The sequence below is a fragment of the Capnocytophaga sputigena genome (assembly GCF_002302495.1).
Taxonomy (GTDB): domain Bacteria; phylum Bacteroidota; class Bacteroidia; order Flavobacteriales; family Flavobacteriaceae; genus Capnocytophaga; species Capnocytophaga sputigena.
Genome location: NZ_CP022379.1, coordinates 519043 through 634385, shown reverse-complemented (window position 1 = coordinate 634385; position 115343 = coordinate 519043). Strand labels below are relative to the sequence as shown.

Annotated in this window: 90 protein-coding genes, 4 tRNA genes and 1 other RNA gene (2 of these 95 only partly in view); 69 read left to right on the top strand and 26 right to left on the bottom strand. The window is 37.6% G+C overall.

The genetic code is table 11. The features are described from left to right. The 4 genes from CGC57_RS02990 to CGC57_RS02975 form a co-directional block, all read left to right on the top strand. On the top strand, window positions 1-2544 hold the final stretch of the coding sequence (locus tag CGC57_RS02990; RefSeq protein WP_095897901.1) for a T9SS type B sorting domain-containing protein. It extends 9303 nt beyond the left edge of the window; only the last 2544 of its 11847 coding nucleotides appear in the window; its start codon lies beyond the left edge, outside the window; it ends in the stop codon at window positions 2542-2544. Between the two features lie 143 nt (window positions 2545-2687). Continuing rightward, the gene (locus CGC57_RS02985) at window positions 2688-4013 is read left to right on the top strand and encodes an anaerobic C4-dicarboxylate transporter family protein (RefSeq protein ID WP_040362014.1); all 1326 of its coding nucleotides are present in this window, start codon (window positions 2688-2690) and stop codon (window positions 4011-4013) included. A gap of 55 nt (window positions 4014-4068) precedes the next feature. After that, on the top strand, window positions 4069-5127 hold the full coding sequence (gene ansB / locus CGC57_RS02980) for an L-asparaginase 2 (RefSeq protein ID WP_095897900.1): 1059 nt from the start codon (window positions 4069-4071) through the stop codon (window positions 5125-5127). A gap of 71 nt (window positions 5128-5198) precedes the next feature. Further along, the gene (locus tag CGC57_RS02975) at window positions 5199-6359 is read left to right on the top strand and encodes a porin (RefSeq protein ID WP_095897899.1); all 1161 of its coding nucleotides are present in this window, start codon (window positions 5199-5201) and stop codon (window positions 6357-6359) included. Window positions 6360-6445: 86 nt separating this feature from the next. On the opposite strand, the gene CGC57_RS02970 is transcribed toward CGC57_RS02975, so the two are convergent. Together CGC57_RS02970 and CGC57_RS02965 are read right to left on the bottom strand one after the other, a co-directional pair. Continuing rightward, window positions 6446-6961, bottom strand: coding sequence for a KdsC family phosphatase (locus tag CGC57_RS02970; RefSeq protein WP_002682217.1), 516 nt, complete (start codon window positions 6959-6961; stop codon window positions 6446-6448). Next, window positions 6942-7712 carry a Rossmann-like and DUF2520 domain-containing protein gene (locus CGC57_RS02965; protein ID WP_095897898.1) on the bottom strand — a complete coding sequence of 257 codons (771 nt, stop codon included), beginning with the start codon at window positions 7710-7712 and terminating at the stop codon, window positions 6942-6944. Before CGC57_RS02965 ends, CGC57_RS02970 begins: the two co-directional genes overlap by 20 nt. 179 nt (window positions 7713-7891) lie before the next feature. On the opposite strand from CGC57_RS02965, the gene CGC57_RS02960 reads away from it, so the two are divergent. The 17 genes from CGC57_RS02960 to CGC57_RS02880 all read left to right on the top strand — a co-directional run bounded on the left by CGC57_RS02960 (window position 7892) and on the right by CGC57_RS02880 (window position 25126). Beyond that, window positions 7892-8476 (top strand): LUD domain-containing protein, encoded by a 585-nt coding sequence (locus tag CGC57_RS02960; RefSeq protein ID WP_040362017.1) that lies wholly within the window; start codon window positions 7892-7894, stop codon window positions 8474-8476. Window positions 8477-8479: 3 nt separating this feature from the next. Beyond that, entirely contained in the window at window positions 8480-9322 is an 843-nt protein-coding gene (locus tag CGC57_RS02955; protein WP_095897897.1) for a phosphatidate cytidylyltransferase, read from the top strand. Next, window positions 9322-10104 (top strand): diaminopimelate epimerase, encoded by a 783-nt coding sequence (gene dapF, locus CGC57_RS02950; protein ID WP_095897896.1) that lies wholly within the window; start codon window positions 9322-9324, stop codon window positions 10102-10104. Before CGC57_RS02955 ends, dapF begins: the two co-directional genes overlap by 1 nt. Beyond that, complete coding sequence (locus CGC57_RS02945; RefSeq protein ID WP_095897895.1) at window positions 10101-10598, top strand: GNAT family N-acetyltransferase; 498 nt, start codon at window positions 10101-10103, stop codon at window positions 10596-10598. Before dapF ends, CGC57_RS02945 begins: the two co-directional genes overlap by 4 nt. 8 nt (window positions 10599-10606) lie before the next feature. Beyond that, window positions 10607-11425 (top strand): ZIP family metal transporter, encoded by an 819-nt coding sequence (locus CGC57_RS02940; RefSeq protein WP_095897894.1) that lies wholly within the window; start codon window positions 10607-10609, stop codon window positions 11423-11425. Window positions 11426-11527: 102 nt separating this feature from the next. Continuing rightward, the gene (gene glyA, locus CGC57_RS02935; RefSeq protein ID WP_095897893.1) at window positions 11528-12802 is read left to right on the top strand and encodes a serine hydroxymethyltransferase; all 1275 of its coding nucleotides are present in this window, start codon (window positions 11528-11530) and stop codon (window positions 12800-12802) included. 269 nt (window positions 12803-13071) lie between these two features. Then, window positions 13072-13986 carry a PorP/SprF family type IX secretion system membrane protein gene (locus CGC57_RS02930; RefSeq protein ID WP_095897892.1) on the top strand — a complete coding sequence of 305 codons (915 nt, stop codon included), beginning with the start codon at window positions 13072-13074 and terminating at the stop codon, window positions 13984-13986. Between the two features lie 59 nt (window positions 13987-14045). Beyond that, window positions 14046-15998 (top strand): OmpA family protein, encoded by a 1953-nt coding sequence (locus tag CGC57_RS02925; RefSeq protein ID WP_095897891.1) that lies wholly within the window; start codon window positions 14046-14048, stop codon window positions 15996-15998. 133 nt (window positions 15999-16131) lie between these two features. Next, window positions 16132-16941 (top strand): twin-arginine translocase subunit TatC, encoded by an 810-nt coding sequence (tatC, locus tag CGC57_RS02920; protein WP_002681683.1) that lies wholly within the window; start codon window positions 16132-16134, stop codon window positions 16939-16941. A 9-nt stretch (window positions 16942-16950) separates the two neighbouring features. After that, on the top strand, window positions 16951-17604 hold the full coding sequence (locus tag CGC57_RS02915; protein WP_095897890.1) for a hypothetical protein: 654 nt from the start codon (window positions 16951-16953) through the stop codon (window positions 17602-17604). A 4-nt stretch (window positions 17605-17608) separates the two neighbouring features. Next, window positions 17609-18394, top strand: a complete 786-nt coding sequence (gene lptB / locus CGC57_RS02910) for an LPS export ABC transporter ATP-binding protein (protein WP_002681665.1) — start codon at window positions 17609-17611, stop codon at window positions 18392-18394. A 122-nt stretch (window positions 18395-18516) separates the two neighbouring features. Next, window positions 18517-19239: a DUF4262 domain-containing protein gene (locus CGC57_RS02905; RefSeq protein ID WP_095897889.1), complete on the top strand. Its 723-nt coding sequence runs from the start codon at window positions 18517-18519 to the stop codon at window positions 19237-19239. A gap of 290 nt (window positions 19240-19529) precedes the next feature. Continuing rightward, window positions 19530-20753, top strand: coding sequence for a peptidase T (gene pepT, locus CGC57_RS02900; protein ID WP_095897888.1), 1224 nt, complete (start codon window positions 19530-19532; stop codon window positions 20751-20753). Window positions 20754-20825: 72 nt separating this feature from the next. Continuing rightward, window positions 20826-22019, top strand: coding sequence for a pyridoxal phosphate-dependent aminotransferase (locus CGC57_RS02895; RefSeq protein WP_095897887.1), 1194 nt, complete (start codon window positions 20826-20828; stop codon window positions 22017-22019). Between the two features lie 136 nt (window positions 22020-22155). Next, window positions 22156-23136 carry a 6-phosphofructokinase gene (gene pfkA / locus CGC57_RS02890; protein ID WP_095897886.1) on the top strand — a complete coding sequence of 327 codons (981 nt, stop codon included), beginning with the start codon at window positions 22156-22158 and terminating at the stop codon, window positions 23134-23136. Window positions 23137-23188: 52 nt separating this feature from the next. Further along, window positions 23189-24187, top strand: a complete 999-nt coding sequence (gap, locus tag CGC57_RS02885) for a type I glyceraldehyde-3-phosphate dehydrogenase (RefSeq protein WP_095897885.1) — start codon at window positions 23189-23191, stop codon at window positions 24185-24187. Window positions 24188-24271: 84 nt separating this feature from the next. Further along, on the top strand, window positions 24272-25126 hold the full coding sequence (locus CGC57_RS02880) for a hypothetical protein (RefSeq protein ID WP_002681680.1): 855 nt from the start codon (window positions 24272-24274) through the stop codon (window positions 25124-25126). Window positions 25127-25186: 60 nt separating this feature from the next. On the opposite strand, the gene CGC57_RS02875 is transcribed toward CGC57_RS02880, so the two are convergent. Next, on the bottom strand, window positions 25187-25801 hold the full coding sequence (locus CGC57_RS02875) for a deoxynucleoside kinase (RefSeq protein WP_002681649.1): 615 nt from the start codon (window positions 25799-25801) through the stop codon (window positions 25187-25189). A gap of 8 nt (window positions 25802-25809) precedes the next feature. Continuing rightward, a complete protein-coding gene (locus CGC57_RS02870; RefSeq protein WP_002681661.1) occupies window positions 25810-26295 on the bottom strand; it encodes an Lrp/AsnC family transcriptional regulator in 486 nt (161 codons plus the stop codon). Between the two features lie 338 nt (window positions 26296-26633). On the opposite strand from CGC57_RS02870, the gene CGC57_RS02865 reads away from it, so the two are divergent. The 11 genes from CGC57_RS02865 (at window position 26634) to CGC57_RS12860 (ending at window position 48293) form a co-directional block, all read left to right on the top strand. Continuing rightward, a complete protein-coding gene (locus CGC57_RS02865; protein WP_095897884.1) occupies window positions 26634-27716 on the top strand; it encodes an AMP-binding protein in 1083 nt (360 codons plus the stop codon). Window positions 27717-27718: 2 nt separating this feature from the next. Beyond that, a complete protein-coding gene (locus CGC57_RS02860) occupies window positions 27719-29542 on the top strand; it encodes an ABC transporter ATP-binding protein (RefSeq protein WP_095897883.1) in 1824 nt (607 codons plus the stop codon). A 264-nt stretch (window positions 29543-29806) separates the two neighbouring features. Further along, window positions 29807-30931 (top strand): DNA polymerase III subunit beta, encoded by a 1125-nt coding sequence (dnaN, locus tag CGC57_RS02855; RefSeq protein WP_040361842.1) that lies wholly within the window; start codon window positions 29807-29809, stop codon window positions 30929-30931. Between the two features lie 113 nt (window positions 30932-31044). Further along, the gene (locus CGC57_RS02850) at window positions 31045-33135 is read left to right on the top strand and encodes an LTA synthase family protein (protein WP_095897882.1); all 2091 of its coding nucleotides are present in this window, start codon (window positions 31045-31047) and stop codon (window positions 33133-33135) included. Beyond that, window positions 33119-34336 carry an HD domain-containing protein gene (locus CGC57_RS02845; protein WP_095897881.1) on the top strand — a complete coding sequence of 406 codons (1218 nt, stop codon included), beginning with the start codon at window positions 33119-33121 and terminating at the stop codon, window positions 34334-34336. The genes CGC57_RS02850 and CGC57_RS02845 overlap by 17 nt, the downstream gene beginning before the upstream one ends. Window positions 34337-34496: 160 nt before the next feature. Then, window positions 34497-35516: a UDP-3-O-(3-hydroxymyristoyl)glucosamine N-acyltransferase gene (lpxD, locus tag CGC57_RS02840; protein ID WP_095897880.1), complete on the top strand. Its 1020-nt coding sequence runs from the start codon at window positions 34497-34499 to the stop codon at window positions 35514-35516. A 7-nt stretch (window positions 35517-35523) separates the two neighbouring features. Further along, the gene (locus CGC57_RS02835; RefSeq protein ID WP_002681673.1) at window positions 35524-36912 is read left to right on the top strand and encodes a bifunctional UDP-3-O-[3-hydroxymyristoyl] N-acetylglucosamine deacetylase/3-hydroxyacyl-ACP dehydratase; all 1389 of its coding nucleotides are present in this window, start codon (window positions 35524-35526) and stop codon (window positions 36910-36912) included. Window positions 36913-36918: 6 nt separating this feature from the next. Next, on the top strand, window positions 36919-37713 hold the full coding sequence (gene lpxA / locus CGC57_RS02830; protein WP_095897879.1) for an acyl-ACP--UDP-N-acetylglucosamine O-acyltransferase: 795 nt from the start codon (window positions 36919-36921) through the stop codon (window positions 37711-37713). Window positions 37714-37752: 39 nt separating this feature from the next. Beyond that, on the top strand, window positions 37753-38319 hold the full coding sequence (efp, locus tag CGC57_RS02825) for an elongation factor P (protein ID WP_002681677.1): 567 nt from the start codon (window positions 37753-37755) through the stop codon (window positions 38317-38319). Window positions 38320-38321: 2 nt separating this feature from the next. Beyond that, complete coding sequence (locus tag CGC57_RS02820) at window positions 38322-39239, top strand: UDP-3-O-(3-hydroxymyristoyl)glucosamine N-acyltransferase (RefSeq protein ID WP_095897878.1); 918 nt, start codon at window positions 38322-38324, stop codon at window positions 39237-39239. A 309-nt stretch (window positions 39240-39548) separates the two neighbouring features. Further along, window positions 39549-48293, top strand: a complete 8745-nt coding sequence (locus tag CGC57_RS12860; protein WP_095897877.1) for a T9SS type B sorting domain-containing protein — start codon at window positions 39549-39551, stop codon at window positions 48291-48293. A 67-nt stretch (window positions 48294-48360) separates the two neighbouring features. Here the strand turns inward: CGC57_RS12860 and rnpB are convergent. The 3 genes from rnpB to CGC57_RS02800 form a co-directional block, all read right to left on the bottom strand. Further along, window positions 48361-48665, bottom strand: an RNA gene (gene rnpB, locus CGC57_RS02810) — RNase P RNA component class A. A gap of 42 nt (window positions 48666-48707) precedes the next feature. Next, window positions 48708-49469 carry an endonuclease/exonuclease/phosphatase family protein gene (locus CGC57_RS02805; RefSeq protein ID WP_095897876.1) on the bottom strand — a complete coding sequence of 254 codons (762 nt, stop codon included), beginning with the start codon at window positions 49467-49469 and terminating at the stop codon, window positions 48708-48710. 95 nt (window positions 49470-49564) lie between these two features. Next, window positions 49565-50407, bottom strand: a complete 843-nt coding sequence (locus CGC57_RS02800; protein WP_095897875.1) for a transketolase — start codon at window positions 50405-50407, stop codon at window positions 49565-49567. Window positions 50408-50466: 59 nt separating this feature from the next. Between CGC57_RS02800 and CGC57_RS02795 the strand changes: the two genes are divergently transcribed. Then, window positions 50467-50868 carry a DUF4834 family protein gene (locus CGC57_RS02795; protein ID WP_095897874.1) on the top strand — a complete coding sequence of 134 codons (402 nt, stop codon included), beginning with the start codon at window positions 50467-50469 and terminating at the stop codon, window positions 50866-50868. Between the two features lie 6 nt (window positions 50869-50874). Continuing rightward, window positions 50875-53280 (top strand): YfhO family protein, encoded by a 2406-nt coding sequence (locus CGC57_RS02790; protein ID WP_095897873.1) that lies wholly within the window; start codon window positions 50875-50877, stop codon window positions 53278-53280. A 3-nt stretch (window positions 53281-53283) separates the two neighbouring features. Here the strand turns inward: CGC57_RS02790 and CGC57_RS02785 are convergent, their stop codons facing one another. Beyond that, window positions 53284-54189, bottom strand: a complete 906-nt coding sequence (locus CGC57_RS02785; protein ID WP_095897872.1) for a restriction endonuclease — start codon at window positions 54187-54189, stop codon at window positions 53284-53286. A 295-nt stretch (window positions 54190-54484) separates the two neighbouring features. On the opposite strand from CGC57_RS02785, the gene CGC57_RS02780 reads away from it, so the two are divergent. The 8 genes from CGC57_RS02780 (at window position 54485) to CGC57_RS02745 (ending at window position 66145) form a co-directional block, all read left to right on the top strand. Further along, window positions 54485-55432 carry an aminodeoxychorismate synthase component I gene (locus tag CGC57_RS02780; protein ID WP_095897871.1) on the top strand — a complete coding sequence of 316 codons (948 nt, stop codon included), beginning with the start codon at window positions 54485-54487 and terminating at the stop codon, window positions 55430-55432. Continuing rightward, window positions 55432-56031 (top strand): aminotransferase class IV, encoded by a 600-nt coding sequence (locus CGC57_RS02775; protein ID WP_095897870.1) that lies wholly within the window; start codon window positions 55432-55434, stop codon window positions 56029-56031. Before CGC57_RS02780 ends, CGC57_RS02775 begins: the two co-directional genes overlap by 1 nt. Before the next feature lie 587 nt (window positions 56032-56618). Continuing rightward, window positions 56619-57788, top strand: coding sequence for a n-acyl-d-glucosamine 2-epimerase (locus CGC57_RS02770; RefSeq protein WP_095897869.1), 1170 nt, complete (start codon window positions 56619-56621; stop codon window positions 57786-57788). Between the two features lie 6 nt (window positions 57789-57794). Next, window positions 57795-59066 carry a cyclically-permuted mutarotase family protein gene (locus CGC57_RS02765; protein ID WP_095897868.1) on the top strand — a complete coding sequence of 424 codons (1272 nt, stop codon included), beginning with the start codon at window positions 57795-57797 and terminating at the stop codon, window positions 59064-59066. A 47-nt stretch (window positions 59067-59113) separates the two neighbouring features. Further along, on the top strand, window positions 59114-60346 hold the full coding sequence (locus CGC57_RS02760) for an MFS transporter (protein WP_095897867.1): 1233 nt from the start codon (window positions 59114-59116) through the stop codon (window positions 60344-60346). 50 nt (window positions 60347-60396) lie between these two features. Next, the gene (locus CGC57_RS02755; protein ID WP_095897866.1) at window positions 60397-61317 is read left to right on the top strand and encodes a dihydrodipicolinate synthase family protein; all 921 of its coding nucleotides are present in this window, start codon (window positions 60397-60399) and stop codon (window positions 61315-61317) included. 58 nt (window positions 61318-61375) lie between these two features. After that, window positions 61376-64642: a SusC/RagA family TonB-linked outer membrane protein gene (locus CGC57_RS02750; RefSeq protein WP_095897865.1), complete on the top strand. Its 3267-nt coding sequence runs from the start codon at window positions 61376-61378 to the stop codon at window positions 64640-64642. Between the two features lie 24 nt (window positions 64643-64666). After that, window positions 64667-66145 (top strand): RagB/SusD family nutrient uptake outer membrane protein, encoded by a 1479-nt coding sequence (locus tag CGC57_RS02745; RefSeq protein WP_095897864.1) that lies wholly within the window; start codon window positions 64667-64669, stop codon window positions 66143-66145. A 71-nt stretch (window positions 66146-66216) separates the two neighbouring features. On the opposite strand, the gene CGC57_RS02740 is transcribed toward CGC57_RS02745, so the two are convergent. The 5 genes from CGC57_RS02740 to mutL form a co-directional block, all read right to left on the bottom strand. Then, complete coding sequence (locus tag CGC57_RS02740) at window positions 66217-67923, bottom strand: phospho-sugar mutase (protein WP_095897863.1); 1707 nt, start codon at window positions 67921-67923, stop codon at window positions 66217-66219. A 90-nt stretch (window positions 67924-68013) separates the two neighbouring features. Further along, entirely contained in the window at window positions 68014-68793 is a 780-nt protein-coding gene (locus tag CGC57_RS02735; protein ID WP_172595612.1) for a carboxypeptidase-like regulatory domain-containing protein, read from the bottom strand. Window positions 68794-68804: 11 nt separating this feature from the next. Then, window positions 68805-69509: a carboxypeptidase-like regulatory domain-containing protein gene (locus CGC57_RS02730; protein WP_095897862.1), complete on the bottom strand. Its 705-nt coding sequence runs from the start codon at window positions 69507-69509 to the stop codon at window positions 68805-68807. 20 nt (window positions 69510-69529) lie between these two features. Then, window positions 69530-70291 carry a rhomboid family intramembrane serine protease gene (locus CGC57_RS02725; protein ID WP_095897861.1) on the bottom strand — a complete coding sequence of 254 codons (762 nt, stop codon included), beginning with the start codon at window positions 70289-70291 and terminating at the stop codon, window positions 69530-69532. A 15-nt stretch (window positions 70292-70306) separates the two neighbouring features. Further along, entirely contained in the window at window positions 70307-72145 is a 1839-nt protein-coding gene (gene mutL, locus CGC57_RS02720; RefSeq protein ID WP_095897860.1) for a DNA mismatch repair endonuclease MutL, read from the bottom strand. Window positions 72146-72290: 145 nt separating this feature from the next. Here mutL and CGC57_RS02715 point away from each other — a divergent pair, with 145 nt between their 5' ends. The 4 genes from CGC57_RS02715 to CGC57_RS02700 are packed head-to-tail and all read left to right on the top strand — an operon-like array spanning window position 72291 to window position 75781. Further along, complete coding sequence (locus tag CGC57_RS02715; protein WP_095897859.1) at window positions 72291-73769, top strand: GFO_1087 family putative carboxy terminal peptidase; 1479 nt, start codon at window positions 72291-72293, stop codon at window positions 73767-73769. After that, window positions 73766-74806, top strand: a complete 1041-nt coding sequence (locus CGC57_RS02710) for a ferredoxin--NADP reductase (RefSeq protein ID WP_095897858.1) — start codon at window positions 73766-73768, stop codon at window positions 74804-74806. Before CGC57_RS02715 ends, CGC57_RS02710 begins: the two co-directional genes overlap by 4 nt. 11 nt (window positions 74807-74817) lie before the next feature. Continuing rightward, window positions 74818-75276, top strand: coding sequence for an SsrA-binding protein SmpB (gene smpB, locus CGC57_RS02705; protein WP_002682121.1), 459 nt, complete (start codon window positions 74818-74820; stop codon window positions 75274-75276). A 22-nt stretch (window positions 75277-75298) separates the two neighbouring features. After that, window positions 75299-75781, top strand: coding sequence for an ABC transporter ATPase (locus tag CGC57_RS02700; RefSeq protein ID WP_095897857.1), 483 nt, complete (start codon window positions 75299-75301; stop codon window positions 75779-75781). A 93-nt stretch (window positions 75782-75874) separates the two neighbouring features. Here CGC57_RS02700 and lysA read toward each other — a convergent pair whose 3' ends face one another. Then, entirely contained in the window at window positions 75875-77071 is a 1197-nt protein-coding gene (lysA, locus tag CGC57_RS02695; protein ID WP_095897856.1) for a diaminopimelate decarboxylase, read from the bottom strand. A 192-nt stretch (window positions 77072-77263) separates the two neighbouring features. Between lysA and CGC57_RS02690 the strand changes: the two genes are divergently transcribed. The 3 genes from CGC57_RS02690 to CGC57_RS02680 all read left to right on the top strand — a co-directional run bounded on the left by CGC57_RS02690 (window position 77264) and on the right by CGC57_RS02680 (window position 80693). Then, complete coding sequence (locus CGC57_RS02690) at window positions 77264-77539, top strand: hypothetical protein (protein ID WP_095897855.1); 276 nt, start codon at window positions 77264-77266, stop codon at window positions 77537-77539. 14 nt (window positions 77540-77553) lie between these two features. Then, the gene (locus CGC57_RS02685) at window positions 77554-78774 is read left to right on the top strand and encodes an aminotransferase class V-fold PLP-dependent enzyme (protein ID WP_095899447.1); all 1221 of its coding nucleotides are present in this window, start codon (window positions 77554-77556) and stop codon (window positions 78772-78774) included. A gap of 71 nt (window positions 78775-78845) precedes the next feature. Continuing rightward, window positions 78846-80693: a DNA topoisomerase IV subunit B gene (locus tag CGC57_RS02680; protein WP_095897854.1), complete on the top strand. Its 1848-nt coding sequence runs from the start codon at window positions 78846-78848 to the stop codon at window positions 80691-80693. Window positions 80694-80822: 129 nt separating this feature from the next. Here CGC57_RS02680 and CGC57_RS02675 read toward each other — a convergent pair. The 4 genes from CGC57_RS02675 to CGC57_RS02660 all read right to left on the bottom strand — a co-directional run bounded on the left by CGC57_RS02675 (window position 80823) and on the right by CGC57_RS02660 (window position 81205). Continuing rightward, window positions 80823-80906: transfer RNA gene (locus CGC57_RS02675), tRNA-Leu, on the bottom strand. An 11-nt stretch (window positions 80907-80917) separates the two neighbouring features. After that, window positions 80918-80990 (bottom strand) — tRNA-Lys (locus CGC57_RS02670). A 37-nt stretch (window positions 80991-81027) separates the two neighbouring features. After that, window positions 81028-81100, bottom strand: a tRNA-Lys gene (locus tag CGC57_RS02665). A 32-nt stretch (window positions 81101-81132) separates the two neighbouring features. Beyond that, window positions 81133-81205 (bottom strand) — tRNA-Lys (locus CGC57_RS02660). A 135-nt stretch (window positions 81206-81340) separates the two neighbouring features. Between CGC57_RS02660 and CGC57_RS02655 the strand changes: the two genes are divergently transcribed. After that, window positions 81341-81865 carry a shikimate kinase gene (locus tag CGC57_RS02655; RefSeq protein ID WP_095897853.1) on the top strand — a complete coding sequence of 175 codons (525 nt, stop codon included), beginning with the start codon at window positions 81341-81343 and terminating at the stop codon, window positions 81863-81865. Here the strand turns inward: CGC57_RS02655 and CGC57_RS02650 are convergent. From CGC57_RS02650 to CGC57_RS02635, 4 genes are all read right to left on the bottom strand, one after another. Then, on the bottom strand, window positions 81837-82595 hold the full coding sequence (locus tag CGC57_RS02650) for an SH3 domain-containing protein (RefSeq protein ID WP_095897852.1): 759 nt from the start codon (window positions 82593-82595) through the stop codon (window positions 81837-81839). The genes CGC57_RS02655 and CGC57_RS02650 overlap by 29 nt on opposite strands. 12 nt (window positions 82596-82607) lie before the next feature. Further along, window positions 82608-84365 carry a BatD family protein gene (locus CGC57_RS02645; protein WP_095897851.1) on the bottom strand — a complete coding sequence of 586 codons (1758 nt, stop codon included), beginning with the start codon at window positions 84363-84365 and terminating at the stop codon, window positions 82608-82610. Between the two features lie 45 nt (window positions 84366-84410). After that, window positions 84411-85334: a tetratricopeptide repeat protein gene (locus tag CGC57_RS02640; RefSeq protein WP_095897850.1), complete on the bottom strand. Its 924-nt coding sequence runs from the start codon at window positions 85332-85334 to the stop codon at window positions 84411-84413. A gap of 93 nt (window positions 85335-85427) precedes the next feature. Further along, window positions 85428-86465, bottom strand: a complete 1038-nt coding sequence (locus CGC57_RS02635; RefSeq protein WP_095897849.1) for a vWA domain-containing protein — start codon at window positions 86463-86465, stop codon at window positions 85428-85430. 377 nt (window positions 86466-86842) lie between these two features. Between CGC57_RS02635 and carB the strand changes: the two genes are divergently transcribed. From carB to CGC57_RS02555, 17 genes are all read left to right on the top strand, one after another. Beyond that, window positions 86843-89695: a carbamoyl-phosphate synthase large subunit gene (carB, locus tag CGC57_RS02630; RefSeq protein ID WP_095897848.1), complete on the top strand. Its 2853-nt coding sequence runs from the start codon at window positions 86843-86845 to the stop codon at window positions 89693-89695. Between the two features lie 543 nt (window positions 89696-90238). Further along, window positions 90239-90430 (top strand): hypothetical protein, encoded by a 192-nt coding sequence (locus CGC57_RS12955; RefSeq protein WP_232034019.1) that lies wholly within the window; start codon window positions 90239-90241, stop codon window positions 90428-90430. Between the two features lie 32 nt (window positions 90431-90462). Next, complete coding sequence (locus CGC57_RS02625; protein WP_232034018.1) at window positions 90463-91641, top strand: reverse transcriptase domain-containing protein; 1179 nt, start codon at window positions 90463-90465, stop codon at window positions 91639-91641. A gap of 703 nt (window positions 91642-92344) precedes the next feature. Next, a complete protein-coding gene (gene porW, locus CGC57_RS02620; protein ID WP_095897847.1) occupies window positions 92345-94843 on the top strand; it encodes a type IX secretion system periplasmic lipoprotein PorW/SprE in 2499 nt (832 codons plus the stop codon). A gap of 337 nt (window positions 94844-95180) precedes the next feature. Continuing rightward, window positions 95181-96107, top strand: a complete 927-nt coding sequence (locus CGC57_RS02615; RefSeq protein ID WP_002682034.1) for a tyrosine-type recombinase/integrase — start codon at window positions 95181-95183, stop codon at window positions 96105-96107. 30 nt (window positions 96108-96137) lie between these two features. Beyond that, a complete protein-coding gene (hpf, locus tag CGC57_RS02610) occupies window positions 96138-96428 on the top strand; it encodes a ribosome hibernation-promoting factor, HPF/YfiA family (protein ID WP_002682031.1) in 291 nt (96 codons plus the stop codon). Between the two features lie 110 nt (window positions 96429-96538). After that, window positions 96539-97738 carry an OmpA family protein gene (locus CGC57_RS02605; RefSeq protein ID WP_095897846.1) on the top strand — a complete coding sequence of 400 codons (1200 nt, stop codon included), beginning with the start codon at window positions 96539-96541 and terminating at the stop codon, window positions 97736-97738. Window positions 97739-97889: 151 nt separating this feature from the next. Beyond that, window positions 97890-100337: a hybrid sensor histidine kinase/response regulator gene (locus tag CGC57_RS02600; RefSeq protein WP_095897845.1), complete on the top strand. Its 2448-nt coding sequence runs from the start codon at window positions 97890-97892 to the stop codon at window positions 100335-100337. 3 nt (window positions 100338-100340) lie between these two features. After that, a complete protein-coding gene (locus CGC57_RS02595) occupies window positions 100341-101210 on the top strand; it encodes a nucleoside phosphorylase (protein WP_095897844.1) in 870 nt (289 codons plus the stop codon). 63 nt (window positions 101211-101273) lie between these two features. After that, complete coding sequence (locus CGC57_RS02590; protein ID WP_095897843.1) at window positions 101274-102143, top strand: hypothetical protein; 870 nt, start codon at window positions 101274-101276, stop codon at window positions 102141-102143. Window positions 102144-102145: 2 nt separating this feature from the next. Beyond that, complete coding sequence (locus CGC57_RS02585) at window positions 102146-102511, top strand: DUF8840 domain-containing protein (RefSeq protein WP_095897842.1); 366 nt, start codon at window positions 102146-102148, stop codon at window positions 102509-102511. Between the two features lie 65 nt (window positions 102512-102576). Continuing rightward, window positions 102577-103581, top strand: coding sequence for a cysteate synthase (gene capA, locus CGC57_RS02580; RefSeq protein ID WP_095897841.1), 1005 nt, complete (start codon window positions 102577-102579; stop codon window positions 103579-103581). 42 nt (window positions 103582-103623) lie between these two features. After that, entirely contained in the window at window positions 103624-104886 is a 1263-nt protein-coding gene (capB, locus tag CGC57_RS02575; RefSeq protein WP_095897840.1) for a cysteate-C-fatty acyltransferase, read from the top strand. A 120-nt stretch (window positions 104887-105006) separates the two neighbouring features. Then, window positions 105007-105705: a polyprenol monophosphomannose synthase gene (locus tag CGC57_RS02570; protein ID WP_095897839.1), complete on the top strand. Its 699-nt coding sequence runs from the start codon at window positions 105007-105009 to the stop codon at window positions 105703-105705. Window positions 105706-105721: 16 nt separating this feature from the next. After that, window positions 105722-106087 (top strand): diacylglycerol kinase family protein, encoded by a 366-nt coding sequence (locus CGC57_RS02565; protein WP_095897838.1) that lies wholly within the window; start codon window positions 105722-105724, stop codon window positions 106085-106087. A gap of 8 nt (window positions 106088-106095) precedes the next feature. Next, window positions 106096-106974, top strand: coding sequence for a DMT family transporter (locus tag CGC57_RS02560; RefSeq protein WP_095897837.1), 879 nt, complete (start codon window positions 106096-106098; stop codon window positions 106972-106974). A 68-nt stretch (window positions 106975-107042) separates the two neighbouring features. Next, window positions 107043-109178, top strand: coding sequence for a TonB-dependent receptor (locus tag CGC57_RS02555; RefSeq protein ID WP_095897836.1), 2136 nt, complete (start codon window positions 107043-107045; stop codon window positions 109176-109178). A gap of 45 nt (window positions 109179-109223) precedes the next feature. On the opposite strand, the gene CGC57_RS02550 is transcribed toward CGC57_RS02555, so the two are convergent. The 4 genes from CGC57_RS02550 to CGC57_RS02535 form a co-directional block, all read right to left on the bottom strand. After that, window positions 109224-110396 carry a MalY/PatB family protein gene (locus CGC57_RS02550; RefSeq protein WP_095897835.1) on the bottom strand — a complete coding sequence of 391 codons (1173 nt, stop codon included), beginning with the start codon at window positions 110394-110396 and terminating at the stop codon, window positions 109224-109226. 86 nt (window positions 110397-110482) lie between these two features. Next, window positions 110483-111793, bottom strand: coding sequence for a UDP-N-acetylglucosamine 1-carboxyvinyltransferase (gene murA, locus CGC57_RS02545; protein ID WP_095897834.1), 1311 nt, complete (start codon window positions 111791-111793; stop codon window positions 110483-110485). Further along, a complete protein-coding gene (locus tag CGC57_RS02540; protein ID WP_095897833.1) occupies window positions 111780-112472 on the bottom strand; it encodes a DUF4290 domain-containing protein in 693 nt (230 codons plus the stop codon). Before CGC57_RS02540 ends, murA begins: the two co-directional genes overlap by 14 nt. After that, the gene (locus tag CGC57_RS02535) at window positions 112469-112759 is read right to left on the bottom strand and encodes a DUF493 family protein (RefSeq protein WP_095897832.1); all 291 of its coding nucleotides are present in this window, start codon (window positions 112757-112759) and stop codon (window positions 112469-112471) included. Before CGC57_RS02535 ends, CGC57_RS02540 begins: the two co-directional genes overlap by 4 nt. 289 nt (window positions 112760-113048) lie before the next feature. Between CGC57_RS02535 and CGC57_RS02530 the strand changes: the two genes are divergently transcribed. Together CGC57_RS02530 and CGC57_RS02525 are read left to right on the top strand one after the other, a co-directional pair. After that, window positions 113049-113300, top strand: a complete 252-nt coding sequence (locus CGC57_RS02530; RefSeq protein ID WP_002680810.1) for a type B 50S ribosomal protein L31 — start codon at window positions 113049-113051, stop codon at window positions 113298-113300. Between the two features lie 44 nt (window positions 113301-113344). Next, on the top strand, window positions 113345-115343 hold the 5' portion of the coding sequence (locus CGC57_RS02525) for an AAA family ATPase (RefSeq protein ID WP_095897831.1). Its footprint extends 1553 nt past the window's final position; only the first 1999 of its 3552 coding nucleotides appear in the window; it begins with the start codon at window positions 113345-113347; the stop codon falls past the right edge of the window.

The window sequence follows — 115343 nt, the reverse complement described above, 5'->3', positions numbered from 1 at the left end:
CCATTAGAATTGCAAGTAGGAGTGATTAGTGCTACAGAGTATGTTTGTGAGGGTACAAATGGATTATCAACACCTAAAGTAAGTGTAGATACGACTAAGATACGTGGAGGTATTCCACCATATACCATTGAGTTCTTTGATAATGGAGGCAATAGTTTAGGAAATGGAACAGAGTATACACTTCCGAACTTAAATGGAGGAACTTTCTACGCTACAGTGAAAGATGCTTCAGGCACCTGTGCTACAAGCACTACAAGCGTAACAGTAGCACCAGCCTTTGAGTTACAAACTCTAAGTATTACCACAACAACATCAGCTACTTGTGTGGTAGATGAGGTAATAAATATCAGTGTAACAGCTACACCTACATATATAGCAGGCACACCATTGCGTTACGTGATAAAAGGAACAGATAATGCCTTTGCAACTATTACCACAACAACGGCAACCAGCTTGAGTTTGACCCTCACAGGTTCACAAAACTTGGCAGGTTCAAACTATACGATAGAGGTCTTCAACGAGAAGACAGGCTGTAGTATTACGGGAGTTTATACCGTAAAAGATGCTAATACCTTTGAGATGACTTCTCATAACCCAGTGAGAGCTGTTTGTCATAACGATAATGGTAGCATTGCGATAACCTTAGTAGATAAAGATCTCTCTAATGGCGATCAATCAACAGCAGGCTTTACATATACTGTTACAGCAGTAAGTGGCGGAGCGACAACTACGGGTACAGTATTGGGTAATACCACAACACTTACCCTAGTAGGCGGCTCTTACGATATTGAAGCAATATCAAATGCTACAGGTTGTAAGGTAGCTAAACATCGATTTGTGATACCATCGAACCCAGCCGAGATAAAAGTGATTTATGTATCACAAAAAGTATCGGTAGACTGTAATAATGAAAATGGGGTTGTAGCCCTTACAGTCATCGGAGGTCAACAAGTCTATACAGTAACCCTTACAGATCCAGTAACAGGAAATGTATATACAAAATCAGATATTCCAGAAGGATCACCAGGAGTAGAAATCACACAAGTGAAAGCGGGTAATTATAATATTACCGTAATAGACGCTTTAGGTTGTACAACAGCTACCGGAACCCTTAGTGTAACAGTAGCCCCATATAATGCTATCAATACAGCGAGCATTACTGTAGCGACAACTTCAATCACTTGTATAGATGCTAAAGATGGTACACTCAAAGTGTCAGGAGTAGCAGGAGGTGCTCCACCTTATCACTATATGTTAATAAGAATATCAGCAACAGGTAGTGATTTACCAGAGATAGCCACCACCGATAGTGAGGTAACTTTCAAAGGTATAGAACCAGGAACTTATCGAGTGGATATCTATGATGCACAAAACTGTTCAGTTACAGTGTCAGGAAGCTATACCTTTGTAAATCCATCGCCTATCACTGCCGATATAAACACACTCAATTCTACGTTTGTAACTTGTAAAGGAAGTGATAGTGGTAAGGTAGAGATTACAAATATCACGGGAGGCACCCCTACTTATACGCTTACAATAATTAGAGCCGACAACGGACAAAAGGTAACTCCTGAAGTAGAAACCACAGGAACAAGTCATACCTTCAATGATTTAGGTCCAAGTCCTAAGGATAGTTACTATCAGGTAGTAATAAAAGATAGCCACGACTGTACAATGACTAAGACCTTGACCTTCACAGTAGAAGAGTTGCCAGATGTTAGTATCAACGAATTTAAATACTATGGTACTTGTCAAGCGAACTCAAATAGTTATGTAGATTATTTAGAGGTACATTTCAACAATCCATCACCTGACTATAGTAAGATTACTTATAGTTTGAATGGAGGAGCATCAGCTACATTCACACGTACGGTAGGTAATATAGCTTATATTGATAATTTCAACAGAGCTTCAGTTACCCAAACGGTAGAAGTAACCTATACGGTAGTATCCTCTATTCCAGGAATGACAGGCAGTTGTAGTGCTTCCGAAACAATCACAATTGATCCTTACACACCGCTTACTGTTACACGAGTAACGACCAATACAACACTTAATACATTAGAGGTATTGGCACAAGGCGGTAGAACGAATAACTTTAGAGGTTATACATACTACTTCAATGAGGTAAGTAAAGGAGATAATCCGGTGTATAAAGTCAACCATAATGATCCTGAAAAAGAAATTGGAGGTCGTCGTTACAAGGTAGTGAATGTACGAGTAGAGGATGCCGAAGGTTGTACTGTTACAGCGACTTACGAGGTAGAGTATTTTGATATAGAAATTCCAAACTACTTTACGCCCAATGGAGATGGAGAGAATGAGGTATGGAAGCCTAAGTATTTAGACAATAATGTAAATGCCCGCATCTACATATTCGATCGTTATGGACGTCGATTAGTGGTGTTAGAATCAGGTCAAGGTTGGGATGGTACTTATGAAAAACGTCCAATGCCATCAGGAGACTACTGGTATATCATCGAAATCAACGATCAATTATACGATAAACGTGAGTTCTATGGTAACTTTACTTTGTTCAGATAACCTCAATCTCCGATAGTTATCATAAAGGATATACTTATCTGTTAAGAAAAATACGATATTTGTTTAAAAATATCGTATTTTTCTTTTTTTGTTTTCTAAAACTTTCGTACCTTTGAGCCATAATTATGATTTCTTAATTGAATATGATTTATATTGAATTGTTAGTAGTGCTTCTTGCTATTTTTATAGGAGCTAGAGTAGGAGGTATAGGGCTTGGTATCTTTGGTATGATAGGTTTGGGTATTTTGGTTTTTGGCTTTGGGCTCAAACCAGGTAATCCACCTATTGATGTAATGCTCATCATTGTAGCTGTAATTACAGCTGCTGCTACTTTGCAAGCCTCAGGAGGCTTGGATTATTTAGTGAAAGTAGCCGAGAAAATCCTGCGTAAAAACCCTTCAATGATTACTTTCTTAGCACCTGTAGTGTGCTACTTCTTCACTTTGTTTTCAGGTACAGGACACATTGCCTATTCTCTATTGCCTATTATTTCTGAAATAGCTACCGATAGCAAAGTGCGACCTGAGCGTCCACTTTCTATCTCAGTAATTGCTTCGCAACAAGCCATTACTGCCAGCCCTATTTCGGCAGCAACAGCTGCTTTGCTTTCTGCTGAACTATTAGGAAGTAAAGGTATTACACTTGGTAATATATTAATGGTGTGTATCCCTGCAACCCTTATTGGGGTAATTGTGGGAGCGATAGCTGTGAGATTTATGGGCGTACCTCTCGAAAAAGACCCTGAATATTTACGTCGTTTAAAAGAAGGTTTGCTAGAAAAAGAAAATCACTCTGCTGGGCAAGAAAATGAGAAAGATCAACAAAGAGCAAAAACCTCAGTGATTATTTTCCTTATGGGAGTACTTTCTATTGTGCTTTTTGGTTCTATTGATACATTGCGTCCCGCTTTTGAGGTAAATGGCGAAATGCAAAGAATAGGGATGACCCAACTTATTGAAATTATAATGATGTCTATAGCTGGCTTGATGATTATCTTTGCTCGAGTAGACATCAATAAAGCAGTAAAAGGTTCAGTATTTATTGCAGGTATGCAAGCAGTGATAGCTATTTTTGGGATAGCTTGGATGGGAGATACTTTCTTTAATGGTAATATTGAGTTCTTTAAAATGCACATCGAACAAATCGTTACCCAATATCCTTTCCTCTTTGCAGTAGCACTTTTTGTAATGTCTGTTCTTTTGTTTAGTCAAGCAGCAACAGTGCGTACGCTCTATCCTTTGGGGATTGCTTTAGGTATTCACCCAATGGCACTCATCGCGATGTTCCCTGCGGTAAACGGATATTTCTTTATTCCTAACTATCCAACGGTAGTTGCTGCTATCAATTTCGATAGAACGGGCACTACACGCATAGGTAAATACGTACTAAACCACTCTTTCCAAATACCTGGTTTCGTAGCGACTATTGTTGCTATCGCAGTAGGGTATTTTATCATAATGTTTATGTAGCACTCTCTAACTAATTCCTAACATCTAATCCCTGAAAAATAAAAACCTAATATATATGATAACATTGATGAAAAAATTAGCCCTTTCATTGTTGTTGATGATGTCTGTGGCTGTCTTTGCGCAACAAAAGCCAAAGATTCGTATTTTAGCTACTGGTGGTACTATCGCTGGGGTAAGTAAATCAAATACTGAAACCAACTATAAGGCTGGTGAACTCGGTATTTATCAACTCTTGGAAGCAGTGCCCGAAGTGAAAAATGTAGCCAATATAAGTGGTGAACAAATCGTGAAGATAGGTTCTCAAGATATGAATGATGAGGTATGGCTTACCCTTGCCAAACGCATCAATCAATTGCTCAACAAAGAAGGATACGACGGAGTGGTAATCACTCACGGTACTGATACAATGGAGGAAACTGCCTATTTCCTCAATCTTACTGTTCATAGTAAAAAACCAGTAGTAATGGTAGGAGCTATGCGCCCCGCTACTGGTATGAGTGCCGATGGACCTCTAAACCTCTATAACGCAGTAGTAACAGCTGCCGATAAAAACGCTATGGGGCGTGGGGTAATGGTGTGTATGAACGACATCGTACTCGATGCTAAAGATGTGATTAAAACCAATACTACTGCTGTCGAAACTTTCCAAGGTGCTAACTATGGCAAATTGGCATACATTCACAATGGCAAAGTATTCTTTAACCGCACTCCTGAAAACAAACACACTTATCAATCCGTTTTCAATGTAGATAACCTTAAAGAATTACCTAAAGTAGGTATCGTATACAGCTATTCTAATGTGTCTGAATTACCAATGAAAGCCTTTATGGATGCTAAATTTGATGGTATTGTACACGCTGGAGTAGGTAATGGTAATCTCTATCACACTATCTTCGATTTGGCAGTAAAAGCAAGAGAGCAAGGCATTCAGTTTGTGCGCTCTTCACGTGTACCTACAGGAGCAACAACCCTCGATGCCGAAGTAGATGATGCTAAATATCAATTTGTAGCTTCACAAACACTCAACCCACAAAAAGCTCGTGTTCTATTGATGTTAGCTCTCACTAAAACCAAAGATTGGAAACAAATCCAAAAATATTTCAATGAATACTAAAACAAGTAAGAGATAATAAGTAACAAGTAAAAAATGTCTCTTATCTCTTATCTCTTACCTTTTACCTTATTATGAAAAGAATATTATTAGCAATCAGCTTTCTTATAGGAGGTGTTGCTTCAGCACAACAAGATTTGCAAGAACAAATCAATCAATTGAGGGCAGAAATCAACCAGCTAAAAGCTAATCCTGCGCCTCTGCCTGAAAATGAAGGAGAACAGCCTATTCATAAGAAATTTAATATGTACTTCAACTTCCAAGGAAGTTTTGATGTAGAAAAAGCAAAAGACAAAGATATGACGGCTAAGTTCTATGCACGCCAATTGCGATTGGAGGTTCGAGGTGATATTACCGACCGTATTTTCTATCGTTTCCGCCATCGTTTGAATAAATCAAATGTAGCGACTTCTTTGGATAATCTCGCCAAAGCTACCGATATGCTTTACGCAGGCTTCCGTTTAGACGATAAATGGACACTTACTGCAGGTAAGATGTGTCAAGCGTGGGGTGGTTTTGAGTTCGATTTAAACCCAATGAACATCTATGAATATTCTGATTTTATTGACAATATGGATAACTTTATGTTAGGAGCAATGATTACTTATGCTCCTAACGAAAATCACGAGTTTAACTTCCAAATTACTGATGTACGCAATGATAAATTTGCGGATATTTATGGAACAGCTACGAATACTATCAGTGCAAGTAAAGCTCCTCTTACCTACATCTTTAATTGGAATGGTAATCTATTTGATAATCTTATCCAAACTCGTTGGGGAGGAGGTTTGCAAAGTGAAGCCGATGGCTATAACGACTGGCTATTGATGTTGGGTACCAAACTCAATTTGTCTAAGTTCCAAGTCTTCTTTGATTATATGATGGCTAACGAAGCATTAGATAGGTTGAATTATACCCCTTTAAGTGCTAATGGAAAAACAGCAACCCCAGTAAAAGATGCCAAGTACAATAGCTTTGTACTAAAAGCTGAGTATCAACCTGTACCTCATTGGAATATCTTTGCTCAAGGTATGTATGAAACTGCTAAAAGTGATTTACCCAATAATGAACTTAAAAGTATAGGCTACTATGCAGGAGTTGAATATTTGCCTTTTGAAAAACAAGACTTGCGTTTCTTCTTGGCTTATATAGGAAGAAGTCGTGAAGTGAATAGTGTTACTAATAATACCAATCGCGTGAGCCTCGGGTTGATGTATCGCATCAAAGCGTTCTAATAATTAGCTAATAAACAAATAAATCAATACAAAAAGCTGCTCAAAAAAATAACTTTTCTTGAGCAGCTTTCGTTAATCGTTAATTATTAATTGAACTCAAACCAATCACCACGTACTTTTAGTACTTGTTCAATCACATCGCGTACAGCCCCTTGTCCGCCATCGCGGTGAGATATGTAGTGAGCAACTGCTTTTACCTCTGGTACAGCATCTTGAGGACAAGTAGCTAAACCTGAGTGTTTCATAGGAGGAATATCAGGGATATCATCTCCCATATAGAGAATTTGCTCTGTTTTAAGTCCTTTGCTCTTTTGGTACTCTAAAAAAGTTTCGAGTTTCTCGTGACGGAGCATATAAATATCGGTTACACCAAGGTTTTCAAAGCGTTTTTGTACCCCTACATTGCCCCCACCTGTAATAATGCAGATAGTATATCCTTTAGCAACAGCTGTTTTGAGGGCAAAGCCGTCTTTCATATTCATACTGCGCAAAAGGTCGCCATCATTGTTTACAAATACTTGGGTATTGGTAAAAACCCCATCTACATCAAAGATAAATGTAGTAATGTCTTTTAATTTTTCTTTATAATTCTTTTCTTCCATAAGTGTTTATTATTGAATTTGTAATAATCTCATATATTTCTTTATAGTTATTGTTATCTAACATTGCCAAGTGGTTTGCAATAGTTAGAGAATCGTTGCGTCGTGCAGGTCCTGTTTGAGCATCGTAAGCCGAGGTATTTTGCAATTTTGTAAAAGTTTCAGTGAGTAATGGTTGTAGAATTTCAAAAGGAACTTCATTTTCCTTACATATCTGTTCACTTATATATACTAAATGATTACTAAAATTGTTCATAAATACTGCCGCGAGGTGTAGTACCCTGCGTTGGTAACTATTCAATGCGTATGTTTTTGTGGAAAGCAAAGATGCCAAACGTTGTAGTAGGTAGAAATCATTAGTATTTTCAGCTTCCAAGCAAAAAGGTACTTTCTCGAAATCTACAATTGTTTGTTTGTTCATCGTTTGTAAGGGGTAGAACACACCTCGCCTATTTTTAGAGTCAATAGCTTCAATAGAAGTGTTACCCGATGTGTGTACCACCAATTGATTTTCAAAAGGCAATTTTTTGGATATTCCGGCTATAGCCTCATCTTTCACAGCGATAATACACACATCAGCAGGGCGTAAAGTGCTGAGGTGATGTGTTTTTTCTATTTCAAAAGCATCAAACTCAGGGCTTAACTCACTGCGGTTGTAGAGTTGCTGCAATTGCACCTCAGGATGATTGTGAAACGCCTGTGTGAGTTGGTAAGCCATATTGCCAGCACCTATGATATTGATGTGTATTGCCATACAAGTTATTTTTCAAAGGGCAAAGGTAGGGATAATTTTCTAATTTTCAAATCTTAGCCCTGAGCACTCATCTCTTTGTTTGAATAACATCTTTTTTTCTTAAAAAATGCGGAGATTCATTTATTTTGTATATATTTGCAAAAAAATATGTAGATAACACATTATTTTATAGTGTAGAAATGAATTTTTTCGCTAAGATATTTAAACGTAATAACATAGAACCACCCCAGCAACTTACGGAAGATGAGCAATTTGCAATGAATTTTACCAAAAATGGTGGTAAGTTTATCTATTGTACTTCAGATCTTGAGGTGCAAGAGGTCTTTCGCAATATATTAAAGGAGTTAGGCGTTTATGTGAAAATGAGTAGCAATGCATCGCCTATAATCAATGAAATGTTTGAGGAACACAGCCCAATGTTTACATCCGATATAGAAACTTCTAATGTGTATTTAATAGACTGTGAGTATCTTATAACTTCTCTCGGAGGAATAATGCTCTCCTCTCACCAGCTAAAACACCGAAAAATGGATGAGTTGCCAGAGGTATTTATCATTTTTGCTAAAACAAGTCAGATGGTAAAGGATATTCCAGAGGGAATGAAAGGTATTAAGAAAAAATATATAGGTCATATCCCTACTGGGCTAATCACTTTGCAGAGTTTTACCGATAATCCTGATACCCAAACGATTTCCAATTATGGTACAAGCTCTAAGAAAACCTATCTTATTCTGTTAGAAGATTTACCTATTGATAAACAATAATTTATGAACGAACTATTCAAAAGAACGATTACGGGGTTTATTTATGTTTTCCTATTGCTATCAGCAATTATGCTTAACCCCGATGCTTTCGACTTCTTATTTTTGTCCTTTGGTATTATTTGCTTATTTGAGTTTAAAATGCTCATCAGGCTTAAGGAATTACATATATTTCTACTTTTTTTGTTGGTTTGGTGGTTGTTTATCCATCTAAGAACCTATCCTTTTTCGGTTTACATACTGCTTTTAGCTACTTTGCTTACTAATATATATCTCATAATGATGCTTTTCAATCAGAAAACGCCTATTCGTAAGCAAAGTAACAATACCAAGCTACTCATTAGTTTGCTCTACATAGGTGGAGGTTGTATATTTGTGCCTCTTATCTATAAAAATGAGAACAGTGAAAATGTTTATTATCTATTTCAAAGTTTCTTCAACAATCAGTCGCAAATCACAATGATTGGACTCTTGTCTATTATATGGGCGAGTGATACCTTTGCTTATCTCACAGGCAAAGCCTTTGGCAAACACAAACTCTTCGAACGTATTTCTCCTAAAAAAACTATAGAAGGTTTTCTCGGTGGGCTAGTAGGAGCAATGATTATAGCTACAACTATCTCATATAGCAGTGCTCGCCCTCTATGGCAATGGCTAGTTTTAGCAGTGATTCTAGTGGTTACAGGCACTTTAGGCGACTTAGTAGAGTCTAGCTTTAAACGCGCTGCAAAAGTAAAAGATAGTGGAACAATATTGCCAGGGCATGGTGGCTTGCTCGACCGTTTAGATAGTCTTATTTTTGCCTCACCTTTTGCGTTTTTAACACTGCTAATTTTTGACCTTTTTTAATGATGATTTTCTATAAATATCAAGGAACAGGAAATGACTTTGTGATGATTGATAATCGCGAAGGAGAGTTTCCTAAAGATAAAGATAACGAAAAACTTATAGCTCACTTGTGCGATAGACGTTTTGGCATTGGTGCTGATGGTCTTATTCTACTTGAAAACGATCCTCAGTATGATTTTCGTATGGTGTACTACAATTCTGATGGACGCCAAAGTACAATGTGTGGCAATGGAGGACGCTGCGTAGTAGCATTTGCCAAACAGCTGAAGGTAATAGAACGAGAAACACTCTTTATAGCTATTGACGGAGAGCACCGCGCAACAATTGAAGGTGATAACTATGTACATTTGCAAATGAAAAATGTAACATCGGTACAAGAACACCCAGATTATGTATTCTTAAATACAGGCTCACCTCACCACGTACAATGGGTAGATGATGTAGAAACTGTGGATGTAAAAACTCAAGGAGCTACCATACGCTATGGAACTCTTTACGCTGATAAAGGTGGTAGCAATGTGAATTTTGTGAGCAAAGGAGAGAATGGCTTTAAAGTGCGTACCTATGAACGTGGAGTGGAAGATGAAACCTATTCTTGTGGTACAGGCGTTACTGCTGTAGCAATAGCGTTGCATCACACTCAACAAACAGATGTACAAAAAATTACACTGCACACTCGTGGAGGGGATTTACAAGTGAGTTTTGATAGAGTAGGCGAGGGGTATGAGAATATCTATTTGAGTGGTAGTGCTCAATTTGTGTTTGAAGGAATAATTAAATGATAAAGTTAAGAGCCTTAGAACCTGAGGATATAGATTTTTTATATCACTTGGAAAATGAAGAGAGTTTGTGGGAGGTGAGTGAAACTCAATTGCCTTTTGCTAAACATTTGTTACAGGACTATATACAGCACGCGCATCAAGATATTTATGAAGCTAAACAATATCGTTATGTGATAGCACTCAATGAAGAGCCTTTGGGTTGTGTAGATTTGTATGATTTTAGTCCAAAACACCACAGAGCAGCAGTAGGGATAGCTCTTCTGCCCGCTTATCAAGGTAAGGGGTATGCTAAAAAAGCCTTACAATTACTCATTGCTAATGTCCAAAACTATTTGGATTTACATCAACTTATTGCATACATTCCTACTGATAATATAGTGAGTATAGCTCTTTTTGAAAAAATAGGCTTTACTTGTAGTGGTGTACAAAAAGATTGGCTTTATAGTCAAGGTAAATATAAAGACGTGTTATTATACCAAAATATATTCAAATAACTCATTAAATGATTCGAGATATTATTACTTATTTAGAGACCATAAACCCTATACTTGCTGCCTTATACGCTACCATTTTTACGTGGGGAGTAACAGCTTTAGGGGCTGGAGTAGTGTTCTTTTTCAAGAAAGAAAACAAAACTGTGTTAGATGGTATGTTAGGTTTTACAGGAGGGGTGATGCTGGCAGCCAGCGTGTGGAGTTTGATAATACCCTCTATTAATATGACAGAAGGTGAAGGTTTTATAAAGGTTCTTCCTGCTACAGTAGGGATATTTATGGGGGCACTTTTTCTTTATGTATTAGATAAGTTATTACCACACTTTCACGCTAACTTCAAACAAACAGAAGGTATTAAAACCGATTGGCAAAAAACTACTTTGCTCATTTTAGCTATCACTTTGCACAACATTCCTGAAGGATTGGCGGTAGGAGTACTTTTTGGAGGGGTAGCAGCAGGGATTCCCGAAGCTTCTATTGCCGGAGCAGTAACTCTTGCCATTGGTATTGGTCTACAAAATTTTCCAGAAGGAATTGCTGTAGCGATGCCACTCAGACGTATGGGGGTGGGCAGATGTAAGAGCTTTTTTTATGGGCAGCTTTCGGCTATTGTAGAACCCATAGCAGGAGTATTGGGGGCTTTTGCAGTACTCTTTTTTACCCCAATACTACCTTATGCCCTTGCTTTTGCGGCAGGAGCTATGATTTATGTGGTCATTGAAGAGGTAATACCCGAAGCTCAACAAAATAAGAGCACCGATGTTTCTACCATAGGCTTTTTAATAGGTTTTGTAGTGATGATGGCAATGGACGTGGTATTGGGCTAATAAGATATTTATTTACGAATATTTGCTTGATACTGAAAAAGTATATATTTTTGCCCCAAATAAAAGTAAAGAAATTTTTATTAAACATTAAATAATTTTAATATGCAAAGAGACATTGATATTTTTGAACTGATTGAAGACGAAAGAGAGCGTCAAGAGTTAGGTATTGAGCTAATCGCTTCTGAAAACTTTGTAAGCGACCAAGTAATGGAAGCTGCGGGTTCAGTACTTACAAACAAATACGCTGAAGGCTACCCTGGCAAGCGCTATTATGGTGGTTGTGAAGTGATTGACGAAATAGAGCAAATCGCTATTGATCGTGCTAAAGCTCTCTTTGGTGCTGAATATGCGAACGTACAGCCTCATAGTGGCTCTCAAGCCAATGCCGCTGTATATGCTACTTGCCTCAAACCTGGAGATAAAATTCTCGGCTTCGATCTTTCTCACGGTGGTCACCTTACTCACGGTTCTCCTGTGAACTTTTCAGGTAGATTGTATGAACCTGTATTCTATGGAGTAGAAAAAGAAACAGGACGACTCAATTACGACAATATATTGGAAATAGCCAAACGTGAGCGACCTAAAATGATAGTAGCAGGCGCTTCTGCATATTCTCGTGATATAGACTTTAAGCGATTTAGAGAAATAGCTGATGAAGTAGGTGCTATTCTCTTTGCTGATATTGCACACCCTGCAGGTCTTATTGCTAAAGGATTATTAAATGACCCAATACCACATTGCCACGTTGTAACTACTACTACTCATAAAACATTGCGTGGCCCTCGTGGTGGACTTATCTTGATGGGTAAAGATTTTGAGAACCCTTTTGGTATCAAAACCCCTAAAGGAGAAGTAAGAATGATGAGTTCTTTACTCGATAGTGCCGTATTCCCTGGTAACCAAGGAGGCCCTTTAGAGCACATTATTGCAGCTAAAGCTATAGCTTTTGGCGAAGCTCTTTCTGATGATTTTCTTCATTACGCTATTCAAGTACAGAAGAACGCACGCAAGTTAGCCTCTATTCTTTTAGATAAGGGGTATGATATCATCTCTAAAGGAACTGATAATCACTTGATGCTTATCGATTTGAGAAATAAAGATGTAAGTGGTAAAGAAGCTGAAGAAGCTCTCGGTAAAGCTGATATTACAGTGAATAAGAATATGGTACCTTTTGATACTCGTTCTCCTTTTGTAACCAGTGGTATTAGAGTTGGTGTCTCAGCTATCACTACCCGCGGGCTCAAAGAAGCTGATATGGAACGCATCGCCGATTTTATCGATCGTGCCATTACTCATCGCACTAACGACGAAATGTTAGAAGAAATTGCTGATGAAGTGAACAGATTTATGGAAGATAGACCTCTGTTTGCATACTAAAATAAAGTCATAACGTAAAAAAAATTCAAAAGAGGTGCCTTAAATAAAGAGTGCCTCTTTTGGTTTTTATATTCGTAATTAATTTGTAAGCAATAGGTTACGATGGTTTTTATTTTAAATGATAGAGAAAAATATCAACTGTATAAAAAAAAATTATACAAAATAGCTTTTATTAAAACAAAAAGATGTACTTTTGCCCAGTTATATGTACTCACAATAAGTACTATTTATCTAAAAATCAATAGCAAATATATAAAGACGATTTTATTATGATTAAAAAAGCGTTGTTTTCAGCACTAACAATGTTATTTTGTACCGAGATTTTTGCACAACAAGAATCTCAATACACTCAGTATATGTATAATACTATGCTGTTTAACCCTGCATACACAGGGTCTCGAGAGGTAGGTAGCCTCTTTGGGATGTTCCGTACCCAATGGGTGGGTATCAGTGGTGCACCTACTAATGGAAGCATCAGTTATCATCAGCCTATGGAGAGTTTGCGCAACGTAGGTTTAGGAGGAAGTATCTTCCGTGAAAGTATAGGACCTCAAACCCAAATTGATTTAACAATCGATGTGTCATATACACTAAACTTCGAAAACTCTAAATTAGCATTCGGTATCAATGGTTCAGCGAGCTTGTTTCAAATAGACTACAACAAGTTGGACGTGAAAGATAAAACCGATCAAAGCCTTTCAGGTAGTGAAAGCGTATTTTCACCTAACATTGGGGCTGGCGTTTATTGGTATACTGATAAGTACTACCTCGGTTTTTCAGTGCCTAATATGCTTGAAACGACTCACTACAACAAAAGTTCAGTGTCAGTGCTTAAAAATGCACAACACTTGTATTTGATAGGAGGTTATGTATTCAATTTATCCGAAAATACAAAATTCAAACCAGCAGTACTTTCTAAAGTATCGTTTGGAGCGCCTTTGCAATTAGACTTTTCAGCAAACTTTATGTTCAATGAGAAGTTTGTTTTAGGAGCTGCTTATCGCTGGTCAGCTGCGGTGAGTTTAATGGCAGGATTCCAAATCAACGATCGTTGGTTTGCGGGTTATGGTTACGATTTTGAAACTACCGAGTTGCGCAAATATAATTCAGGCTCACACGAAATCTTCTTGCGTTACGAATTGGTGAAAACCTACAAAAAAATCGTATCACCTCGATTCTTCTAATGTGAGTTAATCACTTCTTAAAGTTTTAAAACCTATTTTTTAATTATTAATTATAAAAAATGAGATTACTAAGTTTAACTTTCGCATTATTATGTAGTGCACAAGTACTATTAGCACAACCTGAAAAGGAATTAGAAAAAGCAAATGAAATGTACAAAAATTTTGCTTATGTCGATGCTATTAGAATATACGAAAGTATTGCTAAAAAAGGATTTGTAAACCAAGAAATGCTTGAGAGTTTAGGAAATTCCTATTATTACAATGCTGAATACAAAAAAGCACTTCCTTGGTACAAACAACTGTTTGAAAACCCAAAATACAAAATAAAACCTGAGTATTACTATCGTTACGCACAAGTGTTAAAATCAGTAGGTAAATATAATGAAGCCGATAAAATGATGGCTAAGTTTGCTGAATTGACTGATGACAAAGATACTCGTGCAGTACTTTTTGAAGAAAATAAAGATTATCAAGAGGTAATCCAAGCTAATTCAGGAAGGTTTAAACTAAACCCTATTGCTTTAAATACAGAGTATTCTGAGTATGGACCTACTTTTTACGGAGATAAAGTGGTATTTGCTGCAGCTACCAGTGGGAAAGCCTCTAAAGGAGGTGTTTCTCAATGGACAGGCGAAGGTTTCTACGACCTTTATGTAGCCGATCGCAACAAGCAAAAATTATCTAATAAAAAACCTTTGTCAAGTGTTATCAATACAAAGTTCAACGAGTCTACTGCTGTCTTTACAAAAGATGGTAAAACAGTTTATTTTACTCGTAATAACTATGTAAATAAAAAATTAGGAACTGATAAAGAAAATACTATTCTCCTAAAAATACTTCGTGCTACTAAAGATAGTAATGGTGAGTGGGGTAATGTGGTAGAAGTACCTTTCAATAGTGACCAATACAACGTAGCACACCCGGCTTTGAGTCCTGATGAAAAATATCTATATTTTGCATCAGACATGGCAGGTACTTTAGGGGGGTCTGACATCTTCCGAGTAGAAATTTTAGGGGGTAATAAATATGGAAAACCTGAAAATTTAGGAAATGTAATCAATACCCCAGGGCGTGAATCATTCCCTTTCATCTCTAAAAACAACGTGATGTACTATTCATCCGATGGTTTCCCTGGTTTAGGTGGTTTGGATATTTTTGCTGTAAAATTCTATGACAATGGTACTACCTCTAAACCTATCAATATCGGTCGCCCAGGTAATAGTGCTGATGATGACTTCTGTTTCATTATGGATAGCGATTCTAAAATAGGCTTCCTCACATCTAACCGTCCAGGAGGAAAAGGAAAAGATGATATCTATAGCTTCTTTGAAGAAAAACCTCTACCTTTCGATTGCCAAAAAATGCTAAAAGGAGTCTTGAAAGATGCTAAAACTAATGATGTTATCGTAGATGGTCTCATTGTCCTTTCTGATAGAACAATGAAAGAAGTAGCAAAACAAAGAACTAAAGAAGATGGCTCTTTTGCTTTTAATGAAGTAGATTGTAAAGAATTGTATTACTACTTGCGCGGTGAAAAAGAAAAATATGAAACTGCCGAGGTGAAAGTAAGCACTGATAAAGAAGGCGAAACATACTACGAAATGCTTCTCAAACCAAGAGAAGTAGCTATTTCTAAAAATACCGATTTAGCTAAAGTATTTGATATTAAAGAAATCTATTTTGATTTGAATAAATCAGATATACGTCCTGATGCAGCTGTAGAACTTGCTAAGATAGTAGAGGTGATGAAAGAATATCCTAAGATGAAAATTGATATCCGTTCTCATACCGATAGCCGTGCTTCCGATGCTTACAATTTAGCTTTATCAGATAGACGTGCAAAATCAACTCTTGAATGGATAGTAAAACAAGGTATTGAACGCAAACGCTTAACAGCTAAAGGCTATGGCGAAACTCGTTTGGTAAATGGTTGCTCTAATGGCGTCCCTTGTACCGAAGAAGAACACCAAGCTAACCGTCGTAGCGAGTTTATAATAGTGAGTATGGAATAACAATGTTTGAATAAGTAAAAAAACTGTTTGGGAAACCAAGCAGTTTTTTTATGACCAATAATTGCTAATTATGAATTATTTTTTATCTTTGCGCCATTAAATTTGTTATATAAAAGAAATTAATACACTCACAATGGGAGTATCACAAGATGAAATGTCCTTTTTAGACCATTTGGAAGCCTTGCGCTGGCATCTAATACGCTCTACTATAGCCGTTTTAATAGTGGGAGTTGTAGCTTTTATCTGTAAGGATTTTATCTTTCAAATAATCTTTGCTCCTAAAAATGGCGATTTTTTCACTTATAGAATGTTCTGTAAAATAGGACACTTTTTTGGTTTTGAGAGTGATTTTTGTACTGAACAACTTCCCTTTACCATCCAAAGCCGTACAATGGCAGGACAGTTCTCAGCTCATATCTGGACGTCTATCTGGGCAGGAGTGATTATCGCATTTCCTTATGTGCTTTATGAAGTCTGGAAATTCATCAGTCCAGCACTGTATGAAAATGAACGTAAGTTGGCTAGAGGTTTTATCCTCATTGCTTCTTTACTGTTTTTTATAGGTGTATTGTTTGGCTATTACCTTATAACACCACTTTCAGTGAACTTTTTAGGATCTTACTCGGTAAGTCCTGAGGTGAAAAACCAAATAGATATAGATTCGTATATTTCAGTAGTACGATCATCTGTCATTTCGTGTGGCATTGTTTTTGAACTGCCTATTATCATCTATTTTCTTACCAAATTAGGAGTTGTAACCCCTGATTTTATGCGCAAGTATAGGCGTCACGCTTTGATAGTAGTACTCATAATAGCTGCTATCATCACCCCACCCGATGTAGCTAGCCAAATAATCGTCTCAATACCGATTATGCTCCTATACGAAATAAGTATTTTTATTTCAGCTTATGTTTTAAAAAAAGAACAAAACAAGGTAATTTAATATTTTTTAATGGATTGTAATACCTACTTACAGCACTTACCCAACGTGAAAACGTTGAAACAGCTTTGCAAAGGCAGAGCCGTGTTAGACTGGATTATTTGTGGTCACGAGTTTGAAGTATATCACACCTACTACAAAGCTAATGAAGAAGAATACGATGGCTATGAAGCCCAGTGGGGGCACGGCTTTGAAGATGAAGATGGCACTTCGTTGTCGTTCTATTTTATTGATAAAGCCTGTTTGATAGTTCCCTCTTCTAGTGCCGAAGACAGCAAAGGAGGCGATAACCGCGATTTCGAAAAACGCATCCCCAAAGTATTTTTGCCCTACTATCGCAAAAATTTCTCTCAAAGTGATATCCCTTTCGTGATATACTCTTTGGATGGTGAAACGTGGCAATGCGTAGAAAACTTCCTTGTGGAAGAACACATCGATAAATTTGAACACATCACTACTAGCCCTACAAAATACAAAGAATGGGCAGTAAACTATATGGGCGACGAAGGCTTCTTGCAGGAAGTGATGAGCGAACAAACTATTACCGACCTTTATGAAGGGAAAGTGCTTACCGAGGAAATGGTCTATAGTATCGTAACCGAAGTGCACGACTGGGTAGATTTAGAAACTGAACTTAACGAAATGCCTTATCGCTTTTCGTTTTAACAATATGAAATTAGTAGTAAACAACATCATCAAAATATACAAAGGAAGAAAGGTTGTAAAAGGCGTTTCGCTGGAAGTGAACCAAGGTGAAATTGTTGGACTCTTGGGACCTAATGGTGCTGGTAAAACAACCTCCTTTTATATGATAGTGGGACTCATTAAACCCAATGGTGGTACTATCTTCTTAGATAATACCGATATTACCAATTACCCTATGTACAAGCGTGCCCAAAGTGGTATTGGCTATTTGGCACAAGAGGCTTCAGTATTTAGAAAGTTGAGCATTGAGGACAATATCAAAAGTGTGTTGCAACTCACTAAACTTTCTAAAGCAGAACAACAACGCAAAACCGATGAGCTAATAGATGAGTTTAGTTTAGGACATATTCGCAAAAACCGTGGCGACCTGCTCTCAGGGGGAGAACGCCGCCGTACTGAAATTGCCCGTGCTTTGGCTACTAGCCCAAAGTTTATACTACTTGATGAGCCTTTTGCTGGGGTAGACCCTATTGCAGTAGAAGATATCCAACGCATTGTAGCACAGCTCAAAAATAAAAATATAGGTATTCTTATCACCGACCATAATGTGCAGGAAACGCTTGCGATTACCGATCGTACTTACTTGATGTTTGAAGGAGGAATCCTCAAATCAGGTGTGCCTGAAGATTTAGCTGCCGATGAGATGGTAAGAAAAGTATACCTTGGAAGAAACTTCGAGTTGAGACGCAAGAAAATATTAGAAGATGATGATAGAAATATGAATCAAGAATTGGAAAATAATAATCCTTGATTAACAGTGTATTGTCACTTTTGTATAGCATCTCCCCCTTTGAAAGATTCATTATCGGTAATTCCCGAGTGAGCAAATCGGGAGATGTTTATAATCAACAAGTAAATCAATAAACTAACGAATTGGAAAATCAATATATCAATAAATTGGTAAGTGATATTGAAAAATACGGCTTTGGGGTGATAATGGTACCTCAAACTGATTACTTGCCATCTTTTGCTTATACAGTAGGTTTGTGGAAAAACTACAAACGCCCTGAACTTATTACTTTAGGAATGCCCATAGATATACTCCATACCTTACTCAATACTGTAGCGTTTGAAGGCGTAAAAAAAGGAAAATCTATAGAAATAGGTAAGAATTATCGCGGCGTATTAGAAAAACACCCTGTACAATTCTTAACAGTAGACAAGCGTAATATACCTGATTATTTTGGACAAGCAATCAACTATTACCAAACAGCCGACTTCCCTGCATTGCAATTGATATGGCCTGATGACAAAGGTGTATTCCCTTATGAAACAAATTTTAGAGAAGATTTAATCTACTTACAACCGCTCTTAGATAGAAATGCCGATTTCAAATTTAGAGAAGACAAACTCCGTCCCGTATTTACAACATCCGCTTGGTTAGAAAGTCAAGAGCCAATCGTAGATGTAATACACGATAAAGAAGGCTATTGGTTTTTCCTTCCCTTAGGAGAACCCGATTTGAAGATGGTGCCCTTGGAAGAATTAGTAAAAACCGACCCTACTCTCAATGATGTTTTTAACCTCGATTATGGAGAAAGTGCTAATAGGGAGTTTATAGGAGGGCAATGGCAAAGAGATGTTTATGAAGGGTAGAAATAAATGTATAAATTTACCGTTAAAAGACTGAAAAATATCACTATACTTTACCAATGTTTCCTGCCTATGCAGATCGCAATTTTGTCGAAATTGATTACTCTGAAAATCAACTACTCTTAAAGTGAGTTGTGTAGGAAAGCCAGCAATAGCTGGGTATGTGCTGCAAACGCCCACATAAATAAAACTTTTCGGACACCCTCTTAAAATATAACACCCACTTTTTAGGATTTTCCCCTTCGAGTGAAAGGGGCTGCCTAACAAACAAGAAAAACTAAAAACTATATATAATGAAAAATTTAGTAGACCGTTTTATTAAGTACATAAAAATAGACTCTCAGTCTAATCCTGAGAGTGAAACAACCCCTAGTACCGAAAAACAATGGAATATGGCAAACTTATTGGTAGAAGAATTGAAAGCCATTGGTTTGCAAGATGTGACTGTAGATGAAAACGCCTATGTAATGGCTACCTTGCCATCAAATGTAGATTATCCAGTACCTACCATTGGCTTTATCTCTCACTTCGATACCTCTCCTGATTTCTCTGGTGAAAATGTAAATCCACAGTTTATAGAAAACTACGATGGAGGTGATATCGTCCTCAATAAAGAACAAAATATAGTGTTGTCTCCTTCTTATTTTGAAGATTTGTTGCTCTACAAAGGTAATACTATCATCACAACCGATGGCACTACACTCTTAGGAGCTGACGATAAGGCAGGTATTGCCGAAATTGTAACCGCTATGGAATATCTCGTGCAACACCCCGAAATCAAACATGGGAAAATCCGCGTAGGATTTACTCCTGATGAGGAAATAGGGCGTGGAGCACATAAATTCGATGTGAAAAAATTCGCTGCCGACTGGGCTTATACAATGGATGGCGGACAAATTGGCGAACTTGAATATGAGAGCTTTAACGCAGCAGGAGCTAAAATTCACTTCAAAGGAAAAAGCGTACACCCAGGTACTGCTAAAAACAAAATGGTGAACTCAATGCTCGTCGCTACTCAATTTATCAATGCCCTACCAGCCGATGAGATTCCTGCACGTACCGAAGGTCGCGAAGGTTTCTATCACATTACCGATATTTCTGGAGATGTAGAAAATACCGTAGTTCAGCTTATCATCCGCGACCACGACCGCGACATCTTCAACAAACGTAAAGCCGTAGTACAGCAAATTGTAGACGATTTGAACAAACAAATCCCTAATGTGGCAGTAGCCGAAATAAAAGACCAATACTACAATATGGGTGAAAAAATCAAACCCGTGATGCACATTGTAGAAGTAGCCGAACGCGCAATGAAAGAATTAGGAATTACACCTATTACTAAACCTATCCGCGGCGGTACCGATGGTTCTCAACTTAGCTTTATGGGCTTGCCTTGTCCTAATATCTTTGCAGGTGGACATAACTTCCATGGCAAATACGAATTTGTTCCCGTAGAAAACCTCGAAAAAGCTACCGAAGTGATTATTCGCATAGCTGAATTAGTGGCAAAAAAATAATATAATTAGCCGATTTGTCTATGAATTGATAAATTGGCTAATTTGTTAATTAACTAATTGATAAATCAACTTATGCCTACAATATCACATAGAGCACAAATATTGCCTCAATCGCCGATTAGGAAATTGACTCCTTATGCTGAAAAAGCGGCTAAGGAAGGGAAAACTATTTACCACCTTAATATCGGTCAGCCCGATATTAAAACCCCTGAAATAGCTATTCAGGCAGTAAAAGATTTTACCCCTAAGGTATTGGAATATACCAAAAGTGAGGGCATCAACTCCCTCAGAGAAAAAGTGGTAGAGTACTACAAAAAGCACGATATTAAGGTTAATAGTAATGATATCATCATCACCAATGGTGGCTCTGAAGCGCTTACCTATGTAATTGCTACTGTTGCTAATGCCGATGATGAGATTATCATTCCCGAACCTTACTACGCGAATTACATTAGCTTTTCAGAAGCCTTTGATGCTATATGTGTGCCTATCACTTCTTCTTTTGATAATAATTTTGCTTTGCCTCCTATAGAAGAATTTGAGAAAAAGATAACCCCTAAAACTAAAGCCTTTCTTATCTGTAACCCAGGAAATCCTACAGGATATTTATATTCTAAAGAGGAAATTTTGCAATTGGCAGCAATAGCCAAAAAACACGATATTTTCCTTATTTTTGATGAGGTATATCGCGAGTTCGTGTACGATGGAGCTACCCATTATTCTATTATGCAAGTTGAAGGTATTGAACAAAATGCTATAATGATAGACTCTGTATCTAAGCGTTTCAGTATGTGCGGAGCGCGTATCGGGTGGGTCGTGTCTAAGAATAAAGAGGTGATGAAATCTATCTTGAAGTTCGCACAAGCCCGCTTGTCTCCCCCTACCTATTCTCAAATAGGTGCAGAACGTGCTTTTGATGTACCCGAAACCTATTTTGAAGAGGTGTTAAAGGAATATACGCAACGTAGGAACGTGCTCATTGAAGAACTCCAAAAAGTACAAGGCGTTCGTGTATCAATGCCCAAAGGGGCTTTCTATTGCATTGCCGAATTGCCCGTAGAAAATGCGGAAGACTTCTGTATATGGCTTTTAGATCATTTCTCAGTGAATAACGAAACTGTAATGTTAGCCCCAGCCGAAGGTTTTTATGCTACCGAAGGATTAGGGCGCAACCAAGTGCGTATAGCTTATGTACTCGAAAAAGAGAAAATAGTAAAAGCCATTCACATATTAGCGGATGCACTAAAAAAATATAATAACTCCTAATCCCTAAATTCTATTTTCTATTTCCTAACTCCTAAAAAGATAAATAGTTATATTTTTTAGTGTTAAAAAAAAACATAAAATTATTGCCATATCAAAAATATTTTGTACTTTTGAGGCGGAAAATTAAAAACAGACAATGTCAGTAAAGAAAATAGCAGTATTAACATCAGGAGGAGATGCTCCTGGTATGAACGCCGCCATTCGTTCAGTGGTACGTACTTGTGCATACCACAATATAGAAGTGGTAGGTGTATATCGCGGCTATCAGGGAATGATAGAAGGCGATTTCGAACCAATGAATGCTCGTAGCGTTCGCGATATTATCAACAGAGGGGGTACTATCTTGAAATCTGCCCGCTCTAAAGACTTTAGAACTCCTGAAGGGCGCAAAATAGCCTATGAAAAACTAAAAGCAGCAGGAGTAGATTCTTTAGTAGTAATAGGAGGTGACGGTTCTTTCACTGGAGCGCTCTTGTTCAACAAAGAATTTGGCTTCCCTGTAATGGGAATTCCTGGTACTATTGATAATGATATTTATGGTACCGACTTTACTTTAGGCTATGATACTGCCCTCAATACCGTAATCGAAGCTATCGATAAGATTAGAGATACCGCAAGCTCTCACAACCGTTTGTTTTTCATAGAAGTAATGGGTCGTGACGCAGGGCACATCGCTCTTAACTCTGGAGTAGGAGCAGGAGCTGAAGAAATCTTGATTCCTGAAGAGAATATAGGGCTCAAAAAGCTACTCGAATCTTTGGAAAAAAGCCGTAGTACAGGTAAAACTTCTAGCTTAGTAGTAGTAGCCGAAGGTGATAAAATTGGTAAAAATGTATTCGAACTTAAAGAATATGTAGAACAACATCACCCCGATTACGATGTGCGTGTATCTGTATTAGGTCACATGCAACGTGGAGGTGCTCCTTCTTGTTTCGACCGCGTTTTAGCAAGCCGTATGGGCGTTAAAGCCGTAGAATCACTCCTTGAAGGTAAATCTAACTATATGGTGGGTATCCGTAACAATAAAATGGAACTCACTCCGCTTGAAAAAGCTATCAAAGGTAGTTCTAAAATCGATATGGAACTCCTCCGTGTAGCCGAAATAATGGCAACTTAGTAACGTAACAAATTTGAAATTAAATAACGAATAAATTAAATTTAACAGAATTATGTCAGTAAAAATTGGAATTAACGGTTTCGGACGTATTGGTCGTCTCGTATTCCGTGCTGCTTATGAAAGAGCCGACGTAGAAATCGTTGGTATTAACGACCTTTTAGATGTAGATTACATCGCTTACCTTTTGAAATACGACTCAGTTCACGGAACTTTTAAAGGTGACGTGAAAGTAGAAAATGGTCACTTAGTAGTAGATGGTAAAGTAGTACGTATCACTGCTGAAAAAGACCCTAACAACCTTAAATGGAATGAAGTACACGCCGATGTAGTTGCTGAATGTACTGGTATCTTCACCACTTTAGAAAAAGCTCAAGCTCACATCAATGCTGGTGCTAAAAAAGTAGTAATTTCTGCTCCATCAGCTGATGCTCCTATGTTTGTAATGGGTGTAAACCACAAATCAGTAAAACCTACTGATACTATCGTGTCTAACGCTTCTTGTACAACCAACTGCTTGGCTCCTATCGCTAAAGTATTGAACGATAACTTCGGTATCGAAGAAGCCTTAATGACTACAGTTCACGCTACAACCGCTACTCAATTAACAGTAGATGGTCCTTCTAAAAAAGATTGGAGAGGTGGACGTTCTGCTCTTTGCAACATCATTCCTTCAAGCACTGGTGCTGCTAAAGCTGTAGGTAAAGTAATCCCTGAACTCAATGGTAAACTTACCGGTATGGCTTTCCGCGTTCCTACTGCCGACGTTTCAGTGGTTGATTTGACTTTCCGTACTAAAAAATCAACTACGCTTGATGAAATCAACGCTGCTATGAAAAAAGCATCTGAAGGTGAATTGAAAGGTATCCTTGGATATACTGAAGACCTTGTAGTTTCTCAAGACTTCGTAGGTTGCAAAAATACCTCTATTTTCGATGCTAAAGCTGGTATCGGCTTGAGTGCTAACTTCTTCAAAGTAGTTTCTTGGTACGATAACGAAACTGGTTATTCAAACAAATTAGTAGATTTAGCACAACACGTTGCTAAATTGTAATTCTTAAAAAAGGTGAGTTGCCCAACTTAGGGGTAAACTCACCTTTTTTTAATAAAATAATAATAATTTAAAAACCGAAACGATATGATTTTAATTGTAGACAGTGGTGCTACTAAGGCGGATTGGACTGCCTTAAATAGCAAAGGTGAAAAAATATTTTTTACGCAAACTTTAGGGTTGAACCCCGAAGTACTTACAGAAGAAATTCTCGTAGAGCGTATTACCACCAATTATCAATTGTTTGAAAATAGAAATTCAGTATCCGAAATTTATTTCTATGGTGCTGGTTGTGGTACTGAACGCATTCGTTACTTTGTAGAACGTAGCTTAGCAACTATCTTCAAAAATGCTAAAATAGAAGTAAAAGAAGATACTTATGCTGCTGTATTCGCTACTACAGCCCCTACTGATAAAGCTATTGTATGTATCTTAGGTACAGGAGCTAACTGCTCTTATTGGAATGGTAAAGAATTATACCAAGCAGTAGATTCATTAGGCTATATTTTGATGGACGAATCAAGTGGAAACTTCTATGGCAAACGCTTGATTATTGACTATTACTTCAAGAAAATGCCATCAGATCTTGTACAAAAATTTGAAAACCAATATGAATTAGGTTCAGATGTGATTAAAAATCACTTGTACAAAATGCCTAACCCTAATAGTTATTTGGCTACTTTTGCAAAATTTGTGGTTGAAAACAAAAATCACGAATATTGCCGCGATATGGTGAGAAAAGGTATGCAACTATTTGTAGACCACTGGATTTCTCAATATGAAGATCGCTACGAAGTGCCTATCAACTTTGTAGGTAGTATCGCTTTCTTCCTCCAAGATATTTTGGAAGAAGTTTTAGCTGAAAACAATCTTAAATTAGGAACTGTACTTAGAAAACCAATCGATGGTTTAGTTGCTTTCCACGTAAACAAATTCTTTTAATAGCTAATATAATAAAAGAAAAGAGACACTCGCTATTATAGCGGGTGTCTCTTTTTAATTTTAAAATAATCCATAAAGAAGTCCATCTATTTTGTTGATAATATCACCTAAATCTTCAGGATTGTTTACAAAATCAATGTTGTCTACCTCTATGATGAGTAGCTTGCCTTTGTCGTAGCCCTTTATCCATTGTTCGTATCGTTGGTTGAGGCGGTTGAGGTAGTCTATAGAAATAGAATTTTCGTAATCTCTACCGCGCTTTTGAATTTGGTTTACCAAGTTAGGTATCGAACTTCTTAGGTAGATAAGTAAATCAGGAGGAAGAACAAGGCGTTCCATTAGAGCAAATAAGGACTTGTAGTTGTCAAAATCACGAGAAGTCATCAACCCCATTTCGTGTAGGTTAGGAGCAAAAATGTGTGCATCTTCATAGATGGTGCGATCCTGAATAATATCATTGCCCTTTTCTCTAAAATCAAGAATTTGACGAAATCTACTATTGAGAAAGTAGATTTGAAGATTAAAACTCCAGCGCTCCATTTGGTGGTAGAAGTCGTCTAAATACGGGTTGTCTACCACATCTTCAAAGTGGGCTTCCCATTGGTAGTGTTTAGCTAATAGGGAGGTAAGGGTCGTTTTGCCTGCACCTATATTTCCTGCGATAGCTATGTGCATTTTTTAGATTAATTTTTTTCGGTTTCTTCGTTTATACTTTTAATCAAAGAGGTGTTTTTGATTTGTTGGATTACAAAAGAACTTTGGATATTAGAGATAATCTCCATTTTAGAGAGTTTCTGTACTACGAATTTCTGATAATCTTCCATATCGTTGAGTATAACTTTAAGGAGGAAATCGTAGCCTCCAGCCATATACGAGGCTTCAAGCACTTCATCAAGTCCGCTTATGTATTTTTCAAATTCTTCAAATAGTTCACCACTATGTCTTAAAAGTTTTACTTGGCAGTAAGCTATCAGCCTTTTTCCAAGAGCTTTAGGGTCAGCAACAGCAACATATTTTTGAATAACACCAGTGTTTTCCATTCGTTTGATGCGCTCGTGAACAGGGGTAATAGATAGCCCTACTTTTTCAGCTAAACTCTTAACAGATTGTTTGCTGTCTTTTTGTAGTTCATCTAAAATTTTTAAATCTATGCGGTCTAATTGGTACATAATATATAAAATTGATGCGGTAAAATTAAAAAATATTTTTGATATAGGAGTAATAAAAGAGGAAAATATTTTTACTGTTTCGCTCTAAAAGGCTCAAATACAGTTAAGAAGTGTAAAAGAATAGCTAAAATGTTTTTTTTCTGTTTTCTATTTGTGAATCAGTAATATTTTCTAAACAAATAAGATTTTACAGAATACGTAGATTTAGAGATTATAGCTAATGTAAATTTCTGGCAGTGTACAAAGCAAAATTTTTCTAATATTTGTATTTAATTTTGTGCATTTCGTTTAAAAATTGTAGTTTTGCGGTTGCTATCTAAACAATAATATTATTTTATATGGAAGAAATAGACTACAAATTTGTACATAAAGACTTTAAAATCAATGGTTTTTCTATTGATAGAGAACGTTTGATTATTCTGGCAGTAGCCTACGTGAAAGATGGTTTGCCTTACCGTAAATCGGTGGGGAGATTTCTTTTGGATTGGCTTGACGACAGAGATTATATAGAAGCAACAACCTCAGGATCTACAGGCGTTCCTAAACAAATTCACCTCAAAAAGCAAGGTATGGTGAATTCAGCTTTGGCAACAGGTGAATATCTCAAACTTTCGCCTAAGGATCGCGCTTTGTTGTGTTTGCCTACCGATTTTATCGCAGGAAAAATGATGCTTATTCGCGCTATTGTTTTAGGTTTGCATATTGATATTATTAGACCTTCATCTATGCCACTATCACTTACCAGCAAGGATTATGATTTCTGTGCGATGATTCCTTTACAAGCAGCAAAATCTCTTACTGATTTACCACGTGTGAAAAAAGTAATTTTAGGAGGTGCTTCTATAGATGGAGAGTTAGAGGCTAAATTACAGAATATTTCTACTGAAGTCTATTCTTCTTATGGAATGACCGAAACTATTTCGCATATTGCAATGCGCAAGGTAAATCACACCGAGGAACACGAAACTACTTACAAGGCAATGCCTAATGTGATATTCACCCAAGACGAGCGCCATTGCTTAGTGATAAATGCACCTTTGATTGCCGATCACCCTGTAGTTACAAACGATATGGTAAACCTTATTTCTCACAATGAGTTTGAATGGTTAGGTCGTTTTGATAATATTATTAACTCTGGCGGATTTAAGGTCTTCCCTGAAAGTGTAGAACGCAAAATCAAAAAATATATCAAAGGCGATTATTTTATTACCAAAGAACCTGATGATGAATTAGGACAACGCGCTGTGTTATATGTGCAAGGCGATGAAAAAGATTACCCTACTTTAGCTCACGATATCTATATGGATAAGGATATGCTGAAGTATGAAGTGCCTCGCCAAATTTATTTCGTTCCTGAATTTGTATATACTGATAATCAAAAGTTAAGAAGGGACGAAACCGTTAAAAAATACAAAAAATAAGAATGAAACTCAAGAGATTTATCCCTTACCTATTTCCCTATAAACGACAGGCATTTTTGAATGTATTTTTCAATATACTCTATTCGCTTTTCAGTGCTTTGTCATTTGTTGCATTGATTCCAATGTTAGATGTGCTTTTTGGTAAAGCCCAACCTATAACCGAAGCTCCCGTATATTCTGGTAATTTGTTAGACTTAGGGAGTTATGGCAAAGCCTATTTAAACTACAAAGTGGGGAATCTTGCAGGAGAAAATATGATTTGGGCATTGGGGATAGTAATCGCCTTGGTAATTTCACTTTTCTTACTCAAGAATATGTTTAGCTATTTAGCATCCTATTTCATTACGTACTTGCGCAATGGGGTGCTGAGAGACTTGCGAGATAGCTTCTACAAAAAGATTGTACACCAGCCAATAGCATTTTTCTCGGAGCAACGCAAGGGTGATATAATGTCACGTATGGTAGGCGATGTAAATGAGGTGCAAAACTCAATGCTATCAGCAATGGAAGCTTTTATACGTGAACCGCTCACTATTATATTTTCTATTCTAGTGATGTTAGGTATCAGTGTGAAACTCACCCTTTTTACTTTTATATTTATTCCCATCGCTGGCGCAGTGATTTCTAAGATAGGGAAATCGTTGAAAAAGAACTCTATAGCAGTACAACAAGAGCAAGGACGCTTTTTGTCGTTGATAGAAGAAACGGTGGGAGGGTTGCGTGTAATCAAGGCGTTCAATGCCGAGCAGATATTCTCAAAGCGCTTTGGAGAATCAAGTCAAACTTTTAATAGGTTGAGTAACAAGGTAATGAATAGGCAAAATTTAGGATCGCCTATGAGTGAGTTCCTCGGTATTTTGATGATTGCTATTTTGTTATGGTTTGGAGGTTCTTTAGTGTTGGTAGACAAGACTTTGGAGGGGACTCAGTTCATCGCCTTTATGGGCTTGGCTTACAATATTCTCACTCCTGCAAAGGCTATTAGTAAGGCTTCGTATGATATGCGTCGAGGAAATGCTGCCGCTGAGCGTATTTTGGAAATACTCGATTACGAGAATCCTATCAAAGAACGTGAAGACGCTGTGGAAATGAAAGATTTTACTACAGCTATCAGTGTGAAAGATATTACATTTGCTTATGCCGATTTGCCTGTGCTCACCAATTTTTCATTGGAAGTGCCTAAAGGGAAAACAGTAGCTTTGGTAGGTCAGTCGGGTAGTGGTAAGAGTACTATTGCCAATCTAATCACTCGTTTTTACGATGTGAACGAAGGGGCAATTCTTATCGATGGAGTGGATGTGAAAGATATGCAAACGGCTTCGTTGCGCAAGCTCATAGGGGTAGTATCGCAGGACTCTATACTCTTCAATGATACGATAAAGAACAACCTACTGATAGGCAAACCCGATGCTACTGATGAGGAGCTCATAACAGCAGCCAAAATTGCTAATGCCTATGAGTTTATAAACGACTTGCCCGAAGGTTTTGACACTAACATAGGTGATGCAGGTAGCAAGCTCAGTGGAGGTCAAAAACAACGTTTGAGCATTGCCCGTGCCGTACTGAAAAATCCACCTATAATGGTGCTCGACGAAGCTACTTCAGCACTTGATACCGAAAGTGAACGTTTGGTGCAGAGTGCTTTAGAAAATATGATGAAACACCGTACCTCTATAGTGATAGCACACCGCCTATCAACCATACAAAATGCCGACTTGATTGTGGTGATGCAAAAAGGACGTATCGTAGAACAAGGCACCCATACCGAGCTAATACAAAAAAATGGAATGTACAAACGATTAGTAGAAATGCAAACCATTGAATGATCATCAGATCATAGTTAACAAAATGAGTGGTTTAAAATTATATTTGCATTACTTTAATTATATGTTTCTTACATCTAACTCATATTATTTATTCAAAATCTAATAATCAATTTTCCTTGCGTTTCTCTGAAAACTCAAGAAATATTGATAATTAACAAACGAAAAAATATCCTAAAATATTTGGTCGTAATAAATATTATTACTAATTTTGCCATTATTACTCCGTAAAGGGGTATGATTTGTCATTTAAAATACATAAAAAATATGAAGTTTATAGTATCAAGTTCTTACCTATTGAAAAAGTTACAAGTATTTGGTGGTGTTATTAATAGCAACAACACTATGCCTATACTAGATAATTTTTTGTTTGAACTATCTACCAATTCTTTAACAATCTCGGCTTCCGATTTGGAAACCACTGTAAGAGGTACTTTGGAAGTGGAATCAGACTCTCAAGGAAGTATAGCCGTATCAGCTAAATTATTGATAGATATTCTTAAAACCTTTTCAGAACAACCGCTTACCTTTTTGGTAAAAGAGAATAATGTAATAGAAATTAGCTCTACTACAGGTAATTATACTTTAGCTTATTTAGATGGAGAGGAATTTCCTCGCCCTGTAGCTTTGCCAGAAGCAAGCAAGGTAACAATGTTAGGCGATGTGTTGGCTACAGCTGTACAGAAAACTATTTTCGCAGCAGGAAATGATGATTTGCGCCCTACAATGAGCGGTATTTTGTTCCAATTTAGCGAAAACGGACTTACTTTCGTGGGTACTGATGCTCATAAATTAGTGAAATACGAACGCTTAGACATTAAAGCTAATGATGCTGCCGATTTCATTATGCCTAAAAAACCATTGAACATTCTCAAAGGTATTTTAGCAGGAAGTGAAACTGAAGTAACTGTGGAATACAATGAGAGCAATGCAAAATTCTCTTTTGACGATATGGAGTTTATCTGCCGCCTTATAGATGGTAAATATCCTAACTATGATGCGGTAATCCCTAAAGAAAATCCTAATAAACTTATCTTAAATCGTTCACAATTCTATAGTTCTATCAATCGTTTGTCATTGTTTTCTAACAAAACTACTCACCAAGTACGCTTGAAAGTAGCAGGCTCTAGCTTGGTAATTTCAGCTGAGGATATAGATTATAGCAACAAAGGTGAGGAACGATTCACTTGCAACTATCAGGGAGACGATTTAGAAATAGGATTCAACTCTAAGTTCTTGAAAGAAATGATCAACAATTTAGATTCTGATGAAATCTTAATAGAAATGTCCTTACCAAATCGTGCTGGACTTATCACGCCTGTGGATGGTCTTGATGAGGGAGAGAAAGTGTTAATGCTGGCTATGCCTATTATGCTCAATACGAATCAATAAAATAAAAATCTTTTCTATAATTAAAGATGAAACGCCTTATGAAGTCTTTTTAAGGCGTTTCTTTTTTTAAAGGGAAATCTCAACACAACGCTTATAACTAAAAAAAACAATTTATGAAATCCTTCTTAGAAAGAATAAAACCATTTGCCTATATAGCAATATTATATCTTCTCGTATCGTTTGTGATGCGCGCTATTTTTATGTTACACCCCATTACCACTACTACTTTTTCGGTTTGGAGTGTGATAAAAATGATTACTATAGGCTTGATATCCGATGTCTTTACTATATTGTTGGCAAGTAGTATCTTGGCTATCTATCTTATTTTTATTGCCAATGTAAAGTATAAGAAGCCCTATGGAGGAATTATTTTAGGAATTTTTATCCTTATACTACTCTACATACAGTTTTACCCTAATAATATTTTTGCACAATATGGAGGGGTTCTTCCTGAGATAGCATTAGCTTTCTTTGGGTTTAAAACTTTTTGTTTTGCTCTTCTGCTCTTCTTCCCTAAATATAGAATACAGTTGCGCAATATTCTGTATTTCATAACGTTAGCAATCTATGTATTTGCCATAGTGATGAATGCAGTAAGCGAGTATTTCTTTTGGAATGAATTTGGTATCCGCTACAACTTTATAGCGGTAGATTATCTCATCTATACCAATGAGGTGATAGGGAATATAATGGAAAGCTACCCTGTAGTGCCCTTGTTTTCCGCTGTTTTTGTAGTAGTATTGGCACTTACAACTTTCTTGTTTATAAAAACTAAGAGTGTTTTAAAAACGATCCCTACACTGTTAGAAAAAGCAGCATTATTAATAGTCTATTTATTGCTTGCTCTTGTAGGAATGTGGAGTTTGCCACGACTTGATACCATCAGTGCCGAGAATACTTTTGCTCAGGAAATACAAAGTAATGGCGTATATAAGTTTTATTATGCCTTTACCCATAGTGAGTTAGATTTCTTTCAGTTTTATCCTACCTTGCCAGAAAAAGAGGCTGAAAGCATTGTGCTCAAACAACTCAATGCTCCTGCGCTCGAACGCCAGATTGTAGGCGATACTACTGAGGTACACCGCAATGTGCTCCTTATTTCAATAGAAAGTCTTTCGGCAGAATACCTTACAATGTATGGTAATACCGATAACCGTACACCCTTTTTAGATAGTTTAGCTAATAATAGCTTGTTTTTCACTAATTTATATGCTACAGGTAACCGTACAGTGAGAGGTTTAGAAGCCTTAACCCTTTGTATACCACCTACTCCAGGTGAAAGTGTAGTGAAGCGTAAAGACAATAAAGATAAGTTTACCACAGGAAGCGTGTTCAAAAGTAAAGACTATGATGTGAAATATCTTTATGGAGGCGATAGTTATTTTGATAATATGAAGGATTTCTTTGGCGGTAATGGTTACGATATTATAGATAACAAAAACTTTACTCCTGAAGAAGTAACATTTTCTAATATATGGGGTGTTTGCGATGAAGATATGGCAAACAAAGCTATAAAGGTGATGAATGAACAAGCTAAAGCTGGCAAACCATTCTTCAATCATTGGATGACTGTTAGCAATCACCGTCCATTTACTTATCCTGAAGGTAAAATTGATATTCCTCCTACCGAAAAGAGTAGAGCAGGGGGGGTAAAATATACAGATTATGCGCTCAAACGATTTTTTGAGATGGCAAAACAACAAAAATGGTACAAAAATACTATTTTTGTGATTGTAGCCGACCATTGTGCATCAAGTGCAGGTAGTACCGAACTGCCTTTAGATGGCTATCGCATCCCTTGTTTCATAGTCGCCGATTTTATCACTCCTAAAAAAATAGATGTGATGATGTCGCAAATAGATGTGATGCCTACTGTTTTCGGTTTGTTAAACTTCAATTATACCTCTAAGTTTATAGGGCAAGATGTACTAAAAGAAGGCTATCAACCGCGTGCCTATATCGCTACTTATCAAGATTTAGGTTACTTAACCCCCGATAAACTCACGATTATATCACCTTTGAGAAAAACTACTCAATACAGTTTGCACAAAGAAGCTGAACAACCTTCACAAGAGTATCCTTTGTTTTATGAACAAGTAAAAGAAAATAACTTGAACAAAGAACAAGCCGATGCTTGTATTGGTACTTATCAAGCTACTGCCGAGTGGTTAAAAAACAAACAGTACAATGCGGTCAAGAAATAAGCTAAAAATTATCAACGACCCTATTTATGGGTTTATTCATATTCCTAGCACTTTAGTGTTCGATATCATTGAACATCCTTATTTTCAGCGACTCAGGCGCATCAATCAAATGGCGCTGTCCTATTTGGTGTTTCCAGGAGCTAAACACACCCGTTTTGAACACGTACTTGGCTGTGTGTTCTTGATGCAGAAAACAGTCGAAATGTTGCGCTTTAAAGGTATCCAAATTTCCGACAAAGAAGCCGAGGGGCTCTATATTGCCATATTGTTGCACGACATAGGGCACGGACCTTTTTCTCACGCTATGGAACACAGCATTGTCGAAGGTATTTCTCACGAGGAAATCTCGTTGCGCTTTATGCAAGAACTTAACAAGGTGTTTAATGGTAAGTTAGAAACTGCAATTGCTATGTTTCAAGGCACTTATCCTCGTAAGTTTATGCACCAACTCATTTCAAGTCAGTTGGATATGGATAGAGCCGATTACCTCAAACGCGATAGCTTCTACACCGGAGTTGCCGAAGGAAATATCAATTCTGAACGCCTTATCTCAATGCTCAATGTCCGTAACGACGAATTAGTAGTCGAAGAAAAAGGTTTGTACTCAGTAGAGAAATTTTTGGTAGCTCGCCGCTTGATGTATTGGCAAGTATATCTGCACAAAACTAGCGTAGCCGCCGAACAAATATTGATTAGGTTACTCAATCGTGCAAAGGAATTAGTACAACAAGGGCAAAAACTCACTATGTCCACTGCTTTAGCTTTCTTTGTGAAAAACAAAATATCCAAAGATAATTTCTCACAAGAAGTGCTTGAAATGTTTGCACGTTTAGACGATACCGATATCATTTCAGCGATGAAAGAATGGCAGTTCTACCCCGATGCAGTCCTTTCTAAACTCAGCAAAATGTTACTCAATCGCGATTTGCCAAAAATAAAAGTCCGCTTAAACGATTTTGAAGAACAGAAGATAAAGAGGCTGCAGAAATTGTCACTTGCCAAAGGAATAGATGAAAAAGATATGAAATACTTTGTCTTTACAGGTGTGATGACTAATAGAGCCTACAACCCCGAAAAAGAAATTATAAAAATACTCACTAAAAATGGTAGAGTAGTAGAGCTTAGTAAAACCTCTGAAGCTATCAACTTAGAACCTCTTTCACAAGTAACCGAACGATACTATATTTGCTATCCAAAATAGGGTGAAAAGCGAGGAGGTAAAATTGCCTAATAGAGAAAAAAAATAGTAAAATGAGTGTTATATAAAATAATTTTTATACTTTTGTTGCGAAAAATAACCTTTTTGCAAGGTAAAAATATATAAATATAGCCCTATATCGTTTTGATTATAAACTAATTAAATGAAATTTACAGCATTACAAATAGCCAATGTACTCGGTGGTGAAGTAGAAGGAAATCCCCAAATTGAAGTCTATAAACTTTCAAAAATTGAAGAGGGAAGTGAAGGGAGTATATCTTTTTTGGCAAATCCTAAATATAAACATTTTATCTATACTACTCAAGCATCCATAGTGATTGTAAATAAGGACTTTGAGGCTGAAGATAAAATATCAGCAACCTTAGTGAGAGTGGATGATGCTTATGCAGCTTTCACCAAACTCTTAGAGTTCTACAATCAAGTGAAAATGAATAAAGTAGGTATAGAGCAACCTTCATTTATAGCTTCATCTGCTAAAATAGGACAAAATGTATATATAGGAGCTTTTGTATATATTGGCGAAAATGTAGTGATAAGTGATAACGTGAAAATCTACCCTAATACTTATATAGGTGATAACTCATCAGTAGGTGAGGGGACTACTATTTTTGCAGGCTGTAAAATATATTCCGAAACTGTGATTGGCAAAGATTGTATGCTCCACAGTGGAGTAGTGTTAGGTGCCGATGGTTTTGGCTTCCAACCTAATGAAAAAGGAGAATTCAGCAGAGTGCCACAAATAGGCAATGTCGTGATTGAGGACTCTGTCGATATAGGTGCTGGAACAGCTATCGACCGCGCTACCTTAGGATCTACAATTATCCATAAAGGCGTTAAATTAGATAACCAAATACACATCGCTCATAATGTAGAGATAGGTAAAAATACAGTGATTGCTGCCCAAACAGGTATCGCTGGCTCAACTAAAGTAGGTGAAAATTGTATGATAGGAGGACAAGTAGGAATTGTAGGACACTTGGTCATAGGCAATCGCGTAAAAATACAAGCCCAAACAGGAGTAGGACGCAATCTCAAAGATGATGAAGCTATTCAAGGTTCTCCTGCTTTAGGACACGCTGAATATAATAAAGCTTATGTTATTTTTAGAAAGTTACCAAACTTGCTAAAACGCTTAGAAGAATTAGAAAAAAAATTAAAATAAATACACTATGGTAAAGCAAAATACTTTATCCAAAGAAATTACCTTAGAAGGTATTGGGTTACATACAGGTAAACAAGTGAAAATGGTACTCAAGCCTGCGCCAGTGGGCAATGGTTTTACCTTTGTACGTACCGATTTAGAAGGTAGCCCCATAGTAGAAGCAGATGCTACTTATGTAGTAAATACAGAACGTGGTACTGTTTTAGAGAAAAAAGGGGTAAAAATCCAAACCTGTGAACATATTTTAGCTGCTCTTGTGGGGATGGATTTGGATAATGTCATTATTGAGCTCAACTCGTCAGAACCTCCTATTATGGATGGTTCTTCTAAGTACTTTGTAGAAGCTATAGAAAAAGTGGGTATCACTGCTCAAGAAGCTGATCGTGATGAGTATATAGTAAAACAGGTAATTACCTACGTAAATGAAGAAACAGGTAGTGAAATTACCCTCATTCCTGCCGATGAATACCAAGTGACTACAATGGTAGATTTTGGTACTAAAATATTAGGCACCCAAAACGCTTACCTCAATAAAATTTCCGAATTTAAAACCGAAATAGCCGATGCTCGTACCTTTAGTTTCTTGCACGAGCTTGAAGCATTGCTTGATCACGGACTTATAAAGGGAGGAGATTTAAATAATGCTATTGTATATGTAGATAAAGAAATTTCTGATAGTACGATGCAAAAACTCAAAAAGGTTTTCAATAAAGAAAATATTTCAGTGAAACCTAATGGAGTGCTTGATAATCTTACTTTGCATTACCCTAACGAAGCTGCTCGCCATAAACTTTTAGATGTCATAGGCGACTTGGCATTAGTAGGAACTCGCATTCGTGGTAAAGTCATCGCTACTAAGCCGGGGCATTTCACTAATACCCAATTTGCTAAAAAACTTTCTAAGATTATAAAAAATGAACGACGCAACAACGTTCCTTCTATAGATATCAATCAACCGCCGTTGCTCAATACTGTTGATATAATGAAGTTGCTACCTCACCGTTCTCCATTCTTATTGGTAGATAAAATCTTTGAACTTTCTGATAAACATGTGGTAGGTTTAAAGAATGTAACAATGGATGAACCTTTCTTCGTAGGGCACTTCCCAGGAGCTCCTGTAATGCCTGGAGTACTACAGATAGAAGCAATGGCACAAACGGGAGGCGTATTGATACTCAGTACTGTCCCCGACCCCGAAAATTACCTCACTTACTTTATGAAAATAGACAATGTGAAGTTTAAGGTACAAGTAGTGCCAGGGGATACCCTTATATTCAAATTAGAATTGCTAACACCTATTCGCCGTGGTATCTGCCACATGCAAGCCTATGCTTATGTAAATGGCAAGTTAGCTACCGAAGCTGAGCTAATGGCTCAAATTGTTAAAGTAAAATAAAAGTATATGATTCAACCTTTGGCTTATGTCCACCCCGATGCCAAAATTGCTAAGAATGTAGTGATTGAACCTTTTACTACTATCAGTAAAAATGTAGAAATAGGTGAAGGCACTTGGATAGGACCTAACGTAACCATTATGGAGGGTGCGCGTATCGGGAAAAACTGTAAAATTTTCCCTGGGGCTGTAATTTCAGCTATTCCGCAAGACCTCAAATATAAAGGTGAAGAAACCACTACTCACATAGGCGATAATACTACTATTAGGGAGTGTGTAACCATTAATAAAGGCACTGTAGATCGTATGAGAACAGTGGTTGGGAACAATTGCCTTATAATGGCTTATTCTCATATCGCTCACGATTGTATTGTGGGGGATAATTGTATTTTCTCTAACGGGACTACTCTTGCAGGGCACGTAACTGTTGGTAATTGTGCTGTGATGGCTGGTATGACAGCTGTCTATCAGTTCTGTTCTATCGGGAGTTATGCCTTTGTAACTGGCGGTTCTCTTGTAGGCAAAGATGTTCCTCCTTATGTGAAGGCTGCTCGAAACCCTCTCTCTTATGTAGGGGTAAACTCTATAGGCTTACATCGTCGCGGATTTTCTACCGAGAAAATACGTGAGATACAAGATATCTACCGCATACTTTTCCAGAAAAAACTCAGTACATCTCACGCTTTGGACTATATAGAAGCCGAGATGGAAGCTACTGTAGAACGCGATGAAATTTTGCAATTTGTCCGTCGTTCACAACACGGTATTATGAAAGGCTATCACGGTGAGTTGATAAAAGAATAAGGACTTAAAATTAAAAACAAATAACTTAAAACAAAATAAATGGCAACAACCGCAGACATTAAAAAAGGATTGTGCATTCGCTTCAATCACGATATCTACAAAATTATTGAATTTCTACACGTAAAACCAGGTAAAGGCCCTGCTTTTGTACGTACCAAACTAAAAAGTGTTACTACAGGTAAAATACTTGATAACACTTTCTCTGCTGGTCACAAAATTGAAGACGTGCGCGTAGAAACTCGCTCTTTCCAATATCTATATGCCGAAGGTGATGAGTTCGTTTTTATGAATAACGACGACTTCAACCAAGTACACATCCGTAAAGATATGCTCGATTATCCTGAGTTGCTTAAAGAAGGCGAAACAGTGATGGTTATCTTCAATGCCGAAGACGAGACTCCTCTTTCTGTAGAAATGCCTGCCAATGTTATTCTTACTGTTACACACGTAGAACCTGGTGTTAAAGGTAATACAGCTACCAATGCTACCAAGCCTGCTACTGTAGAAACAGGAGCTACTGTGAATGTACCTCTTTTCATCAACGAAGGTGACCGCATTAAAGTAGAAACTGAAAAAGGTACTTACGTCGAAAGAATGAAAGACTAATTATGCGTTTTCCACAACCTTATACTCTTGAACAAATAGCGACTATTATCAATGCGAAATACGCCGGAGCGAGTGATTTTCCAGTACTTGGAATGAATGAAATTCACGTCGTACAAGCTGGTGATATAGTATTTGTAGATCATCCTAAGTATTACGAAAAAGCTTTGCACTCTAAGGCTACTATTGTACTGATTAATAAAGAAGTAGAATGTCCTGAAGGGAAAGCTCTTTTAATCTCAGATGACCCTTTTCGTGATTTCAATAAACTCACCGACTTTTTTAAACCTTTCCAAAAAGCAACAGCACTCATAGCACCTTCAGCTCGTATAGGTGAAAATACAGTAGTACAACCAAGTACTTTTGTGGGGAACAATGTAGTAATAGGTAACAACTGTCGTATCCATTCCAATGTGAGTATTTACGATGATTGTGTGATAGGTGATAATGTAACCATTCACGCCGGTACAGTGCTTGGAGCTGATGCTTTCTACTACAAAAAACGCCCTGAAGGTTTTGATAAACTCAAGTCTGGCGGACGTGTAGTAATTGAAGATAATGTCGATTTAGGAGCTCTTTGTACTATTGATAGAGGGGTAACAGGTGATACCACTATCAAAAAAGGAACAAAGATAGATAATCAAGTGCATATAGGTCATGATACAGTAGTAGGAGAGAAGTGCCTTATAGCTTCTCAAACAGGAATTGCTGGTTGTGTAGTCATAGAAAATGAAGTAACTATTTGGGGACAAGTAGGGATGACTAGCGGTATCACTATTGGTGAGAAAGCAGTGATTTTAGCCCAAAGTGGTATTTCTAAATCCTTAGAGGGTGGACAAACTTACTTTGGTTATCCTGCTGGTGAAGCCCGTGAGAAATATAAAGAGATGAGTGCTCTTAAACAACTTATCAGTTGTAAATAGCTTATATTATACAATTTAATAAAAATAAGAACTACCCTATTTAGGGTAGTTCTTATTTTATAGAGGTATTCTTAGTATTTGTACATTTGTTAAATCGATGTTAATTAGCGAGATACTTTTGTAGGGTCAAAAAGAAATATCTAATTTTGCGCCTTAATTATAAATATAGAGAATTGTGTTTGCCTCAATAGATTTTTTAACTATAATTTCTGTTGATTTTACAATCACAAAAAGCAATAAAAAATGAAAGGCGATAAGATATTTTAATAGTACTTTTGTCGCCCTTTTAGTAATAACTATATTATATAGATGAAAAAGTATTATATGATTAACAATATGCAAAATGTATTTTTTAAGTTATTGTTCTGTACTTTACTATTCAGTTTTTTAGGAAAAGTTACAGCACAAACAACAATGCTTTCACACGTGATAGCAGAAGATCCTGTGAACTTTGCCAATAGGGATTTTGAGGCAGGTACCCTTACGGTAACTATTTCCTCTTTACCTTCTTCATCAGCAAGTGTGAAAATTACTTTGCCTACAGGGATAGAGTATGTAGCTAATTCACTTCAAAAATCAAGTGGTTCAGCTACTATATCACACGTCTCTTCTTCTCCTATCAATGCTCCCGTCTTCAACATTTCGGGGGCTGCACCTATTACTTTTACTATTAAAAGAAAAGTAACTAAAAATGCATTGAAAGGACTATTAGCAGCAGCTACTGTCTTTAAAGATAAAGTAGTAGTAAATTCAGGCTCAGCTAAAGATGAGAAAGATTCTAATACTTATGCTTTACCTATACCTAATATAGTTGTACAGCTTGCTGAGCTTACTCATAATAACGCTTCAGGAACGAGTATAAAAACTTTTAAACTTAGAAATACAGGTACTGGTGCAGTAAAAGATATTTATTTTTCAGTAAAATATCCTACAGGAATTACGGGGCTTGAACTTACTCATAATGGTACCTCTGTTACTTCAGTCGGTACGGTTACTGGCATAGGTAAAAATACTGGAGCTACTTTGTATAAAATAAGTAACCCTAATGGTTTTAAACTAAATGATGAAATTACCATTACTGAAAAATATACTGTTACAGGTTGTCAATCTAACCGCCAGATAGTATACGAAGCCTATTGGGGAGAGAGTCCTGCAATACTCTACCAAGCACGTGATGCGGGTAGAGCAATAAATGTAAATACAGGTACTCCTAATATTGTATTGGATACGGATAATAACCATACCTATTTTAAGTGGGGTGATGGAATTTGTGTCAATAACTTAGGAACATTTACTGTTCAATATATCAATAAAGGAAGTGGAAATGCAACAGCTTATGATTTGCAAATGCTTATCACTCCTTATGTGAGTTGGAAAGGATTTAAAAGTCATAAACCAACTAATTTCCGTATTGTAGCTACTGATGGAACAGAAATTCCTATTAATTCAATGACTCCTAATGGTAATGAAGTCGTTGAAAGGGAGATACCTTTTAAAGATTTAACTGCCTTATCTACTACTTCCGCTTTGGCAGGTAAAGATATAGGCCTTAAAGATATGGATGGTGATGGCTTTAAAGATGATTTACCTATAAATGCTAAACTTAAAGTGCGCTTTGATATGGTACAAAATCAAGCAATGACTTGTTTGCAAAATGATGGAGGTATTTTTAGTGTTTCACCACATTCAAAGTTTAATTATAAAGATGCTTGCGGTACATTCAGAACTTCTGCAGTACATGCTCTTACAAACTATACTTTTAGACGACTAATTACGGGAATAGCTGATACTTCTAAGTTTCCAGCGTCTTTAACTCAAAATGAACCTATTTTCGGCTATCTTTCTGTAGGAAGTCACACCATTATAGCTCAACAAAAAATACAAGGAGAAGATACAAAAAATGGTACTACAAAATGGAAGTATGAAATAAAATTACCTGCAGGAGTAGAATTGAAAAATGTAAAATTCTATGAAGGAATTGGTTTTGGTCAATCTACTAAACCCGCTATTCCATTGGCAAATGTTCCTGCACAAGGTACACTCTCTTATACATCAAATGTGAGAGGTTACATCACATTTGATATGTTACTTACCACACCTTGTACTTCTGGTAATGTACCCTTGAAGTATGCAATTTATTATTTAGATAAAGTTGGAGACACAAATACTTATTGTGAACTTCCTCTAATCTGTGCTGATACTGAAATAGGCACTATTTGTCCTGGAGCTTGTGCTGGTAATGGACCTGTGATGATTAGCACCAAAGCAGAACGTGCTGATAATTCTTATGGTTGGACAGACTATACAATGAATACGCGTCAAACTCGTGACAATGTATCAATTATAGATCGTAGTCGTACACTCTATCTAGATGATATAGAGATTATTTCACAAGGACAACAAAATGGAGTACAGACTAATAATCTATACTATCACGCTCAAGTAAAAACGCATGCTGATCTCATTCCTAAAAGTATTGCTATATCAGTAGGAAGTAGTGCGACAGTTACTTTACAAGCTGCTTCAGCTATACTTGATCAAGGTACTAATGCCGATGGAAAATATTTCCGTTGGAATCTTTCTTCTGCTTTGCCTACAGGAGGAATTGCTGCAGGGGAGAAATTTATAGTAGTAGCTACCTATCAAGTAAATAATAAAAATTCTAGAAATAGTAGAGATTATGTTTTTGATGTTCAAGTAGGTAGTAAATCTTTCTTCTATATGCTTGATAATCAAAATGATACTGATATCAATGCATTTGGTTATCACACAAATGAAAAACACTGTGGTGCTAAACAAACACCAGCTTTCTATATAGCGGAAACTTATAAAATTATAGGTACTAATTCTTATGATATAGAAGCTTGTGATATAACAGCTATAGGAAGTCAACAGGCTTATTTAGCACGTCGTTTTGGTACTGCAGGAACTTATTATACTAACGAATTTCGTCCATCACGTCGTATTAAAACTTTGAAGATTACTATACCTAGCTCTTATAATTTAGTAAAACCAGTAGACTATTCTTATATTAGAGCTGCAGGTAATTGGATAGATGTTGATGTACAAATTCCAATAGACCAATTTACTATTACTGATGATGGTACTTACAAAACATATACCTATATCAACCCTCCTAAAGGAAGTTCAGGTTATCTTAATCCAGGAACTGTATCTGTAGAAAATGCTTATGGTGAGACTATACGAACTTGGCTACAAGCTACTTGTGATTCGAAAACATTTGTAAATACTACTCAAGCTATTGCAGATAATCAGTTAGCAAAAGTAGATATAGATTTTGAAGATTTCTATTATCATTATGCTGATAAAGCAAATATTCCCGTTCAAGGAGAACATTATGAAGAATGGATAAAATATTCAAAAAAACCTGCTATCAACCTCCTTACCGAGACTCCACAGAACGTTACAGCTAATCAGCGTACCCAAACCGTTGATTTTAACATTACTAACACTAGTGTGTCCGATGCTCCTTATGGCTGGGTTTCAATTCCTGATGTAACAGGAGTGAAAATATTAAGTTTGGTAGAACTTGATAACTCAGGTAGTGCTGTAAGAACTTTTACAGCTCAAAATATTTCGGGTGAGAAAATGTACTTCCTAAGTGAAGGAGGTAATAATGGTACCATTGCTAAGAATACTGAAAAAAAATATCGTTTAGAGTATCAAATCACTAATTGTACTAATAATTTGTCTTTTGATGTTTATGCAGGTTGGAATTGTAATGGTGATCCTACCCAAGGATATACAAAAACTTGCCACGATCAAAAGATTACTTACAATGTGAAGATAGCCAAGAGTTTAAAACAGATTAGACCAAGTGCAAACAATCCAGGAGAAAACAACCCTGATAAGATAGGTACTATCTCTATGTGTCAAAAAACAAAATACGAGTATACTATCAATAGTGGTGACGAAGGTGATCTTTTTGATACAAAGTTAGTAGTAATACAACAACCAGGTCTTACTATATCAGATGTAGAAGTAGAATATCCTCTTAATAGTGGTAATAAATATACTCAAAATTCTACTCCTGCTATTAATGTTTCACAAGTAGGTAATAAAGTTACTTATGATATTACAGCTATTTTGCCTAATGGTACATTACCAGGATCTATCTCTCAACCTTCAGAAGTAAACAAGCGTAACTTGCGATTGAGCTTTAATGTACAACCCGATTGTGAATTTACAGCTGGCTCTTCTTTTGATATAGATGTAGAAGGTAATAACTTATGTGGCGACCCTGCCGAAGGTGATAGAACCAAAGTGATTATTGCAGGGATTGCTGGTGTAGATACTAATAAGTATAAGGTGAATAACTCTATCGTGGCTCAAGGTGGCAATGCTAATGCTTGCTCCTCATCTTATGCTGTATTCAAAGGTAAACACGAAATTATCGATTTATCAGCAAGTCATACTTTCCATACAGGAGATAATGGATTGGTAGTGATTCGTATTCCTAAAGGATTTGAATATGTTACTGGCTCATTTAACCATACTCATAATAGCGCTACCTATTTTGCAGCACCTACTCTTGCTACACCACCTACTAAACAAATAGGTAATGACGAAACTGAACTCAGTATCAGAATTCCTTCTGGAATGAAAGGCAATGATTACTTTGAATATACTATTCAAATAAGACAAAAAGCTAATACTCCTATTATAGATTGTGGAGAAACTAAAAAGATACAATACTATACTACTGATAAGGTAAATGGTATTGCTTGTCCATCAGGACCTTCAAATCCTTGCCCTTCTATTGCTGTAGAAACTACTACTCGTCGTGGCGAAGTAGAAATACCATTAGAAAGAGCTGATTTGAATATTAAGAATGTAGTGCTTACTTCAGTTGCCGAAAGCAATAAAGAGAAAGTTACAATTCAATATGCTGTTGAAAATGCCTCAACTGCTACGATGACTTATTCTGGTGACTTAAAAGTAACTTTGTACGGTGATACTAATAACAATGGAATTATAGAAGAAACAACCGATACAAAAATACAAGATTTTACTGTTAGCGGATTGTCATTAGCCCCAGGGGCAACTACTACACGAACAGAAACGCTCTTACTTGATCAAGGTCAGCTATGTCGTTTGTATCTATCTATCCGAAATACATTTAATCCTTGCTTGTGTAATGATAGAGCTGTGAAAGTAAATGCTCCTACTGCTATCAATGGATTAGTAGCTACTGTAACTGCTTGCGAAATAGGTAAAACAGAAATTACTTACAATTCACAAGCTCCAGAATACGAAAGTTATACTTGGGAAGCAGTAACCCCAGGTGCCTTAGCTCACTTATCAGCAACTGATATCAAAAATCCTGTGTTCCAATATACAGGAACAAATACTACAGCAATTCAAACCATTACTTATTTGCTGAAAGTAAAAAGAACCAATGCTTGTGAAGCGACTCAAACTGTAACAGTGGTTGTAACACCGGCTCCTAATGCACCTACAGTTGCACCACAACAGTTCTGTGCTCCTGCTACTGTGTTGGATTTGAAATTGAGAGTCAATTCAATGGCTACTAACTCGGTAAAAGTATATAGTGGAGGAACCGTTTTATCCGATACTACTACTTTACAATCAGGAATATATAAAGTGAGTTTGGTACAGCCTTCAGGTTGCGAAACTGAAAAAGCAGATGTAACTGTAAGCGTTACTGTATGTAATGTAGTAGCAAAAGACGATCCTTACAAAGTATTTGCTCCAATTACAACAGCTACCGTTACAGGTAATATACTAAACAATGATAAAGTAGGAGGCGTAACAGCTACTACAGCTACTGTTGATATCACCATCATCTCAACTGCTGGTACGGGTACTGTGCCTGTAGTAAAATCAAATGGTGATGTAGAAGTACCTGCCAACACTCCTATAGGTCAGTATCAAATTACCTATAAAATATGTGCCAAAGGTAGTTCAGTAGATTGTGCTACTGCTACAGTTACCGTGATAGTAGCGCCTAAACTCGAAGCGAAGGACGACGATTTAGGTACTTTGGGCGGTCTTGCTGGTGGTACTACTACTAAATCAGTATTCGATAATGATTTGAAAGGTACAACACCTATCAATCCTTCTGATGTAAACCTTACTTGGGGAACAACTCCATCAGGCATCACGACGAATAACGATGGTACACTTACTGTAGCACCTAATACACCTGCGGGTACTTATACCGTTAGTTATACAATTTGCGAAAAAGCGAATCCTACAAATTGTAGTACAGCTACAGCTACTGTAAAAGTAATTACACTTGATGCTGTGAATGATGGCACCAAAGTATTGCCTAAAACAGGTGGTAATATTACCGTATTAAATAATGATATTTATGGTGCACCTACTGGAGTAACTTCAGTAACTACAGCCAATGTAAGTCTTACCATTACTTATAATGGTGGTATTTCAGGATTGACAGTAAATAGCGATGGAACACTTAATGTTCCAGCTTCTACTCCTGCAGGTACTTATAATAATGTAGAATACCGAATTTGTACACTCACTACCCCTGTAGTTTGTGATACAGCAACCCTTACTATAGTAAAACAACCTGAAATCATTGCTAATGATGATGTTTTCTCAGGAGTAGTAAGTACAACGAATATCACAGTAGGTAATGTGTTGAACAACCCACCATCAGGTTCTGATACCCTCAATGGTAACCAAGCAACAACTGCTAATGTAGCGATTGCAGTAGTAACTCCTGCGGTAGGAACTGTAGTCCCTTATCTTACCCCTGCAACGGGTAATGTAGTGATACCTACAGGAACTCCAACGGGTACTTACACAATTACTTATCGCATTTGTGAAAAAGACCAAACAGGAACTCCTACAACCAACTGTGATACAGCTACTGTTACAGTAAATGTAACATCACCAATCGTAACGCCAACGCCTACCGTTCACGCAACTCCTGATACCTTTACATACTCAGGAACAGCAACACAAACAGTAGGTAATGTATTGACAAACGATACTGTTAGCGGAACGACTTCGGCTACAACGTCTAATGTAACGATTAGCCAAGTAAGTACGCCAACAGGTGCTGTAGTACCACGTATTGATACAACCAATGGTGATGTAATTGTACCAAACAATACCCCAGCAGGTATTTATACAATCACTTATCAAATCTGTACCGTAGCAACGCCAACGGCTTGTGCAACAGCTACCGTACAAGTAACAGTACCGGCAGCAACGCCAACACCTACCGTTCACGCAACTCCTGATACCTTTACATATTCAGGAACAGCAACACAAACAGTAGGTAATGTATTGACAAACGATACCGTTAGCGGAACGACTTCGGCTACAACTTCTAATGTAACAATTAGCCAAGTAAGTACGCCAACAGGTGCTATAGTACCACGTATTGATACAACCAATGGTAATGTAATTGTACCAAACAATACCCCAGCAGGTATTTATACAATTACATATCAAATCTGTACAGTAGCAACGCCAACGGCTTGTGCAACAGCAACCGTACAAGTAACAGTACCAGCAGCAACGCCAACACCTACCGTTCACGCAACTCCTGATGAGTTTACATATTCAGGAACAGCAACACAAACAGTAGGAAATGTATTGACAAACGATACCGTTAGCGGAACGACTTCAGCTACAACATCTAATGTAACAATTAGTCAAGTAAGTACCCCTACGGGCTCTGTAGTACCACGTATTGATACAACTAATGGTAATGTAATCGTACCTAACAATACCCCAGCAGGTATTTATACAATTACATATCAAATCTGTACCGTAGCAACGCCAACGGCTTGTGCAACAGCTACCGTACAAGTAACCGTACCGGCAGCAACGCCAACACCTACCGTTCAAGCAACTCCTGATACCTTTACATATTCAGGAACAGCAACGCAAACCGTAGGTAATGTATTAACAAACGATACTGTTAGCGGAACGACTTCGGCTACAACTTCTAATGTAACGATTAGCCAAGTAAGTACGCCAACAGGTGCTGTAGTACCACGTATTGATACAACCAATGGTGATGTAATTGTACCAAATAATACCCCAGCAGGTATTTATACAATTACATATCAAATCTGTACCGTAGCAACGCCAACGGCTTGTGCAACAGCTACCGTACAAGTAACCGTACCAGCAGCAACGCCAACACCTACCGTTCAAGCAACTCCTGATACCTTTACATATTCAGGAACAGCAACGCAAACCGTAGGTAATGTATTAACAAACGATACTGTTAGCGGAACGACTTCGGCTACAACTTCTAATGTAACGATTAGCCAAGTAAGTACGCCAACAGGTGCTGTAGTACCACGTATTGATACAACCAATGGTGATGTAATTGTACCAAATAATACCCCAGCAGGTATTTATACAATCACTTATCAAATCTGTACTGTAGCAACGCCAACGGCTTGTGCAACAGCTACTGTACAAGTAACCGTACCAGCAGCAACGCCAACGCCTACTATAGCTCCTATAGCAGTAGACGATCGCGCTACTACTCCACTCAATACGCCAATAGTAGTGAATGTGCTTGCTAACGATACTTTAAATGGTGCCACAACACCTAATGTAGTAGCAAACCCAGCCAATGGTACTGTGATAGTGAACCTCGATGGTTCTATCGAATATCGCCCTAATACTGGCTTTATAGGTACAGATACTTTTGTATATGAATTGTGTAATCCACAAGGTAATTGTGATAGTGCTACTGTTACGATAGAAGTTATCAATACTATTATACCATACAATGGTATGTCAGTAGATGGTGATGACAAAAACGACTATTTCCACATTGGTGGTATAGAAAGCTATCCTAACAATATAGTGCGTATTTATAACCGTTGGGGAGTGAAAGTCTTTGAAACTGAAGGCTACGACAACGTTACTCGCGTGTTCAGAGGTATTTCTAACGGACGTGTAACTGTAAATGCTCCTGAAAAATTACCTCAAGGAACTTACTATTATGTAATTGAATATTACGACCACAATAACTACAAAGAATCTAAAGTAGGTTGGTTGTATATCAAGAAATAAGAAGTATATAGATAAATGAAAAAGGGCTGTCCCCACGTAGGGATAGCCCTTTTGTTTTAGTCAATAAAAAAAGAGCAAATCATAAGCCGGATTCTGTACTTATCATTGTTGATAAGTGCTTATCATTTATCTCGGTTAATGATTGCTCATTAGCTCTAACCGCCTACCCTCCAACATCGGGCGAGCAGCCCTCAAGCGCTGGTTTACGCGGCGTTGCACCTCATAGAGTTTACCTGATTTCACTATGGCATTACCCATACATTCTTTCTGTTGCACTTGTCCTCGCCTCGCGGCGGACGGGTGTTACCCGCTATGATGCTCTGTGGTGTCCAGACTTTCCTCTACTTTCGTAGCGATAAGCTGATTTGCTCTTTTCTTATGCAAAAATAATTAAAATATCTTTACTGACAAATTTTAAATCTCAAAACTGATAAAAACTCCATTGTGGTCGGACATATATTTCCCCTTTTCATTGAAATGATCCCAAGCGCCAACTTGATATGCTTTCATTTTCTTTTTAAAAGAATTGGAAATACAAATATGGTCTATGTTGTTCCTTATCTTGTTTTTAATAGGATCAGGGTGTAGAAAAGGGGAGAGGTCTCCTTCTGTTACGCAAGTTAAATTTAGCTTCTTGAGATAATCAGAAAGGAGTTGCCTTACTTTTTCAGTACCATATCCTTGATGGTTATATCGACTTTGGTTAAAATCTCCCATTACCCATAAAGGGTTTTGTGTTTTTTTAGTAATACGTTCCCAATCCTTAGCCTGCTGGTGCAAGTCTTTTTCGTGATATTCCCATTGTTTATACCCTAAATTCCCATATCTAATTCCTGATACTCCCGCCTGATGGTAAGGAATAATTGTCCCAAAAACAGTAATATCTCCAAAAGGGGCTTTTATTACAGCACAAGCTGTTCGGTAGTTATCGAAAGTTTGTATTTGCTCAGTGATTTGCCATTTAGAGAAGATAGAAACCCAATGTTCTTCAGGAGTTTTTTCATAAGCTAAAGAATGTACAGAAAACGGATATAATTCAGTTAATGATATACTAGTAGCATTTTCTGTGAGTACTAAAACATCAGCGTTGAGTTCTTCAATTTTTACTATGGCAAGAGCTGTTTTTTGAGTTCCTTTTTTAGGACGTTCAACGTTCCAAGTAGCAATTTTGTACATAGTTTCTTTAATGATAAAAAACTTTGTCAAAGACCATCTAGGGCTTTGCCAAAGTTTAATGTTTTTTCTAATTTGCAAATTCTCTAATTTGCTAATTAGTAATCGCCCAAAGTTTCAGGGTTCTGTGCTAAACCTTTAGCCAATTGTTCGTCGTTAGGAGCCTTCCCGTGCCAAGCGTGAGTGCCCATCATAAAATCTACGCCATTACCCATTTCGCTGTGGAGCAAGATACACACGGGTTTACCTTTGCCGGTTAAGGATTTGGCATCTGCCAATCCTTTTAAGATAGAAGCAATATCGTTGCCTTTTTCAATATCGATTACCTGCCATCCAAAGGCTTCCCATTTAGCGCGAAGGTTACCTAAAGGCATTACAACATCAGTAGGACCGTCAATCTGTTTGTGGTTGTAATCAACTGTAGCGATGAGGTTGTCTACCCCTTTACCGCCTGCGTACATTGCTGCTTCCCATATTTGTCCTTCTTGTAGTTCGCCATCACCGTGAAGGGTATATACAAGGTGCTTGTCGCTGTTGAGTTTTTTAGCAAGAGCTGCCCCAATAGCTACCGAAAGTCCTTGCCCTAAGGAGCCTGAAGCTACGCGTACGCCTTCCAAACCTTCGTGAGGGGTAGGGTGTCCTTGCAAGCGCGAGTTGAGCAAGCGGAAAGTATTCAGTTCGCTTATAGGGAAGAAGCCACGGCGGGCTAATACGCTGTAAAATACGGGAGATATATGTCCGTTAGAGAGGAAAAATAAATCCTCGTCTTTGCCGTCCATTGTGAAAGGCATTTTAATGTCCATTACCTCGTTGTAGAGGCAAACGAGAAACTCGGCACAGCCCAAAGAGCCTCCTGGGTGTCCTGAATTTACTTTGTGAACCATTCTTAGGATATCTCTGCGCACCTGCGTCGTAAGGTCGGTAAGTTGTTGGATATTCATTGTATTTCTTCGTTTTATATTTTGATGTGGCAAAGGTAGAAAATAATTGATAATTAACAATGAATAACGAACAAAAATATACTGAGATTTATAAATTTGCTAATTTGCTAATTTCTTTCTACCTTTGCCCCAATGAAACTAAAAAAATAGAAATGATGGCAGAAGCTTCTTTCACAGGATTTATACGAACAATCCTGATTATTATATTGATATTCTTGGGGATAAGAATCCTCCTGCGCGCTTTTGCTCCTTCTATAATGCGCTTTTTCCTCACCCGAATGAGCCAGAGAATGCAAAAGGAATTTGAACGCGCTCAAAATCAATACCAACAAAATGCTTACCAGCAAAATCTCTCTCAGCGACAAGCTGGAGAACAAACAATTATCAATAATAATCTTCATTCTAAAAACCCTCAAGCTACCAAGCAAGTAGGCGAATATATTGATTACGAAGAAATTTAATTCACAATGGTAAAGAAAATCACCCCCCACATTGTTATAATTGCGCTATTCGCAGTCATTGCGCTCGCTTTTTTCTACCCCGTATTGCAGGGGAAAGGCATATTCCAAAGCGATATTACTCAGTACACGGGTATGGCGAAAGAACGCAACGACTACCGCCAGACGGAAAACAAAGAAACTTATTGGACGAATAGTGCCTTTGGAGGTATGCCTACCTACCAGTTGGGGGCGCAATACCCTAACGACCTTGTAAAACAATTGGATAGAACACTACGCTTCTTGCCACGTCCTGCCGATTACCTCTTTTTATATTTCGTAGGATTTTATATTTTGCTCTTGGTGCTCAAAGTAGATTACAAAAATGCATTTTTGGGTGCTATTGCTTTTGGGCTCTCTACCTACCTGATTATCATCTTAGGAGCAGGACATAACTCCAAAGCACACGCTATTGCTTATTTTGCACCAGTATTAGCAGGTATCTTATTGGTTTTCCAACGGAAATACCTTTGGGGGGGCTTGCTCACAGCAGTGGCTTTGGCTTTAGAACTCTCCGCCAACCACTTCCAAATGACGTACTACCTGTTACTTTTAGTGTTGCTCTTAGGTGCAGGTCTTCTCTATAAAGCTGTTAAAGAAAAACAACTCAATGATTTTGGAAAAGCAACTGCTGTACTTGTAGGGGCAGTAGTGGTGAGTATACTTGCTAATGCAACCCTATTACTCACTACCCGTGAATATGCCGATTGGAGTACACGCAGTAAATCTACACTTACTTTTACTCCTGAGGGAACTCCTAAAAAACAAAGTAGCGGACTCTCTCACGAGTATATCACCGAATATAGTTATGGTATCACCGAATCGCTGAATCTCATTGTGCCTCGCTTGTTAGGAGGCTCTAACAGTGAAGATTTAGGTAAAGATTCTCACACTTATGAAGTTTTGTTGCAATTAGGAGCTCCCCCTGAACAAGCCTTACTGCAAACTCAGCATTTGCCTACCTATTGGGGTGACCAACCTTTGGTCGCTGCTCCTGCCTATATAGGCGCAGTAGTGTTCTTCCTCTTTGTACTGGCTCTCTTTGTGGTGAAAAACCGACTCAAATGGTGGCTCTTGGCAGGCTCGCTAATGGCGCTCGTACTCTCGTGGGGTAAAAATTTCGGTATCCTTACCGATTTTATGATTGACTATTTTCCACTCTACAACAAGTTCAGAGCCGTATCGTCTATACAAGTACTCTTGGAACTCTGTGTGCCTATATTGGCAATCGTCGGACTGCAGCAATTTCTTAAAACAGAAGAAGAACAACGCAAAAAATACTTGCTTCATACCCTTTATATCTGCTTAGGATTAATGGGAGTACTCTTGTTAGCCAAAGGATTCTTAGATTTTCAAGGTGCTAACGATGGTTACTATGCAAACCAACAAATAGTTCAAGCTATAGTGGAAGACCGCAAGAGCATCTATACCGCCGATGTGTTGAGAAGTACTGTGCTATTCCTCCTTACGGCTTTAGCTTTGTTACTCTATCAATACAAAAAAATCCCACTTAGGGGAATGCAAATTGCAATTTTAGCCTTGCTTTTCTTTGATTTGGGAGGGGTAGCCAAACGCTATGTGAATAAAGATAGTTTTGTAGATAAATACCAGATAGAAAATCCTTTCGAGGAAACTCCTGCCGATAGAGCAATTCTTCAAGATAAGAGTTATTATCGCGTATATGAACCTCAAGTGGGTATCAATGGCGCGCGTACTTCGTATTTCCACCACTCTATTGGGGGATATCACGCTGCCAAACCCAAACGCTTGCAGGAACTTTTTGATTACCAAATCGCCAAAGGTAATATGGAAGTCCTCAATATGCTGAACGTGAAGTATATAATTTTGCGTAACCAAGAAGGACAAATGCAACCCATACATAATGATGATGCCTTGGGCAGTGCGTGGTTTGTAAAACAACTCAGTTTAAAAAATAACGATAATGAGGTAATGCAGGCTTTAGAGAAATTTAAACCTGCTCAAGAAGCTTTGGCAACAGCCAATGATTTGAAAACAACCCTCCCCACACAATACACCGTCGATACAACTGCAAAAATTACACTAAAGAATGTACGTCCTGATGAACTGATATACGAAAGTAACAATCCTCACAATGGTTTGGCAGTTTTCTCCGAAATGTACTACCCTCACGGCTGGAAAGCTACTATCGATGGCAAAGAAGCGCCTATTTATCGTGTAAACTATACTTTGAGAGCGCTTTCAGTACCTGCAGGTAAACACGAAATACGCTTTGTATTTGAACCTCAAATAGTAAAAACAGGTAGCAACCTCAGTTTAGTAGGTGCTATTTTACTTATTGTATGGCTTATAGGAGGTATTGTGTTACAAGTGAGAAAACCCAAATTAGCAGATTAGTATTTAAAAGTTCTCATCAATCCCTTTGATTTCTACAATTTGTTTGGTTCGTATACCTACATTGTAGCGGATAGCTAGTTGCATCAGTCGGTCAGAGTCTATTAAGATGATTTTGTGCGAAGGGTTTTGCTTAGCTTCGGCTTTAGCTTCAGGTGAAAAGGCAGAGGTAGTGATAAATACCCCTTTGTTAGTACCTTTTAGGTTTAAGGCGCCTATGAAGTTGCGTACATCTTTAGAGGTTACCTCCATTTCCCATTTTTTAGCTTGTACATAAACCCTATCTATGCACAACTCGTCTTGGTATAGTACCCCTTCTAAACCTTCTTTTTCTTGCTTGCCAATCACCTCAAAGTTGCTAGAATCAATTCCCTTATAACCTATTTTTCTCAAAAGTTCCACAATGAAGTATTCAAAAAACGAAATAGGTTTGTTTTTGATAGATTGCAAAAGCTCAAATTTTAGTGATTGATAGAGCATTACTATTGCCTTTCCTATAATTACTTCAGGGGTTTCCTTTTCCATTTCAGTCTCTATAGGCTTTGAACTATCGGTATCTTCTTCAAACATTGTTTTCCAAGCCTTGAACTGCTCGAACTTGCGCAAAAAAGCCATATCCATCACTGACCCCATTTCTTGATAGAGTACATTTTTTCCTTCTTCAGTAATTTGGTAATAACCTTTGAGCAAACTCACAATAAGTCCCGCTTGTAAGAGGTTGTTAAGAGCCCAGTCTATGCGATTGCGAAATAGTGATTGTTTGCCATTAGGAACTCTCACTTTCATATCGTCTATAGAAAGCATAAAGTGCACCCGTAGTATCTCTACAATTTGTTCTGTAGAGTACACGCGATTATCCTTAAGTACTTCTAATAAAGGATGCATTATTTTTTGAAAATCAGGAATATTCATAGTTTTTTGGAAATGATACGACAAAGGTAAGGAATAATTAGTAAATAAACAAATTTATAGAGGCGTTAGATATTTTGTCATTTTTTACTACTTTTGCGACTTGATATTAAAAAACACTAGTTTGATATAATTAAACACTGACTTACAATTGTAATTGCATCACAATCCGTGCAAATTATAACTAATAATACAGATTCATTTGTGTTAAATCTGTGTAATTTGTGTAATCTGTGCGAGACCTTTGTAGCAAAGCTACTGATAATAAAATCTAAAAACAAAAAAAATCAAAAAACTAATGAACACTATCCATTGGAAAACTAAACTTAACAACTTCGGACAGCAACGTATCCCTTGTTTATTTATAATTGATTATAAAGGAGAAAATGGAATGGTATTTCCGCTTTCTGAACTCCCTGAGGGGATTGAATTTTCTTTTTCAGAAGAAAAAAATAACAACGCTGCTCCTATCCCTATAGAAAAATACCCTATCTCTTATACTGAATTTGAGAAAGCGTTTAATACAGTGTACAATCATTTAAAAAATGGAGATACCGAGCTCATAAACCTCACTTTTGCTACTGAAATTTCAAAAGTTCCTCTTAAAGAAATTTATCAGAATGCTTTAGCCAAGTACAAAATTCTGTACAAAGATGAATGGGTGTGTTTTTCGCCCGAAATATTTGTGAGAATAGAAGATAATCTCATCAAAACTTACCCTATGAAGGGGACTATCAGCGCAACAATCCCCGATGCCGAGGCTACACTGCTCAACAACGAAAAGGAAATCGATGAGCATCACAAGGTAGTACGCCTATTGTCCGACGATTTACAAAAAGTAGCTACCAATGTGCACACCACCCGCTTCAGATATGTAGATACTATCAAAAAATCTACGGGCGATCTTTTGCAAACAAGTTCTGAGATAGAGGGAGAGCTTCCCAATCATTGGCAAGCACATTTAGGGGATTTGTTGGCGACATTGCTCCCTGCGGGGTCTATTGCGGGTGCACCTAAAGAAAAATCGGTTGAGGTGATCGCCGAAGCCGAAAATTATGAGCGTGGTTATTACACAGGCATTGCAGGCGTTTTTGATGGTAATGCGGTAGATAGTTGTGTGCTTATTCGCTTTATCGAACATATTGGCGATAAGTATTACTACAAAAGTGGTGCAGGCATTACCGCACAAAGCCAACCGCAAAATGAATACAATGAGATTATTGAAAAAATATATATCCCTATTTAATGGAAAACCAACAATTTATAGAATCAATAAAACTCTTTAATGGTGATATTTGTCATTTAGCATATCATCAAGAGCGTGTTTGCCGTACCTTTTCACATTTCTTCCCAAGTGAAAAGATACTTTCGCTACAGGAGAGCATCAGCAAAATTGCCTTACCAGCAATCGGAAAGTACAAAATTCGTATTGTATACAATCAAAAAGACTATACAATAGAAGTCCTACCTTACCAACTCAAACCTATCAACACTATCAAATGTGTAAACGCCGATGAATACGATTATTCTTATAAATTTTTAAACCGAGAATTTCTCAACACTTTAAAACAAACTTCTGGCGCCGATGAGGTAATTTTTTTCAAAAACGGAAAAGTAACCGATAGCAGTTATGCTAATATTATCTTCTTTGATGGCAAACAATGGCTTACCCCCTCCACTTTTCTTCTCAATGGTACCTGCCGTCAGCGACTCCTTAATGAAGGTAAAATTACCGAAGCCCCTATACACTACACCGATATTCACAACTTTGAACAAATAGGCTTTATCAATGCAATGCTTGATATGGGAGAGTTTAATTTGCCAATGAGCAAGTTAGTAAAGTAGAAATGTTATGTAGGCAAACCAGCAATAGCTGGGTATGTGTTGCAAACGCCTACACACAAAAACTTTTTTGACACCCCTCCAACTGATTTACAATCACTTTTCCAGCTTTTTCCCTTTCGGGGGCTATCCCCTAGCCCCTGCCCCTAATTCCTGATGCCTGCCTCCTGATTCCTGATGCCTGCCTCCTGATTCCTGATGCCTGCCTCCTGATTCCTGATCCCTAATCTCTTCTATTTATTAAAAATATTTTATAATGTATATCTTATAAAAAACAAAAGGAGCATTAAATCCTTATGTTGTTTGGTTATTTTTAATATTTTTTGATAGATTAGATAGTTGTTTTGTATGAAAAAATAAAAATATAACAATAATCGAAAAAGAATGAAAAGTCTGTAAGATTTTAAATATATGTTATTCAGTTGATTGTATTAAAATTTTGATTGTAAGTTAAAAAAGTTAATAAAATATTTAATAAATAATTTGTATTTTAAAAATCATTATTGTACTTTTGCGGGGTGTTTTTAGATGTAAATTTAAAATTAAACATAAAACTATTAATTTTTAAAGAATAACTCAAATTTGAACCAATGGATTTTAAACAATTAGAAAAACAATACCGCGATGAACTCTTGCAAAATGTAATTCCGTTTTGGTTAGAAAAATCGCAAGATAAAGAATACGGAGGCTACTTCACCTGCCTCGATAGAGAAGGAAATGTATTCGATACTGATAAATTTATTTGGCTACAAGCTCGCGAAGTATGGCTCTTTGCAATGCTCTACAATCGTGTTGAAAAGCGTCAAGAATGGTTAGATTGTGCTATACAAGGGGCTGAGTTCCTCAAAAAATATGGTCACGACGGACAATTGAATTGGTACTTTTCATTAGACCAACAAGGCAACCCCTTGGTTGAGCCTTATAACATCTTCTCCTATACTTTTGCCACTATGGCTTTTGGTCAGTTGAGTATCGCTACAGCCAATCAAGAATATGCCGATATTGCTAAAAAAACTTTTGATATCATCCTCTCCAAACAAGAAAATCCCAAAGGCAAATGGAGTAAAGCGCACCCTGGTACGCGCTCCCTCAAGAACTTCGCCCTCCCAATGATTTTATGTAATTTAGCCCTCGAAATTGAACCTCTTTTAGAACCTTCCTTTATTGAGAAGGCAATGGAGGCTTGTATTCACGAGGTGATGGAAGTATTTTTGCGACCTGAATTGGGGGGGATAGTAGTAGAGAATGTAAATACCGATGGATCACTTTCTGATACTTTTGAAGGGCGACACCTCAACCCAGGGCACGCTATTGAGGCAATGTGGTTTATAATGGACTTAGGCAAACGCCTCAACCGCCCTGAATTGATAGAAAAAGCAGTACAAACTACCCTAACAATGCTCAACTATGGTTGGGATAAACAGTACGGGGGTATCTACTACTTTATGGATAGAAAAGCTTGCCCGCCTCAACAATTAGAATGGGATCAAAAGTTGTGGTGGGTGCATATCGAAACACTTATATCTCTCATAAAAGGATACCAACTTACCGGTAATAAAGAGTGTTTAGAGTGGTTTGAGAAAGTGCATAATTACACTTGGCAACATTTCAAAGACCCTAAACATCGCGAGTGGTGGGGCTATCTCAACCGTCAAGGCGAAGTACTCCTCGACCTCAAAGGTGGTAAATGGAAAGGCTGTTTCCACGTACCCCGTGGCTTATATCAAGTGTGGAAAACAATTGAAATGATCAATGCTTAATTGTTAATGGTTAATGATAAAAGACAAATAATGAACAGAAAAACTTTGACAAAGTCTAAGCTACTTTGCCAAAGTTTCCTGCCCGTGCGGCTCGCACCTTTGACAAAGTCTGTACTATTCGTTTTATCTCTAATAATATTGACGGCTTGTACAGAAACCCAAAAAGAACAATCTATGAAAATTGATATAACAACACTCACTACCCAAGGCTTACAAGGCGACCTTCAAAAAGGCGTCTCAGCCTCTTATGCAGCACTTATAGATGATAATCTATTAGTAGCTGGCGGCTGTAACTTTCCCGATAAATTGGGGTTTGAAGGTGGAAAAAAAGTATTTTATGACGAAATTCTTCTTTTCAATAAAACACAAAATCAATGGCAAACTATAGGCAAACTCCCCGAAGCTGCTGCTTATGGGGTTTCAGTAGCCATTCCCGATGGCTATCTGTGGATAGGCGGACAAACAGCTACAAATTCTTTAGCTAATTGCTATAAAGTGCAATACTCAAAAGAAAAAGCTCTTACCCTTAATTCTTTTCCTGCCTTGCCCGAACCGCTTGATAATTTTTCAGGGGCGAGTGTAGGTAGCAAAGTATTTGTGGCAGGTGGTAACGCTTCTGGTAAAGCCTCTAACAAAGTATTTTATATAAATACTGCTACTGACAAAGAATGGAAACAGTTACCCGATTTCCCTGGCGATGCAAGAGTACAACCAGTATTAGCTGCCATCGAAAAAGATAACGATACCCTTTTGTATGTCTTAGGGGGATTTTTCGGAGGCGATGCTACTAAAACGCCTACTATGGGTGAAAAAGTACTGGCTTTTAGCCTCAAACAACAACAGTGGCACGAAGTAGCTCTACAAGAAAACCCTAATAAAGAAATCTTTTCACTTACTGGCGCTACAGCTTTGGCTATTGACAATCGTTATATTGCTTGTTTTGGAGGTGTGAATCACAGCCTGTTCATCAATACTATTACAGACCTTTACCACTTGGGTAAAGATACTTCCCTTACAGATGAGCAACGCAAGCAGAAAAACTACGACTATATGTCGCATTATATGACCCAACCTATAGCATACTACAAATTTAACCAAGAATGCTATTTGTTTGACACCCATACAAAACAATGGTCGGTACTCAATACACAACCTGATTTTGCTCGAGCAGGTGCTACTTTAGTCGGTACCCCCAGTGAGTTTTACCTCATCCAAGGAGAACTCAAACCTGGTGTACGCAGCCCTAAAACCTATAAACTTAAAATATTGTCTAACTAAAAAGCCCTACTAAATTCTCTTCTTAAGAGAGGATAAGGGAGAATATTATGAAAAACACCAAAATATACCCTTGGATAGTAGTTGCCCTACTGTGGGTAGTAGCACTACTGAATTATTTAGACCGACAAATGCTCTCCACGATGCAGGAGTCGATGAAAATGGACATCAAAGAGCTTACTGTAGGCGATAACTTTGGTCGCCTAATGGCAATCTTTCTTCTTATCTATGGATTGATGAGCCCCATAGCAGGTGTCCTTGCCGATCGTCTTAACCGCAAGTGGATGATAGTAAGTAGCCTCTTTGTGTGGTCGGCGGTAACCTATGGAATGGGCTATGCCACTACTTTTGATCAAGTGTATTGGTTGCGCGCATTAATGGGACTTAGCGAAGCCTTATACTTAGCAACAGCCCTCTCTATGATAGCCGATTACCACAGCTCAAAAACACGTTCGTTAGCGGTAGGTATCCACATGTCGGGGCTCTATGCAGGGCAAGCCTTGGGAGGTTTTGGGGCTACCATCGCTTCTAATTATACGTGGCACACCGTCTTCCACTGGTTCGGTATTGCAGGTATTGTATATGCCGTATTCTTAGCGTTCACTTTGTTTGACATCGAAAGAAAACCCGTTGTTCCTCAGCAAGCGACTACAGTTCCTAAAAGTAGTATGGGGCAGTCACTTGCCCTTGTGTTAGGTACAGCTTCTTTTTGGATATTGCTCTTCTACTTTATGGCATCGAGCTTCCCAGGCTGGGGAACTAAAAACTGGTTGCCTACCCTCTTTTCAAACAACTTAAATGTACCAATGGCAACCGCAGGACCAATGGCAACCATTTCTATTGCAATTTCGTCTTTCTTAGGGGTACTCATCGGGGGAACCCTCTCCGATCGCTGGGTACAGACAAATATCAAAGCGCGTATCTACACTAGTACTATTGGTTTAGGTCTCACCATTCCTGCTTTGGTACTGATGGGATTTGGTAGCTCCTACGTTGCAATGATAGGCGCAACCTTGCTCTTTGGTATTGGTTATGGAATGTTCGACACGAATAATATGCCTATCTTATGCCAAATCATTCCACAGCAACAACGTGCTACGGCTTATGGCATTATGAATATGGGAGGTGTATTGGCAGGCTATACTGTTACCCGAATGCTTGGTTCTTCAACCGATACGGGTAACTTAGGAGCTGATTTCAGCAAACTCTCATTGATTATCCTAATAGCTATCATACTGATGCTCATATTCCTAAAGCCAAAAAGAGAATTGTGTGGCAAATAATTAGTAAATCGCCAAATCAATAAATTAGCAAATTAACAAATTTATAATATATGACATTTGAAAAAATCAATGGGCTAATAGTAGCGCCCTTTACACCTTTCGACAAGAAAGGTGAGGTAAATTTAGAACCTATCGATCAGTATGCTAAACTCTTGCAAAGAAATGGATTGATAGGAGTATTTATCAACGGTTCATCAGGCGAAGGCTATATGATGACAGTTGAAGAACGTATGAAAATAGCCGAGAAATGGGTGTCAGTAGCTCCCAAAGACTTCAAAGTGATTGTACACTGCGGGGCTACCTGCATCAAAGATAGCTATAAAATGGCACAACACGCCCAAGAAATTGGAGCTTTCGGTATTGGTGCTATGGCTTCACCTTTCCCAAAAGCGGGTAGGGTAGAAGAGTTGGTGAAATACTGCGAGGAAATAGCTTGTGGAGCACCTAATTTGCCTTTCTATTTCTATCATATTCCTGTCCTCAATGGGGTGTATTTGCCTATGTTGCCATTCCTCAAAGCAGCCGATGGTCGTATTCCTAACTTAGCGGGTATCAAATATACTTACGAACCGCTTTATGAGTACAACCAATGTATGCTCTACAATAACGGCAAATACGATATGCTCTACGGCTTAGACGAGACAATTCTCAATGCGCTTGTAATGGGAGGTGCTCGCGGTGGTATTAGTGGTACTGGTAGTTATATAGGAAAAGTGTTGGTAGGCATCATCGATGAATATCACAAGGGCAATATTGCTAAAGCAGCCGAGTTGCAAAACTACGCTCAAGACGTGATAAATGTAATCGCCAAATATCGTGGTAACATCGTATGTGGCAAGCGTATAATGAAGTTGTTAGGTTTAGACTTAGGTATCAACCGTACGCCTTTCCAAAATATCACCGATGAAGAAGAAGCTATCATTAAAAAAGAATTAGAAAGCATCGACTTCTTTAACAAATGCAATAAATAACTGGCAATAAAAAGCTAACTACTAAAACAGAACTAATTGAAAATAAGTATATTTGATTATGAAACAAAAGATTTTATTTTGTTCGTTTTTCTTGTTCCTTTTCACTACAATAGGTTGGGCACAAGAAAGAATAGTGAATGGAACGGTTTCTTCTGATGAAATGCCGTTGCCTGGTGCTGCTGTAGTTGTGAAAGGTACCACTCATGGTACCCAAACCGACTTTGATGGGAATTACACTCTCACTGCTAAAGAGGGTGATATTCTTGTATTTAGCTTTATAGGTTATACCACCCAAGAAAGAAAAGTAACTGGAGGAGGTAAAAATCTAACAATCAACATCAAGTTAAAAGAAGAAACTAACGCACTTGATGAGGTAGTGGTAACAGGTTATGGAGTGCAAACACGTAAAACTTTGGCTACTTCAGTTTCAAAATTAGATACTAAGGTACTAGAAAGTGCGCCACGTGCTAATGCAGCAACTGCTTTACAAGGTAGTATAGCAGGGGTTAGGGTAACTCAAGTAACAGGAAAACCAGGTACTACCCCCGAAATACAATTGCGTGGTGGTACTGGCTTTGATGGTAGTGGTTCACCTTTAGTTTTGATAGATGGTGTTCCAGGTTCTTTTTATGCCTTAAACTCCGATGATATAGAATCTATGGAGGTTTTAAAAGATGCAGCTTCTACTGCTATTTATGGAGCTCGTGCTGCGAATGGAGTTATTTTGATAACTACTAAAAAAGGGAAAGCAGGGCGTTCTAATATTACCGTTAGAACCAAATATACAATGAATCAGAAACGTGCTCTCCCTGATTATCTTGAGGCTCGTGATTTTATCTACTGGAATAGACGTGCTATCAAAAATGTACAAGACTACGGAGTGCATAACTTCGACCAATTCCTTACGGGTACTCACGCTATGGCAACAGGTAATAACACTACCGATTCACCATATACTACAATGGAACTAACCAATGCCAATCGTTATTTGCTCAACAATCCAGAATGGCAAACAATGACAGATCCGTTAGACCCTACTAAAACACTTATTTTTCAAAATAATAATGTAGGAGAACTTATTTATCAGTATAGTGACGCCAAAGATTATAGCATTTCATTTGAAGGAGGTAATGACAAAGGCTCTTACTATTTAGGATTAGGATATTTAGATGACACAGGATTGGTGTTAGGTTCTAATTTTAAACGCTATTCAGGTACTTTCAATGGTTCTTATAAAATTACAGACGACTTCAAAGTCTCTTCTAATGTTCTTTACGCCCAATCTAATAGAGTAGGGTCTTTTAGAGATGCTTTGAGTAACTATGCCAATGAAGACGATTATTTCATCTTCCAACGTTTTGCAGGGCAAGCGCCTACTTCGCGTATCTACAATACCAATCCCGATGGCAGTTCTTCTAACGAGTACAACCCTGGTAGTAACTCAGGTTTTGGTAACCCAGCTTACTACAAAGATAAATTCTTGATGGATAATATAGAACATCGTATTACAGCTTCAGTGCAATTTGATTGGAAATTACTCAAAAATCTTTCTTTGATGGCACGTGCTAGCCACTTCGCAGTACATAATACAACAGAAAGATTTTACAAATCATATATGAATAGTGGTGCTTTAGTGTCTTCTCGCCAAGCTAAAACAGCTTATGATCGCACTATGAACAATCAGGGTACCCTTACACTGAACTACAAAAATACTTTTGCCGAAAAGCATAACCTAAGCGCATTATTAGGAGGTGAATATTTCAAACAACAACAATTCACTTCTAATGCAGCTACTGAAGGCTCTCCCACTGACCTTATCCGTACCCTCAATGCGGGAGCAAAAGCAAGTGGAATTCCTTATTCTTATAAACGTGATTACAGTATAATCTCTGCCTTTGGACAGCTTAATTACGATTATGACGATCGTTATCTCTTAGGACTTACTTTCCGTTATGATGGTACTTCTAAACTACGTGATAATAAATTCGGATTTTTCCCTGGTGCTTCTGTAGGTTGGAATATTCATAATGAAGAATTTTTTAGAGAAGGAAAAATTAGCCAAGTAGTTAGCAGGTTAAAACCTCGTGTAAGTTATGGGGTAAATGGAAATATTGATGCTTTGACCATAGATAATGACTACTATTGGTTATTGGGTAAATATAGCGTACAATCTCCTTATAATGGTAAGAAAGGTTATGTAAATACTTCTGTACCTTTGTACTACTTGAAATGGGAAAAAGCTACTACGCTAAACTTCGGGTTAGACCTTGGACTATTTAACAATCGTGTAAATTTCTTAGTAGATTATTTCATTCGTGATATCTATGATAAATTGGCAGACCAAAGAATACCTATCTCTACAGGTTTCTCATCTGTGAAAATTAATAATGGTACACTACAAAACAGAGGTATTGAAATTGAAGCGAACTTCAAAGTTATCAACACCGATGATATAAAATGGAATATAGGGGCTAACTTCACTCGCGTCCGTAACCTTGTTAAAAAACTGCCTGATAACGGTAATGATAAGAATCGTATAGGAGGCCAAGAAATATGGGATCCTTCTGATCCTACCAAAACTATGTATGTAGGTGGTCGTCAGCAAGGAGAACGTGTAGGTGATGACTTAGTAGTTGGTTATCAAGATGAAGGTGTATATCATAACCAAGCAGAATTAGATCCTCATAAAGACAGACAAATCCAGTTTTATGCTGGTACGATACCTACTGCTAACAGAAAACCTATGGTAGGTGATACCCGTTGGAAAGATGTAAATGGCGATGGTATTATTGATAGTCGAGATAGAGTGGTATTGGGTAGAACAACCCCTGATTTTATAGGAGGTTTTACTACTGATTTTACCTATAAAAACATCAATCTCTTTGTGAAAACAGACTATGCAGTGGGACACTTAGTACACAATGGCGTTCGCAGTAGAGGTATTTCACAAGTACAAGGTAATATGAACTGGACATCAGAGATAAAAGATACTTGGACACCTGAGAATCCTAATGCTGATATTCCACGTTATGACTTTACCGACCCTCGTGGAAATCATAAGGCTGGTGGTGAAGGACAATTTACAGCAAGTTCTCGCTACTGGGAAAAAGGAGATTATTTAGCTTTGCGTGAAATTACTCTTAGCTATAATTTACCAGGAGCAGCAGTGAATAATGCTTTTAAAGATATTCGCTTTTTCGTTTCAGGTACTAACTTAGCTTACTTTACTAAGTATTCAGGTTATTCTCCTGAAAAAGGTGGCTGGGATAACGGACGTTTCCCTTTGCCTCGTAGCTTTACTTTTGGTATCAATGCTACTTTTTAAATAACTTTTTAAAATAGAACAAAAATGAAAAGAAATATATTATTAGGACTCTCATTGCTATTTTTGGGAGCCTGTGAATTAGAAACACCTCCTGAAAGTGATCTTACTTATACAGGATTTTGGAATAAAGAAGAAGCTGCCAAGTCAGTACACTCAGGCGTATATTCACGTTTTAGAGCTTATGGATATACAATGTGGCTGATGGGAGAACTACGCTCTGATGTATGGGGAGGTAAAGGTATTGAAAATTCACATAATCAAGACCTTTATACCAATGATATTAACATTACTAAGGTGGCATTTAATAATTGGGGAGATTGGTATACAATGCTTCATTATATCAATGATTTTATTAAAAATGCTCCTCAAACTTCTTTTAGTAATGAAAATGAGAAGAAGAATATGTTGGCACAGATGTATGGACTTAGAGCCTATATTTATTACACTATGCTAAAAAGTTGGGGAGATATACCTATTGTTACAGAACCTTTGCAAAACGTTGATAATTTAACTGCCCTTAAAAAAGCACGTGCTCCTAAAGCAGAAGTATTAGCTTTTATCAAACAAGATATCCAGAAATCGTTAGATTTGTTTGAGGGTAATGAAAACTTCTATCGTGATAACGTATATTGGTCAAAACGTGCTACCCTTATTCTTAAAGGAGATGTATTCTTGTGGTCAGGTAAAGTGTTAGCTGGTGGTGCTGCCGAATTTACTGAAGCTAAAAATGCTCTTAGCCAAGTTTCAGGAGCATTAGTGCCCTATGAAAACTTATGGGGTATTGATAACGAAAAAAATGCTGAGTTTATTTTTGCCCTAGATTATAAGAAAGATGAAGCTGAACACTTCTATAAAGTAACAACAGCACGTAATACCGATGTTAAGGATAAGTTTGATGATAGTGGTCGAAAAATTTCATCATTCTTGTATGTAGAAGGTGGTAACTATCATTCTCCTTCAGAAAAAACCTTGCGCCTAATAGATGATGTAAAAGATCAACGCCGTGCTACATTTGTACGTGTTTACTCTGATAATGTAGGGCATATTCCTTTCAATACTACTAATTATTTAGGTTCTATACTCTCAAAATTCGTAGGAAGGAATAACTCAGGTGATATAGTGAATGAAAATAACGTACCTATTTATCGCTATGCTGATGTATTATTGCTATTAGCAGAGGCTAAAAATAATTTAGGAGAAGACCCATCTACTGAGATAAATCAAGTACGTGCAAGAGCTTATGGTAGCAATTACAATGTAGCTACCCACGGTTATACCAATAGTACTCAAGCTAATAACGCTAAGGCTATTCTTGATGAACGTTACAAAGAGTTTATTGGAGAAGGTAAACGTTGGTGGGATTTACTACGTGCGGGTGATAATTTTGTATATGATGAAGTAGCTTCAATGACTTCTAATGGTACAAAAAAGAATATATATTTGCCTATTTCCCCAGCTATGATAGCAGATGATAATACACTTGTTCAAACCCCTGGTTACTAATCTTATATAGATTCTTTATATAAAAAAAGCCGGCAATTTTAAATTGTCGGCTTTTTTATTGATGAAGTGTTTTATTTTAATTTCAACTCTTCTACAATCTTTTGGATTTTATTATCCAAAATCTTTTGAGTTGCTTCAAAGTCCTCAATACGTTCTAAAGGAGTGTTCACACTGAAATAGAACTTAATTTTAGGTTCTGTACCACTAGGGCGGGCAGCTATTTTTGTACCGTTTTCAGTATAGTAAATAAGTACATTCGATTTAGGAATATTAAGTGTTGAAACTTTGCCTGTAGCTACTATGTGTGAGATAGAGGTTTGGATATCGTGTATCATTGTTACCTTTTCACCTCCAATTTCTTTTAGAGGGTTCTCGCGCAAGTTTTTCATCATTTGGGCAATTTCTTCTGAGCCTGAAATACCTTTCTTCACTAAGGAGATGAGGTATTCTTTATAGAAGCCATATTTAGTATAAGCGTGTAGTAATTCTTTGTAGAAAGAACTGCCTTTAGCTTTAGCGAATGCTGCAATCTCACAAGCTAATAGGGTAGCGGTTACAGCATCTTTGTCGCGCACAAAATCGCTTATCATATAGCCAAAACTTTCTTCGCCACCACCTATGAAAGTGAGCTCAGGGAAGTCTTTAATCATTTTGGCAATCCATTTGAAGCCAGTGAGTCCTTCTTTGTATTCCACTTTGTAGGCATCGGCGATGGCTTTTACCATAGGAGTTGAAACAATAGTAGAAGCGACAAACTCATTGCCTTTAAAGCCTTTTTTGCTTTGTTGTTCCAAGAGGAACTCAGTCATCATTACCATTGTTTGGTTACCATTGAGCAGTACCATTTTGCCGTGAAGGTCGCGAACGGCTATACCTATACGGTCGCAATCGGGGTCGGTACCTATTACGATATCTGCACCTATTTCATCGGCTTTTTTGAGTGCCATAGTAAGTGCTTCAGGCTCTTCAGGGTTAGGTGATTTTACAGTAGGGAAGTTACCATCGGGTACGGCTTGTTCTTCTACGATATGTACATTGGTAAATCCTGCGCGTTTGAGTACATCAGGTACCATTGTAATAGAAGTGCCGTGCAAAGAAGTAAATACAATTTTTAGCTTGTCTTTCTCAGGAGCATTGAAGTCGCCGTGTTTGATAGAGGCTTCGGCAAAAGCATTATCAAGCTCTTTGTCGATATAGTGAATAAGACTCTCATCAGCATTGAATTTGATGTCTTTGAAGTCAATGGCTTCAATAGCTTTCATAATATCGCCATCTTCAGGCGGTACAGTTTGTCCGCCGTCTTGCCAATATACTTTATAACCATTGTATTCTGGAGGGTTGTGAGAGGCGGTAAGCACGATACCTGCTTGGCATCCTAAATAACGTACAGTGAAGGATAATTCAGGAGTAGGACGAAGGTCGGAGAAGAGAAATACTTTAATGCCATTAGCTGCAAATACATCGGCTACTATTTTGGCAAATTTCTTAGAGTTGTTACGGCAATCGTGAGCGATAGCCACTTTTATTTCTTTGTTAGGGAAACATTTTTTGAGGTAGTTGCTCAATCCTTGGGTATTTTTTCCCAAAGTGTATTTGTTGATACGGTTGGTACCGATACCCATAATACCTCGCATACCTCCAGTACCAAACTCTAAGTTCTTGTGAAAGGCTTCGTTGAGTTCATCGGGATTTCCATCGATGAGGGCTTGAACCTTACTGCGGGTTTCTGCATCAAAAGTGTCAGAAAGCCACGCTTTTGCTGTGTCAATACTTTTCATAAAATTAATTATAAAGGCTGACTTCTATTTATATATTTTATCAGCGTTGTTTTTCGTTAGCAAAGGTACAAATTAATTATTAAATAACAATTAATTATTAACATTTTTTTTTGTTTCTTCTTTCTGTAAATTAGTTAATTCATTCCACCATTCGTATAACATAAATTCTAATTCCTTCTTCTCTTTCCGTTCTACAAGGCGATGGGCTTCGGGTTTCTCCATTATATAATAAGCCAAGGTGCCTATTTCTTCTTCCGTTAGATGATGTTCATTCTTGAGGTAGTTACTCATTTCATTTACGATGTAGTGTGCTACCATCAGGTTCTTTTCGTTGATAACTTGTTGTTTGATAATTTTTGCTTTTCCATTCAGTTGGTTGATGATAGCTATAAAATTTATCCCTACACTTCCTACTAATAATTTATAGAGAGTGAATTTATCTACTTGAAGAATATCTGCATTGGCATATTCTCGTTTTTCTTCCCAAGTGCGCTCTTTTGGGGTATGTTGTAGGATTCCTAAACTTTGGGCAGTTATCTTAGGTCTTTCACTCACACTTACTTCGTCTAAAGTAATCGTAACATCGGTCATTTTTAGAGTGACCAATCGATGTAAATCTACTTGGGTAAGACTGCGATAGAGAGTTTTCTTACCCACAAAAGTAGCTTTTAGGGTATGCCCTTTTTGAGCTTCTATTGAAAACGAACCTTCTGCATCGGTGCTTGTGTAATGCTGATTGTCTATGTTTTGAATGTGTACCCCTTCTATAGGAGCATTGTTGTAGAATACCTTTCCTCTAATGCGCGTTGTTGTTTGTCCTCTCATTGCAAAGGAGGTTATTAAGCATAATATGAGGAAAAAGGCTCTCATTGGTTCAGTAATCAATTAGTTGCTTGTGCAGCTTGCACTTCATTCCACGCTTCTAAGAGCATAAACTCCATTGGTTTGTTGTCTTTTTTGCGCACAAGCTCGTGAAATTCTGGGCGTTCCATTACAAAATAAGCTAAAATGTCTATTTCTTCTTCATTCAGTTTGAGTTCTTTTTGTAGAAAAGGACTCATATTTTCACGAATGTATTGTGCTACAGCTAAATTCTTTTCGTTGGCTACTATTTTTTTGATAATTTTTTTTTGTCCTGACAAAGTATTTAGAATCGAAACAATACCCAATCCCTTGCTAGCATATAGTCGTTTTTCAGCAAAAGTACGCTCTTGAGGGGTATGTTGCAAGATACCTAACTCTTGAGCTGATAGTTTTCGATATTGTGAGACTTGTACTTCATCTAGTTGGTTTACAGCTATATTCATTACTATGTTAAGCCCTCCAAAGCCAAAATCGGTTTTGGTAAGTACGCGATATACAGTTTCCATTCCCACAAAAGTAAATTGCAAAGTATGGCGTTCACGCGCTTTAAGGGTAAAATAGCCGTTGGCATCGGTAGTGGTGATAGCGTGAGTATAGAGGTTTAGCACGTGTACCCCCGATAGCGGAATGGTGTCGTGCATCACCCTGCCCCGCACCTCTGTTTGTGCCCATATATTGGTGCCGTACCAACACAATACAAATATGAATATAAATCGCTTCATCGCTTGTTATCTATTACTTGTTACCTGAATCTGTCCCACCTATTCTTATCAAAGCTGTGTTTTTTCCAGTACAACATAATAAGAAAGCCAATGAGAGCGCCTCCCACGTGAGCAAAGTGAGCGATATTACCACCAAAGAGAGAAAAACCTGTAAAACCTGAGAAGAGGTCTAAGGCTACAATGATAGGAATAAAATAGCGCGCAGCGATAGGGTAAGGCACGAAGAATAACATCAGTTTAGCATCGGGGAAGAACATAGCAAAAGCTACCAATATACCATAAATAGCCCCTGAAGCACCTACAGTAGGGGAAGCTATAGCAGCTGCCATATTATCAAAAGTACTCTTATTGATAATTGTTTCCCACATAGGTAAATATTTTCTGTCAGAAAGAGCGCTGATTACCTCTTCAGTTGATACACCTACATTTTGAAGAGCTTCCAATCCTTGATGTACATAGTAATAATTAACCATAGTGTGTAGCAAAGCTGCTCCTACACCACAAGAGAAATAGAAGAAGAGAAACTTATTCCGCCCCCAAATATTTTCTAAAGGAGTACCAAAAGCCCATAAAGCATACATATTGAAGAATAGGTGCATAAAATCACCGTGCATAAACATATAACTCACGTATTGCCACCACCCAAAATGAGTATTCTCGAAATAATGAAGTGCCAACAATTGTGTAAGGTCTATATTCGGGATAAGATGCAGTTCTGTAATGAGTAACAACACTGCATTGATAATAATCAGATGTAATACTGTTTTTGATATTCTTTCCATATTTAAATTAGCAAATTAGTTAATTAAGTTATCAATTTCATTTGTTGATAAACTGTAGTAAATTCGCTTTCCAAAAGGCGAAATTAACACTTCTTGACAACTAAACAAATTATTTATCAAAGTTTCTTGTTCTTCTTCACTGAGCACTTGCCCTGTTTTTACCGCTAAACTTTTGCATAAGGCTTTGGCAAATGCCTCTTTTTGAGTATTTTCGGTAGTAGGGAGCGCCTCTATATGCTGCTGCAATAGTTCGTGAAAAATATTAGGTATCTCACTATCAGTAAGGTGTAAGGGGATGCCACTTACTACTACCTTGTCGCTCTCTATAGTGAACATAAATCCACTGCTCTCAAAAAGATCGCGCAATTGGGCAATCACTTCTAATTCGTGAGGTGCAAAAGGCAGTTCGTAAGGAAACATCAACTGCTGTACTGCTGTGTGTGAAGATTGTAGATTTTTCATAAAATCTTCAAACAAAATGCGTTGGTGTGCCCTATTACAGTTGATGATGATAAGTTCCCCACCTAAAGTAGTAACTAAGTATTTTTTGGCTAATGCAATGATTTTCTTACCCTGGTTTTTAGTAGGTTCGGCTTCAAAAAGTGAACTTACTATAGTTTCTGAAGCCGATGTATCTATCGCCGATTCAATTCCCGTGTACAAACTTTCCCACGAGGCTGTTTTTTTAGGATAATTACCAAAATTAGAGCTACTTCTGCTACTGCTTCGGCTCTCGTACTCTTCTTTAAACGGATTGAAATTGGGGTCTACTTGTATTCTGGGTAATTCAGGGGCTTTATCCTTGTAGTTATATGGAATATCAAAAGTAGGGTCTTTGCTAAAATCAAGGGTAGGGGCAATGTTAAACTGACCTAAACTGTGTTTCACTGCCGATTTTAGCAAAGCGTAAATGCTGTGTTCTTCTTCAAACTTTATTTCGGTTTTTGTAGGGTGGATATTGATGTCTATCGTTGCAGGATCTACCTCCAAAGAGATGAAATACTCTGGTTTTTGGTCGGCGTGAATAAGCCCCTCATAAGCGGCTGTAATAGCGTGGTTGAGGTATTGATTTTTCACAAATCGGTGGTTTACCATCAAGAATTGCAAGTTTTTAGTCTTTGCTAAATATTCAGGTTTTACAATAAACCCACTGATTTTCACTAAAGGCGTATCTTCGGCTATGATAGGCACTAATTTTTCATTGGTTTTTCCTCCAAACAGATGCACAATGCGCTGGCGGAAATTGGTAGCAGGCAGGTTGAAGAGTTCATTGCCATTGTTGTACAAATAGAAGTGAATGGCAGGGTGTGCCAAGGCAACGCGGTGAAACTCATCAAGTATATGGCGAAATTCCACCGTATCCGATTTTAGAAAGTTGCGACGTGCTGGAATGTTAAAAAATAGGTTTTTCATCGCAATACTCGTACCCGTAGGACACACACAAGGCTCTTGGCGTGTGATTTTACTTCCTTCAATATGTATCTCGGTACCCAACTCGTCCTCAGGGCGTTTGGTTTGCATTTCCACGTGGGCAATGGCGACGATAGAAGCGAGCGCTTCCCCTCGAAATCCTTTGGTTTGCAAGTGAAAAAGGTCTTCAGCTTTTTGTATTTTAGAGGTTGCGTGACGCTCGAAAGCCATACGCGCATCGGTAGTACTCATTCCTATACCGTTGTCTATCACCTGCACAAGCGTTTTACCTGCGTCTTTGATAAGCAGTTTTATTTCGGTAGCGCGGGCATCTATAGCATTCTCCATCAGCTCTTTCACTGCCGATGCTGGACGCTGAATCACTTCTCCCGCTGCTATTTGGTTGGCTACGTGGTCCGGTAATAAACGGATAATATCACTCATTCAATTAACAATTATCAATTAACAATTTATATTGTAAGAAAACAATTAAATATATTACTTCTTACCTTTTATCTGTTACCTCTTATCTATTAAAATTTTTGCAAATATAAAAAAAGTATTACTTTTGTAGAAAATTATTTTAAAAATGAAGCGATTTTTTTTATATATAATCATCACAATCAGTGTGTTATCTTGTGTAAAAGACCCAGTAGAGAATACCAATCCCTCTCTTTTAGGTGCTTCCGACTACACGGGTAACGATGTAGATTTGCGCGTACGCGATTTTATTTGGAAAGGCTTGAATGCTTATTATTTGTGGCAAGCCGATGTGCAAAATTTGCAAGACAATCGTTTTGGTTCTCTACCTGATACCAAAGCCGATAAAAACAAAAGTTACACCCAGTTTTTGAAGAGTTTTAGTGATCCTAAGGATTTGTTCTATAATGGCTTACTGAATAATTATAAACGAATAGACCGCTTTAGCTATATCACTGATAATTACACCGATCTTGAAAACCACTTCAAGGGGATTACGGCTGGTTTGGGAATGAATTATGCTTTTGGTTTGGTTAAAAAATTAGGTATCTATTTGGCGTATGTGCGCTATGTGGTACCTAATTCCGATGCCGAAAAATTAGGTTTGCAACGTGGAGATGTAATACTGAACATCAATGGGCAACAGCTTACACGTGCTAATGTTCAACAACTGTTACAAGATACACCTATCATCTCTTTTGCTACTTATAGATTTGTGAATGAGAGATTTGAACCTACAGGGAAAACCTATACTTTGCGACAAGAACAAACTCCCGAAAACCCTGTACTCATTCATAAAGTTTTCAACAAAGGAGGTAAAAAAATAGCTTATTTGATGTATAATGCCTTTGTAGCAGATTTTGATGAGGCGCTCAACAACGCTTTTGCCGACTTCAAAGCGCAAGGTGTTACCGACCTCATTCTCGATTTGCGTTACAACGGTGGAGGAAGTGTGAATACGGCTACCTATTTAGCCTCAATGATTACCGGTCAGTTTGCAGGGCAGGTATTTGCCGTTGAACGCTGGAATAGCAAAGTGCAGCCCCATCGAGGAAATTCTCGTGAATATTTCACCGATAACATAGTGAAAGATAGTAGAAAAATAGCAATTAACAGCTTGCGAATGAGCAAGGTGTATATCATAACTTCCGAAAATACTGCTTCAGCTAGTGAGTTGGTAATCAATGGGCTCAAGCCTTATATCACAGTGGTGCAGGTAGGTGCTACTACCATAGGTAAAAATCAGGGCTCGGTTACAATTTACGATTATACCGATGCGCAAGGAAAAGTGAAAAACCCTAAACACAAATGGGCAATGCAACCTTTGGTGATGAAAATAGAAAATGCTAAAGGAGTAGGCGATTATGTAAATGGTTTGTCTCCTGATATTTTTATAGAAGAAATAGGTAGTAATTTAGGAGTATTAGGTGATGAAAGTGAGCCGCTTTTAGCTCGTACCCTACAAGAAATCACAGGGGTTAATACTTCAGGTAGAGCGCCTCTATCAACTGATAAAACATCTTTTTCCTTTGAAACGCTCAGCACCTCAACTTCAGGCTACTTTGGCTTAAACGAAATGTATAAATGAATAAATTCCACGAACTAACAATATCTAAAATCACACACCTCACTACTTCATCGGTAATGATTACCTTTGAAGTCCCCGAACTATTAAAAAAAGTATTTAGCTTTGAGGCTGGTGAATACCTTACCCTACAACAAACTATCAACGGACAAAAAGTGCACCGTGCTTATTCCATTTGCTCAGGAGTGAATGAAGGTGAATTGAGCGTGGCAGTGAAACGTGTACCCAACGGATTATTTTCTACTTATGCCACAACTCAGCTCAAAGCAGGTGATGTATTGGAAGTGATGCCTCCTATGGGCTCGTTTGTCTTCTTCTACGATATTTTTGGTAACCGTGATATTATGCTTTTTTCGGCAGGAAGTGGTGTAACTCCTATGATGAGTATTGCCAAAACTGCTTTAGCAAAAACCAATATCAAAGTGGTATTCGTCTATGGTAATAAATCCAAAGAAGAAACCCTATTTTTTGATGAAATTGAAGCCTTAAGAGTGCAATATCCCGACCGTTTTTTTGTGCATTACGCTTTTAGTCAAGAACCTTGGGGCGACCACTATATAGGGCGTATCAACGATAAAATAGTGAATGAACTTTTTACTAAGTACAAGCACTTCAATTGGGGACGTTACTACGCTTGTGGACCTACAGAACTCGTGAAAAACCTTCGCGAAATGCTTCTGTTAAGAGGAATTGATAAAGATCGCATTTTCACCGAACTCTTCGAGGCTTCCCCCGCCGATGTAGATTACAGTACCCTGCAAGGCAATGTAGCCATTACCCTGCAACTCAATGGTAAAATCCATACTTTTGAGAGTGCTCGTAATCAAACGCTCCTAAACTCTGCTCTTTTTCGCGGATGCGATGCGCCTTACTCTTGCCTCAATGGCGTGTGTAGTAGCTGTATCGGTAGGGTAGAGGAGGGGGAAGCTAAAATGGCAAAGAACGAAGTGCTCAACGATGAACAAGTATCGCAAGGCTATATTCTCACTTGTCAGGCTTATGCGATGACTGATAAAATAAAAGTGAGAATTCCAGGATAAAATCTCTATATATGAAAATTCAGAAAACAGTACAGATACTCAACAAACGCGCTAAGTTTGAATACGAAATTCTCGACAAATATACAGCGGGAATTGTGCTTGTGGGTACCGAAATAAAGTCAATAAGGTTAGGAAAAGCTTCTATAGCCGAGAGTTTTTGTGAGTTCAACGACAAAGGTGAACTATTTGTAATCAACTCTACTATTGAAGCCTATGATTTTGGTACGCACTACAACCACCGTCCTAAAACAGAACGCAAATTACTCTTACAGAAAAAAGAGTTGCGCAAACTCAATAAAGAAGTGAAAAACAGCGGACTTACCATTGTACCACTTAAACTCTTTATCAATGATAAAGGTTTAGCAAAAATGGATATTGCCTTAGTTCGAGGTAAAAAACTATACGATAAGCGCGAAACCATCAAAGACCGCGACAACAAGCGCAATTTAGACCGATTAATGAAACACTAACTATAACCTGAAACCTAAAAAAATGTATAAAGAATTTAAACAACTCCCCGATGATGCCCGTGTGTGGATATACCAATGTAACCGCAGTTTTACGGAAGATGAACAAGCGCAATTGCGCACTCAGTTAGAAGATTTTATAAGCCATTGGATGGTACACGGCAAGGAATTGCTTTCCTCCTTTGAATTGCGTTACAACCGCTTTATTGTGATAGGTGCCTCTCCCGATGCTCACGGTGTAGGAGGCTGCTCTCTTGATGTTTTAGCGCGTTTCATTCAGGATTTAGAAGCCCAGTACAATGTTACTTTGCTCGACCGTATGAATGTGAGTTACCGCCAAGGGGAACATATTGCGTATAAAAACCTCGCCAATTTCAAGAAGATGGTAAAAGATAAAGCTGTATCGGCTCAAACTATAGTATTCAACAATTTGGTAAATACCAAAATAGAATACGAAGAAAATTGGGAAGTGCCTTTAGAAGATAGCTGGCACAACCGCTTTTTATAATTAGCAAATTTGCTAATTTATTAATTTGCCAATGAAGTAGAACGCAAAAGTGCTCTATTCATTGGCAAATTAACTTATTGTTTCATCGATAAATCAATATATTTGGTTTCTTACTAAATCTTCAAAAATCTCTGCTTTTCTGATGAGTTTTGCCTCACCATTTTGCCACAATACTTCAGCAGGACGCAAACGCGAATTGTAGTTGCTTGCCATTGTATAGCAATATGCCCCTGCATTGTGGAAGCAAAGAATGTCACCCTCAGTAATTTCAGCTATTTGTCGGTTAGAAGCAAAAGTATCTGTCTCACAAATATATCCCACTACCGAGTAGAAACGCTTTTTACCTTCAGGATTAGAAAGGTTTTCAATATAGTGAGTAGCCCCGTAGAACATAGGTCGGATAAGGTGATTAAAACCCGAATCAATACCCGCAAACACAGTGGAAGTAGTTTGTTTCACCACATTCACTTTCACTAAAAAGCGCCCTGCCTCACTTACTAAAAATTTACCAGGTTCAAAAGCCAATGTAAGGTCGCGCCCGTACTCTTTACAGAATTCAGCAAATCGTGTACTTAGGCGTTCGCCTAATTCCTCTATATTCGTTTGTATATCCCCCTCTTTATAAGGCACTTTAAAACCACTTCCAAAATCTATAAATTGTAAGTCCTTAAAGTTTTTTGCTGTTTCAAAGAGTATTTCGGCAGCATAAAGGAATACATCTATGTCTAAAATATCGCTACCCGTGTGCATATGGATACCGTTGATGTGCATTTTCGTATTCTCTACAATGCGCAATATATGAGGAATTTGGTGGATACTAATCCCAAATTTACTATCGATATGTCCCACCGAAATATTGCTGTTACCCCCTGCCATTACGTGTGGGTTGATGCGAATGCACACTGGTACTTCAGGGTGTTGCGTTCCAAACTGTTCCAAGAACGAAAGGTTATCTATATTCAGCTGAACGCCCAAACGCATCGCCTCTTCAATCTCACTCATCGATACCCCATTAGGAGTAAAGATAATTTGTTCAGGAGCAAAACCTGCTAATAAACCTAATTGTACCTCTTGGATAGAAACGGTATCAAGTCCAGCACCTAAACTCTTCATCAGTTTTAAGACAGCAATATTAGAAAGCGCCTTCATTGCATAATTGATACGCAATTTAGGTACTGAGGCAAAAGCATTGGTAAGACGTTGATATTGACTGCTAATTTTCTCAGCATCATATACATACACAGGATTTCCGTAGGTATGTGCTATATTTAGTAAGTCTTCTGTTTTCATTTTTTATTTTTCTAATTAAGACCGCAAAGGTAGTAATAATTTGGCAATTAGCCAATTTGTCGATTAGTAAATCACTCATAATTAGCTATTAGTTGTTAGTTATTTTTTGGGGTTACTAAATCAAAAATAAAATTATAAGAGTCGTTTTTTTAATTTTTTGCTTTATATTTGCACAATGAAAAATAAATCTCAATGTCTTATAGTTATAAAAAAGCCATTTTTAAAGATAGTGGAATAGGTAGAAAAGCCTATCATCGCATTGTAAGGCGACACAATGGTACGATTCTAAAAACAAAGATAAAGCACAATATTCTTTTAGATAACACTGAAATAGAGATTGAGCTAAAAGATGCTAAGACTATTGTAAATAGCTATAACTATTGTGATTGGAAAACAAATTGGGAACAAAACACTAAATTGAAAAAACTTCTTTCTCGAGAACAATTAAACAAGTGGAGAAGAAAATAAATCTCACAAAAAAAATGAAAACCATCTCTGAAATACGCGCAGATTTTCCTATACTCAACCGCACAATCCACAATCGCCCGCTCATCTATTTTGATAACGGAGCGACCTCTCAAACGCCTACCTCTGTGATTGAGGCGATAGTACATTACTATACATATCAAAACGCGAATATCCACCGTGGAGTACACACTCTTAGTCAAGAGGCTACCGATGCTTATGAGCAGGCACGACAAAAACTACAACGCCATTTTAATGCTCATAAATCTTCCGAAATTATTTTTACAGCAGGCACAACTCACGGCATCAACTTGGTTGCCAATGGCTATGCTGCTCTTATGAAAGAGGGTGATGAGGTGATTATTTCAGCCTCAGAACACCATAGCAATATAGTGCCTTGGCAGTTGGCTTGTGAGCGAAGTGGGGCTACCCTAAAGGTAATCCCAATGAATGAGCAGGGTATTTGGGATATGCAAGCCTACAGCGAACTGCTCAATGAACGTACACGAGTGGTATGTGTACAACACGTATCGAATGCGTTGGGCAATATACATCCTATAGCCGAAATTATAGCTCAAGCACACCGTGTAGGGGCTGTTGTATTGGTAGATGGAGCGCAAGCAGCTCCACATCTTCAACCCGATGTGCAAGCCCTTGATGTAGATTTCTATGCCGTATCGGCTCATAAAATGTATGGACCTACGGGCGTAGGTGTACTCTATGGCAAAGAAGAATTATTGTTGCAATTGCCTCCTTATCAGGGAGGAGGGGAGATGATTAAACAAGTGCAATTTGAAAAGAGCACTTATGCTGATTTGCCTTATAAATTTGAAGCGGGTACGCCCAACATTTGTGGTGGTATTGCCTTTGGTGCTGCTATTGATTACATACATTCCTTAGGTATAGAGGCTATAGCGGATCACGAACATCAATTGTTAGCTTATGCTATTGAAAAACTGCAAACTATAGAGGGGATTATCCTATATGGCAACCCTGATTTAACTCAACGTACAGCTGTTATATCTTTCAACTTGCAGGGGGTACACCCTTACGATGTAGGGGTGATTCTCGACCAATTAGGGATAGCAGTACGCACTGGTCACCATTGCGCACAACCTATTATGGATTTTTATCAAATCCCAGGTACAGTGCGAGCAAGTTTTGCTGTATACAACACTTTTGAAGAGATAGATACTTTCGTGGAGGCTGTAAAAAAAGCTCAGAGGATGCTCAGCTAATTTATAAATCGACTAATTGACTAATTGACAAATTATTACTACCTTTGCCCCCTCAAACACCTAAAATCATTATGGAAGAAGTAAGATATGACGAGGATAGCATTCGCTCTCTCGACCCCTTAGAACACGTACGTTTACGCCCTGGTATGTACATCGGAAAGCTGGGAGATGGCTCTTCAGCCGATGATGGTATCTATGTGCTCCTCAAAGAAGTAATAGATAATAGCATCGACGAGTTTATAATGGGTGCGGGTAAAACTATCGACGTGAAAATCAACGATAATAAAGTGGAAGTACGCGATTATGGTCGTGGTATCCCCTTAGGGAAAGTCGTAGATGTAGTTTCTAAAATGAATACGGGTGGTAAATACGACTCTCGTGCGTTTAAGAAATCTATCGGACTCAATGGGGTGGGTACTAAAGCAGTGAATGCTCTTTCAGCTTACTTCAAGGTAGAATCGGTGCGTGATAATCAATCTAAATCAGCATCTTTTGAAAGAGGTATCTTAAAAGAAGAATCTCCTATAGAAGAAACTACCAAAAGACGCGGAACAGGAATCGTTTTCATTCCTGATGATACCATCTTCAAAAACTTTAAATTTCGCAATGAGTATGTGGTGCGTATGCTTAAAAACTACGTATACCTCAACCCAGGACTCACAATCAACTACAACGGCGAAAAGTTCTATTCTGAAAATGGACTTCGTGACCTTTTAGCTGAAAATAACAACGAAGAAGATTTTCTATACCCTATCATTCACCTCAAAGGTGAGGATATAGAGGTAGCTATTTCGCATAGCAAAACCCAGTATAGTGAAGAGTACTACTCATTTGTAAACGGACAAAATACTACACAAGGAGGTACGCATCTCAATGCTTTCAAAGAGGCTTATGTAAAAACCATTCGCGATTTCTATAAAAAGAATTTCGACCCTTCGGATGTGCGTAAATCTATCATCGCGGGGCTTTCTATCAAAGTGATGGAGCCTGTGTTCGAGAGTCAAACGAAAACCAAATTAGGTTCTACCGAGATGGGCGAAGGAATGCCTACAGTGCGTACTTATATCAACGATTTCATAAGCCGAAATTTAGATGATTTCTTGCATAAAAACAATGAAATTGCCGATGCTATCTTGCGCAAAATTATGCAAGCGCAACGGGAACGCGAAGAATTGGCAGGTATTCGCAAATTAGCCAAAGATAGAGCTAAAAAGGCAAACTTACACAACCGTAAACTCCGCGATTGCCGTGTGCATCTCACTGATACCAAAGATGAACGCGCTCTTCAAAGTACCTTGTTTATCACCGAAGGGGATTCAGCATCGGGGTCTATTACCAAGTCGCGTGATGTAACTACCCAAGCTGTTTTTTCATTGCGCGGTAAGCCTCTCAATACCTATGGAATGACTAAGAAAATAGTGTATGAAAATGAAGAATTCAACCTTTTGCAAGCAGCTCTAAACATCGAAGATTCTATGGACGACCTCCGTTATAACAATATCGTAGTCGCCACCGATGCCGATGTAGATGGTATGCACATTCGCCTATTGCTCATCACTTTCTTTTTGCAATTCTTCCCAGAAATCATCAAAGAGGGACACCTATATATATTGCAGACACCTTTATTCCGTGTGCGCAATAAGCAACAGAAGATATACTGCTATAGCGAAGAAGAAAAACAAGCCGCTATAGAAAAACTCAAAGGGAAACCTGAAATTACGCGATTTAAAGGGTTAGGTGAAATTTCTCCTGATGAGTTTAAAGATTTCATAGGTGAAGATATCCGTTTAGACCCAGTGATGATGGATAAATCTATCCATACTGAGCAGCTTTTAGAGTTCTATATGGGTAAAAACACTCCTGATCGCCAAGAGTTTATTATCAATAACCTAAAAGTAGAAATAGATAATTTCGAGTAAGATATATCATACACTTTGTTAAAGCCCAAAGGCTTTGACAAAGTGTATGATTACAAATCAAAACAACAAAAAAGAGACTATTCAAAATTTTGAATAGTCTCTTTTTTATATAAATCCTTATCCCCAAAGTGCCTACGACTGGATTCGAACCAGCACGCCCTAACGAGCACCACCCCCTCAAGATGGCAAGTCTACCAATTTCTCCACGTAGGCTAATAAGTCTGTGACCTGGCTGGGGCTCGAACCCAGGACCCCAACATTAAAAGTGTTGTGCTCTACCAACTGAGCTACCAAGTCCCTTAAAAAAATAAAAAAACAAATTGTATAACCCTTGTGACCTGGCTGGGGCTCGAACCCAGGACCCCAACATTAAAAGTGTTGTGCTCTACCAACTGAGCTACCAAGTCCTATAAAAAATAACAATAATTGTATAACCCTGTGACCCGGCAGGGGATCGAACCCTGGACCCCAACATTAAGAGTGTCGTGCTCTACCAGCTGAGCTACCGAGTCATTATGACAATCAGTATTTTCTTGTTTGCGGGTGCAAAGATATAACATTTTTTTTACGTAGCAAGAAAAAAAGTATTATTTTTGCATTTTATTTTTAAAGTATTTTTCAAAACCTTACAATCCAATAAATTACAGATGAAAATAATTTTACTCGGTTATATGGGAAGTGGTAAATCTACGCTTGGAAAAGCCTTAGCAGTTGCTAAAAATGTACCTTTTGTAGATCTTGATACTTATATTGCTACTGCCGAAAAAATGAGTGTGCAAGATATTTTTGCTACCAAAGGAGAGATATATTTTCGCAAAAAAGAAACCTTCTATTTGCAAGAACTCCTGCAAAAAGAAGGTGATTGTATCCTTTCATTAGGGGGAGGTACCCCTTGTTTTGGTAATAATATGCAATTGATAAAAGCTGAAGGTAATATATCTATTTACTTAAGATACCTTCCTAAAACCTTAGCAAAACGTTTGGCTAAATCCACCTCCCGACCTTTGCTAAAGGAACTAAAAAAGGAGGATTTAGAAGATTTTATTCGCAAGCATCTCTTTGAGCGCAATGCGTTTTATACTCAAGCTACTCATAGTCTCGCAATGGACGAATTGACTAAAGAGGAAAGTTTGCAGCAAATACTTACAATACTTTCAAACTACTTACTTTAGTCCAACCAGTTTTTCCATTAGCTAAACGTATTTTTACCCAATCGTTCTTCTTTTCGGTAATCTCTACTTTGGTGCCTTCGTGTAGTTGTACCACCTCACTGCTATAGGCATTAGCTTCCGAGAATACTCGTACCGTTTTGTCAAATAAGATAGCGTACTTCTCACCATCTACTTGTTTTTTGTGAAAGTTTGCAATAAAATAGGTGCCTACTGCTATTGCTACTGATACGAACATTAGAGTGAAAAAGAGTCGTTTGAGAGAGCTTTTTTCTAAAAAATAGTAGCAAAGAAAACTTAATACAAAGGCGATGACACCTATTATAGAGAGTATTGCCCACGTCTGTAAGCTAAATAGTCCTGTAACAGCATCAGAGAACTGGCGTAACCACGTTTTGGGCAGAGGTACAATCGCATCTACTTTCATTTGGTTTGCCAATAATAGTCCGTCTTTAGCCTGCTGATTATCGGGGTTGAGCTGTAGGGCTTTCTCATAATAATAAATGCTCTCTGGTACGTGATTTAGCTTGTAGTGAGCATTTGCTAAATTGTAGTACAAAGCAGACGATTCTTTTCCGTGTGCTAATATGGCTTTGTATTGCTCAATAGCGTTTGTATATTCACCTTGCTGATAATACTGAGCACCTTTTTCAAACAGATTGATATGGTTGTCTTGTGAAAAAAGTTGCACAGAAACTAACAGAAGGATATAGATAAAAATATTATTTTTCATTTTGTTTAGCGATTACTTGTTTTTCACTTGTTTGTCGAGTGCTGAAATCACTTCTACAGCATCTCCAAAATCTTTTTCCATAGAGGCATCGGTGTGGTGTTGTGAATATCGTGCCATTTCACAATTAGCGAGTAATGCCATAAATTGTGTTACAGTAGCCTCATTAGCCTTTTGGTTGAGCAATAATTCAGTGATTTTATCTTTGCTCATTTCGGCAGTTTCAATCTTCAATTTAGCTTTTAAATAATTGTGTAAAGCGCGTTCTAAGGCTTCGTAGAATGTGTTTTTATCACCTAATTTGCGTTTGGCTTCGCCTAAATATTTCTTTGCTAATCTGTTAGCTGCCCTTACTTTATTTCCTTCTACATCACTAGCTCTTTGCATTCTGATATGCCACCAAATAAGAGCTATCGGGATGAGCAATAATGGCAAGAACAACCACAAATAGTAGCTGGTAGAACCGAAGAATACAGGAGTGTGTATATCTTGGAAGTCGGCATTCATTTGCAAACCACCTAAAGTTTTAGGAGCGGTAGTCGGTTCGTTGGCTGTAGTGTCGCTATCAGGGGTAGGACCTTCAGTTACATCTATCCATAAATCGTTTGTTTTTACAGTTTCATACTTTTGTGTTTTAGGGTTAAAGTACGAAAAAGAGAGTCCAGAGATAGGATATTTACCTTTGTACTCAGGTACAATAGTGTAGGTTTGCTCTAATCGACCTTTCATCCCGCTATTGAGTGAGGGGAGTACATCGTCTTTTTGTTCAGGAGCATATACTTCTAATGATGATGGGAAATTAGGTTTAGGCAAATCAAATAATTTGAAATTTCCGTTACCTGATATTTCTATTTTTAGCTGGGTACTTTCATTAGCTTTAAGGGTAGGTTGAGTAAGGTTTACTGCAAATGAAAAATCACCCACAGCTCCTGAGAAGTTATCAGGTTTACCTTGCTCAGGTAATGGTTTTACATTGATTACTGCACTACCTGAAGAAACTTTTCGTTCCATACTTTCGTATACAAGACCGCCAAAGAAATCGCGCTGTCCTGTAGGAGCAGTGAGTAACACGTTCAAATTCAATGGTTCTAAGGTGATGCTACCCGTTTTTTGGGGATAGAGTATCATTTTGCGTCTCATCACTACTGTGCGATACACCTGACCTTTATAGGTGCGTTCCTCTACTTGGTAGTCGTTCGCTCTAATCTCTTGACTCCAAAACTCAGGATATTTAGGGGTGTTCAATTCTTGGAAGTTATTTACCGCAATACCTCTACCTACATACAAGCGATAAGTAACAATTACTGCCTCGTTTAGGTAAGGATTAGGGTTTGATATTTCAGTTAAGAGAAATAAACCTTCACGAGCATAATCATTGCTATTTTTCTCCATTGTAGGAGTTTTTACAGCATCGGTAACAGTAATATTAATAGGATTTGTGCGGTAAGTCCTACCGTCAATCTCTATGCTTGCTTGCCCAATAGTAAAATTACCTTTGGTTTTAGGTTCTAAGATATAGACATAGGTTTTGGAGAAACTGCTTACTCCGTTAATCCACGATTTAGAAATCGATTGTGAGGGACCCATTACCACTGTAAATCCGTGAAAATTAGGTGGTGTAAAGTTATCCCCATCTTTATTCATAGAGAACTCTATACGCAAGCGTTCGTTAGCCCCTAATTGATTTTTACTCACTTCGGCTTTAAACTCTACTTGTTGTGCATAGAGACTTTGGATTAAGAAAGTTATAAAGAATATAATCTTGTATTTCATTTTTTATTATTATTTGTTAAAAAGGTGAATTGCTATTCACTTCTATTACCAATCTTTCTCAGATTTAGCACGCTGACCTTTTACTTTTTGAGCATTGATTTTCTCTTGAGTTTTGCGTTCTTCGTTGTTCATAGCTTCTAAAATGCGCTCCATTTGTTGTGGAGAAAGAGATGAAGGACGCTGTTGTCTACCTTGCCCTTGTCCGTTTTGGTCTTTATCTTGTTGATTGTTTTGATTAGGGTCTTTTTGATCGTTACCCTTATCCTTATTTTTATCTTGCTTGTTATCGCCTTGATCTTTGTTGTCCTTGTTATCTTGGTTGTTCTGGTTATTTTTATTATTTTGGTTTTGGTTATTCTGGTTTTGTTGATTTTGCTGATTGTTTTGGTTTTGTTGATTTTGTTGATTTTGTTGATTTTGTTGATTTTGTTGATTTTGTTGATTGTTCTGATTTTGCTGGTTATTTTTATCTTTATCATTCTTGTTGTCTTGTGGAGGTGGAGGATTTTGTTTGAGCATTTCTTTGGCTACAGCCAAATTGTAACGAGTTTCCTCGTCTTTAGGGTTATGGCGAAGAGCTTCTTTATAAGTAAGAACAGCCTTTTCGTATTCTTTTTTCTTCATAAAGGCATTACCCAAATTGTGGAACGCTCTATGTTTTTCGTCTTCACTGATTTTATCGGAAGCAGAAGCGTTTTTGAGTCGGGAGAAAGCCTCGTCATAACTTTTTTGTTGGTAATACATAGTGCCGAGGTTATATTGGGCAGTAGCATTGTTTTTATCTTCGGCTATTGCTTTGCGATATTCCACTTCGGCTTGTATAGGTTTATCACTTTTGAGGGCAGTATTACCTTCATAAGTGTATTTTTTAGAGTTAGCCATTGCTTTTTGAGCTTCTTTCTCTGTTTTAGTTTGAGCAAAAGCAGAGAGAGAGAGTAAGGATAATGATATGTATAGAATGTTTTTCATAGTAGAAAATATCTCTTTGAGAACCTCCCCCTAGCCCCTCCAAAGGGGGAACTAGTGTTGGTCATCATACACGAATTTTTTTATTCTTATTTATTACTTTTTTCTTTCATTAAAAAGATTCAATTTCTTCACCCATTGTGTTTTGCGTTCAAAAATAGTAAGATCTAATAGAAGTAATAGTAAAGCACCTCCTAAAAACCACTGAAATTGATCTTTAAAATCTACAAACTTTTGAGTGTCAAACTGACTCTTTTCAGTACCATCTAATATTTTATTAATTTGGTTTACTGTTTTTTGTGTGTTATCACCGTTGAGGTATTCACCTCCTGCATTGCTCGCTATCTGTTGCAAGAGTTCGGGGTTGAGCTTGGTAATTACTACCTCACCATTGCTGTCGCGTTTATAAGTTTGTCCGCCTCCTTCTTTTATAGGAATAGGAGCTCCTTTTTCAGTACCAATACCTATGGTATAAATGTGTACCCCTTTTTCTTTTGCTTCCGAAGCAATTTCAGTAGCACCCATTTCGTGGTCTTCGCCATCGCTGAGAATAAAGAGCAAGCGGGCTGTAGGGCTCTTGTCGTCAAAATAATTGCTTGCCATACGTATTGCCTCTTGAATAGCAGTGCCTTGTGAGGAAAGCATATCGGTATTCATACCTTGGAGAAACATTTTCGCTGCCGAATGGTCGGTTGTGAGTGCTAATTGAGGGTAAGCACTCGCTGCATAAGCCACGATACCCACGCGGTCGCCTTTTAGCTGACTAATAGTCTCAAAAGCAATACGTTTAGCTTTTTCTAAACGGTTAGGAGCTACATCTTCAGCAAGCATACTTTTAGAGACATCTATAGCAAAAACGATATCCACCCCTTCACGTTTTACAGTCTCAATTTTAGTGCCTATTTTAGGATTAGCCAAAGCAATGCTCAGCAGTATAAACACTACAGCCAAAACACTCCACTTCACCCACAGTTTGAAGCGGGATCGGTCGGGGGCTAAACGTCTAAGAGTTGATGAGGAAGCAAATTGTTTTTGCAATCGGCGTTTGCGAAGCATCGAAAGTACAAAAATAATGAATAGCGGAATGAGTACCGCTATGAGCCAAAGATATATTTTTTCGTCGATGTGAACCATAAATTAATCAGTAAAATGAGTAATTAGTTGATTTGTAATAAACAGATTGTGATAATCAAATATTGCGCCAAACGTTGCAAAAATAATAATATTTTCTTAATTTAGAGGTTCGTTATTACTTGATAATGATTACCTCCTAAAGACTAACTACTATTTTTTTGTTATTTTTAAAATAATTACTACCTTTGCCCCGTTATTCAACGATATTAAATGAGCACACTAAAGAATATTAAATCACAAGCCCTCCCCTGTACCCCTTTAAGCAGTACTCTCAAGAGATACGGTGGGATATTCTTTTCTAATAATACAATAGCTATGTTTTTCATTTGAAAAATGTAGCTATTTTTTTATGATAAACATAGCAATATCTATATAAAATGCCAAAAAGAAACGACCTACATTGTGTTCTGCTCATCGGATCAGGACCTATTATCATCGGACAAGCCTGTGAGTTTGACTACTCAGGCTCGCAATCGTTGCGCTCTTTACGCGAAGATGGTATCAAAACCATACTTATTAACTCTAACCCTGCTACTATTATGACTGACCCCTCTATGGCGGATGTGGTCTATCTGAAACCTCTCACCACTAAATCATTAGTGGAAATTCTAAAAGCTCACCCCGAAATAGATGCCGTACTCCCTACTATGGGCGGACAAACAGCGCTTAACCTCTGTATTGAGGCTGATGAGAAAGGGATCTGGAAAGACTTTGGGGTGGAAATCATCGGGGTAGATATCGATGCGATACAAATCACTGAAGACCGCGAGAAATTCCGCGTGTTGCTCGATGAAATCGGTATCCCTATGGCACCGTCTGAAACGGCTACTTCTTTCCTTAAAGGAAAAGAAATCGCACAACGCTTTGGTTTTCCACTGGTAATACGTCCGTCTTTTACTTTGGGCGGTACAGGAGCTTCTATCGTCTATAAAAAAGAGGATTTTGATATGCTCCTCAATCGCGGTTTAGAAGCCTCGCCTATCCACGAGGTGCTTATCGATAAAGCGCTTTTAGGCTGGAAGGAGTATGAGCTTGAACTTTTGCGCGACAAGAACGACAATGTGGCAATTATCTGTACCATTGAAAATATGGACCCTATGGGTATCCACACTGGGGATTCTATTACCGTAGCCCCTGCGATGACTCTATCTGACCGCACTTTCCAGCGTATGCGCGATATGGCTATTAAGATGATGCGTAGTATAGGCGATTTTGCTGGTGGTTGCAATGTGCAGTTTGCCGTGTCGCCTGATGAAAAGGAAGATATTATCGCTATTGAAATCAACCCACGTGTATCGCGTTCTTCGGCTTTGGCTTCTAAGGCTACAGGTTATCCTATTGCTAAGATTGCCACCAAACTGGCTATCGGTTACCATTTAGACGAATTGCAAAACCAAATCACCAAATCTACTTCAGCTTTCTTCGAGCCTACGTTAGATTATGTGATTGTGAAAATACCGCGTTGGAACTTCGATAAGTTCGAAGGCTCTGACCGTACTATAGGATTGCAAATGAAGTCGGTAGGTGAGGTAATGGGTATAGGGCGTTCTTTCCAAGAGGCATTGCAGAAAGCCACCCAATCGCTCGAAATCAAACGCAATGGTTTAGGAGCTGATGGCAAAGGCTATAAAAATTACGAACAGATTATTGAGAAACTAACCTACCCAAGTTGGGATAGGGTATTCGTAATATACGATGCGGTACAAATGGGTATCCCGCTGAGCCGTATACACGAAATCACCAAGATAGATATGTGGTTCCTCAAACAATATGAAGAACTCTGTGCGCTCGAAAAAGAAATATCGCGCTACAAAATAGACACGCTACCTAAAGAACTCCTTTTTGAAGCCAAACAAAAAGGTTTTGCCGACCGACAAATTGCTTATATGGTGGGCTGTTGGGAAAGTGAGGTGCATAAAAAACGCGAGGAACTGAATATACGCCGTGTATTCAAATTAGTAGACACTTGTGCTGCTGAGTTTAAGGCGCAAACCCCTTACTATTATTCTACTTTCGAGGCGCCTATTCGCACCGCTGACGGCAAGGAATACGTAGCCAACGACAGCGTAGTAACCGACCGCAAAAAGGTGGTAGTACTCGGTTCAGGACCTAACCGCATAGGGCAGGGGATTGAGTTCGATTACTGCTGTGTGCACGGGGTATTAGCTGCTGAAGAGTGCGGTTATGAAACCATAATGATTAACTGCAACCCTGAGACCGTTTCCACCGATTTTGATACAGCTAACAAACTCTATTTTGAGCCTGTGTTCTGGGAGTACATCTACGATATTATCCAGCACGAAAAACCAGAGGGAGTCATCGTACAGCTCGGCGGACAAACAGCCCTGAAATTAGCTGAGAAATTAGATAAATACGGTATCAAAATTATAGGCACCAGCTTCCAGTCGTTGGATTTGGCAGAAGATAGAGGTAGCTTTTCAACTCTGCTGAAAGAGAATAACATTCCTTATCCGCGTTTTGGAGTAGCTGAAACTGCCGATGAGGCGCTAAAACTCGCCGATGAACTTGACTTCCCGCTACTCGTGCGTCCTTCGTATGTATTGGGCGGACAAGGAATGAAGATTGTTATCAACAAAGAAGAGTTGGAAGCCCACGTGGTAGACCTATTGCGCAAGATACCTAATAACAAACTCCTACTTGACCACTATTTAGACGGAGCTATAGAAGCTGAAGCTGATGCGATATGCGACGGTGAGAATGTATATATCATTGGTATTATGGAACATATAGAGCCTTGTGGTATTCACTCAGGCGATAGTAACGCTACCTTGCCACCATTCAACTTGGGTGAATTTGTATTGCAACAAATAAAAGACCATACTCATAAAATAGCCTTAGCACTCAACACGGTAGGGCTTATCAATGTGCAGTTTGCTGTAAAAGATGATGTAGTGTATATCATCGAGGCAAACCCACGCGCTTCGCGTACCGTACCGTTTATTTCCAAGGCCTACCAAGAGCCGTATGTGAACTACGCTACTAAGGTAATGCTTGGCGAGAAGAAACTCACTGATTTCCATTTCAATCCGCACTTAGAGGGTTTTGCTATCAAGCAACCTGTGTTCTCATTCAACAAATTCCCGAATGTAGATAAGAAGTTAGGACCTGAAATGAAATCTACTGGCGAAAGTATCTTGTTTATAGATAGCCTTAAAGATGATGCTTTCTACGATATTTATACAAGGAGGAAGATGTATCTTTCAAAATAAAACTAAAAGGGCAGGCTGAGGCTTGCCTTTTTGGTTTTTAGTTGTATATTTGCAGAGATTTTAGAATACAAGGTTGAAAATATAAGAGTAGTGAAATAGCCGAACTATTGTGTTTTTTGGTTAGGAGAAATCCTATAGCCTTATATGAAAAACTATAAGGGAAATGTCATTTCATAGAGACAAATCTCAAGAGAAATAATTCTACTTTGAGCAAGTCCAGCTAAGGTTAATATCTTAGATATGATATACATAACTTTCATAATGTTAGGTTTAGCACGAATGTGCAAATATAGCATTAATATTTTTCTACCCAAATAGAAGACGGAGTGATATATTGATCGATTTTAATTGGTTAGTATATCGTATTAGCATACATGGTTCTATGAAGATAGTGTTATCTTCTTAAAAAGCACGGCTCCGCATTTGGATTTCACTACTCTTTTTATAAAGAAAACATGAGAAAAAACAAGAAGGATTGGTTTAAGTTAAAAAAATACCCTCATATAGGAAGACCTATTTCTATTAAAGATAAAAAAAAGGGTAATGTCTTATATACTTAGTCCTGAGAATATAGCTAAACATTCATTCCTGCCTTTTATCCATAAAACCTCATTAGTCCGTAAGTTTCGTAAGGAATATAATGAGGAAGGAAATCCTATAAAGGCAGAAGGAACTAATAAAATACAAAGAGTAAAAGGTCAGAAAAAAGAGAGCTTTTCTATGCAAGTCATTTAGATTCTCTTATTTTTAGTTATTATTCTTATCAGTTGTCTGATAAATATGAAAAACTTATAAAGGAATATAAATTAGATGAGGTTGTTTGTGCTTATAGAAGTATCCCAATTGATGAGAATAACCCAAATAGCACTAATAAATCTAATATCGAGATTGCAAATGATGCTTTTGATTTAATAAAGAAATATCCTAAAGATTTTTTCTGTGTAATAGCTTTTGATATTACTAGTTTTTTTGATAACTTGGATCATAGAATATTAAGAGAAAAGTGGGAAGAAGTTCTTTCTGTAGATAAATTACCTATAGATCATTTTAATATATACAAAAACATTACACGTTTCAGTTATGTAGATTTAGTGGATATATTCAGTTTTTTTCAAGGTAGTATCCTGACACAAAAAATAACAACTAGGGGAATACAACAGCCAGTTAAAAGAAAGAAGATTAGCAAGATAAAATTCTTAAGGAATCAAAATGCAATAGCTTTCTGTGAAAAAAAGGAATTTCTTAAGGTAAAACATAAATTAGTTCATTCGTTTAAAACTATTAAAAAAGGAGACCAAATTATACCAAGAACATTTGGGATTCCACAGGGCTCCCCCATTAGTGCTACTTTAGCAAATATCTATTTAGTAGATTTTGACAAGGATATTAATAGTTATATTGAAAAGATCGGAGGGCATTATAAAAGATATTCAGACGATATTATTGTTATCTGTACTTATGAATACAGAAAGGAAGTTTGTCATTTTGTAGTGGAAGAGATTACAAAGTATAAATTAGAGATACAAGAGGCAAAAACTCAAGTATTTGAATTTAAAAGAGAGAATAATAAATTAACATGTGCACAAATTTTTGAGGATACTATTAATAGAAATAAAAATCTAACATATTTAGGTTTTGAATTTGATGGCGAAAGTATAAGATTAAAAAAATCAAGTCTTTCAGGGTATTATAGAAAAATGAAAAGATATATAAGTAGAGCAAAATTTTATTCTTATAAATATGAAGAGCCAATTTTTAGAAGGCGAATTTTAAAAAAATTCTCTTACAAAGGAGCCAAAAGAAATAGAAAAGTAGTATGGAATGAGGCAGAAAAAAGGCTATATAAATATGATACATATAATTATGGGAACTATATAACTTATGCAAAAAAGGCTATAAGTAGGATGCCTAATAATAAGATTAGTAATCAAATAAAAAAACACTAGAAAAATATCAATAAATTACTTAAAGATTGCCATAAACCTATTTTAAAGAAAGTTCTTCACTAAAAAATTGTTTGTTTTAATTCAATATATTTTGAGCTTTCTAAAATAATAGGAACTTACGAATTGTCATATCCTATTATGCTCCGTTTATTTTTATTCCTTTTCCTTGTATAGTATTAGCACAATATTCAGAAATAAGGAACAGATTTAGAAAAACAAACCGCCACTTATTATATAAACCGTCTTCCCCTCATAAAATAAGGTATTGCGGAACAACGAAAGGGGAATGACTCCATTGTATTCATTATTGGGAAGAAAGACAAGACAGAGCTGTGGCTCACTCTAAACAAAGCTTGCAAAACCGAGGATACCGTCTGTTGCTTTTTGAGAGACTTAATTGGTTTTCCCTCTGTTTAGAGGTCTTCTATTTCCTATTTTAATCTTGATTTGATACAACAGAATATTGATTTACAGCGCTAAATCACATAATATTCCCAAAATAATTCACCGTCAGGAGAAAATTTGTGAGATAATGTAAAGTAAAGAGTTTTTATATAGTTGTAAATTCGTGAAATTCATGGGAGACTTTAGAAAGTTTATCTTATGATATTCCTGATATTAAATTCACGTTAAATTAGTGTTAAAGATTTCATACTTTACAAAAAAAGTAGTATCTTCGCCCATTCTTACAGCACTAAATATAATGAAAAAAATCTTATTATATAGCACCTTTGTAGGGGTTTTTATAGGGCTTGTAATAGCTTGTACCCCTAATGCTAACACCTACTACAACCGCCAAATGCAGCCTATAGTTACTAAGTACAATGTGCTTTTCAATGGTGAAGAGGCGTATGCTAAAGGGCTTAACGAACTGCGCGAAAAGTACCAAGATAACTTTAGTGAAGTCTTGCCAGTGGAACCTATTGGGCTCAGTGGTAAGGTGCAGTTAGATGGAATGGGAAATCCTAATTTCGAGCGTGCTGAAGATAAAGCAATCAAAACTATCCAGCGTCACTCTATGGTCTTCAAAGGGGTGCAACGCAACTATAAAATAGACGATGCTTATATGCTTTTGGGAAAAGCGCGTTATTACGACGAGCGTTTCTTCCCTGCTTTAGAGGCATTCAATCACTTGCTTACCAATTATGGTAAAAGTGAACGCATCCCCGAAGCTGCTGTATGGGCACAAAAAACTAATCTTCGCCTTGGTAAAGACAAAATAGCGATTGAAAAACTCACCGAGTTTCTAAAAGAAAATCCTAAATTGCGTCGCAATGATAGGGCAGAGGCTTATGCTACTTTAGGGCAGGCTTATATCAATCAAGAACAATACCCCCAAGCAGCCGATGCTCTCTATAATGCAGGTAAATACACACGTAACAAAGCATTGCGTGGTCGCTACTATTTCATCGCTGCACAACTCTATGAAAAACAACATCAAAAAGATTCAGCTGAGGTAGCTTTTGAGAAAGTTGTAAAACAGAATTGGAAAATTCCGCGTAAATTATGGGTAGAAGCTCAAGCAGGTAAAGCACGTAACAAAACTTTCACTCCCGAAGAAAAAGCAGAGTTTTTAGCCTATTTGCGTAAACTCGAAAATCGTTATGAACACAAAAACTACCTCGATGTACTTTACTATACTCACGCCGAATTGTTGAAAAACGACCAGAAAATAGTTGCTACCGATTACTATCGTCAGTCTTTGCATAATAATAAAGACAATAATCCGCTAAAAGCAAAAGCACATACACGTCTTTCCGAATTATTTTTTGATCAAAAAGACTACATAGGGGCTTATCAACATTTGGATAGTACCCTTACCTATATCCCCGAAAATACTTTTGAACACTTATATGTGCGTCGAAAAAGAGATAATTTAGCTAAAATAGCTGAATTAGAGTACGTTGTAAGAAAAAACGACAGTGTGCTAAAAGTAATCCGTATGCCTGAAACCGAACGTCGTGCCTATTACCAAAAGCATATCGACTCTATGCAGCAAATAGCAGCATTGCGCACTCAAAAAGAGCAAACAAGCAAAGTTAAAAATACAGGTATGGGATTTTCTACTCCTGATGTTGCTCCAGAAAAAGGCGGTAAATTCTATTTCTACAACCCTATGAGTGTAGCGTATGGCAAACAGCAGTTTGAACAGTATTGGGGTGATAGAAAGTTAGAAGATAATTGGCGTTGGTCATCAGTGGGGAGTGGGGTAGTAGCCAATGTTACAGCCTCAACAACTACAACAAAAACTGTAGAAAAGCAAGTCGAAACCCCTGATAGCTATCTGGCTAAACTCCCTAAAACAGAAACTGAAATCAACCAATTGTCAGCCAATCGCAACGAGGCGCTCTACCAATTAGGTGTCCTTTATCGAGCTAAGTTCAAAGAGAATGAATTGGCTATTCAGCGTTTGGAGCGTGTGCTTGCCAGCAATCCTACCCCTGAAATTGAAGCTGCAGCCCTTTATGAATTGCAAAAGAACTATACTGATACTCACAACTCTAAAGCTGAAACTACAAAAAGTCGTCTGTTAGCGAATTATCCTAATACCGATTATGCAAAACTTTTGCAAGGAGGAGAAACTACCCAGCACGAACGCAACAAAATTGCTCAAGTGTTTGTGGATAGCCTTACTGCTCAGTATAATAGAGGTGAATTTATAGAAACCGCTCGCCGATTGCAAGAAGAAGGATTGCAGTATCGTGAAACGGCAGCAGCTCCTGCAATAGCTCTTTTGCAGGCTAAAACTACAGCTCGCTTAGAAGGATTAGCTCCTTATCAGGCTCAGTTGCAACAGATAGCAACTAACTATCCTGCTACTGCCGAAAGTGAAGAAGCAAAAAATTTGTTGGAAGAACTGAAGGATGTTGCTAATGAGGAATATATCTCCGATGATAAAGCTACTTTATGGAAGGTAGTGATTACAGGCACAACCCCCGAAATGCGTGAAAAATTAAAAGAAACTCTCACCGAAAAGCTAAAAGCCATTTCGGAAGTTCTCACTCTCTCCACCGATATCTACAACGCCAACGAAACTTGGTGGGTAATACATAAAATACGCGATGCTTATTCAGCACAGAGTATAGTAAATGAACTCAAAAGTTTCTTAGAAAAACACAAACTTTCAGCGTATCCTATACCTACTGAAAACTATCGTTTGATACAAATCCGTAAAGAAAAAGAAAGGCTTCTAAATAAATAAGAAAATACTCGTTAAAAAATAATAATAGGTGTTTTAGTGAATTTTATTTTGTAGATAAAAATATTATTTGTACATTTGCCTATGAAAACTAACATCTTCACTGAAATTAAAGAAATTAGGAGAAATGAAAAGGATTCTGCGGGATTGAGGATGAAAAAATAGCAATATAACTATCTCATTTATAGGGTTAAACAAAATACTTAACTTTATATTTGAAAATTTAACATTTATTTAACTCTTTGTTCCAAGAATAATTAGTTATTTTGCTATGTGATAAAAAGAGTATTACTCTGCTTAGGATTATATCTTTTTATTTAATCAACAAAAAAATGAAGCTATGTCAATCAATGCCTTTATCATTTATCTTTCAATAGAAATGAAGTATTCTATTCATACGGTGGAAGCTTATAAGCACGATTTAAGGGCTTTTGAGAAATTCATCAAAAGTGAGTATGAAGATAAGGAAGAGGAATGCCCTTTAGAAAGAGCAGATCAGGAGGATATCAAAAAGTGGATTATACAACTATCCCAACAAGAGATGTCCTTTAGAAGCATCAACCGGAAATTGTCAGCTTTGAAAACTTATTACACCTTTTTGAAGAAAACAAAACAAATAGAGGTGAGTCCATTTGAAAAAGGAATTTTCTTGTTGAAAACAGAAAAAAGGCAAAAGTTACCTTTTTCTGAAGCTGAAATAGAAAAAGTACTATCTTATTTCTCAAGTAAAAGCTCTTTCGATGAAGTCAGAGATAGAGCCGTAATCGAAATGTTATACGCTACAGGAATTCGACGCTCCGAGTTAGCAAATCTCCGCTTATCCGATGTCGATTTAGCTCAAAAACAACTCAAAGTATCAGGTAAAGGCGATAAAGAACGTTATATCCCCATTATACCAGAGTTAGAAGAAACACTTAAAGAATACTTAAAATTAAGAGAGGAAGTAGCAAACGAAAAAAGCCAAAACTATTTATTCTTAGTTAAAAATGGTAAAAAACTATATTCTACCCTTGTATATCGAATTATAAATTCGTACTTTAGCGCCGTTACACCTAAGAAAGACGTAAGTCCTCACGTATTGCGCCACTCTTTCGCAAGCCATTTGTTGGATAATGGTGCCGATTTGAATACTGTTAAGGAATTACTGGGGCATTCCAGTTTGGCTTCTACACAAGTATACACCAATACAAGTTTAGCAGAACTCAAAAAACAGTACAAAAAAGCCCATCCAAGAGCCGACCGCAAAGAAGAGGATGATAATAAATAGAATTGTTAAACCTTAAAATTTCTAAACATTATGAAAGTACACGTACACCCAGTAGACTTTACAGTCGACCACAAATTAGTAGAGTTCATCCAAAAAAAATTGGATAAGTTAGATAATTTCTACGACCGTATCATTGAAGCCGACGTACATTTGAAGTTGGATAATACCACCACTAAAGAAAATAAAATAGTGGAAGTAAAAGTACATATACCAGGTGAAAGCCTTGTCGTGAAAAAACAATTTAAAACTTTCGAAGAAGGAATTGATAGCGCCATCACTCCATTGGAAAGAATGCTTTTAAAACACAAAGATAAACATTAATAAAATGTTAATATTTTGTTAATATTCTTCTTTTTTAAAGAGTAACTAAAATTTAAATCATACCTTTGCCCCAGTTTTTATTGTATAATTTTATTTACTTATTTAAAAGAATGAAAAAAAGTATTCTCGCTTTAGCTTCATTAGCCTTTTTAGGTGTACAAGCTCAACAAGTAGATTATAACCGATGGTCTGTAGATGTAAACGGAGGTGTGAACAAAGCCACTACTCCTTTCACCGCTGGTTATGGCACAAGTACTCCCAACTTCTGGAGTGCTAATGTAGGGGTTCGCTATATGGCAAACAATAAATTTGGTATCCGTTTGGCTGGTGGTTATGATGTATTTAAAAATGATGATGATAGCCCTGCTTTCGAATCCAATATTTGGAATGTAAACTTACAAGGAGTTGCTAATTTAGCCCGCGTGTTGAGTTTTGAAGAATGGACAAGCGATTTAGGATTGTTATTGCACGCTGGTTTAGGATACTCTCAACTAAAAAGTGACGCAATCTCTAAAGCCGATAAAATAGCATTCCTTACTATTGGTCTTACACCTCAATTGAGAATCTCTAATCGTATCGCTTTCTTGTTAGATGGCTCTATGTACATCAATAGCAAGCAACAACTTACTTATGATACCAAATCTGCTAATGGTCAAAAAGGTTTCCAAGGAAATCACTTCACCCTCACTGCTGGTTTGAATATCGCTATAGGTAAACAAGGCAAACACGCCGATTGGGCAGGCGCCGATATGCGCGAACAAGAAGAGGATGTAGCTCAACGCATCGCTGCTCTAGAAAGCAACGTAGCCGATTTGAAAGGCGAAGTAGCTAACAAGCAAAACAGAATGAATGACGCTAATGGTAACCGCATTCCTGATGAGATTGAAAGCTACCTAAACGACAACTATCAAGCTAAAGCAGGTAATGCAGTAGCTAATGATAGTGATGTAGCCTCTGGAGATGTAGCTGCCGACCTTATTAGAAAAGGATATATCAGTGCTTACTTCGATTTCAATTCATCAGAACCTCAAGTTTCATCTTCTTGGTCTATTGACTTCGTAGGTAAGTATATGAAAGAAAATCCTAATGCTCACATCACCGTAAATGGTTATGCTGATGAGTTAGGTGGTACTAACTACAACACTACCCTTTCTCAAAAACGCGCCGATGCTGTGAAAAACTTGCTTGTAAAAGCAGGTATTGATGCTAATCGCATCACAGCTCAAGGCAAAGGAGTGGATAATAGCGTAGATAAAAATTCTCCAAGAGCTCGCCAATTAGCTAGAAAAGCTACTTTTGAATTGAAGTAGAAAAACTTCTTCAAAATCTTATAATAAAACTGTTCTGAAAGGTATTTCTTAACCTTTTAGAACAGTTTTTACATTAATATTTGTTTATTACAAAATAAAAACGTACTTTTGTGCGTTAGTTTATATCTGTTCACAACACTAAATACTCAAGATGAAAACAAATAAAATAACTATTAAAGTTATAGCAAGTTATGTACTACTTTTCTTAGTGTCGGTAGTAGCGGGCTATGTAATCTTCAAAGAAATACAAAAGCTATCCCATCAAGAAAAGATAAATCAAGAAGATAGAAATAAAATTATACAAATTAGCAAAATCCTCTCTTTAGTAAATGATACCGAAAGTGCAGGGCGTATTGCTATGCGTACTGACGATAGAGAAGCCTTGCAACTCTTTTTAGAAAAGAACGTCTATTTACAAACAGAAATACTTAAATTTCGCCGTGATATTAGCTCCGAAAAACAAGTCTTCACACTAGATACAATTCGCTCTTTGCTCAACCTAAAAAGTGAAAATATACAAGAGTTAAAAGCCTTTCAAGAAACCGATAGTACTTCTATTATCATACGTAGTGCTATACGCAAACTCTCAAGTTTAGAACCTTACTTAGGCTATGAGCTTTACAGCAAAGAAACTTATAGAAGAAGAACTCCTGAAAAAGCCCCTCCTGATATCGCTTCTATCCTAAAAAAATATAAAAATATAAAAATCCCTACTACCTTTAAAAACACTAAGTTTGATAAGGTCGTATTAGAAACACTTTCACTGCTAAACAAAATAAATGAAGATACCGAAGAATCTAAAAGCCAGATAAATGAAAAAATGCAAAAACTCTGGCAGAATGATATCCAGATTTCAAGAAAATTAGACGACTTGCTACATAACTTTGAAGAAGAAGTATTAGCTAATTCTCAAAAATTGAGCTTGGAACGCAAACAAATTTTTGAAAATAGTAAAAATCTGCTGATGATAGCTTTCTTAGTCGCTTTAGGAATTATAGTGATCTCATCTATTGTAATTATCAATGATTTTGTTAATTCACAACGCTATCGTCATCGTTTAGAAACTGCCAATAGGAAATCTAACAATCTGCTCAAAAACCGCGAACAACTCATCTCTATGGTGAGCCACGACTTGCGTACGCCATTGAGCTCCATTGTAGGCTATTCCGAACTGCTCAGCAAACAAAATATATCCGAAAAAGGTCAAAATTACCTTTCTCATATCAAGTATTCTTCTGAATACATCTCTAAATTGGTAGACGAGCTTTTGGATTATACCCGTATTGAAGCTGGTAAAATTACAATTGAAAAAGTGCCTTTCAATACTACCGAAATTATCGATGAGGTTGCCAATAATGTGAAATCGGCTTATAAAACGAAAGATATCAACCTATCTCTCAGTTTCTCCGAAACTGTAAATAATCTTAATTTCTCAAGTGATGCTTATCGTATCAAACAGATATTGTACAACCTTATTTCTAACGCCTTTAAATTTACTGAACACGGAACAGTGCATATACAAGCCGATGCTCGTCAGCTCAATGGTGATGAATATGAAATAGGTATTGCAGTTACCGATACAGGTATTGGTATCAAAAAGGAACAACAACAACATATTTTTGATGAATTTACCCAAGCAAACGATGAAATTTCTAAACGTTATGGCGGGTCAGGTCTCGGCTTGCACATCTCTCAAAAATTAGCACATCTGTTACGTGGTAAAATTTATTTGGAAAGCTATGAGGATAAAGGTAGTACTTTCACTTTGCGCTTCTTGGCTGAGAAAGTGGTAGAGCGCACCAAAACTACTCAAATTATCACTAATGATAAGAATCCTGATTTAATTACTATTATAGTAATAGATGATGACCTCTCCATCCTTTCACTCATAGAAGAATTGCTAAAACAAAAACACATCAATGCTATTACTTTCAACAATGGTAAAGAAGCGTTTGAACAAATGGAAAATTTCAATTTCGATTTGGTAATTACTGATATTCAGCTTCCCGAAATGAATGGTTTCCATTTTGTAACCCTCTTCAACGAGCAGTACAAAAACAATCCGTTACCTGTATTAGCAATTACAGGACGACGCGACGTTCCCGAAAGTTTCTATATGAAGAGTGGCTTCTCTGGCATTTTGCCTAAGCCATTCACTCCTGAGCAGTTCTACCAAAAACTGAAAATCTTCTTCCCTAAACTCAATGCCGAAGTAGAACATAAAACTATTATGGTGAGCAATAATATAGTAGGAGGTTATACCCCTGAAATATTAGAAAGTTTTATGGGAGACGACCACGAAGGTATCATAGGTATTTATGAACATTTCTTGAAAGAAAGCAGTGAGAATATACAAACACTTAAACTCCTTGCCGATCGTCAAGACTATAAAGGTATCAAGGCAATCGCTCATAAAATGACTACGATGTTTGCACAAATCAATGCTAAACGTGAGTCTGAAATACTTATCATTCTCAATAAAGTGTTGGAAGAAGTACCTACTGAATTACACGGACAAATCCATACTTTAGAACAACTATTTGAAAATGAATGCCGTCCAGCGATAGAACAATATCTTAAAAAATTAATAGAACTATAAATTATGATTAAAGAATCTGAACTTATTTTGAATCCTGATGGTAGTATTTATCACATCAATTTGCGACCCGAACAAGTCGCCGATACTATTATTTTAGTAGGTGATCCTAACCGTGTGCCTCGCGTGAGTGCTTATTTCGACAATATAGAATTTAGCACCCAAAAGCGCGAATTTTGTACCCATACAGGTTCTTATAAAGGCAAACGCCTTACTGTGATTTCCACTGGTATAGGTCCTGATAATATCGATATTGTGATCAATGAACTCGATGCCCTTGCTAATATCGATTTGCACACGCGCCAGCCTAAAGAGCAACTCACTTCGCTTAATATAGTGCGTTTTGGTACTTCGGGCTCTCTACAAGCCGATATACCTGTAGATAGTTTTGTGCTCTCTTCTCACGGATTAGGTATGGACAATATGTTCCATTCGTATAATGATAGTCCTAAGGTGCGTGAAGTTGCTATGGAAGAGGCTTTTATCGCTCATACAAATTGGAATCCTCTCAAAGGACGCCCTTATATCATTGCTTGCGGACAAGAACTCAAAAAACGCCTCCTCACCGATAAGGTATTTGAGGGAATTACGGGTACTGCTCCAGGCTTCTATGGTCCTCAAGGACGTGTGTTACGCTTGCCAGTGCAAGACCCTGAACTCAATGATAAACTCCACAGCTTCAATCACAATGGGCATCGTATGACGAACCTCGAAATGGAAACATCTGCCATCTATGGGCTTTCTAAACTCTTAGGACACCAAGCTGTTTCGCTCAATGCTATCATAGCCAATCGCCCTACAGGTACTTTCACTAAGGATACTAAAAAAGTAGTAGAAGACCTCATCGTATATGGTTTAGAACAATTGGCAAAATAGTTATTACTACACTTTAACAAAATTGATTAATTTGATAATCAATAATTTATTAGTTGTAAACTTATGAAAGCATTTTATTTTTTAGTTATGTTATGGCTATTCAATTGTCATAATACTACTTCCATTGATAGAGATGATACTTCAGTAGAAAAAGATACAGTAGTTGTATGCACTGAGGAAGATTTATCAGTGAGAAATGATGCTTCTGAAGATAGTGAATTTGTAAGTCGTTATGATTGGCATCTCCCTGATGAAAATAAGAATTTAATCTTTTTACCAGATAAAAAAGAAGCTTTTTTGTTAGGAGATTCAATTCCTATTTATAACCATAAAGGTTTTCTAAAAGAAAAACGTACTGATCTTGATACAAAGTGGGTAGCAATAGTGGGAGTTTCGGATACCCTATACAATTTCACAAAAGATCATTGTACAGCCTTTCATTATATAAAAATAGTGTTGAATAATACTGATTCTCTCATTGTAGATGGAAGAAATGTATTTAGAACAACTGATAAACTGATTGATAAAACCTTTGACAACGGTGAACGCATACAATTTTTTAGAACTGCCTATTATGGTACACCTGTATCAGATGATGATGGATTAACTTTTTGCGGTGAACCTTATCAACCTGCCATATTAATTACAAATACAGGTTTTAAGGGATTAGTACCAATAGGGGAAAATAATTCACTTGGTATTAATAGAAAAATGTTTCAATTTTTTCAACTATGTGACAATGATGGTTTTTTAGATGAGGTGATGAATGCAGTGAGGACTTCAAAAGGCATAGTTCTTAAAATTTATAGAGAATTTCAAGAAGGGTATACTAACTATGAGGTACTATTAGAGAAAACAACAGAAGGGTATAAGGTTACCCGTTTAAATTATCCTAAAATAAAAATTGATCAACCTTATATAAAGAAAAAGTGAATATGACGCCCCTTACAGGTCAAGAACTCCACAATTTAGCGATGAACATTGTAGGTGAAGCCTTACAAAAGGAACTACAATGGGAATTTCTATTAGTGAATAGTGAACTCAAACGCGACCCTCAATTTGTATGTGTAGATAAAAACAACCAAAAATACTTCATCATTGTCCGTGCAGTCCCTTATGGCGACGACCCTACCGAGTATGATATCGTATTTATGGAAGTGGTGCGCAAACACGCCGAAAAACATAACGCTCGCACTTTCTACGCTGGTGTCGGACTCTCTAATGCAACCGATGAAACCCTTCCTCTGTATAAAGATGAACCCTATAAACTCAACTTTCAAGGGCTCATAGAAATTTGCTAATCAACAAATTTGCTAATTGACAAATTATTCGTACTTTTGCCACTCAAAAATAAAGCAAGTAACCAATGAAAATAAACGAATCATTGAACGTACATAGCAGCTTACTACAACTCATTGGCAATACACCTCTATTGGAATTGCACAAAATTACCAAAAATCTTAAAGGTCGCTATTTTGCTAAACTCGAAGCCTTTAACGCAGGTCATTCTGCCAAGGACAGAGTAGCCAAATATATCGTTGAAGATGCCGAACGCAAAGGACTTCTCAAACCAGGATATACTATTGTAGAAACTAGTTCTGGCAATACAGGCTACAGTTTGGCAATGATAAGTGCCCTAAGAGGCTACCGCTGTATCATTGCAATTAGCGATAAATCTTCACACGACAAAGTGGAAATGCTACAAGCCTTAGGGGCTGAAGTGCATTTGTGTCCTTCAAATGTTGCTCCCGATGACCCTCGCTCTTACTACGAAGTAGCCAAACGCATCCACAACGAAACTCCTAATTCTATCTATATCAATCAGTATTTCAATCCGCTCAATCCTGAGGCTCATTACCTTTCTACCGGTCGTGAAATATGGGAACAAACCCAAGGGGAAATCACTCACGTAGTAGTATGTAGTGGTACAGGAGGTACCATTTCGGGGATTGCGCGCTATCTCAAAGAACAAAATTCTAACGTACAAGTATTGGGGGTAGACGCCTATGGTTCAGCTATCAAAAAATACCACGACACTCGTCAGTTTGACCCTGCCGAAGTATATCCATACAAAATAGAAGGAATGGGTAAAAACCTAATTCCTACCGCTACTAATTTTGATGTTATTGATGAGTTTATCAAAGTAACTGATAAAGATGCGGCACTCACCGCTCGTGAATTGGCACGTACTGAAGGACTTTTTATGGGTTATACCAGTGGGGCTGCTATGCAAGCCGTAAAACAATATGCCGAGGCAGGTAAGTTTGACGAAAACAGCATTGTAGTTGCCCTTCTCGCCGACCACGGTTCGCGCTATATGAACAAAATTTATAGTGACGATTGGATGAAAAAGCAAGGATTTATTGAATAACAATTGACAATTATCAATTAATAAAATAAATAAAAAAGAAGAATGAAAGATTTATTTGAGCATATTTATGCAAATAAAGGAAGTATAGGGCGCTGGTCAGACCACGCCGAGGGGTATTATGTATTCCCTAAATTAGAAGGTGAATTAGGTCCTCATATGAAATTCCAAGGAAAAGAAATCCTCAACTGGAGTATCAACGATTATTTAGGACTTGCAAACCACCCCGAAGTGCGCAAAGTAGATGCCGAAGCAGCTGCCGAGTATGGTGCGGCTTACCCTATGGGAGCTCGTATGATGAGTGGGCATACTACAATGCACGAAGAACTCGAAAAACGTTTAGCTAAATTCGTACATAAAGAAGCTGCTTATTTGCTCAACTTCGGTTATCAAGGAATGGTATCTATCATCGATGCTTTGGTAACAAAAAATGACGTTATCGTGTACGATGTCGATTCACACGCTTGTATTATCGATGGGGTACGCTTGCACTTTGGCAAACGCTATACCTATCAGCACAATGATATGGAGAGCTTTGAGAAAAACTTAGAGCGTGCTGCCAAATTAGCTGAAACTACAGGAGGTGGTATCTTGGTGATTTCAGAAGGTGTTTTCGGAATGCGTGGCGAACAAGGTAAACTTAAAGAAATTGTAGCTCTTAAAAAGAAATACAACTTCCGCCTTTTAGTAGACGATGCTCACGGTTTTGGTACCTTAGGCCCTCGTGGTGAGGGAACAGGTGTTCACCAAGGTATACAAGATGAAATTGATGTGTATTTCTCTACTTTTGCTAAATCAATGGCAGGTATTGGAGCTTTTGTAGCTGCAAATGCCAAAGTCGTAGATTATCTTAAATATAATCTCCGCTCTCAAATGTTTGCTAAATCACTTCCGATGATTTATGTAAAAGGAGCTTTGAAACGTTTGGAAATGATGGAAACAATGCCCGAACTACAACAAAAGTTATGGGACAATGTAAATCGTTTGCAAAATGGACTTAAAGAGCGTGGATTCAATATCGGTAATACCAATACTTGCGTAACGCCTGTATTCTTGCACGGTAGTATTCCTGAAGCAATGGCGATGGTAAACGACCTACGTGAGCACTATGGTATTTTCCTTTCTATTGTAGTTTATCCAGTGATTCCAAAAGGAATGATACTCTTGCGCATTATTCCTACTGCTTCGCATAGTAAAGAAGATATCGACCGTACTTTGGAAGCATTTTCAGCTATTCGCGAGAAACTCGAAACGGGTGTATACCGCGCTATGAATGCTGAGCTTACTAAAGAAATGGGAGATATGTAATTAATTATTAAATTGAAAAAAAATACTTTGCCAAAGTGAGATAGCTTATTGTGCTACAACCAACTTTGGCAAAGTTTTTGTGTATCTCCACCTTGTTCATTATTAATTGCTAATCGTTAATTGTTAATTGTCATCCCTACATATAATGAAATTGAAAATATAGAAGCTATCATAAAGGCAGTATTTGCCCAAAATGATAAGTTTCATATCCTCATTGTAGACGACAATTCTCCTGATGGTACCGCCGATAAGGTACGCGAATTACAAAATATTTACCTTAACCGACTCTTTTTAGAGGTACGCACCGAGAAAAAAGGTTTAGGTACAGCTTATATTCACGGATTTCAGTGGGCATTAACACGCAACTATGAATATATTTTTGAGATGGACGCCGATTTCTCTCATAACCCTGCTGACCTCTTGCGGCTTTATGAGGCTTGCCAACAAGGTGCTGATGTTGCAATTGGGTCGCGTTATGTAAAAGGGGTGAATGTAGTGAACTGGCCCCTGCAACGCATCTTGTTATCCTATGGGGCTTCTATCTATGTGAGGGTAATTACGGGAATGAAAATTAAAGACCCTACTGCTGGCTTTGTGTGTTACCACCGAAGGGTATTAGAGAGCATCGACCTGAATACTATCCGATTTGTAGGCTATGCCTTTCAAATAGAGATGAAGTATCGTGCTTACCTCAAGAAGTTCAAAATCATTGAAGTACCTATCATCTTTACCGATAGAACTAAAGGAAAATCAAAAATGAATAAAAGCATTATCCGTGAAGCTATCTTTGGCGTTATCGGAATGCGATTTAAAAAATAAATCAGCATACAAAATTATGGAATTTATAAGAAAAAGACTCAAAAGCTTACAATATGTATTTCAAGGTTTGTTTTATTTAATAAAGAATGAACCTCCTGTGATGGTACATATTGCCATCTCTTTAGTATGGGTGATTTTAGGCTTTTGTTTCGGCATTACTACCAATGAATGGATTGTACAACTATTGTGTATTGCTATAGTACTGTCAGTAGAAGGTCTCAATACAGCCGTTGAGAAACTTTGCGACTTTATTCACCCCGACCATCATAAAACCATTGGGATTATCAAAGATGTAGCTGCGGGAAGTGTAGGATTTGCTGTGATACCAGTTAGTATTGTGCTTGGTATTATCTATTATCCTTATGTAAAGGAGCTCTTTTAATTCTCACTATGAAAGACGTAGTAAAAGGGTATTTAGCAGCTTTTATTTCAGCGGTTACTTATGGTATGATTCCGCTGTTTATGATTCCTATCAAGCAGCAAGGTTTTTCGGTAGATGCAGCGCTTTTCTATCGTTTTATTACTACAAGCGTCTTTATTATGGGATATCTTTTCTACCGAAAAGAGACACTGCGCATTACCCCGCGCGAAGTATTTATCTTTCTTGTTTTAGGATTGCTATACGCCCTTTCAGCAGAATTTCTCTTCCTTGCCTATGATTTACTCTCCCCAGGAATTGCTTCTACTATATTTTTTATGTATCCGCTAATAGTAGCACTTGCTTTGGGTGTTTTCTTTAAAGAACATATCACCTTTCGCACAATGATAGCCCTTATTGTTGTATTAATAGGTGTTTTCTTACTCAGTGTAAAAGATGTAACAAACTTTTCAATCAACTATATAGGGGCAGGCGTATCACTACTTGGGGCAATTTCGTATGCACTCTATATGCTTATTGTCAATAAATCTAAAATATCGGCTTCAGGAATAAAAGTATCGTTTTATTCTACCTTATTTTCTTCAGTTTATTTTCTTGTAAAACTATGGGTTATAGGTACTCCTCTTCCTATCCCCGAGGTAAAGATGAGTTTACTACTCACAAGTTTTGGTATAGTAACTACCTTGTTCTCTATTATTACCCTTATTTATGCTATCAGAATAATAGGTTCTACTCCTACAGCTATCATTGGGGTAATGGAACCCATTGTAGCAGTAGCTATCAGTATTTGGATATTCCAGCAAGAAAGTCTTACAACGAATCTTATTATAGGAGTGCTACTCATTATCATTGCAGTAATGATAGATATTTTGAAGCCTAAGAAAATATAGTTAAATTATTTTGTTTAATTCTAAATAAAGTGGTATTTTTGTCCGCTGAAAAACTTAAATATCATTTTATGAAAAAACTCATTTTGCCTATTATGGTGTTATGTGCTACGATGAGTATGGCACAAAATGACCCTCTTGATTCTAAAAAAGATACTGTATCACTTGAGGAAGTAGTGATTACGGCTAATCGTATCAAAGAGAAGAAAACGGATGCTGTTGCGAATGTAACCATTATTGACCAAAAGAAACTACAGCAGTTTATAAAAATAGCGCCTGATATGTCGCATCTTATTGGGATGATAGAACCAGCTATGTCACTTTCTACCAATACAACTAACAACCGTTATCAAAATTTGCGAGGGCGCTCTATACTCGTATTGATTGATGGTATTCCTCAATCTACGCCATTACGTGCTACAGACCGCGATATTCGCTCTATTGACCCAGCAGCTGTAGAACGTATTGAGATAGTAAAAGGGGCTACCTCTATTTATGGAAATGGAGCCATAGGAGGAATAATGAATATTGTAACTAAAAAATCGCCTAAAAATGTTATTTTCGGTGGGCAAACTACTATAGGAGCTTCAGCAAGAGATTCTTTTAAAGAAAATAGAGGCTTTGGCTATCGTTTTAATCAACAATTTTATGGAAATTACAAAGGCTTTTCTTATTTAGTTGATGCGGCAATGAACCAAACAGGTTCAGCTATTGATGGGACAGGTGAATATATATCTCCTCGCTATGGATTAGGAGATGTGCGTACTTACAACGGACTTGTAAAACTTGGTTATCAGATTGACGATGATAACAAGGTAGAAGCTATGTATAACTTCTATCAAAGTTTGCAAAACACCCCTTTGGTAGCTTCTGGAGGAAAATATCTAGAACGCCCTCGTATAGGAGTTTATGATACTAAAGACCCTGCTGCTCAAGATGAAGGAATGCGCTATAATCACAACGCCTATATAAAATTCAACTCCAATAACATTTTTAAACGTACTGATTTAGAGTTAAGTGCTTTTACCCAACACCAATATGCTATTTTCGATTATCGCAAGCACAACGCTCGAAGTCCACGCTGGGAAAGCAGTAGCGGGCAAGCAACTGTAAAAGGTGAAAAATATGGTATTCGTACCCAACTAACTTCTAAGTTTTTATTTTCTGAAAATGTTTTTACTCAGTTACTCTATGGTGCTGATGTATTGATAGATAAAACCAGTCAGCCTCTAGTAGATGGTCGTTATTGGATGCCTGAGCTCACTTCTTATAATTCTGCTCCTTTCTTACAAACAAAAACTACTTTCTTCCAATACTATGTACTCAAAGCAGGCTTGCGTTATGATTACATTGATGTATCTGTTCCTAATTATGAGGTTCTCAGGCTCCGCAATACCGATCCTCGTGTATATGTAAAAGGAGGAGATCTTACTTACAACAATCTTTCTCCTAACATAGGGATTGCCTACAACCAATTCAAGTATTTCCAGCCTTTCATCTCTTATTCACAAGGTTTTTCAATTTTTGATTTAGGAAGAACCCTTCGTGCTGCTAAAGCAGATGTCCTTTCTAAAATCAATACAGAGCCTGTTAAAACCGAAAATTATGAAGCCGGAGCTTATGCTGAGCTAAGCAAATATGTTCATTTGAGTGGTTCTTACTTCTATACTTATTCAAAACTCGGTAGTGATCTTAAATCAGTAAGTGGTTTTTGGGTAGTAGATAGAACCCCTCAAAAAGTATATGGTTTTGAAGTAAATGCTGATATTTTTCCTACTAAATGGCTTACCCTTGGCGGAAGTTTTATCTCTTTTGAAGGAAAGAAAAAATCTACTGAAGATGGAGATTGGGATGGCTATATGAGTGGTACTTCTATTCCTGCTCCTAAGGCAACTGCTTATATAAGAGTTACACCTACTGAATATAGTTACCTTCAAGTAAATTACTTACATACAGGTAGTAGAGATCGCTTCTCTCCTGATAATCGAGGTGTATATACTGAAGGAGAGGGAATTGTTTATCCTATCGACTTGTTTTCTCTCAGTGCAGGTTATACTTTCAACAAGTCTTTTTCTTTGGCTTTAGGAATTGAAAACCTCACCGATAAGGTGTATTATACACCTGCTTCTATGTTGGTAGCACGAGATGCTGAGTATGCACGTGGTAACGGAAGATATTTTAATCTGAGTCTTACTTATCGTTATTAAGATATAAATAAAAAAACGAGGTTTTTACACCTCGTTTTTTTATTATCAGTTTATAGACCGAACCGCTTCTTTTAGTTGTATCAAAGCTTGTTTTACCACACTTCGCGGACAAGCTAAATTTATGCGCATATAACCTTTGCCTTCTTCCCCATAAATAGCTCCATCATTTAGGGCTAAGTGTGCTTTATCAGTGCATAGGGCTACAATTTCTTTCTGACTGAGTTGTAATGCACTGAAATCTATAAATACTAAGTAAGAAGCTTGGGGTACAATCACTTTTAATTGTGGTATGTATTTTTCAATGTAATGTATTACTTCATCAACATTCCCTTGTACATAGTTGAGCATTTGTTGTAGCCATTCTTCTCCTTTGTTATAGGCGGCTACCACAGTGTTGAACGCAAAAACGTTTCCTGCGGCTAACTCATTCCCCTCTACATAGCTCTCAAAACGTCGGCGTAAGGTAGGGTTGGCTATCACGGCATACGAAGTTGCTAAACCTGCCATATTAAAAGCTTTGCTCGGAGAGGCAAATACTACCGAGTTTTGTGCAGCTTCTTCGCTTACAGTAGCAAATGGAATGTGCTGATATGGAGGTAAGGTAAGGTCGGCGTGGATTTCATCAGCTACTATAATTACGTTGTTTTGAGCGCAGATTGCAGCTACTTTTTGTAATTCTTCTCGAGTCCAAACACGTCCACCAGGGTTATGAGGATGGCAGAAGAGGAAGAGCTTACATCCTTTTATTTTCTCTTCAAACACTTCAAAATTGATGTGATATTGCCCATCTTTTAAGTCTAAAGGGCAGTTCACTAATTCGCGATGATTGTTACGAACTACTTGTGCAAAAGGATTGTATACAGGCTGCTGAATCATCACTTTTTCACCGCGTTCGGTAAAGCTTTGCACAGCCATTGCTAAGGCAGGAACTACCCCAGGAACGAATGAAATCATTTCTTTAGCAATCGTCCATTGGTGGCGGCGTGCTTGCCAACTGATAATAGCCTCATACCAACTCTCAGGTCTGGCTGTATAGCCAAACACTTCGCATTCCATACGTTTTTTCATCACCTCTACAATGAATGGAGGTGTTTTAAAATCCATATCAGCTACCCACATTGGTAGCAAATCGGTACGCCCCCAGCGAGGAGCTAATGCCTCTAACTTCAAGGCATCTGTATGTTTTCTACAAACTACTTCGTCAAAATTGTAATCCACTTTATCTAATGATTAATGGTTAATGATTAATTTTTTATTACGTATGTACCAACTAATTGTTAGGTTGTACCTATCAATTATCGTTACTAATTTACTCTCACAATGTTGGCACCCAATGCTTTGAGTCGTCCATCGATATTTTCATAACCTCTATCTATCTGTTCTATATTATAGATGGTAGAAGTACCTTTGGCTGATAAGGCTGCGATGAGCAGGGCAATACCAGCACGTATATCGGGTGAAGTCATTAGGGTAGCGCGCAAAGGCGATTTGAAGTCGTTGCCAATAACTGTTGCGCGGTGCGGGTCGCATAATATAATTTTAGCTCCCATATCTATCAGCTTATCAATAAAGAAGAGTCGGCTTTCAAACATCTTTTGGTGAATAAGCACCTCGCCGCGTGCTTGGGTAGCAACTACAAGTATAATGCTCAATAAGTCGGGAGTAAAACCAGGCCAAGGGGCATCGGCTACAGTAAGGATAGAGCCATCAATGTAATTCTGAATCTCATAGCCGTTAGTATGAGCAGGGATATGAATATCGTCGTTTTTCTTTTCGAAGGTAATACCTAATTTTTGGAAGATAGTAGGCATAATACCCAAATGTTCCCACCCCACATTTTTGATAGTAATCTCGCTGCGGGTCATAGCCGCTAACCCTATCCAGCTACCTATTTCAATCATATCGGGCAGAATGGTATGAGTACAACCATTTAGGCGTTCCACTCCATTGATAGTGATAAGGTTAGAACCAATACCTTGTATATCAGCCCCCATAGCATTGAGCATACGGCAAAGTTGTTGTACATAAGGCTCACAAGCAGCGTTGTAGATGGTGGTAGTGCCTTCAGCTAATACGGCAGCCATAATAATGTTCGAGGTTCCCGTTACTGATGCTTCTTCTAAAAGCATATAAGTACCACGGAGTTTTTCAGCTACTACACTATAAGTATAATTGTTCTCATCGTATTCAAAATGAGCTCCTAATTTAATGAAGCCATCGAAGTGGGTGTCGAGGCGGCGGCGACCTATTTTGTCTCCCCCAGGTTTAGGAATATAGCCTACGCCAAAACGTGTGAGTAGTGGTCCTACTACCATAATAGAACCGCGCAAGGCTTGCCCTTCGGTATGAAATGACTCTGATTTTAAGTAATCGATATTCACTTCATCTGCCTGAAAGCTATAAGAACCTTTTCCTACTTTTTGAATTTTTACACCTAAATTTTCGAGTAAAGAAATGAGTTTATTTACATCCTGAATGTCGGGGATGTTGTGAATAGTAACCTTTTGGTCGGTGAGTAGAACAGCACAAAGCACTTGTAATGCCTCATTTTTAGCACCTTGTGGAGTAATTTCTCCTTTAAGAGTATGTCCTCCTTCTATCTTAAATACGCCCATTATTATTCTTTTTATTAAATTTATTAGTAAAAACTTTTTTGTTTTGTTGATGTTGCTGATGAAGTTGATTTTGGTTCTGCTGCGGTATAGAGCGGCGAGTGAGGTTCATTTTGGTACGTATCAACGCTTGGCTGTCCCAAAGGTCTTCTTTCCTTTTGCGCAAATCTATCCGTCCTTTGCTCAATTCGTAAAGGTGTTCAAACACCACACTATCGTCTACCGCTTCTTTGTTCCAAGTGAGGAAACATTTTTTCATATGGTTAGCGATAGAATATTCTAAAGCCTCTCGCAAATCGCCTTTTTCCCATTTCACACAAGTGTTGATGAGCCTAAGGATGATATTGCCATAAAAGCGATATTTGAGTTGGTGTTGTGGATATTCTAAGCGGTCGGGGTGCTTGTGTAGGGTAGAGGGGGTAGGTTTCTCATAAGGAGAATCTACATCTAACTGAAAACCCGACATTATAAACAATTGATCCCACAATTTGTGTTGGAAGTCAGGGACATCGCGTAAGTGGGGAAATAGGTTTCCCATTACAGCGATGATGCTGCGAGCTGTGCGGTTGCGCTCATTGCGGTCTTCTAAAAGTACCGCTTTTTCAATCATTTTTTGTATGTGTCGCCCGTACTCAGGTATGCGCAAATGCGGACGTTCGGTATTGTATTCTAAGGTCGTCATAGTGATAAAATTCCTTCTACTTTGCCTGCTTCTTTGTAAAAAGCAATTACCTCATCAGGATTTTTTACGGTGAGGCTCACCGAAACTCCTGTGTATTTATCGCCTGATGAAGGGCGTGTGGTAATTTCGGCATCAGTATTTTTAAAAACATCCTCTAATTGCGCTAATTTATCCTCATCTTTAGGGATGATAAATTTATAGAGGTAGCGAGTAGGCCACAAACTTGTTTCTAAAAGTTCGTTTTTCAATCGCTCGTAAAATTCTGCTAATTCTTGTTCTGTTTTCATTTAATTTAGTTTTCTAACTATTGTAAAGTGCAAATATACAAATAATTTGTCAATTAGCAAGTTTTAGAGCTTAGCTATCAGCTTTTTCACGTTCAATATTTATCAATATATTCTAAGATTCTTTATAAAACAATATTTTATAAACAATTGATTTTTAAATTTCTACCTTATTCTGTTTCTTAAGCCTCAACCCCCAACCTCTAAAAACTGTCTCTTAAAATTTGCCATTTTAAAAAATAATCGTACCTTTGCGCCCTGAAAAATTACGTAATAAAAATTTAACATTGCAATGAAAAAAGAAATTCACCCAGAATCTTACCGTTTGGTGGCTTTCAAAGATATGTCTAACGACGATATCTTTATCACAAAGTCTACCGTAGAAACTAAAGAGACTATTGAAGTAGATGGGGTTGAGTATCCATTAGTAAAATTGGAAATTTCTCGCACTTCTCACCCTTACTACACAGGTAAATCTAAACTTATTGACACAGCCGGACGTATTGATAAGTTTAAGAACAAATACGCTAAGTTCCAGAAATAACATAGCAACTTCTAAAAACCTCCCTTTAAGGAGGTTTTTTTCTTATGAAAATACTCTCCGTCTCTCTCCATAATATCGCCTCAATCGAAGGTCCTTTTACCCTCAATTTGGAAGCTGACCCCCTCAAATCGGTGGGGTTATTCGCTATTACGGGGGCTACAGGTGCAGGAAAATCTACTATTTTAGATGCTATTTGCCTCGCCCTTTACAACGATACTCCTCGATTAGCAGCTACTCAAAGCTCGGTTGCTATAACCGATAGTGGGGTAGAGGTAAAGGCTAACAACGTGAAACACCTCTTGCGCAAAGGGGCTGTTTCGGGCTATGCCAAAGTGGTATTTCAGGCGGTTGATAGCAAGATTTACGAAGCTGAATGGCAGGTGAGCCGCGCTTACAACAAACTCTCGGGGGCTATCCAAAACGAGAAAATGCAACTCACTTGCTTAACTGATAATCACTTAATTACCGAAAACCGCAAAACACTCGTACTCGAAAAGATTCGCGAATGCGTGGGATTGACTTTTGATGAGTTTACCAAATCGGTGATTTTAGCACAAGGTGATTTTACTTCTTTCTTAAAAGCAAACGACGATAAACGTTCGGATATTTTAGAGAAACTCACAGGTACTGAGGTGTATACACGCGTCTCTAAACAGATACACGAATGTCATAAACAACACAAAAACGAACTTCAACTCTTAGAAAAACAGCTTGAGAACATTACTTTCCTAACGGAAGATGAACGCACTACGCTATCTACCCAACTCGCTGCTGATGAAGAAAAACTGAAAAACCTGCAAAACTCTCTTTCTTCTCTAAAAGCTCAACAACAGTGGTTTGACAATCAGAAATTGTACACACAACAATGGCAAGAGGCTCTTGAAAATAAACAAATAGCCGAGCAGGAGAAAATCTCTCAGTCAGAACGTTTTGCTCAACTTGCAATGGTGGAGCAGTTGCAAGCTGTAAAAGGGGATATCCTCACCCAGCAAAAGGAAAGCGAAAAATTAGCACTCACCACACAACAATTAGAGCAAGCTACTTTAGAAAAAGAACAACTTATTACCGATAAGGCTCTTATTTCCAGTGATAAAGAGGCTATCGAAAAGGATTTGGCAACAGCCAAAAGAACTTATGAAATAGCCAAACCTGCTATCGCTAAAGCAAAGGAACTGGATATTCGTTTCACAGAACAACAAAATGCGCTATTGCAATATCAGCAACAGTACAATACTAAAAAATCTGTTTTACAAACTAAAGAAACCGAACTTGAAAAAGTAGTGGAACATATCCAAAAAGGGGAGAGTTACATTCAAACTGAAGAACAATGGATCAATACTCACCCCGATGAGGATCAATTGTACCGCAATGCGCTGTGGTTAGAGCAACTCACAACCGACCAGCAACTGCTCAACGAAAAACTAACTGCCTACAAGCAAACGGAAGAACGCCTTACACAACAACTCTCTAATCTGAAAGCTCAATACGCTATAGAAAATCTTCCCTCAACTGATATAGAGGCACTTGCCAAACAACAAAAGGATTATCTCACTGCTTTGCAGATGTATCAATCGGATAGAGAAGTGGCAAAACGAATGATGCAATATGAAACGCAGAAAATACAAGGAGCATCGCTCTTACAGGAGTTGCAACATACACAAAATCAAACAGAAGAGGCTATAACACAATTGCAAACAGCTCAGGCAGAAGCTAAAATCGCTTGTGACACTGCTGAGCGTATCTACCAAAAAGCACAAATGGAAAATACCAAAGATGTTGCCTTTTTACGTGAACATTTGGTGGAGGGGGAGGCTTGTCCTGTATGTGGGTCGCTACACCACCCCAATGCTCACAAGGCTGTCGCTGAACATCTTATCAATACGGTATATCAAGAATTTCTCAATGCCAAAAAGCATTTAGAATCGCTTACGAAAGACTTAATTACCAAAGAAATAGAGCTTAAAGAACTGCAAAAACGCATAGCACAGCAAACCACACAAAATGCTGAATACGCAACATTATACACCCAAGAGTACGAACGCT

Excerpts from the sequence above, each read along its gene's own strand:
- ansB (WP_095897900.1), top strand. The coding sequence starts at position 4,069 with ATGATAACATTGATGAAAAAATTAGCCCTTTCATTGTTGTTGATGATG.
- CGC57_RS02615 (WP_002682034.1), top strand. The coding sequence starts at position 95,181 with ATGTCAATCAATGCCTTTATCATTTATCTTTCAATAGAAATGAAGTAT.
- CGC57_RS02985 (WP_040362014.1), top strand. The coding sequence starts at position 2,688 with ATGATTTATATTGAATTGTTAGTAGTGCTTCTTGCTATTTTTATAGGA.
- CGC57_RS02845 (WP_095897881.1), top strand. The coding sequence starts at position 33,119 with ATGCGGTCAAGAAATAAGCTAAAAATTATCAACGACCCTATTTATGGG.
- CGC57_RS02715 (WP_095897859.1), top strand. The coding sequence starts at position 72,291 with ATGAAGCGATTTTTTTTATATATAATCATCACAATCAGTGTGTTATCT.
- CGC57_RS02740 (WP_095897863.1), bottom strand. The coding sequence starts at position 67,923 with ATGAAAAGTATTGACACAGCAAAAGCGTGGCTTTCTGACACTTTTGAT.
- CGC57_RS02865 (WP_095897884.1), top strand. The coding sequence starts at position 26,634 with ATGGAAGAAATAGACTACAAATTTGTACATAAAGACTTTAAAATCAAT.
- CGC57_RS12955 (WP_232034019.1), top strand. The coding sequence starts at position 90,239 with ATGTCTTATATACTTAGTCCTGAGAATATAGCTAAACATTCATTCCTG.
- CGC57_RS02690 (WP_095897855.1), top strand. The coding sequence starts at position 77,264 with ATGTCTTATAGTTATAAAAAAGCCATTTTTAAAGATAGTGGAATAGGT.
- CGC57_RS02730 (WP_095897862.1), bottom strand. The coding sequence starts at position 69,509 with ATGAAGCGATTTATATTCATATTTGTATTGTGTTGGTACGGCACCAAT.
- pfkA (WP_095897886.1), top strand. The coding sequence starts at position 22,156 with ATGTCAGTAAAGAAAATAGCAGTATTAACATCAGGAGGAGATGCTCCT.
- CGC57_RS02930 (WP_095897892.1), top strand. The coding sequence starts at position 13,072 with ATGATTAAAAAAGCGTTGTTTTCAGCACTAACAATGTTATTTTGTACC.
- CGC57_RS02765 (WP_095897868.1), top strand. The coding sequence starts at position 57,795 with ATGGTTAATGATAAAAGACAAATAATGAACAGAAAAACTTTGACAAAG.
- CGC57_RS02895 (WP_095897887.1), top strand. The coding sequence starts at position 20,826 with ATGCCTACAATATCACATAGAGCACAAATATTGCCTCAATCGCCGATT.
- CGC57_RS02650 (WP_095897852.1), bottom strand. The coding sequence starts at position 82,595 with ATGAAAAATAATATTTTTATCTATATCCTTCTGTTAGTTTCTGTGCAA.
- CGC57_RS02805 (WP_095897876.1), bottom strand. The coding sequence starts at position 49,469 with ATGTACAAAATTGCTACTTGGAACGTTGAACGTCCTAAAAAAGGAACT.
- lpxD (WP_095897880.1), top strand. The coding sequence starts at position 34,497 with ATGAAATTTACAGCATTACAAATAGCCAATGTACTCGGTGGTGAAGTA.
- CGC57_RS02960 (WP_040362017.1), top strand. The coding sequence starts at position 7,892 with ATGAATTTTTTCGCTAAGATATTTAAACGTAATAACATAGAACCACCC.
- CGC57_RS02780 (WP_095897871.1), top strand. The coding sequence starts at position 54,485 with ATGAACACTATCCATTGGAAAACTAAACTTAACAACTTCGGACAGCAA.
- carB (WP_095897848.1), top strand. The coding sequence starts at position 86,843 with ATGCCAAAAAGAAACGACCTACATTGTGTTCTGCTCATCGGATCAGGA.
- CGC57_RS02755 (WP_095897866.1), top strand. The coding sequence starts at position 60,397 with ATGACATTTGAAAAAATCAATGGGCTAATAGTAGCGCCCTTTACACCT.
- efp (WP_002681677.1), top strand. The coding sequence starts at position 37,753 with ATGGCAACAACCGCAGACATTAAAAAAGGATTGTGCATTCGCTTCAAT.
- CGC57_RS02955 (WP_095897897.1), top strand. The coding sequence starts at position 8,480 with ATGAACGAACTATTCAAAAGAACGATTACGGGGTTTATTTATGTTTTC.
- CGC57_RS02640 (WP_095897850.1), bottom strand. The coding sequence starts at position 85,334 with ATGAAAAACATTCTATACATATCATTATCCTTACTCTCTCTCTCTGCT.
- dapF (WP_095897896.1), top strand. The coding sequence starts at position 9,322 with ATGATGATTTTCTATAAATATCAAGGAACAGGAAATGACTTTGTGATG.
- hpf (WP_002682031.1), top strand. The coding sequence starts at position 96,138 with ATGAAAGTACACGTACACCCAGTAGACTTTACAGTCGACCACAAATTA.
- CGC57_RS02585 (WP_095897842.1), top strand. The coding sequence starts at position 102,146 with ATGACGCCCCTTACAGGTCAAGAACTCCACAATTTAGCGATGAACATT.
- smpB (WP_002682121.1), top strand. The coding sequence starts at position 74,818 with ATGAAAATTCAGAAAACAGTACAGATACTCAACAAACGCGCTAAGTTT.
- CGC57_RS02875 (WP_002681649.1), bottom strand. The coding sequence starts at position 25,801 with ATGCACATAGCTATCGCAGGAAATATAGGTGCAGGCAAAACGACCCTT.
- capA (WP_095897841.1), top strand. The coding sequence starts at position 102,577 with ATGAAAATAAACGAATCATTGAACGTACATAGCAGCTTACTACAACTC.
- CGC57_RS02590 (WP_095897843.1), top strand. The coding sequence starts at position 101,274 with ATGAAAGCATTTTATTTTTTAGTTATGTTATGGCTATTCAATTGTCAT.
- porW (WP_095897847.1), top strand. The coding sequence starts at position 92,345 with ATGAAAAAAATCTTATTATATAGCACCTTTGTAGGGGTTTTTATAGGG.
- CGC57_RS02680 (WP_095897854.1), top strand. The coding sequence starts at position 78,846 with ATGGAAGAAGTAAGATATGACGAGGATAGCATTCGCTCTCTCGACCCC.
- mutL (WP_095897860.1), bottom strand. The coding sequence starts at position 72,145 with ATGAGTGATATTATCCGTTTATTACCGGACCACGTAGCCAACCAAATA.
- tatC (WP_002681683.1), top strand. The coding sequence starts at position 16,132 with ATGGGAGTATCACAAGATGAAATGTCCTTTTTAGACCATTTGGAAGCC.
- CGC57_RS02795 (WP_095897874.1), top strand. The coding sequence starts at position 50,467 with ATGAATAACGAACAAAAATATACTGAGATTTATAAATTTGCTAATTTG.
- CGC57_RS02685 (WP_095899447.1), top strand. The coding sequence starts at position 77,554 with ATGAAAACCATCTCTGAAATACGCGCAGATTTTCCTATACTCAACCGC.
- CGC57_RS02595 (WP_095897844.1), top strand. The coding sequence starts at position 100,341 with ATGATTAAAGAATCTGAACTTATTTTGAATCCTGATGGTAGTATTTAT.
- CGC57_RS02800 (WP_095897875.1), bottom strand. The coding sequence starts at position 50,407 with ATGAATATCCAACAACTTACCGACCTTACGACGCAGGTGCGCAGAGAT.
- CGC57_RS02530 (WP_002680810.1), top strand. The coding sequence starts at position 113,049 with ATGAAAAAAGAAATTCACCCAGAATCTTACCGTTTGGTGGCTTTCAAA.
- CGC57_RS02945 (WP_095897895.1), top strand. The coding sequence starts at position 10,101 with ATGATAAAGTTAAGAGCCTTAGAACCTGAGGATATAGATTTTTTATAT.
- glyA (WP_095897893.1), top strand. The coding sequence starts at position 11,528 with ATGCAAAGAGACATTGATATTTTTGAACTGATTGAAGACGAAAGAGAG.
- CGC57_RS02775 (WP_095897870.1), top strand. The coding sequence starts at position 55,432 with ATGGAAAACCAACAATTTATAGAATCAATAAAACTCTTTAATGGTGAT.
- pepT (WP_095897888.1), top strand. The coding sequence starts at position 19,530 with ATGAAAAATTTAGTAGACCGTTTTATTAAGTACATAAAAATAGACTCT.
- CGC57_RS02555 (WP_095897836.1), top strand. The coding sequence starts at position 107,043 with ATGAAAAAACTCATTTTGCCTATTATGGTGTTATGTGCTACGATGAGT.
- CGC57_RS02785 (WP_095897872.1), bottom strand. The coding sequence starts at position 54,189 with ATGAATATTCCTGATTTTCAAAAAATAATGCATCCTTTATTAGAAGTA.
- CGC57_RS02565 (WP_095897838.1), top strand. The coding sequence starts at position 105,722 with ATGGAATTTATAAGAAAAAGACTCAAAAGCTTACAATATGTATTTCAA.
- CGC57_RS02965 (WP_095897898.1), bottom strand. The coding sequence starts at position 7,712 with ATGGCAATACACATCAATATCATAGGTGCTGGCAATATGGCTTACCAA.
- CGC57_RS02645 (WP_095897851.1), bottom strand. The coding sequence starts at position 84,365 with ATGAAATACAAGATTATATTCTTTATAACTTTCTTAATCCAAAGTCTC.
- CGC57_RS02700 (WP_095897857.1), top strand. The coding sequence starts at position 75,299 with ATGTATAAAGAATTTAAACAACTCCCCGATGATGCCCGTGTGTGGATA.
- CGC57_RS02540 (WP_095897833.1), bottom strand. The coding sequence starts at position 112,472 with ATGACGACCTTAGAATACAATACCGAACGTCCGCATTTGCGCATACCT.
- CGC57_RS02605 (WP_095897846.1), top strand. The coding sequence starts at position 96,539 with ATGAAAAAAAGTATTCTCGCTTTAGCTTCATTAGCCTTTTTAGGTGTA.
- CGC57_RS02725 (WP_095897861.1), bottom strand. The coding sequence starts at position 70,291 with ATGGAAAGAATATCAAAAACAGTATTACATCTGATTATTATCAATGCA.
- CGC57_RS02735 (WP_172595612.1), bottom strand. The coding sequence starts at position 68,793 with ATGAGAGCCTTTTTCCTCATATTATGCTTAATAACCTCCTTTGCAATG.
- murA (WP_095897834.1), bottom strand. The coding sequence starts at position 111,793 with ATGGGCGTATTTAAGATAGAAGGAGGACATACTCTTAAAGGAGAAATT.
- lptB (WP_002681665.1), top strand. The coding sequence starts at position 17,609 with ATGAAATTAGTAGTAAACAACATCATCAAAATATACAAAGGAAGAAAG.
- CGC57_RS02600 (WP_095897845.1), top strand. The coding sequence starts at position 97,890 with ATGAAAACAAATAAAATAACTATTAAAGTTATAGCAAGTTATGTACTA.
- dnaN (WP_040361842.1), top strand. The coding sequence starts at position 29,807 with ATGAAGTTTATAGTATCAAGTTCTTACCTATTGAAAAAGTTACAAGTA.
- CGC57_RS02970 (WP_002682217.1), bottom strand. The coding sequence starts at position 6,961 with ATGGAAGAAAAGAATTATAAAGAAAAATTAAAAGACATTACTACATTT.
- CGC57_RS02710 (WP_095897858.1), top strand. The coding sequence starts at position 73,766 with ATGAATAAATTCCACGAACTAACAATATCTAAAATCACACACCTCACT.
- CGC57_RS02790 (WP_095897873.1), top strand. The coding sequence starts at position 50,875 with ATGGTAAAGAAAATCACCCCCCACATTGTTATAATTGCGCTATTCGCA.
- CGC57_RS12860 (WP_095897877.1), top strand. The coding sequence starts at position 39,549 with ATGAAAAAGTATTATATGATTAACAATATGCAAAATGTATTTTTTAAG.
- CGC57_RS02915 (WP_095897890.1), top strand. The coding sequence starts at position 16,951 with ATGGATTGTAATACCTACTTACAGCACTTACCCAACGTGAAAACGTTG.
- CGC57_RS02975 (WP_095897899.1), top strand. The coding sequence starts at position 5,199 with ATGAAAAGAATATTATTAGCAATCAGCTTTCTTATAGGAGGTGTTGCT.
- lysA (WP_095897856.1), bottom strand. The coding sequence starts at position 77,071 with ATGAAAACAGAAGACTTACTAAATATAGCACATACCTACGGAAATCCT.
- CGC57_RS02835 (WP_002681673.1), top strand. The coding sequence starts at position 35,524 with ATGGTAAAGCAAAATACTTTATCCAAAGAAATTACCTTAGAAGGTATT.
- CGC57_RS02925 (WP_095897891.1), top strand. The coding sequence starts at position 14,046 with ATGAGATTACTAAGTTTAACTTTCGCATTATTATGTAGTGCACAAGTA.
- CGC57_RS02880 (WP_002681680.1), top strand. The coding sequence starts at position 24,272 with ATGATTTTAATTGTAGACAGTGGTGCTACTAAGGCGGATTGGACTGCC.
- CGC57_RS02750 (WP_095897865.1), top strand. The coding sequence starts at position 61,376 with ATGAAACAAAAGATTTTATTTTGTTCGTTTTTCTTGTTCCTTTTCACT.
- CGC57_RS02770 (WP_095897869.1), top strand. The coding sequence starts at position 56,619 with ATGGATTTTAAACAATTAGAAAAACAATACCGCGATGAACTCTTGCAA.
- CGC57_RS02940 (WP_095897894.1), top strand. The coding sequence starts at position 10,607 with ATGATTCGAGATATTATTACTTATTTAGAGACCATAAACCCTATACTT.
- CGC57_RS02535 (WP_095897832.1), bottom strand. The coding sequence starts at position 112,759 with ATGAAAACAGAACAAGAATTAGCAGAATTTTACGAGCGATTGAAAAAC.
- CGC57_RS02560 (WP_095897837.1), top strand. The coding sequence starts at position 106,096 with ATGAAAGACGTAGTAAAAGGGTATTTAGCAGCTTTTATTTCAGCGGTT.
- CGC57_RS02745 (WP_095897864.1), top strand. The coding sequence starts at position 64,667 with ATGAAAAGAAATATATTATTAGGACTCTCATTGCTATTTTTGGGAGCC.
- CGC57_RS02850 (WP_095897882.1), top strand. The coding sequence starts at position 31,045 with ATGAAATCCTTCTTAGAAAGAATAAAACCATTTGCCTATATAGCAATA.
- lpxA (WP_095897879.1), top strand. The coding sequence starts at position 36,919 with ATGATTCAACCTTTGGCTTATGTCCACCCCGATGCCAAAATTGCTAAG.
- gap (WP_095897885.1), top strand. The coding sequence starts at position 23,189 with ATGTCAGTAAAAATTGGAATTAACGGTTTCGGACGTATTGGTCGTCTC.
- CGC57_RS02655 (WP_095897853.1), top strand. The coding sequence starts at position 81,341 with ATGAAAATAATTTTACTCGGTTATATGGGAAGTGGTAAATCTACGCTT.
- CGC57_RS02635 (WP_095897849.1), bottom strand. The coding sequence starts at position 86,465 with ATGGTTCACATCGACGAAAAAATATATCTTTGGCTCATAGCGGTACTC.
- capB (WP_095897840.1), top strand. The coding sequence starts at position 103,624 with ATGAAAGATTTATTTGAGCATATTTATGCAAATAAAGGAAGTATAGGG.
- CGC57_RS02760 (WP_095897867.1), top strand. The coding sequence starts at position 59,114 with ATGAAAAACACCAAAATATACCCTTGGATAGTAGTTGCCCTACTGTGG.
- CGC57_RS02820 (WP_095897878.1), top strand. The coding sequence starts at position 38,322 with ATGCGTTTTCCACAACCTTATACTCTTGAACAAATAGCGACTATTATC.
- CGC57_RS02870 (WP_002681661.1), bottom strand. The coding sequence starts at position 26,295 with ATGTACCAATTAGACCGCATAGATTTAAAAATTTTAGATGAACTACAA.
- CGC57_RS02860 (WP_095897883.1), top strand. The coding sequence starts at position 27,719 with ATGAAACTCAAGAGATTTATCCCTTACCTATTTCCCTATAAACGACAG.